This window comes from Clostridium sp. C2-6-12 (assembly GCF_009928485.1).
In the GTDB taxonomy this organism is placed as follows: Bacteria; Bacillota; Clostridia; order Clostridiales; family Clostridiaceae; genus Clostridium.
Genome location: NZ_JAABNP010000022.1, coordinates 1 through 99,678 on the forward strand (window position 1 = coordinate 1; position 99,678 = coordinate 99,678).

General features: G+C 29.3%; 78 protein-coding genes, 1 tRNA gene and 1 riboswitch. Of the genes, 8 read left to right on the plus strand and 71 right to left on the minus strand.

Annotated elements, in window-relative coordinates; all coding sequences use genetic code 11:
- Positions 1 to 431, plus strand: a 431-nt coding sequence (locus tag GXK56_RS17300; protein ID WP_160689680.1) for a DDE-type integrase/transposase/recombinase, incomplete at its 5' end; no start/stop codon positions are given.
- Positions 432 to 724: 293 nt separating this feature from the next.
- Here GXK56_RS17300 and GXK56_RS17305 read toward each other — a convergent pair.
- The 6 genes from GXK56_RS17305 to GXK56_RS17330 form a co-directional block, all read right to left on the minus strand.
- Positions 725 to 2,392: an alpha-glucosidase gene (locus tag GXK56_RS17305; protein ID WP_160689682.1), complete on the minus strand. Its 1,668-nt coding sequence runs from the start codon at positions 2,390 to 2,392 to the stop codon at positions 725 to 727.
- Positions 2,393 to 2,473: 81 nt separating this feature from the next.
- Positions 2,474 to 4,108, minus strand: a complete 1,635-nt coding sequence (locus GXK56_RS17310) for a methyl-accepting chemotaxis protein (RefSeq protein WP_243156163.1) — start codon at positions 4,106 to 4,108, stop codon at positions 2,474 to 2,476.
- 128 nt (positions 4,109 to 4,236) lie between these two features.
- Positions 4,237 to 5,874: an alpha-glucosidase gene (locus tag GXK56_RS17315; protein ID WP_160689686.1), complete on the minus strand. Its 1,638-nt coding sequence runs from the start codon at positions 5,872 to 5,874 to the stop codon at positions 4,237 to 4,239.
- A 38-nt stretch (positions 5,875 to 5,912) separates the two neighbouring features.
- On the minus strand, positions 5,913 to 6,770 hold the full coding sequence (locus GXK56_RS17320) for a carbohydrate ABC transporter permease (RefSeq protein ID WP_160689688.1): 858 nt from the start codon (positions 6,768 to 6,770) through the stop codon (positions 5,913 to 5,915).
- Positions 6,770 to 7,876: a sugar ABC transporter permease gene (locus tag GXK56_RS17325; RefSeq protein WP_347707965.1), complete on the minus strand. Its 1,107-nt coding sequence runs from the start codon at positions 7,874 to 7,876 to the stop codon at positions 6,770 to 6,772. Before GXK56_RS17325 ends, GXK56_RS17320 begins: the two co-directional genes overlap by 1 nt.
- A gap of 102 nt (positions 7,877 to 7,978) precedes the next feature.
- A complete protein-coding gene (locus GXK56_RS17330) occupies positions 7,979 to 9,268 on the minus strand; it encodes an extracellular solute-binding protein (RefSeq protein ID WP_160689690.1) in 1,290 nt (429 codons plus the stop codon).
- Positions 9,269 to 9,710: 442 nt separating this feature from the next.
- Between GXK56_RS17330 and GXK56_RS17335 the strand changes: the two genes are divergently transcribed.
- Positions 9,711 to 10,736, plus strand: a complete 1,026-nt coding sequence (locus tag GXK56_RS17335) for a LacI family DNA-binding transcriptional regulator (protein ID WP_160689692.1) — start codon at positions 9,711 to 9,713, stop codon at positions 10,734 to 10,736.
- A 99-nt stretch (positions 10,737 to 10,835) separates the two neighbouring features.
- Here the strand turns inward: GXK56_RS17335 and GXK56_RS17340 are convergent, their stop codons facing one another.
- From GXK56_RS17340 to GXK56_RS17370, 7 genes are all read right to left on the minus strand, one after another.
- Entirely contained in the window at positions 10,836 to 11,702 is an 867-nt protein-coding gene (locus GXK56_RS17340) for a Cof-type HAD-IIB family hydrolase (RefSeq protein WP_160689694.1), read from the minus strand.
- Positions 11,703 to 11,856: 154 nt separating this feature from the next.
- Positions 11,857 to 13,047 carry a PLP-dependent aminotransferase family protein gene (locus GXK56_RS17345; RefSeq protein WP_160689696.1) on the minus strand — a complete coding sequence of 397 codons (1,191 nt, stop codon included), beginning with the start codon at positions 13,045 to 13,047 and terminating at the stop codon, positions 11,857 to 11,859.
- A 694-nt stretch (positions 13,048 to 13,741) separates the two neighbouring features.
- Positions 13,742 to 14,449, minus strand: coding sequence for a GntR family transcriptional regulator (locus tag GXK56_RS17350; RefSeq protein ID WP_160689698.1), 708 nt, complete (start codon positions 14,447 to 14,449; stop codon positions 13,742 to 13,744).
- A gap of 397 nt (positions 14,450 to 14,846) precedes the next feature.
- Positions 14,847 to 16,178, minus strand: a complete 1,332-nt coding sequence (locus GXK56_RS17355; RefSeq protein ID WP_160689700.1) for a PTS sugar transporter subunit IIC — start codon at positions 16,176 to 16,178, stop codon at positions 14,847 to 14,849.
- 165 nt (positions 16,179 to 16,343) lie between these two features.
- Entirely contained in the window at positions 16,344 to 17,753 is a 1,410-nt protein-coding gene (locus GXK56_RS17360) for a GH1 family beta-glucosidase (RefSeq protein ID WP_160689702.1), read from the minus strand.
- Between the two features lie 60 nt (positions 17,754 to 17,813).
- Positions 17,814 to 18,122, minus strand: coding sequence for a PTS sugar transporter subunit IIB (locus GXK56_RS17365; RefSeq protein WP_160689704.1), 309 nt, complete (start codon positions 18,120 to 18,122; stop codon positions 17,814 to 17,816).
- A gap of 97 nt (positions 18,123 to 18,219) precedes the next feature.
- On the minus strand, positions 18,220 to 18,543 hold the full coding sequence (locus GXK56_RS17370) for a PTS lactose/cellobiose transporter subunit IIA (RefSeq protein ID WP_160689823.1): 324 nt from the start codon (positions 18,541 to 18,543) through the stop codon (positions 18,220 to 18,222).
- A 252-nt stretch (positions 18,544 to 18,795) separates the two neighbouring features.
- Here GXK56_RS17370 and GXK56_RS17375 point away from each other — a divergent pair, with 252 nt between their 5' ends.
- Positions 18,796 to 19,485, plus strand: coding sequence for a PHP domain-containing protein (locus GXK56_RS17375; protein ID WP_160689706.1), 690 nt, complete (start codon positions 18,796 to 18,798; stop codon positions 19,483 to 19,485).
- A gap of 130 nt (positions 19,486 to 19,615) precedes the next feature.
- Here GXK56_RS17375 and GXK56_RS17380 read toward each other — a convergent pair whose 3' ends face one another.
- From GXK56_RS17380 to GXK56_RS17495, 24 genes are all read right to left on the minus strand, one after another.
- Positions 19,616 to 20,212: an HD-GYP domain-containing protein gene (locus GXK56_RS17380; protein WP_160689708.1), complete on the minus strand. Its 597-nt coding sequence runs from the start codon at positions 20,210 to 20,212 to the stop codon at positions 19,616 to 19,618.
- 292 nt (positions 20,213 to 20,504) lie between these two features.
- Complete coding sequence (gene recQ / locus GXK56_RS17385; RefSeq protein ID WP_160689710.1) at positions 20,505 to 22,271, minus strand: DNA helicase RecQ; 1,767 nt, start codon at positions 22,269 to 22,271, stop codon at positions 20,505 to 20,507.
- Between the two features lie 152 nt (positions 22,272 to 22,423).
- A complete protein-coding gene (locus tag GXK56_RS17390; protein WP_160689712.1) occupies positions 22,424 to 23,068 on the minus strand; it encodes a DUF5105 domain-containing protein in 645 nt (214 codons plus the stop codon).
- Between the two features lie 173 nt (positions 23,069 to 23,241).
- Positions 23,242 to 24,270, minus strand: coding sequence for a sugar diacid recognition domain-containing protein (locus GXK56_RS17395; protein WP_160689714.1), 1,029 nt, complete (start codon positions 24,268 to 24,270; stop codon positions 23,242 to 23,244).
- 308 nt (positions 24,271 to 24,578) lie between these two features.
- On the minus strand, positions 24,579 to 25,733 hold the full coding sequence (locus GXK56_RS17400) for a glycerate kinase (protein WP_160689716.1): 1,155 nt from the start codon (positions 25,731 to 25,733) through the stop codon (positions 24,579 to 24,581).
- Between the two features lie 65 nt (positions 25,734 to 25,798).
- The gene (locus GXK56_RS17405; protein WP_160689717.1) at positions 25,799 to 27,097 is read right to left on the minus strand and encodes an SLC13 family permease; all 1,299 of its coding nucleotides are present in this window, start codon (positions 27,095 to 27,097) and stop codon (positions 25,799 to 25,801) included.
- 281 nt (positions 27,098 to 27,378) lie between these two features.
- The gene (locus tag GXK56_RS17410) at positions 27,379 to 28,218 is read right to left on the minus strand and encodes a sugar phosphate isomerase/epimerase family protein (protein ID WP_160689719.1); all 840 of its coding nucleotides are present in this window, start codon (positions 28,216 to 28,218) and stop codon (positions 27,379 to 27,381) included.
- Between the two features lie 377 nt (positions 28,219 to 28,595).
- Complete coding sequence (locus tag GXK56_RS17415; RefSeq protein ID WP_160689721.1) at positions 28,596 to 29,486, minus strand: GNAT family N-acetyltransferase; 891 nt, start codon at positions 29,484 to 29,486, stop codon at positions 28,596 to 28,598.
- 211 nt (positions 29,487 to 29,697) lie between these two features.
- Entirely contained in the window at positions 29,698 to 30,660 is a 963-nt protein-coding gene (locus tag GXK56_RS17420) for an AEC family transporter (protein ID WP_160689723.1), read from the minus strand.
- A gap of 206 nt (positions 30,661 to 30,866) precedes the next feature.
- Positions 30,867 to 33,008: a glycogen debranching protein GlgX gene (gene glgX, locus GXK56_RS17425; RefSeq protein ID WP_347707966.1), complete on the minus strand. Its 2,142-nt coding sequence runs from the start codon at positions 33,006 to 33,008 to the stop codon at positions 30,867 to 30,869.
- Positions 33,009 to 33,035: 27 nt separating this feature from the next.
- Positions 33,036 to 34,661 carry a hemerythrin domain-containing protein gene (locus GXK56_RS17430; protein WP_160689724.1) on the minus strand — a complete coding sequence of 542 codons (1,626 nt, stop codon included), beginning with the start codon at positions 34,659 to 34,661 and terminating at the stop codon, positions 33,036 to 33,038.
- A gap of 323 nt (positions 34,662 to 34,984) precedes the next feature.
- Positions 34,985 to 36,226 carry an efflux RND transporter periplasmic adaptor subunit gene (locus GXK56_RS17435; RefSeq protein WP_243156164.1) on the minus strand — a complete coding sequence of 414 codons (1,242 nt, stop codon included), beginning with the start codon at positions 36,224 to 36,226 and terminating at the stop codon, positions 34,985 to 34,987.
- Between the two features lie 179 nt (positions 36,227 to 36,405).
- Positions 36,406 to 38,769, minus strand: coding sequence for an FtsX-like permease family protein (locus GXK56_RS17440; protein ID WP_160689726.1), 2,364 nt, complete (start codon positions 38,767 to 38,769; stop codon positions 36,406 to 36,408).
- Complete coding sequence (locus GXK56_RS17445; RefSeq protein WP_160689727.1) at positions 38,769 to 39,476, minus strand: ABC transporter ATP-binding protein; 708 nt, start codon at positions 39,474 to 39,476, stop codon at positions 38,769 to 38,771. The genes GXK56_RS17440 and GXK56_RS17445 overlap by 1 nt, the downstream gene beginning before the upstream one ends.
- Positions 39,477 to 40,302: 826 nt before the next feature.
- Positions 40,303 to 42,468: a glycogen debranching protein GlgX gene (glgX, locus tag GXK56_RS17450; protein WP_160689729.1), complete on the minus strand. Its 2,166-nt coding sequence runs from the start codon at positions 42,466 to 42,468 to the stop codon at positions 40,303 to 40,305.
- 376 nt (positions 42,469 to 42,844) lie between these two features.
- Complete coding sequence (locus GXK56_RS17455; RefSeq protein WP_160689731.1) at positions 42,845 to 44,830, minus strand: methyl-accepting chemotaxis protein; 1,986 nt, start codon at positions 44,828 to 44,830, stop codon at positions 42,845 to 42,847.
- A gap of 286 nt (positions 44,831 to 45,116) precedes the next feature.
- Positions 45,117 to 47,642 (minus strand): FAD-dependent oxidoreductase, encoded by a 2,526-nt coding sequence (locus tag GXK56_RS17460; protein ID WP_160689733.1) that lies wholly within the window; start codon positions 47,640 to 47,642, stop codon positions 45,117 to 45,119.
- An 88-nt stretch (positions 47,643 to 47,730) separates the two neighbouring features.
- Complete coding sequence (gene uvsE, locus GXK56_RS17465; RefSeq protein ID WP_160689735.1) at positions 47,731 to 48,987, minus strand: UV DNA damage repair endonuclease UvsE; 1,257 nt, start codon at positions 48,985 to 48,987, stop codon at positions 47,731 to 47,733.
- Between the two features lie 255 nt (positions 48,988 to 49,242).
- Positions 49,243 to 50,448, minus strand: a complete 1,206-nt coding sequence (locus tag GXK56_RS17470) for a GGDEF domain-containing protein (protein ID WP_160689737.1) — start codon at positions 50,446 to 50,448, stop codon at positions 49,243 to 49,245.
- A 222-nt stretch (positions 50,449 to 50,670) separates the two neighbouring features.
- Entirely contained in the window at positions 50,671 to 51,558 is an 888-nt protein-coding gene (locus GXK56_RS17475) for a response regulator (RefSeq protein ID WP_160689739.1), read from the minus strand.
- Between the two features lie 49 nt (positions 51,559 to 51,607).
- The gene (locus tag GXK56_RS17480; protein WP_160689741.1) at positions 51,608 to 54,685 is read right to left on the minus strand and encodes an ATP-binding protein; all 3,078 of its coding nucleotides are present in this window, start codon (positions 54,683 to 54,685) and stop codon (positions 51,608 to 51,610) included.
- Between the two features lie 267 nt (positions 54,686 to 54,952).
- On the minus strand, positions 54,953 to 55,576 hold the full coding sequence (locus tag GXK56_RS17485; RefSeq protein ID WP_160689743.1) for a flavodoxin family protein: 624 nt from the start codon (positions 55,574 to 55,576) through the stop codon (positions 54,953 to 54,955).
- A 121-nt stretch (positions 55,577 to 55,697) separates the two neighbouring features.
- A tRNA-Trp gene (locus GXK56_RS17490) sits at positions 55,698 to 55,772 on the minus strand.
- 128 nt (positions 55,773 to 55,900) lie between these two features.
- Positions 55,901 to 56,830, minus strand: coding sequence for a zinc ABC transporter substrate-binding protein (locus GXK56_RS17495; RefSeq protein ID WP_160689745.1), 930 nt, complete (start codon positions 56,828 to 56,830; stop codon positions 55,901 to 55,903).
- A gap of 280 nt (positions 56,831 to 57,110) precedes the next feature.
- Here GXK56_RS17495 and tsaE point away from each other — a divergent pair, with 280 nt between their 5' ends.
- From tsaE to rimI, 3 genes are read left to right on the plus strand one after another with little or no spacing between them, the layout of a single operon-like run.
- Positions 57,111 to 57,572: a tRNA (adenosine(37)-N6)-threonylcarbamoyltransferase complex ATPase subunit type 1 TsaE gene (gene tsaE, locus GXK56_RS17500; RefSeq protein WP_160689747.1), complete on the plus strand. Its 462-nt coding sequence runs from the start codon at positions 57,111 to 57,113 to the stop codon at positions 57,570 to 57,572.
- Positions 57,569 to 58,321, plus strand: a complete 753-nt coding sequence (gene tsaB / locus GXK56_RS17505; RefSeq protein WP_160689749.1) for a tRNA (adenosine(37)-N6)-threonylcarbamoyltransferase complex dimerization subunit type 1 TsaB — start codon at positions 57,569 to 57,571, stop codon at positions 58,319 to 58,321. The genes tsaE and tsaB overlap by 4 nt, the downstream gene beginning before the upstream one ends.
- 1 nt (position 58,322) lies before the next feature.
- A complete protein-coding gene (gene rimI, locus GXK56_RS17510; protein ID WP_160689751.1) occupies positions 58,323 to 58,766 on the plus strand; it encodes a ribosomal protein S18-alanine N-acetyltransferase in 444 nt (147 codons plus the stop codon).
- 93 nt (positions 58,767 to 58,859) lie between these two features.
- Here rimI and rd read toward each other — a convergent pair whose 3' ends face one another.
- Both rd and GXK56_RS17520 read right to left on the minus strand, forming a co-directional pair.
- Positions 58,860 to 59,018, minus strand: coding sequence for a rubredoxin (gene rd / locus GXK56_RS17515; protein WP_160689753.1), 159 nt, complete (start codon positions 59,016 to 59,018; stop codon positions 58,860 to 58,862).
- 181 nt (positions 59,019 to 59,199) lie between these two features.
- Positions 59,200 to 60,387 carry an anaerobic nitric oxide reductase flavorubredoxin gene (locus tag GXK56_RS17520; protein ID WP_160689755.1) on the minus strand — a complete coding sequence of 396 codons (1,188 nt, stop codon included), beginning with the start codon at positions 60,385 to 60,387 and terminating at the stop codon, positions 59,200 to 59,202.
- Between the two features lie 434 nt (positions 60,388 to 60,821).
- On the opposite strand from GXK56_RS17520, the gene GXK56_RS17525 reads away from it, so the two are divergent.
- The gene (locus tag GXK56_RS17525; protein WP_160689757.1) at positions 60,822 to 61,616 is read left to right on the plus strand and encodes a DeoR/GlpR family DNA-binding transcription regulator; all 795 of its coding nucleotides are present in this window, start codon (positions 60,822 to 60,824) and stop codon (positions 61,614 to 61,616) included.
- A gap of 27 nt (positions 61,617 to 61,643) precedes the next feature.
- Positions 61,644 to 63,137 carry a sugar ABC transporter ATP-binding protein gene (locus tag GXK56_RS17530; protein ID WP_160689759.1) on the plus strand — a complete coding sequence of 498 codons (1,494 nt, stop codon included), beginning with the start codon at positions 61,644 to 61,646 and terminating at the stop codon, positions 63,135 to 63,137.
- 323 nt (positions 63,138 to 63,460) lie between these two features.
- Here GXK56_RS17530 and mmsB read toward each other — a convergent pair whose 3' ends face one another.
- The 32 genes from mmsB to GXK56_RS17690 all read right to left on the minus strand — a co-directional run bounded on the left by mmsB (position 63,461) and on the right by GXK56_RS17690 (position 99,116).
- On the minus strand, positions 63,461 to 64,630 hold the full coding sequence (mmsB, locus tag GXK56_RS17535) for a multiple monosaccharide ABC transporter permease (RefSeq protein ID WP_160689761.1): 1,170 nt from the start codon (positions 64,628 to 64,630) through the stop codon (positions 63,461 to 63,463).
- The gene (gene mmsA / locus GXK56_RS17540; RefSeq protein ID WP_160689763.1) at positions 64,630 to 66,171 is read right to left on the minus strand and encodes a multiple monosaccharide ABC transporter ATP-binding protein; all 1,542 of its coding nucleotides are present in this window, start codon (positions 66,169 to 66,171) and stop codon (positions 64,630 to 64,632) included. The genes mmsB and mmsA overlap by 1 nt, the downstream gene beginning before the upstream one ends.
- 41 nt (positions 66,172 to 66,212) lie before the next feature.
- Positions 66,213 to 67,292, minus strand: coding sequence for a multiple monosaccharide ABC transporter substrate-binding protein (gene chvE / locus GXK56_RS17545; RefSeq protein ID WP_160689765.1), 1,080 nt, complete (start codon positions 67,290 to 67,292; stop codon positions 66,213 to 66,215).
- A 408-nt stretch (positions 67,293 to 67,700) separates the two neighbouring features.
- Entirely contained in the window at positions 67,701 to 68,285 is a 585-nt protein-coding gene (locus GXK56_RS17550) for an ECF transporter S component (protein WP_160689767.1), read from the minus strand.
- A 170-nt stretch (positions 68,286 to 68,455) separates the two neighbouring features.
- Positions 68,456 to 68,572: riboswitch (FMN riboswitch) on the minus strand.
- A gap of 95 nt (positions 68,573 to 68,667) precedes the next feature.
- Complete coding sequence (locus tag GXK56_RS17555) at positions 68,668 to 69,774, minus strand: DUF4179 domain-containing protein (RefSeq protein WP_160689769.1); 1,107 nt, start codon at positions 69,772 to 69,774, stop codon at positions 68,668 to 68,670.
- Between the two features lies 1 nt (position 69,775).
- Positions 69,776 to 70,336 (minus strand): sigma-70 family RNA polymerase sigma factor, encoded by a 561-nt coding sequence (locus GXK56_RS17560; RefSeq protein ID WP_160689771.1) that lies wholly within the window; start codon positions 70,334 to 70,336, stop codon positions 69,776 to 69,778.
- A 413-nt stretch (positions 70,337 to 70,749) separates the two neighbouring features.
- Positions 70,750 to 71,484 carry a hypothetical protein gene (locus GXK56_RS17565; RefSeq protein ID WP_160689773.1) on the minus strand — a complete coding sequence of 245 codons (735 nt, stop codon included), beginning with the start codon at positions 71,482 to 71,484 and terminating at the stop codon, positions 70,750 to 70,752.
- A gap of 427 nt (positions 71,485 to 71,911) precedes the next feature.
- A complete protein-coding gene (locus tag GXK56_RS17570) occupies positions 71,912 to 73,693 on the minus strand; it encodes a methyl-accepting chemotaxis protein (protein WP_160689775.1) in 1,782 nt (593 codons plus the stop codon).
- Between the two features lie 209 nt (positions 73,694 to 73,902).
- A complete protein-coding gene (locus GXK56_RS17575) occupies positions 73,903 to 74,292 on the minus strand; it encodes a hemerythrin family protein (protein WP_160689777.1) in 390 nt (129 codons plus the stop codon).
- Positions 74,293 to 74,518: 226 nt separating this feature from the next.
- Complete coding sequence (locus GXK56_RS17580) at positions 74,519 to 74,950, minus strand: MOSC domain-containing protein (protein ID WP_160689779.1); 432 nt, start codon at positions 74,948 to 74,950, stop codon at positions 74,519 to 74,521.
- Positions 74,950 to 75,429 (minus strand): cyclic pyranopterin monophosphate synthase MoaC, encoded by a 480-nt coding sequence (moaC, locus tag GXK56_RS17585; RefSeq protein ID WP_160689781.1) that lies wholly within the window; start codon positions 75,427 to 75,429, stop codon positions 74,950 to 74,952. The genes GXK56_RS17580 and moaC overlap by 1 nt, the downstream gene beginning before the upstream one ends.
- A gap of 6 nt (positions 75,430 to 75,435) precedes the next feature.
- Complete coding sequence (gene moaA, locus GXK56_RS17590) at positions 75,436 to 76,395, minus strand: GTP 3',8-cyclase MoaA (RefSeq protein WP_160689783.1); 960 nt, start codon at positions 76,393 to 76,395, stop codon at positions 75,436 to 75,438.
- A gap of 107 nt (positions 76,396 to 76,502) precedes the next feature.
- On the minus strand, positions 76,503 to 76,994 hold the full coding sequence (locus GXK56_RS17595) for a MogA/MoaB family molybdenum cofactor biosynthesis protein (protein WP_160689829.1): 492 nt from the start codon (positions 76,992 to 76,994) through the stop codon (positions 76,503 to 76,505).
- Between the two features lie 58 nt (positions 76,995 to 77,052).
- Positions 77,053 to 78,387: a DVU_1553 family AMP-dependent CoA ligase gene (locus tag GXK56_RS17600; protein WP_160689785.1), complete on the minus strand. Its 1,335-nt coding sequence runs from the start codon at positions 78,385 to 78,387 to the stop codon at positions 77,053 to 77,055.
- A gap of 119 nt (positions 78,388 to 78,506) precedes the next feature.
- Positions 78,507 to 79,115 carry a histidine phosphatase family protein gene (locus tag GXK56_RS17605; protein ID WP_160689787.1) on the minus strand — a complete coding sequence of 203 codons (609 nt, stop codon included), beginning with the start codon at positions 79,113 to 79,115 and terminating at the stop codon, positions 78,507 to 78,509.
- Between the two features lie 6 nt (positions 79,116 to 79,121).
- Positions 79,122 to 80,246 carry a DVU_1551 family NTP transferase gene (locus GXK56_RS17610; RefSeq protein WP_160689789.1) on the minus strand — a complete coding sequence of 375 codons (1,125 nt, stop codon included), beginning with the start codon at positions 80,244 to 80,246 and terminating at the stop codon, positions 79,122 to 79,124.
- On the minus strand, positions 80,243 to 81,280 hold the full coding sequence (locus tag GXK56_RS17615) for an XdhC family aldehyde oxidoreductase maturation factor (RefSeq protein ID WP_160689791.1): 1,038 nt from the start codon (positions 81,278 to 81,280) through the stop codon (positions 80,243 to 80,245). The genes GXK56_RS17610 and GXK56_RS17615 overlap by 4 nt, the downstream gene beginning before the upstream one ends.
- Before the next feature lie 63 nt (positions 81,281 to 81,343).
- Positions 81,344 to 82,657 carry a radical SAM (seleno)protein TrsS gene (gene trsS / locus GXK56_RS17620; protein WP_160689793.1) on the minus strand — a complete coding sequence of 438 codons (1,314 nt, stop codon included), beginning with the start codon at positions 82,655 to 82,657 and terminating at the stop codon, positions 81,344 to 81,346.
- 62 nt (positions 82,658 to 82,719) lie between these two features.
- On the minus strand, positions 82,720 to 83,142 hold the full coding sequence (locus GXK56_RS17625) for a DVU_1555 family C-GCAxxG-C-C protein (protein ID WP_243156165.1): 423 nt from the start codon (positions 83,140 to 83,142) through the stop codon (positions 82,720 to 82,722).
- Between the two features lie 26 nt (positions 83,143 to 83,168).
- The gene (trsM, locus tag GXK56_RS17630) at positions 83,169 to 83,888 is read right to left on the minus strand and encodes a DVU_1556 family methyltransferase (protein ID WP_160689797.1); all 720 of its coding nucleotides are present in this window, start codon (positions 83,886 to 83,888) and stop codon (positions 83,169 to 83,171) included.
- On the minus strand, positions 83,885 to 84,094 hold the full coding sequence (locus GXK56_RS17635) for a DVU_1557 family redox protein (protein WP_160689799.1): 210 nt from the start codon (positions 84,092 to 84,094) through the stop codon (positions 83,885 to 83,887). Before GXK56_RS17635 ends, trsM begins: the two co-directional genes overlap by 4 nt.
- Positions 84,095 to 84,096: 2 nt before the next feature.
- Positions 84,097 to 86,373 (minus strand): pyridine nucleotide-disulfide oxidoreductase/dicluster-binding protein, encoded by a 2,277-nt coding sequence (locus tag GXK56_RS17640; protein ID WP_160689801.1) that lies wholly within the window; start codon positions 86,371 to 86,373, stop codon positions 84,097 to 84,099.
- A gap of 362 nt (positions 86,374 to 86,735) precedes the next feature.
- A complete protein-coding gene (locus GXK56_RS17645) occupies positions 86,736 to 89,471 on the minus strand; it encodes a molybdopterin-dependent aldehyde oxidoreductase (protein WP_160689803.1) in 2,736 nt (911 codons plus the stop codon).
- A gap of 65 nt (positions 89,472 to 89,536) precedes the next feature.
- The gene (locus tag GXK56_RS17650) at positions 89,537 to 90,559 is read right to left on the minus strand and encodes a molybdopterin-binding protein (RefSeq protein WP_160689805.1); all 1,023 of its coding nucleotides are present in this window, start codon (positions 90,557 to 90,559) and stop codon (positions 89,537 to 89,539) included.
- Between the two features lie 246 nt (positions 90,560 to 90,805).
- On the minus strand, positions 90,806 to 92,707 hold the full coding sequence (locus tag GXK56_RS17655) for a sigma 54-interacting transcriptional regulator (RefSeq protein WP_160689807.1): 1,902 nt from the start codon (positions 92,705 to 92,707) through the stop codon (positions 90,806 to 90,808).
- A gap of 344 nt (positions 92,708 to 93,051) precedes the next feature.
- Positions 93,052 to 93,573 carry a hypothetical protein gene (locus GXK56_RS17660; protein ID WP_160689809.1) on the minus strand — a complete coding sequence of 174 codons (522 nt, stop codon included), beginning with the start codon at positions 93,571 to 93,573 and terminating at the stop codon, positions 93,052 to 93,054.
- A gap of 310 nt (positions 93,574 to 93,883) precedes the next feature.
- The gene (locus GXK56_RS17665) at positions 93,884 to 94,783 is read right to left on the minus strand and encodes a HAMP domain-containing sensor histidine kinase (protein WP_160689811.1); all 900 of its coding nucleotides are present in this window, start codon (positions 94,781 to 94,783) and stop codon (positions 93,884 to 93,886) included.
- Positions 94,784 to 94,830: 47 nt separating this feature from the next.
- Positions 94,831 to 95,583: an ABC transporter permease gene (locus GXK56_RS17670; RefSeq protein WP_160689813.1), complete on the minus strand. Its 753-nt coding sequence runs from the start codon at positions 95,581 to 95,583 to the stop codon at positions 94,831 to 94,833.
- Between the two features lie 68 nt (positions 95,584 to 95,651).
- Complete coding sequence (locus tag GXK56_RS17675) at positions 95,652 to 96,401, minus strand: ABC transporter permease (protein ID WP_160689815.1); 750 nt, start codon at positions 96,399 to 96,401, stop codon at positions 95,652 to 95,654.
- 85 nt (positions 96,402 to 96,486) lie between these two features.
- Positions 96,487 to 97,233, minus strand: a complete 747-nt coding sequence (locus tag GXK56_RS17680; protein ID WP_160689831.1) for an ABC transporter permease — start codon at positions 97,231 to 97,233, stop codon at positions 96,487 to 96,489.
- Entirely contained in the window at positions 97,226 to 98,146 is a 921-nt protein-coding gene (locus GXK56_RS17685; protein ID WP_160689817.1) for an ABC transporter ATP-binding protein, read from the minus strand. The genes GXK56_RS17680 and GXK56_RS17685 overlap by 8 nt, the downstream gene beginning before the upstream one ends.
- Before the next feature lie 268 nt (positions 98,147 to 98,414).
- Positions 98,415 to 99,116, minus strand: a complete 702-nt coding sequence (locus GXK56_RS17690) for a response regulator transcription factor (RefSeq protein ID WP_160689819.1) — start codon at positions 99,114 to 99,116, stop codon at positions 98,415 to 98,417.
- Between the last annotated feature and the right edge of the window lie 562 nt (positions 99,117 to 99,678).

A 99,678-nucleotide genomic window follows, 5' to 3' on the forward strand; every position in this document is an offset into this window, starting at 1 on the left:
CTATTGACTCAGAAACTAGATTTGTTTTAGCATTTCATCTAACTAAATCTAGAAGCTCTGACTCAGCTTATACATTAATTAATAAAGCAAAAACTTGTGGCGAACCAACTTATTTTATAACTGATAGACTTCCTTCATATAATGAAGCTGTCGCGACGGTATTGCCAAATACCAAACACGTACCTGTAGAACCTATGTCTAGTGATACCACTAACAATCTAATAGAATCATTTAATAAAACATTTAAAGCTTGGTATAAAGCTAAAAAAGGTTTTAATTCATTTGAGAAAGCTAATAATTTAATATATTTATTTATCTTTCACTATAATTTTATCAGACCACATGGTTCATTAAACAATTATACTCCTGCCGAAGTCGCTGGCTTCACTAGCGATAGCTTAAATAAAAATTCTTGGTTCACAGCTGCATAAATTAAATTTAATACCTTTAATTAACCTGCAAAAAATATTTTCCTTGCAGGCTTGTTTGCCATGCAATAAAATATCCAAACTTATATAATTTTCAAAGAACGAGTAATTCTATGAATAATCAAGCTATTTTTTCATAACAGCTTAACAGATTCATAATTCCATTCTTTTAAGTTAATAGTAGAATTTTTTAAAAGAGCTATTACCTTGCGCAATAGCTCTTTTACTAGTTTTTTAGAACAAATTGTTTTTATTTTATATAAATTGTTAATTGGGTTTAAAATTAAAATATTTTCTTATATAACTTCAAGAATAATTACCTGATATCCTTGTAAAGTTATTTTATTTTCTTCCTGTTTTATTTCATTACAATTATTAATTAATATTTTTGTATGTAGTTTTGGCAATTCAATTAATTGATCTTCCTTTTGAAAGTTTGCTAGCACCATTAGTTTTTTAGATTCACCATTTCTGCAAAAAGCAAATAAATTATGGTACTCTTCTAATATTGGCTCAAATTCTCCATATACCAATGCTTGTTTATATTCTTCTGATTTCCTTAGATTTATTAGCTTCCTGTAAAAATTAAACACTGAAGCTTCATCTTTAATTTGACTTTCTGCATTAATTTCTTTATGATTATCATTAACTTTAAGCCAAGGCTTTCCTGTTGTAAAACCTCCATTTTGATCCTTACTCCATTGGAATGGTGTTCTTGCATTATCCCTGCTATAAATATTTGCAATTCTTAATGCTTCTTCTTTACTAAAACCTTTTTTAATTGCAACGTTGTATTGATCTATTGTTGCAATATCATCAAATTCATCTATAGAGTTAAACTGACAATTTGTCATTCCCAGTTCTTGCCCTTGGTAAATGAAAGGGATTCCTCTAAGCATAAGAGATATGGCTCCAAGCATTTTTTTACTTTTATCATTTAACTCTTCCTTTGGAATATACCTGCTTACACCTCTTGGTTCATCATGATTTTCAATAATATTTGCTTTAAAACCTATATTCATTGTTTTTACCTGACTATTAAAAATAACATTTCTCAATTGATTTGGTGTAAAAGGTTTATTTCCATACCATCCAGTTTTATTTTGACCCAATAACTCCATTTCAAAATCAAACATAGAAGAAAAATACCCATCTTTACCTATGAATTTCTCAAGATCTTCTTCTTTATTATCAAATACTTCCCCAACTGTAAAAGCATCATACTTTTCAAAGGTTTTTTCTTTTAATTCTTTTAGCATCTCTCCAACGCCTTTTGCTGTCTCTAACATTTTTTTTGCACTACAAAGTCCATCTTCCATATCTGCTGGAAAATCTTCAAATCTCAAATCTTTTTTAATATTAATAATTGCATCTATTCTAAATCCAGCTAATCCTTTTTCAAGCCACCAGTTAATCATTTTATAAATTTCATCTTTTACTCTTGGATTTTCCCAATTCAAATCTGGCTGCTCCTTAGCAAATAAATGAAGATAATATTTATTTGTATTAGGTATTCTTTCCCATGCACTTCCTCCAAAATAAGAACGCCAGTTGCAAGGTGGCTTATCTCCTTTACCTTCACGAATATAAAAATACTCTCCATATTCTCCATCTGGATCTTCTAAGGCCTTTTGAAACCATTCATGTTTATCTGAACAATGATTCACTACTAAATCCATTAATATATACATATTTCTTTCTTTAGCTTGTTTTAATAACTCATCCATATCCTCCATAGTTCCAAACCTTGGATCAATATTATAATAATCAGAAATATCATATCCTTGATCTACCATTGGAGAACAATAAATAGGTGAAAGCCATATTATATCTACTCCCAATCCTTTCAGATAATCAAGTTTACCAATAATACCTTTTAGATCTCCAATTCCATCTCCATTAGAATCACAAAAACTCTTTGGATATATCTGGTATGCAACCTTATCATGCCACCATTTTTCCATAATACTAGCCTCCTCATAATTTTTATTTGATTGTTAAATGCTAATTTATTTTTCAACTTAATTATTTTAATAATCTCAAACTTAGTCTTTTAGTTTAAAGTTATTAACCTGTTTAATCAAAATACTTGAATTATCTGCAAGCACTTGAGCAGTATTAGCTAAATTTTCAGCTGATATGGTAACTTCCTGTGTTGAAGCAGAAATTTCCTCTGAAGAAGCTGAATTTTTTTCAGCAATACCAGCTGTAGATTTTATTGATTTAACAATTTTGTCTTTACTTTTATTAATTTCTTCAACTGTAAAGCTTATTTGTTCAATTTTAGGTAATATAAAATTAATTGAATTAATAATCTTTTTAAAATTATCAACTGAATTCCCTATTATGTTTATTTGGCCTTTTAAATCCTTATTTACTCCATCTGTTGAATTCACTACATTATTTGTCTCAATTGAAATATCCTTAATTAATGCACTTATCTCATTTGCTGATTTTCTTGACCCCTCTGCCAATTTTCTTATTTCTTCAGCAACAACGGCAAAACCTCTTCCTGCTTCTCCTGACCTAGCAGCTTCTATTGAAGCATTTAAAGACAATAAATTAGTTTCCTCTGCAATTCCATTTATTACATCCGTTATTTTGTTAATCTCAGAAACTTTAAATTCTAATTCTTTAATTTTTAAGCTGGCATTATCAAAAGAACTACTAATAAGATTTACTGTTTCAATAAGTTCTGCTAGTTCCATATTACTGCTTTGTGCCATATTATTCACAGCTTTAGTATTTTCATCTACTTCCCTAATTGATAAAAAAATTCTTTCTATTTCATTATCTAATTTAGAAAATATTTCTCTGATTAAAATTAATTCACTTGATTGAGCAGAAGCCCCTTCTGCAATTTCATGCACAGCACCAGAGATTTCCTGCATTGTACAATCCATTTCTTTTGATACCCCTGCTAGCACCTGAGCTTTCTTTAAAGTTAATTCTCCACCATCTTTAATAGCTTTTAAAATAACAGCTATTGAATTTATAGTTGCTGACAGTTCAATCTTCATTGCTCCTATTTCTGACTTTTCATTTGTCTCAATATTAACGGTGAAATCACCAACTGCCAAACTCTTCAAAATCTTATTAAATGAATAAATTGATTTTCTTAATAATTTTATAACCACTGCTGCAATAATAAATATTACTATGATTGAAATAACAAAAACTAGTATAAATGAAATAATGCTATTACTATAAGATTTGTTTATCTCATTAAACAACTTTTCTGCATCAGCTTTATTTTGAGTAACACTTAAAAAAATTCCATTTGAGAATTTGTACTGATTTGTTTCAAAATTATCTTTATACATATCTTTTGTCTTATTATCAAGAGACAAACCATTTTGAATTTTAACTATTGCATTACAGCTATCTTTCAAATCAGAAAAAAGTTCTTCTATTTGATCTTTTTCAATTGTTAAAGCTAAAGACTTATATTTAGCTAAATCTACTGAAATTCCATCAACTTCTTTATTAATAACACTTCTATAGGCTTCTTTAGGATATTCCAATTGATTAGGAATATTATTTCTCAAAACATTTAAATGAACATTAACTGAGCTTAAAAGCATTTGTCTTTCCAGGCACCGTGTGTACATAAGACCTACATTCTTATGAGTATCTTTAATTGTTAAAAAGGATAATATTCCAATAATAAAAATAGCCAAAAGTGAAATAATACATATACTAGTAAAACTTCTAATTATGGATACATTTTTTAGTGATAGGTTTATAAATTTATTCTTGAAGTTCTTTTTATTACTGGTAGTAATTATTTTCTTTTTTACTTGTTTATTCATATTAATTTATACATTCTTGCTTCATATGGCTTAAGTTCAATATTATTTATTGATTCATCTTCATTTATCTCATAGTTAGAAATCAAAAGTTCCTTAGTTTTAAACTCTATTTTATCTTCAAGAACAAACTTTGAATTACTGCTTGTAAAATTACATATTACTAATAGTTTTTCCTTATCTAAACTTCTAGTATAAGCAAATATTTCATTATGATTTTCTAGAATAAGTTCATATTTTCCATAAACAACTATTGGATTTGCTTTTCTGATTTTAATTAAATTCTTATAATAATTGAATATGGATTTTTCATCATTTATTTGTACTTTAGCATTTATCTCTTTATAATTTGGATTCACTTTTATCCATGGTTCTCCAGTAGTGAATCCTGCATTTTCACTATCATCCCATTGAATTGGAGTACGAGCATTATCTCTTCCTTTTGTATATATAGATTCCATTATGTCATCATGCTTATAGCCTTGTTCTATTCTTTCTTTATACATATTTAAGGATTCTATATCTTTATAATCACTTAAATCATCAAATTTTATATTAGTCATACCAAGTTCTTCTCCTTGATATATGTATGGCGTCCCCTTCATTCCATGTAATAGGGTTGCTAACATTTTTGCACTTTCAACTCTATATTCTTTATCATTCCCCCATCTTGAAACTATTCTTGGCACATCATGATTATTCCAAAATAGGCTGTTCCAGCCTGTCCCATCCAATTCTATTTGCCATTTTGATAGGGTCCTCTTTAAATCTGATAATTCCAAAGGTTTTAAATCCCATTTATCCTTTCCAGGCTGCTGGTCTAATAAAATATGCTCAAATTGGAATACCATGCTAAGTTCACTTCCATCTGGATTTGAATACTTTTTAGCTATATCAGGAGTACACCCCCAAGTTTCTCCGACAGTTAATAAACTTTTATCTCCAAAAGTTTTCTTATTCATTTCTTTAATATAATCATGAAGCTTTGGACCATTTTCTTTTATCTTTTTATCAGGAACTTTTCCTATAAGGTCAATAACATCCATCCTGAATCCACCAATACCTTTATCAATCCAGAAATTCATCATATCATATACTTTATTGCGAACTTCTTCATTTTCCCAATTTAAGTCTGGCTGCTTTTTACTAAATAAATGTAAATAATATTGGCCTGCTTCTTCATCATATTGCCATGCACTGCCGCTAAAGCATGATTTTAAATCATTAGGTTCTTTTCCATCGACAGAGTCTCTCCATATATAATAATCCCTATATGGATTGTCCTTAGATTTTCTAGCTTCAATAAACCACTTATGTTCATCAGAAGTATGGTTGACAACTAAATCCATAAGAATTTTTATGTTTCTCTTGTTGCCTTCTTTAATAAGCTCCTCCATATCCTCCATTGTTCCAAACTCATCCATTATATCTTCATAATCACTTATATCATAACCATTGTCATCATTTGGTGATTTATATACTGGAGATAGCCAAATTACATCAATACCTAAATCCTGTAAATAATCCAACTTCTCTATAATTCCTTTTAAATCTCCAATTCCATCTCCATTATAATCTTTAAAGCTCCTTGGATATATTTGATAAACTACACTTTCTTTCCACCAATCTTTTTTCATAACTTAATCTCCTTATTTGATAATTTATAATTTAAATATTATTTAATTGCACCGTCTACTATACCTTTAATAATTTGCTTTTGAGCAAATAAGAATAGAATAATAATTGGTATCATTGCTAAAAATGCTGCTGAAAGAATCAAATCCCATTGCTTTACATATGAACCAACAAAAGCACTTACTGCTACCGGAAGTGTTTTAATCTTGCCATTTAATCCAAGCATTAAGGATGGTAATAAGTAGTCGTTCCAAAACCATATACCATTTAAAATCAAAACTGTCATTTGTACTGGTTTTAAGAGAGGAAAAATTATTCTGAAAAAGGTACCTTCTGGACTACATCCATCAATCCATGCTGCTTCTTCTAATTCACGTGGAATACCTTTTATAAATCCATGAAGGATAAATACTGACATGCTTCCTCCAAATCCTAAATATGCAAATATAACACCTTGATAGCTTTGAAGCATTTGAATTCCAAAAAAATCAGATATATTCCTAAAAGTTGAAAGCAATGGAAGCATTACTACTTGGAAAGGAATAACCATAGCAGCTACAAGGAGCATAAAAATAAAACCAGACCATTTAGTTTTATTTCTGCATAGTACCCATGCTGTCATTGAAGAAAATACAGACACAACAGCTAAAGAAACTGCTGTGATTAATAAAGAACTAAAAAATGATTTCCAATAATTAAAGCTGTTATTATGAATAACATTATTAAAATTTGTAAGCATTTGTCCCCATTTATTTGGGATAGAAAGAGGACTTATTACAATATCAGCACTAGTCTTAGCTGAATTCAATATTACTAAAATGAAAGGTGAAAGAATTATTAGTGAAAGGACAATACCAATAATTTCTCCAGGTAAATTATATTTTTTTGCTAACTTCATTATACTTCTACCTCCTTCTTTTTACTTATATACACTTGTGTTAATGAAACTATTGCTAATATGATAAAGAATACAACTGCTTTTGTTTGACCTAAAGCATATTGATTTTTACCAATTGCTGTATTATAAATATTCAAAGCTAAGAATTCTGTTGATTGAACTATATCACCATTTAACATTCTACTAGGCGCCCCATTAGTTATTGCTAAATTTAAATCAAATTGTTTAAAAGAATTAACTAAGGTTAAAAATATGCAAACCGTAAATGTATTAGCTATCATAGGAATCTTAATTTTAAATAAAGTAATCAAACTGTTTGCACCATCTACACTTGATGCTTCAATAATGTCTTGAGGAACATTTTGCAATCCTGTCACATAGATCATCATTATATATCCTGCATATTGCCAAGTGCTGACTAATAAAATTGCCATTAGGGCCAAATTTGGATTTGTAAGCATAGATGAACTTCCACTTACAATAACAGTAAAAACTTTATTAAAGATGAACTGCCATACATAACCCAAGACAATTCCACCAATTAAATTTGGTATAAAGAAAGCTGCACGATAAAAATTCTTTCCTTTTACTTTAGACGTACAAAACAGTGCTAATCCAAATGCCACTGAATTTACTAAAATCATATTAATAACTGTAAAAATAAAGGTAACAACAAAGGAATATAAATAATCTTCAGATTTAAACATACTTATGTAGTTTCCTAAACCAACAAACTCTGTAAATTTAATTCCATTCCAATTAGTAAAGGAGTAAAAAACGCCACATATAAACGGAATTAATACTGTAATTAAAAATGCAAATAACAATGGAAATAGAAATAAGACATTAATTATCGTTCTGTGCTTTCTTGTCGGAAAGCTATATGCACCAAAAATTGTTAATAAAGCACCTATTATTAGTATATTTCCACGCATTGTATTTTTACTGCCTATAATATCAAGATATAATGCGAAAATCATAGCTACTAAGCCTGCTAATATTAACGCGCTAGAAACAAACTTTTTTATATTGGCATTCATGTTTTTTCCTCCTGAACTTGAATAACTGTTATAGGTATTATCATAATTATTCGTATCTACATTCATGCTTTTCCCCTCCCCAAACTCCTTGCTTATAATCAACTTTTTCTGTATAAATATAGGCTGCACTTTTAAAGCAGCCTATATAATTAAAAACTGAAACAAAAACTATTTTGAAACATAATCAGAAACTGCTTTTTTCATTGCCTTTGCAAAACCATCTTTATCTAATTGACCTTTTGCGTATAATTCAAATACAGCTCCTGTAGCATTCATAGCAATACCATCTTTCATATGAGTCCAGTCCCATGCATAGGTTTGATTATTTTTTATATAATTGCTTTCACTTTTTGCTAAAGGTAAATCTGGTTGAACTGTACTTGATTTATATGGTGAAACCATACCACAATTTTTAATTAAACATGTTTGTCCTTCTTCTGTAGAAAAGGCCTTAAGAAATTCTTTACAAGCATCAACTTTTTTACTATCCTTATAAATTCCCCAGTAAGCTGGAGCATCTGCTAAAATACCTGGTGTATCTTTTGTAGAGAATGCAGCTGGTGCAATACCGCAATCAAATTTAACATCATATGTTGCTAATGAAGGATCAATCCAGTTTCCTTGAGTTATAAAAGCTGTTTTACCCTTTGCCCATAATGCTAATTGATCATCATAAGTACCAGAAATTAAAACATTTTTATCTGCATAATCAAATAATAGTTTTACATAATCAGCAAATTCTCCAAATCGCCCATCATCTAGTTGTCCTTTGTTTAACATATCAATGTATTTTTTATCTTTTCTATCTAAACCTTGTGATAAGTAAGCCCCCATAATATGATTTCCAGTTGACCAATACATTTGGCCTGATTCTGCTGCCACTGATGCAACCGCTTGAATACCAAGCTGATCTTTCATGCTGTCAATTTTTTTAAATGCATCTTTATAAGCATTTATATTGGTTAAAGTCTTTGGATCTATACCTGCTTTCTTTAAAATATCTGCATTATAAACTAGACCAATTCCTTCAACTGCAAATGGAAATCCATATACTTTATTATCATCACCTTTAAAAGCAAATTCTGTATCCTTAACCCATGGCTGATCACTTAAATCTGTTAAATAATCTTTAAAGGAAATGTAAGAATCTGAACCAAATGCATAAATATCTGGCATATTTCCTGCTGCCAAATAATTTTTTAATTGTCCATTTACATCTATCCCTCCGCCAAGAGATTCAATTTCTACTTTTTGACCCGTTTTTTCTTCATATTTTTTTGCAAATTCTTTTAATGGTTTATCAATTTCAATTTTTGTATTTACAAATCGAATTGGTTCTCCACTGCCTGATGCTGCTGTAGATTTTGAACTATTTTCACTAGAAGCACTTCCACATCCTGTTAATGATCCAATTACCATAGTGCCTGCTAATAATGCTGATAACACTTTTTTTCTCATACTTCTTCACCTCAAATATCTTATTAATCAAATATGAATATATAAAATTATTTTATGTTACAATTATACTCAGTTTTAGTTTAGCGCTAAACTATATACATAGAGTAGCATCATTTCTTTTTTATGTCAATCGTTTTCATAAATATTTTTATACTAACATATCAACTTTTTATAATCTTCTGCCTTCAAGTTTTATTTAAGTACATTTAAACGTAGAAATAATACTATCTTTGAAATATCTGTTTCTCTTCTTTTATTTACTAGTCTCTATCTGTACAACCTTAGCAATGCTTTTTCCTTTTACCTATTAAACCAGAATTCAAATAAAGATTCACTTTATTTCACGAGTTGATACCTATATAATAATTGCAATCACATTTAATATATATTAATATATATTTATAATCACACAACCAGTATATCGATAAACCAGGAGGTAAAGATGGTCACTTTAAAAGATATAGCAGCAGAAGCTGGTGTTAGCACTATGACAGTGTCGAATGTCATAAACGGTAATCATTCAAAAGTTTCTCAAAAAAATATAGAAAAGATAAATGAAATAATTCAAAAATATAATTATGTTCCAAATCTCACTGCAAGAAGTTTAACAGCTAAATCCTCAAAAATAATAGGCGTAATAGTTCCTATCAAAAGTTCATTTAATAATATTTTTAAGGATCCATATATTAGTGAGTTATTTGGAGTTATACAAAATACCATTCGTGAAAGTGGATATTATCTAATGATACGCTCTGTTAAAGATGTTTCAGATATTTCTGCATTACTTAAGAATTGGAATATGGATGGGGCTATTTTTCTAATGCCTGATTATGATAATCTTATTTATTCCATCTTAAAAGAGAATAAACTACCTATGGTATTCCTAGATAGTTATTCAAAAATTGATAATATATTAAGCGTTGGAATAAATGACTATAAAGGTGGATATATAGCTACCAGACATCTCCTTAATAATGGACATAGAAAAATCCTTTTTGCTGGTCCATATCATAAAGATAGCGATCCTATTTTTCAAATTCTTCAAAGACTTGAAGGATATAAAACAGCATTAGCTGAATTTGATATTCCTTTTGACGAAAAACTTATCTTAAATGTGGAACCTAACTATGAGGAAGGTATTGCTTTAGGAAGAGCTATATGCAATAAAGAATATGATGTTACTGCTGTTTTCACAACAGCAGATATTATGGCAATTGGTATTATAGAAGGCACAAAGCTTAATGGAAAGATTGTCCCTAATGATTTATCTGTCATTGGATTTGATAATCTATTGCCTTCAATTTATGTTACACCTAAGCTGACTACAATTTCTCAAGATATAGAAGCTAAAGCAACGGCTGCTGTAAATCTTCTTATTGAGTATATAGAAAATGGCTCTGTAGCCAATAACAAAATTACTTTTGATGTTGAAATTGTTGAACGTCAATCTGTAGGACAAATATCTTAAAACGAACAACAAAAAGGTTAATGTTTAGAGAAAACCTCTAATTATTAACCTCTTACTTTATTATTTTTCTTATCTTTAGCAGCTAACTTAAACTAACCCCTATTTTTGCTCATCTAAAACTCTATAAATAGCCTTTGCAACTCCTAGATTCCCATTAGTATCTGTTATGTATTTTGCTACCTCTTTTATTTCTGGAATAGCATTTCCCATTGCAACAGTTTCTGTAAATTCTGTAAACATAGAATAATCATTGAAACTATCTCCAAGAACCATTACTTCCTCTCTCTTAAAGCCCATTTTTTCAGCTACTTTAGCAAGTATAATTCCCTTTTGAGCTGTTATATGTGTAATTTCTATATTGTCCCTAAACGAAGAAGAAACAGCAATTCCTTCTATTTCGCCAATGATTTTTTTCATCTTATTTATAAGCTCTATATCATTATGGAAGGCTACAAATTTTCTTATTTCCATATCACTGTTTAAGAATTCATCTAAATTCAAAATATATTTAAGGCTAACAAAGTATGGCATTCCCTTAGCCACTTCAATAGCTTCCTCTTCTGTAAATTCTGGATTAAAAGACTTAGTCCTATATACCATTTCCTTTAAAGCTTCTTCCTTTGTATCAGTAGTATAAATTCCTTTGTTTGTAAATATTCTTGCCGATACTTTTTCTCTTTGAAGGATTTGTATAATTTTAGTTGCAATTTTTTGATCTATATTAATTTCTTCTAGTATATTTCCATCCTCATCTCTGTATTCTGCACCATTCATAAGGACACATTGACATCTTATATTATTTTCCTTTAAAAGTGGTTCCACCGTATCATATTCTCTTCCTGTAGAAATTGCAAATACAATACCTGCTTCTTCAGCTTTTTTTATAGCTTCTACAGTTTCTTTATCTATACTATGTTTCTCATTTAATAGAGTACCATCCATATCCGATGCTATAAGTTTTATCACTCCAACCATCTCCTTAGTTTTTGATTTATTTTTTCACTATCTTTTATTATAGCAAAGTTTAATCAATTATAAAAATTTTTCACTTCTTTATTATAGGTGAAAAGTTCCGAATTGTGGCATAGCCACTCTTGTCAGAAGTGCATAGCCACTCCTTTTATTGGTTGGTAAATTCTCTTAAAACTTCTCCGATATATCTTATACCTTCAACAATTCTATCATTTGGCATGTTAGAAAAATTAATTCTAAATGTATTTTCATGTCCTCCATTAGGAAAAAATGAACCACCTGGAACAAAAGCAACCTTCCTTTCAAGACATTTTTCAAGTACATCTCTTGCATTTATGTCTTTTGGTAACTCAACCCACATAAATAATCCACCTTCAGGTCTTGTAAATCTAACTTCCTCTGGAAATTCCTTTTCCATTGTTTCTATTGCTAAATTACGCCTTTCCCTATAAACCTCACGGATTTTTTCTATATGTTTATCTATATCATAGATTTGAAGATATTTTGCTATATCTCTTTGAGCAATCGTATTACATTGAAGATCTGTGCACTGCTTAACTAATACATACTTTTGAATTAGTTCTTTATCTCCTACTATCCATCCAATTCTATAACCCGGACAAAATATTTTAGAGAAAGTTCCTAAGCACAATACATGTCCACTCTTATCAAAAGATTTTATTGATGGTAAAGTTTCTCCTTCAAATCTAAGCTCACCATAAGGATTGTCTTCTATAACAATTACATTATATTTACTAGCTAATTCTGCTAATGCTTTTCTTCTTTCAATACTCCAGGTTCTTCCCGTTGGATTTTGGAATTCTGGAATAGCATAAATTACTTTAACATTTTTTGTGTTTTGTAATATATTTTCTAGTTCATTTGAAATCATACCATTATCATCTGTAGGAACTTCAATAAAGTCACATTCATAAGCCTTAAATGCACTGATTGCAGCTAAATATGTTGGACTTTCACATAAAACAACATCACCTTTATTTAAAAATACCTTTCCTGATAAATCAAGAGCTTGCTGTGAGCCATGTGTAATTAATACATTATCATATTCAAAACTTGTACCTAGTCTTTTATTCATTCTATCAGCACACCATTTTCTTAAATAATCATTACCTTCTGTTGTGGCATATTGAAGAGCACCCCTTCCATCTTCTTCAAGAACAATTCTGTTAATCTCCTTTATTTCTTCAACTGGAAATAACTCTGGCGCTGGAAGTCCTCCTGCAAAAGAAATTATTTCAGGTCTTTGAGTAACCTTTAATATCTCCCTGATTTCTGATGCTTTTAAATTGGCCATTCTTTCTGCATAATTAAATTTCATATTCTTTCTCTCCTTTATAATTTATTAATAAATTTATGATTAATCGTAAATTTCAATTTTTCTATGTAAATTATAGAAATCCAAAGGCTTTACCCCTTAACTATTAATTGTTAACTATTGAAAAAAATCCTGTCCTCTGTATAAAACAAAGGACAGGATTATGATTCCTGCGGTACCACCTTAATTGATGAAAGACACCCACTCATTAAAAGAATGCAAACACATTCCGGATTTATAACGTAATCCTGACGTTGTGAATTACTTGAAAGTTTAATTGATTTGCAAAATTTCTATAACTATTAATTTACTTAAGTTAATAGAAACAATTTTAAACTTCTGTTCCCCCACACTCTCAAAGGCTACTTTTACTATATCGCTTTCTGCCAAATTCTCAGCACCATTGACTCTCTTTAAGTGCGCTTATAGTTTTATATCCTCATCAACGATTTAATATTATAATTTACTTTTTTATTTCAAACTTATTATTTAAATAATTATTTTTCAATGTATATTGTTTAATAATTTACCATTTCACAACTTATTTGTCAATCACTTTTCCAACATATATACGTTCTAATTAATAAAATTCACAAATCAGAAATTGTAAATTATTAACTGTTAATTGCCTAAAAATTCTAGTTTAATGTGAAATATTTCTTAGATTATAATATATTGAAAAAAAGATTATATTCAATTAATTACTGCTAGTTAAACTTATTATTTTCATTTTCTTATAATTATATTTTTCTAGAGATACATCAAATACTACACCACTTGTTAAAAAAACAGTATTATTTAATATCAAAGCTGGATCATCTTTTTCTAAATTTAATAGCTTTGCATCTTCTTCGCTTAATTTATCACAGCTTATTACTCTATCTGCAAATCCAACTTTTAATTTCAAATCGTCTATTATATAACTATATATGGATTTGCTACATATTTCTTCACTTAAATATGGAACTACATCTTTGTTGTAGTAGGATTCTTCTATGTCCATAGGTTCCCCATTTAAATATCTAATTCTTTTAACATAATATACTTTAGTATTAACTTCACATTTCATTTTACTTGCTAATTCCTCATCAGCTTCTATTAATGAAAATTTTAATACTTTACTTTCTAATTTATCACTAGGATATGTCTTAGTTAATCCATTCATTTCCTTCATATCTACACAGCCTAATTTGGAAAATTCTCTTAAAAATACACCACTACCCTGCACTCTATAAATATATCCTTTGCTCACCAATACATCTATTGCTTTTCTTATGGTATTTTTACTAACTTCAAGCCTTCTCATTAATTCCTCTTCTGTTGGAAGTTTTTTAGTATCATCATACTTACCTTCTAACATTTCTTTTTCTAAAAGATTAACAACCGTTTCATATTTTGTCTGCATATCTATATTTACCTTCCGTTACATAATAATTTAATATATATTTTAAAATTCTTATTTTCAATTATAAATTAATTCTATTAAAAGTTAATTACCATAGACTAAGTTAATTTCATAAATTGACCTTTGTTGATTTAGAATTAATGTATGGTGTTTATTATTATTTTAATATTAATATAACAAATTTTTATTTTTTTATCAAAGTATATTCTTTTAATTTATTAGTATTAGTACTAATCTTTTTTAGATTCAATTAATATTCTATTATTAACATTATACTGATTATTTCTCCTATAAATTAAATGTATTAAAAATACCCCCAATATTTCTTTGACACTTAAGTTTAGAAATATTAGGGGTAACAAATTATATCTTTTGAAGATTTTATTTATTTTTCTTATTAAACTTGCGAAGTTTCTCCTGCACTTTGAGCTGCTTGTTCATTCTTATAATTCATGTTATCAATTTTCTTAAAGAATGGAAGATAAATGAAGAATGACATTACTAGCACTAATGCTTGTAATAGTGCAGTTCTAAATCCACCTACTAAAAGTCCTGAAATTATTGGAGGAGTTGTCCATGGAACCATTACGCCTCCAAATGGTGGAACTATACCTGTTGCAATTGCAAAATAAAGAATTAAACCAGACAACATTGGAGTAATAATAAATGGTACTGCCATAAATGGATTCATTACTATTGGAGTACCAAATGTGATTGGTTCATTTATGTTAAATACTGCTGGTAAAACTGCTAATCTACCTAATTGTTTACTTTGTGCTGATTTGGAGAATACCAACATAGCTACAACAAGACCTATTGTCATTCCAGCACCTGTTACTGTCATAAATTGATCTAAAAATTGTTGAGTTACTATATGTGCCCCATTTGCTACAGTTAATTCTTTTCCACTTGTAACTATAGCTGCATTATCTAATGTATTTGAAGTTAATAAACTTCCCATTATTCCACCTACTATTGTAGAACCATGGACCCCAAACCACCATAAGAATGGAATTGCAAATCCCATGAATAATACGCCGCCTAATGAATCTGTCATTCCTTGTAATGGTGTTTGTATTACCTTATAAATAAATTCAATTAATGTTGTTTGTAATGCCCAATGGAATATTGAAAATACAACTGTTGCACCTAGTATTATAACAGCTGCTGGTATTAGTGCTGCAAATGAGTTGGCAACTCCTTGAGGTACACCTGCTGGCATTTTTATTGTAATCTTCTTTTCCATAAACCAAGAATAAACTGCACCAACAATTAGTCCTATTATAATTGCTGTAACCATTCCTTTTCCACCACACCATGCAGTTGGAATAACGTCACCCACAGTTTCTCCACCTTTAGTTACTACTGAAGAGCTAGTTGTTAATACAAATGTAACAAATGCTATTACTCCTGCTGAAAATGGTTCATGTCCTTCATTTTTCGCATAGATATATGCTATACCCATTGTTCCCATAAGTGCAATTATGTTAAAGGTAGCTCCAAAAGCTTTCCATAATGGGTCAGTCCATCCAGCACCTAATGTTAATGCTAACCAATCATTTAATGGTTGATATGGTAATTGTGCAAGTAATAAAAATACTGATCCTATTAGCGTTAAAGGTAATGTGTATAAAATACCATCTTTTAAAGCAATAACACCCTTTAAGTTAACAAACTTCATAACTATAGGTATTACTTTTTCATTTAAATTGTCTTGAAATGCTGACATTAATAATTCCTCCTTAAATAATTAACATATGAATTTTGAATTATAAATAGAAATTATGAGATAAATTTTTCAATTAATTTATTACTTAAAGTTTTAAATCTTCATATAAATTACAATGCGCGCTTAAGGAATTTATATTAGGATTTATTAACTATAAAGTCTTAGCTAAAGGCTTTCTCCTCTTTCCTCAATTATTTTCTTATACCAATATCCTGACAATTTTATTTTTCTGTTCAAATTATTCTTGTGATCTACATATATAAATCCATATTGCTTCTTGTATCCGTTTAACCAACTTAATAAGTCAATTACAGACCAAGCGTAATACCCTTTTAAGTTTATATTTTCTTCTATTGCTCTTTTTACTGCTTTTAAGTGTTCTTCAATATACTTAATTCTTGGAACATCTACTATCTCATCTTCAATGATTGGATCTTCATCGCCTAAACCGTTTTCGGTAATATACATTTTCACATCACCATAAAGTTCTTTTAACATTCTTAATCCATCTAAAAATGCATCTGGAGCTACTTCCCATCCCCATTTTGTATAAACCTTATCTTCCATCATCACTGTTTTGTATACTCCATCGAATGAAGCATTTCCAGGAGCTCCAGTAGATTCTTCCCTAGTTCTTTCCTTATCATCATTCTCCATATCATTTTTTGCTACTCTTTTGGGCTGATAATAATTAAGTCCTATAAAATCATTTTTCTCTGCTGTTTCTTTTATTAGATTTAGTTCTTCTTCTGTCCAATCTGGAATCCATCCATTCTCTTCTAATTGTTTGACTACATATTTTGGATAACTCCCCTTTAATATTGGGTCATAATACCAATTAATATCGTGCTGATTAGCATGATATGTGGCCTTTATATTATCTTCTTTATCATCTACGCTAAAAGCAGGTGAAAATACATGTGTTATTCCTATTTCTCCAAATTGTCTTTTTTCTTTATAACTCTTTACGGCCTTAGCATGTGCTGTAAAAACATTATGAGTCACTTGAAAATACATTTTAGGGTTATTTCTAATACCTGGCGGATGTGCTCCAGCTAAATATCCCAAAGCTGCAAATACAATAGTCTCATTAAAGGTAATCCAGTGTTTTACTCTGTCACCAAAAGCGTTAAAGCACACATCTGCATATCTTGCAAAAGCATCAATAGTTCTCTTATTTGTCCAGCCACCATTTTCCTCTAAGTTTTGAGGCAAATCCCAATGATACAAGGTTACAAATGGTACTATTCCATATTCTAAACATTCATTTATTATATTATTGTAAAAATCAATTCCTTTTTGATTTACTTCTCCATCACCATCTGGAATTATTCTAGTCCAAGAAATTGAAAATCTATATGATTCCAATCCAATTTCAGCCATGAGCTTAATATCTTCTTTGTATCTATGATAATGGTCTACTGCTACATCTCCATTTGTATTATTAAACGTTTTTCCTTCTATTTTAGAAAATACATCCCAATTGGAAACACCTTTTCCATCTTCATTCCATGCACCTTCTACCTGATAGGATGCAGATGCAGCTCCAAACAAAAAATCCTTAGGAAATTTCATCTTTAAAGTTCCTCCTTCTTATGATTTTATTTTTTTCTATTAACTCTAGATTTCTAATAATTATTTTCCTGCTAGTTTTAATGCAAAATCTAATACCTTTTCTCCATTCATCATTCCATAATCCACCATTGGTATTACATCTACTGGGATTCCTTTAGCATCGCATATCTTTTTTGCTTTTCCTAAAGTATAACCAACTTGAGGTCCGAGTAGTGCAACATTTACATTGTCTAAATGCTTATCCATTTGACCTTCTGGAAATGCTTCAATATCAACTTCTACTCCTTTACCTTTAGCAGCCTCCTTCATTTTATTTACCAAAAGGCTTGTTGACATACCTGCTGCACAAAATAATCTAATTGTTATCATAATTTATTCCTCCTCTAAGCATTAAATAATTTTTTACTATTTAGCTTTTTTATAACATCAACTTTTTTCGATTTATCGTTAATTACAGATTTTTTATTTAATTATTAATTAACGTATTTACAACTTTTCTTAAATCAATTATTTGCTCAATCAAACTTTTTTCCGATATGGCTGTCATCAGATGATCTTGTGCATGTACAAACAGCACTGACATCTCAATTTTTTCACCGTTAGCTTCCTTATGTAAAAATAGAGTTTGTCCTTCATGAGCTTTTCCTATTGCTTCATTTGCCAATCTCATTTCTTCCTCGGCTTCTTTATATTTTCCTTCATTTACATTACTAAGAGCCATATAGGCATGATTTTTGCAATCTCCAGCATTGATAATAATATTCATAACCGCCATTTCTAGTTCTTCCATTTCCAAATCCCTCATTTCAAATTTAAAATTCATAAAGCTATTTAATCTCTTTGCTTATTACATATACCCATTAATATAATTCATAGGTATGAATTTATTATATACTGATGATTTTGTTTTGTAAATGATTTCTTTTAATTTTTCTATTTGTTATTTAATGCTACTTTAATTAATCAACCTAAAATTCAATGTTTAACACTTAAAATATACGAACATATAATAAAAGTAGTTATGATTTAGATTGGAGCTATAATGTATAAAAAAGGTGATTTTCATATTCACTCTATATATTCTGATGGAAAATGCACGCCAGAAGAAATTGTTATAATCTCTAAAGAAAATAAAATGGATATTATTTCTCTAACAGATCACAATACTACGGAAGGATTAGATGAAACTATACAGGTTGGAAAGAAATTTGGAATCAAAGTAATTCCTGGAGTTGAATTATCTACTAGATATAATAATTCAAGAGTTCATATTTTAGGATATTTTCGAGATAATAATTATAAAAATGATCTTTTAATTGAAATATTAAGAAATGTACGAGCTCATAAAATATCTGATATAAAATGTCTACTGGGAAACAGCATAAACTTCTATGGAAGAAAAAATAAAAGACTTGATATGCGAACAGGAATTGAACTTCTAAAATTTTTCGGTGCTGTGGTAATTTTGGCTCATCCTATACTTTTAAATCCAACTAATTTTAAAGAAGTTATTCAAATGAACTTGGATGGACTTGAAGCTAAATACTATTGTAATACCGATAAAGATACTAAATATTTCGTTGATTTAGCTAAAAGTAATAATTTAATTTATACAGCTGGTTCTGACTTTCATGATTACAACAAACTTCATAAATCTCATGGAATGATTGGAGATGTGTATCTGGACAGCCAAGAAATATATAATTTTTTACGTAGTGGCAGATTATTATAAACTCCTTAAAATAAAAAAATGTAACTATATATAGACATATCTAAGGAAACTCGACTCCCTCCAGATCGTTGAGTAAGTTCGAATAACAAAAAATTAAATTTTGATTCTCACTTATAATATAGTTACATTTTTAAATATAAAGTTTGCCAACAATTTCTTGCCAATTTTCAAGTATACATTCCGCTATTTGAGAATCATACATTATTCCTTTGTTTTTATTTATTTCATTTTTACATATTTCATCACTTATAGATTCCCTATATGGTCTGTCACTTTTCATTGCATCTATAGAATCACAAACTGCCAATATTCTCGATGCAAATGGTATTTCTTCTTCTTTTAGTCCTCCAGGATATCCCTTTCCATCCCATCTTTCATGATGATGCAAAACTATTTTTGAAATGTCATTAAGAGTATTAGCTTTACTTAATATATTATATCCAATATCACAATGCTTTTTCATCAATTCCCATTCTTCTATTTCAAGCTTACCTGGTTTATTTAAAACACTGTCTGGAATTCCAATCTTACCGATATCATGCAAATCACCTGCAATATGCATAATTCTTAATTCCTCCTTTGTCATTCCCAAAGTTTCACCTAAGCTATAAGCCATTTCTGCAACTCTTATAGAATGACCTGAGGTATAAAGATCTTTTGCTTCTAATGCAGCTACCATACTTTTTATGATATCATGATACATGTCATTACTATATTCTTCCCTCACTGCCTCACCTCCCACCTTTTTTTGACTCTTTTCACATATTACCATACTTCTTAACTCACTTAAATAGAAAACATGGATTTTTTTTGTGCTTCATTAAATATTTAATTTTATAAAATAAAAGGAATTCTACATAAATATCTTATATATCTTTTTGATATTACATAAATTCCAATTAAATTACCTTTTATTGTTTAGTTATTTCTTTACAACTATTAAAACTGATTGAACTGTAGTAAATTGCATTTCAAAATTTTAAGATTTGGATATTACTTCTTATTTATATCGCTTAATTTTAATTAATACTATTTATTATATTTAAAAGTTCATTTCCATAAGCTTCAATTTTTTTTGTTCCAACTCCCCTGATTTCTAGTAACTGATCCAAAGTCTTAGGTTTACTATTAGATATTGCTATTAAGCTTGTATCAGAAAATATTATATAAGGTTTTATTCTTTCTTTATAAGCTTTTTCTTTTCTCCATTTCTTTAAAGCTTCAAATAATTCCTGATTTAAAATTGGCTCTGCCTTATCTAAAATCTTAAATACAACTGTTTCTTCACTTTTTAGAACCTTCATTGACCTATTATTAAGTTTTAGCATTGAATATGTTCCTTCTTTTAAATCAACATAACCTTCATTAAGTAGATTCTTAATCAAATCTTTTATAAAAGCTCCTTCATATTCCTTCATTATTCCATAGGTAGTTATTTTATCTAAGTGATTTTGTATTATCTTAGGTCCTTTAAAACCTTTTAATATATCCACAAGAACTGAAATTCCATACTGCTGCTTTGTTCTAAAAACTGTTGATAAAATCATTTGACTTTCTCTTGTAAAATCTTTTAATTCATCATCTTTTAAACAATTACTGCAGTTATTGCAATAATTCAATTTACGTTCATTACCAAAATAGTTTAATATATATTTTCTAAAACACTCTTGTAAATTGGAATAATCTATAATTCCTTGGAATTTTCTCAGTTGTACTTCTCGTCTATTCATAGAAGCACTATTATTTATTATATATTCAACTCTTCTTATATCACTTTCCGAATAAAATAAGTAACAATTGCATTTTTCTCCATCCCTTCCCCCTCTGCCTATTTCCTGATAATAAGCTTCTATATTTTGAGGAAGTGTAAAATGGACTATAAATCTTATATTAGATTTATCTATTCCCATTCCAAATGCACTGGTTGCAACAATTACATCTATATTTTCATATAAAAAATCTTCTTGAAATTTTTCTTTTTCCTCATCCTTAAGACCACCATGATATTTTCCAACATTGTAGCCTAAATCCTTTAAATAATAATACAGCTCATCCACTTCTTTTCTTGAAGCACAATAAATTATCCCTGACTGTTCATAATTTTCTCTTATTATATCTTTAAGCGTTTCAAGTTTGTCTATTTCTTTTAACACATTAAGATTTAAATTTTCTCTATTAATATCACCTTTGTATATATAAGGATTATTCAGTCCAAGCATTTTCACTGAATCTTCTCTAACCTCGTTTGTTGCAGTAGCTGTAAATGCAGATATTACAGGTCTGTTTTTAAGAACATTAATAAAATTAGAAATTTCTAAATAACTTCTCCTAAAATCATGTCCCCATTGTGAAACGCAATGAGCCTCATCTATTGCAATTTGAGATATATGTAAATCTTTAATCATATCTATAAACATTCTTGACTCAAGTCTTTCCGGTGAAATATACAGTATTTTATATTCTCCCATAGAAGATTCTAGTAATATCCTTTTTATATCCTCTATAGATTGTGTACTATTAATATATGCGGCTTTAATTCCATTACCTATTAAATTATCGACTTGATCCTTCATAAGAGAAATTAAAGGAGATATGACTATAGTTATGCCTTGAAATATTATAGCAGGTATTTGATAACAAATAGACTTTCCAGCTCCTGTTGGCATTAAACAAAAGGTATCTTTTCTATTTAAAATACTATTTATAATTTCAAATTGACCTCTTCTTAAAGAATCAAAACCATAATATTTTTTTAATGCATAAAAAATCTTCTGTTTATTATCCATGTTTAATTACCCTTCTTATAAATGTTCAATATTCTTTCTAAATATTAGTATATACCAAACACTCAAATTCTTAAACAAAATATAACCATCATTTTTAAGTAATAAAAAATGCATCCATGGAAATTTCCACGGATGCATTTTATTTAGTTTCTTTATTTTGCTTTTCCTGAAATTAATGAACCCAATTCTGTACTCAATGTTTCTTGATTTTCTGGAACCCAAATTTTATCTTTCTTTGTAAATGTAAAAGTTTTTTCATTAGTGTCTTCACTAAAAGTTGCATTCTTAAATTCATTTGTTAAGTTCTTAACAAATAATTCTGAATATTTATTCATAACATCTTTTTTATTAGTAAGACCTAATGCTTTTACAGATTCAGCAGCATCATTTGCAGCCTTAGTTCCTATTTTATTTGCATCAATATAAGTTGTTTTATATTTAACCTGAGACGTTTTACCATCATTTGATACTTCTTCTATAGTAACAGTAGCTTTTTTAGCTGCTTCACCTATTGCATCAAAATATTCTTTTACTTGTTCATCTGTAACAGTTAACCCTTGAGATGTAAAAGCAGTCTTAAGAGAGCTCAAATTTTTTTTATTGCTATTATCTAATATAGTTTTTGATTGTTCTTCTGTTATATTAATTTTAGATACATTAGACATATCATTACATGCAATCTCCCACCATACTTGAGCGCATTCCTTTGGTGTAATCTTCTTTCCACAACCAGTAACAACACAACTTAGTAATAGTATCGTTACCAGTAGCAATACAGTAAACTTTTTATTTTTCATTATTATTTCCCCCGTTAAATTTTTTCCAGCATTTATTATTATATCACATCTTTTACCTTGTGTTACATTTATTTTCATATTCTTTAAATAAATCAATTAAAATGTATTCATTAAATTAATAAAAGCCACTATCCCTGATTGGAAATAGTGACTTACATAACGCTTCTTATAAATTATCTCCAAATCAAACCACATAAAAGCTCAAATAATTCTAATAAATTTTTAGGATTCTTACCTGTAAGATTATTAATTCTTTCTAATCTATAATTCAAAGTATTTCTATGAATATTTAATTTATTAGCAACATTATTAATATCTCCGTTTTCTTCTATATATGCTTCTATGGTTTGAATAAGCTCTAATTTATTTCCTGCTTTATCAAGATTAGATATTAAAGAAACAAGCATTTCTTTATTGCTATGGGATAAATGAATAAAAAATTTTAATTGATCATATTCATAAATCAAGTTTGAAGGCTTTATTTTTCTCCCAAATTCCATTGCAAATTCTGCATTCTCTAAAGAAACAGCAGCTATTTCTTCTTTACCTCCAATGCCTATTTTATTTACATCATTACTTTGGTTTAAATTCTCCAACAATGCTTTATACCCATGGTTTGATGTCATAAAAAATGCTATTTTATTATTAATTTCACTATAATGTATATATTTCTTACATAACGCTTTAAAATCATATGAATTTATATTTCCCTCTACAAGAATAACCTGACTTTTTTTCGTAAGATCAATTCCATAATTTTTAGCTCTTTCATGAAATTTATTATCATATTCAGTTTTTCTATGAGCTAATTCATTATAAAACTTTTGTGTATTTAATTTTTCATTTTGAATTTCTTCATCAATTTTGGATTGTTCAATTAATAAAACTGCTGTTACACGCACAAGCTTACTAAATCTTCTCACTTCATCTGGATGTCCTGTAATTCCTATTACTCCTATTACTTCACCATTCACTATAATAGGTTCATTTACCCCTGGTTTCATTTTTTCATTTTCTTCATAAACTTCATTTATTTGTTGAGTGTTTATGGCTTTTCTGGCTCCCTTATGGTAGTGTCCAATTCTCTTTATATCACCACTGCCTATAATTATCCCTTTTTCATCCATAACATTTATGTTATAAGGAATTACATCCATCATATCATAGACTATTTTTTGTGCTATTGCCTTTGATAACACCATATTATCCACATCCTTTTAAACATGTTAAGCTTGTAAAATCTAATATACGTTATTAAACCCTATATAACAATTATACTACACTTCATTGATTATAATTGTTATATTAACAAAATGCATTGTAATGTATAACAGAAAATGCCAGAAACAAGTAAGACCATGCATAACTAATACGGAAATATCCCATAACTAGTATATGCATGGTTCTATAACTTCACATGTGGCTCCTACACATTTTGCATGAGCATCTCACATGATTAATAATTCTATTAATTTAAATGTACAATTAATAATTTTCAGTTTAAAGCTTATTATTTTACTAAACCTAATGAATTAATAAACCTTATTATATTCTCTGCTGTCTTTTCAATATTTTCTTGACCTTTATCTAAGTCTTCTTCTAAAGAAGTTGCACCCTTAGTTATACCAAATATTGAATCTATACCTTTTTCGTGTAGGACTTCTATTCCTTCACCAACTCTTCCAGCTAGTGCAATTACAGGCTTATTGTATTTCTTTGCCACTGTTGCAACACCTAATGGAGTTTTACCATATTGAGTTTGAAAATCTATACTTCCTTCTCCTGTCCAAACCATGTCAGCATTTTTCACCTTATCTTCAAGTCCAGCATATTCTATTACCATTTCAATGCCTTTCTTCAAAGTACCATCTAAAAATGCCATAAGCCCAGCTCCAAGACCGCCTGCTGCTCCAGCTCCAGGTTCATTTATTACATCTTTTCCAAGGTGTTTTTTAATAACATCTGCATAGTGCTTTAAGTTATCATCTAAAACAGTTATCATTTCTTTAGTTGCTCCTTTTTGCGGGCCAAATACATTAGATGCTCCCTTTTCTCCACAAAGAGGATTGTTCACATCACAAGCCACTTCAATATTAAGAGCCTTTAATCGAGGATCAAAATTTTCTAAATTAATACTATTTAATTTTCCTAATTCTCCTCCGCCAAAGCCTAATTCATTGCCCTGTTTATCTAATAATTTGCCGCCAAGTGCTTGTATAACCCCTGCACCGCCATCATTTGTTGCACTTCCACCAATTCCTATAAGTAATTTCTTTACTCCATGATCCAAACAAGCCTTTATAAGCTGTCCTGTTCCATAAGTTGTAGTAATCAATGGATTTCTTTTTTCTGATGGAACTAATTGTATACCACTGGCACTTGCCATTTCTAATATTCCTATTTCTCCATCTCCTAAAATACCATACTCAGCTTCTACTTCATTTCCTAGAGGTCCAACTACTTTTAAAGTATATATTTTTCCATTAGTAGCATCTACTAAGGACTGCATAGTTCCTTCTCCTCCATCAGCCATAGGTACATGAATACAGTTGATATTAGGATTGGCCTTTTTTATTCCTCTTTCCATTGCTTCACAAGCTTCTTTTGCTGTCATACTTTCCTTAAAAGAATCTGGTGCTAATGCAATAACTAAATCTTTTTTCATCTTCAACTCTCCTAACTCCCATATTAATATTTGTGGAATTATTAAATAAAAACTTTAAGTTCTAATTATCCTAAAAATCCATATATTATTGTTGCAACAATACACATAGCTCCACCAACTAAAGATTCAAGAGGCATTAACTTCATACGCTCTTTAATATCCATTTTTACACAATCTGCTGTAGTATGGAAGAAGGTACCGTGTGGTAAATGGTCAATTACTATAGCTCCTGTATGAACCATAACAGCTGCATTTAACGGAGCCACTCCCATAGTTAATATTGCTTTTCCAAAGCTACCAGCTGCTACAAGTGCTCCTGTTGATGTTGAAGCTGTAGCTCCTGCCATTAATATACCTGAGATTGGTGCTAAAAATACTCCTGAAATACCTGTTGTTTGAATACAGTATACCACAGCATCACTTAAGTTAGATTTAGAAATAATTCCTGCTATTGCTCCTGCACCAATTAATATGATTGCTGTACCTGTCATTTTGCTTAAACCTGATGTAGTATAAGGAATAATTTTATTAAATTTACCCATTGCAATTAAGCCTGTAATACCTGCAAGTGGTAATATAATCATTGAATCAATTTTAATTGCTGCAAGTGCTGGTATATTAAGCATACTTCCAATTGGACTAACTGCTAATAATACTATAGCTACCATTGGAGCTACCATTGCTTTACCAAAACTTGTTGTTTCTTTACTAGCTGTTATAGCTGCTTCTGATTCTTTTTTAGTTATTTCTTTAATTGCTTCTCCTCTTTTGTTTAACAATGTAGCAACAATATATGTAACTATTAATCCTACTATTGCAGGTATAAATCCTTTAATCATTACTTGTGCTAAATCTACATCAAACCCTTTTGCTACTGCTATGGTATTTGGATTTGGTGACATTATGTTTCCTGCCTTACCTCCGCCTATCATAGCTAATAGTATGGCTGATTTAGTAAGTCCTGCTTTTTTTGCTACTGATAATGCTATTGGTGCAACTATTATAACTGCAACTGTAACAAATACACCTACTGCTGTAATAACCATAGTTGCTAAAGCTATTGCAAGTAGTGCCTTTTTCTCACCAAGTTTTTCTACTATTGTTTCCGCAATTTTTTCTGCCGCACCAGATTCAATTAAAATTCCAGCTAATACTCCTGCTGCTAGTACTCTAACTACAGCACCCATTACGCTGCTAGTACCATCAATAACTGCTTGTGTTGTTTGGGCTAAGCTAGCTCCTCCAATTACGCCTCCTATAATAGCTCCCCCGAAAAGTGCATATACAGGATTTACTTTTTTCAAAATTAATATTATAGCTATTGCTAATCCAATAACTGCTCCACTCCAATGAATAATTGCCATTTTGTTTCCTCCTAATTTAAATATTTTTAAATTTTATCACTCGTTTTAATGACTAAATAACGTTAACGTTTACTATTTACTTCAATATACATCATAATATATTTCTTTTTCATCTGATATTGATTACTTGACGTTTTTTTTTGTTCATTTGCACAATTATTTTGCTCAAATACATTTTTAATATTATCAATAAACTCATAAAAAAAGCCTAGAAATGCATTTTTAAACACTTCTAGGTTGTGTATAATTATTAATTTAAATCTAAATATTGATTAATATGCTTATTTCACAGCATTATAAACTTTTGTTACATAACTAATACTATCATCTATATTTTCTGGTTTTGTCTCCTCAAGAAATATATCTATATATGGATTTTTTTCTTTTACTAAAGCTAATAATAATTCATAATTTAATACTCCTTTTCCAATTGGAGCTGATTTAATGCTATTATCTTCACATATAAAATCTTTAGCATGAACTGCAACTATTCTATCTCCAAATAACTCAAAAGATTTTTTAAGTATCTCATCTTGATCTTTATAATTTTCTGCTGACATATAATTAGTTGGATCAAAAATCACTTGTAAATTGTTAGAATCTATACTGTCTAATATCCTCCTCATTCTTTCTGGTGTATTTATTACATGCTTAGCAACACCTTCTATTGCAACAATCACACCAAATTTTTCTGCTTCTTTAACAAGTTCCTTAACTGAATTTAGGGTTCTTAGAAATGCTTCTTCTGTATTATTTTCTGGACCATATACATACTCTTTGTTTAAAGCACCAGTTTCCGTTCCAATAAGACTGCATCCAAAATCTCTTGCAAATCTTATATGTTCTTTAAATCTATCTAAAAACACCTTAAGTTCAGCATCATCTGGATGAGCTAAATTTATATAACATCCTAATATACCTATACTTATTCCGCATTTTCCAAAGGTATCCCTAACATGCTTTGCCATCCCTGGAGTAATGTAGCTTTTCTTAAAATCAAAGCCTGTTTTTATCTTTGCAAGCGCTAAATGAACGCTTTTTAAATTTTTTTCTTGAATATTTTCTGCTAATTCTTCAAGATTGTTATGAATTACATCATGACATCTAACTCCAATTCTCATAATTACGCTCCTCGTCTTCTAATTATTTCTTTTTGCACACGTGTTCAACACCTTCATTAATTTTACCTCACTACAAAAATAATTACAAGAACTAAGATAAATAAATCAGGGTTACGCATGAATATTTTTCTTAACTACATCCTCAACATAGGATTTTAAAAAAGATATATCTTCGGTTAATCCTCCTTTTTTTAATTTTACATAAAATAAAAAACAAAGAGTGGATTAGCCTTCTAGATTTAGAATTATCCACTCATTTTTTATTTATTTACAATTTGTCAACTCATTATTTAACCTTGAATATGCTCATAATATAAATCAGTAAATACTGCAAATTTAATTGTGTCCATTAAATATACCCCGATTTATTTTGAAAATTATTTTTTTCTCCATACTGTTGAAGTTATATATGGACGTAATCCAATACTATAATAAAATTGTTGAGAAGAGCCTACTATAACTGTCTTAGCACCTAATTTTTGAACTCGTTTAATTCCTTCTAAAACTACTGCCTTTCCTAAGCCCATCTTTCTATATTGAGGATCAGTTGCTACAGGTTCAATTACTGCATAACCAGCTTCTGGATCGTACCACATGCCACAATAGGCAGCAAAATTTCCATCTGTATCAACAGCTGCCACCTTTAAATTCAAATCAACATTAGGACGAATCATTTCTTCTGTACTCATTAATTCTTTTTCCTTGGAAAATTTGAATTCTCCCTCTCCATTTAATTCATGATTAAAACCTTTCCACATCACGCGTAAATATTGATATAAATCAAAAGTTTCTTTCATTGTAGTAATATGAAATCCTTCTGGAAGATTATATTCTGTAGGTGTCTTATCCAAATAAAAAATCGAATCATTATCTTTTTCTTCAGTAGCATAAAATCCCAAATCTGCTGCAACATCTTGAAATTTTAAATCAGTATCCAAAATAACAACTCCAAAATCTCCATCTTTTGAAAAATTTTCATTTGAATAAATAAGCATTTCCTTTCTCAAGAAAGCATATTCTGGTAAAGTTAAACAAAATCCTATGCCAAATTCACAATCAACAGTTGCTACTCCTACAATCTGCTCCTCATCTTCCCATATTCCAATTTTGCCTAAAGTAGACTTATCCAAATACCCATGAGTTGTCATCCAATCCCATCTTGTATATGTAAACTCTGCATACCCAAGCCTTATAAAAAAATCTCTAACCTTGTGATAATCTTCTGTAATACCTGCTTGTTTTGTATAATTTCTAAATATAATTGCCATAAAATCCCCTCCTTTTTTATCATTATATACTCTTATTTAATGTAATGAATATTCCAAATTTAAGTATAATTATTTTTTCTCATGAATTATATTTCTAAAACCTTTTAATCAATACTAATGATTTAGCCCTGACAAATAAATCAGTTAACAGTTAGCCATTGATTCATTTCATCCTCACCCAATAACTCTTCACTGATCCCCATTTATGTTTTTATACTGGGAATATAATCCTTGCTATATATATAACTGTTGTAAGTGTAACTCCACTTAAAATTGTTGATACCATTACTTCTTGGGACGCAAAATCTTGATTATTACCACATTCAACTGCAATTAAGGCTGTATTTACTGCTGTTGGCACAGAATAAGAAATTAAAAGTACCTGTGCAATAATTCCATTGAAGCCTAGTATATGTATTAATAATAATGCAATGGCAGGACCTAAAATTAACCTTGTGAAAACTGCTGTATTTACATTAATATCTTTAAAATTAAACTTAGTTTTTGAAAGCTGAACTCCAAGTGATATCAAAGCTATAGGTACAAGTCCATTTTTTATGTATTCTAAAGTAGGCCATAAAGGCGTTGGTTTTATGTCAATACTTAAATATTTAAGTATTAGTGCAAGTGGTATTACATATATAGATGGCATAGTAAAAATTTGGCGCAATGAAGCTTTAATATTCATATTTGCCCTTCCTGCATTATAAAATCCAATTGTATTCATTGTTATATTCATAAATACTAAAATCATAATTTGAGATGTAAGAGCTATATTTAAATATGGAGTATTTCCATCTATTATATAAGGTGCATTTCCAAAAATAAGTGTAACAAGAGACACTCCTATATTACCTGTATTATTAAACATTATAGAATTTTTAAATGCACTTGTCATACCTACATCATAATTACGAATTTTAGAAATAATTCTTGCAATTATATCATTAACAATTAAATATAATACACAAAAAAATAAGATTTTAAGCATATCAATTGATAAGTCAGTAGTATAAAGATTATAAAATATAAAGCCAGGCACAAATAAATAAAAATTCAATTTACTAAAAGTAGCTATATTTAAATTGAATTTCTTGCTTATTATGTATCCTAATGCGATTATAGTAAAAATAGGTATAATATTATTTCCTAATATATGTAAAAAAATAGTCATTGCTCTTGTCCCCCAAAAATATTTAATATAAATCCTCTGTAAATTATAGCATAAACATTTTATTTAAAGTAAACACAAATCTCTATTTAATGCGCAATTAATATTTATACAAAAAAATACTCCCTCAAAACACAATTGAGAGAATATTTATAATTTCATATATTAACTTTTATTATTAGTAATTATATTTTATCTCAAATACTTATTTACAAATTAGATTTTCTTACTCCTAGTGCAATTAAAACTGATCTTGGTTCCATTTCAATTCTACTTAAAATCGCTGGCATTTCTTCTACTGATTCATTAAAATTCCTATCACCAGACACTCCTGTATTAACTGCCATACGCCACTCTAAATTAGCTGGAAGATCTGGCAACCTTACATATTGTTTTTCCCAATAAGTATTAATTCCAATATAAACAATATCATCTTCATCAATTTCCTCATTAAATCCTGAAAACATTACTCCAAGAACCCAAGCTTCCCTTGAAGAATCAATATACCATGGCTCATTTCCGTGTTTACTCATATCAGGCAATCCACATTTTGCTGGTGCTAGGCTATCTTTAAGTATAGGGTGATTTTTTCTGAATTTTATCATATTCTTAAAAAATTCAAACATATCTGAATTGTTTTCTAACAAGCTCCAATCAACCCATGATATTTCATTATCTTGGCAATATGGATTATTGTTACCAAATTGAGTGTTGCAAAACTCATCACCTGCAAAAAGCATAGGTGTTCCTCTGCTTGCAAGAAGAACTGCACATGCATTTTTCATCATCTTTTTGCGAAGCATTAAAACCTCTTCGTCAGCAGTTTCTCCTTCAATACCACAGTTCCAGCTGTTATTATTATTATCTCCGTCTGCGTTATTCCATCCATTTGCTTCATTATGCTTATTATTATAAGAATATAAATCATATAAAGTAAACCCATCATGACAGGTTATAAAATTAACCGAAGCATTATGTCCCCTATGAATTGGATCATATAAATCATGAGATCCTGACATTCTATCAGCCATTGCATGTACTAATCCTGGATCTCCTTTTAAAAATCTTCGTACATCATCTCTGTACTTTCCATTCCATTCTGACCATCTGCTCCAGGATGGAAAACTCCCTACTTGATATAATCCGCCTGCATCCCAAGCTTCTGCAATTAGTTTAACATTTGAAAGAATATGATCAAATGCTAGATTTTTTAAAAGTGGTGGCTGACTCATTGGTGAACCATCTTCATTACGTCCAAGAATAGATGCAAGATCAAATCTAAATCCATCTATTCTATATTCAGTTACCCAATACCTGAGGCAATCTAAAATCATATTTTGTACATTAGGATGATTACAATTTATTGTATTACCACATCCACTAAAATTATAATACTTTCCATCAGGAGTAAGCATATAGTAAATATTGTTATCTACTCCCTTAAAGGATATATAAGGTCCTTCCTCATCGCCTTCAGCCGTATGATTAAAGACAACATCAAGAATAACTTCTATCCCATTTTCATGGAATTTTTTAATTAATGATTTTAATTCATCACCTTCTCTATTATACTCAATTCCAGCAGTGTAACTTGTATTAGGTGCAAAAAAACTTACTGCATTATATCCCCAATAGTCTAGTAATCTTTTCCCATTAACAATACGCATATCCTTTAATTCATCAAATTCAAATATAGGCATAAGTTCAACTGCATTAATTCCAAGTTCTTTTAAATATGGTATTTTATCTGATAACCCTTCAAAAGTCCCCGGATAATTTACATTGGAAGATAAATGATTAGTAAAACCACGAACATGTAATTCATAAATAATTAAATCCTTCATTGGAATTCTGAGCTGCTTACTATTTCCCCAATCAAAGTCATTTATAACAACTCTTGCTCTATATTGATTTGCATACTCCGCTTTATATCCCCACTTACTTTGTCCTGCAACTGCTTTTGCATAGGGATCTAAAAGATATTTAGTTTCATCAAAAATCAAGCCTTTTTCTGGAATATATGGTCCATCAATACTATATGCATATTCAAATTCCTCAATATTCAATCCAAATACAATCATTGAATAAACGTTACCTATTTTATAATGTTCAGGGAATTTAATTATTGCAAATGGCTCATATTCATTTCTTTTAAACAAAACCAATTTGACAGACTTAGCATTCTGTGAACTAATTGTAAAACTGACTCCACCAGGAACAATAACTGATCCATTTTCAAGGTATAAGCCTGGACGAATTTTAAATCCATTCTCCTCATCTGTGGGAATTAAATTTTTATTATATCCATTTTCTAAATCGCAAAAGTCCATTTTAAGGTTACTCATCTTCATCTATCTCACCCCTCTTTTTATTAAAAGTTAGGATATATTAAGTAAATTGAAAAATTGCATATCTTCATTTATCAAATGGCCAATAACAACATCATCTGCTAAGAATGAAAAAAAAGCTGATGGATTAAGTTCTCTATTTTCATAGCATTGTTTCAATTGAAATACTTTGCCTATTAAATTTTTGTGAATTTTGCTATGCTTATCATAATCTTTATAGCCTATGCTTTTTAATATTTCTTCTTCTCTATCAAAATGTTTTATTGTTCTATCTATTAATATATCAAGCTTTTCTAAACTTTTTTCAAAATCCATTTCCATAATTGCAGCATTAATCAAATCATTTAACAACTCTAAAAGCTCCTTATGTTCTTTATCAACATCTTCATTCCCACTATTCCATTCATTATTCCATTGTATTCTTTTTGCTTTAATTTCATTTTCATCTTCAAATTTTGTTGCAAGTATAGAATTTTCACCTTGTTCTTGTGCACTAATTAATAATTTATTTAATCTTTCCTGCCATTGTTTTAGAGATTCAGCTTTTATTCTTTCTGAAACTCCGAAACTAGCCATAAATTGCCCTATAATAGGATGTATATTTTCATTTAAAGCCTTACGAACTTTTTCAGCAACAATAATTGCTCCACTTTTGTTTGTCTTTGGCATTAACAATACAAATTTCTCATCATCTATTTTAACTAAAATATCATATTTACGTATTACACTGTTTGCTATTTTAGCAGTTTCTCTTACCACTTCTTCCTTAACTGAAGAACCCAATTTAGAGGTTTTAAAATTATCTAAGGTTAACATAATCATTGAAAGAGGATCATTATATCTATCCGCTCTTTCAATTTCTTCTGCAATTCTTTTATTGAAAAAATCTATACTTAATAAACCTACTTCTTCATCCTTAGTCAAAGCCTTTTTAAGGTTTGCCTCCTGCTGAATTTTTTCTGTAACATCTCTTGCAGAAGCATAAATATATTGATAATTCATTTGGATATACCATTCTAAATACCTGTATCCACCTATTTTTGAGCTTATTCTATTTACAAATCCTGATATAGGTTCTAATTCATTTAAATTTCTTATTATATTGACAGTTTTAGGCAAGTCTTCTTTATCAACTAAAGAGAGAAAGCTCTTTCCTTCGAATTCTTCTGCAGTATATCCCAATACCTTTTCAAATTCTCTATTTACTTTAAGAAAATTCAAATTTTCATCTATAACACATAGCATATCTATATTAACTTTAAAGATTCCTTCTATTTCTTTTTCTTTCATATATTCTTTACTAACATCATTAAATATACAAGCAAAATGTTCATTATCTAATATAAAAATAGTTATCCTAATCCATTTAGCTACAGCCTTGTTATATAAATCAATAACTACAGTTTTATCATTAATAATTGCTTCTTTAAATGCCTTCTCCCACTCATCTCCAATGTTATTTTCTATTTTAAAAATTTCACTGTATCTTTTCCCGATAACTTCATAATCCTTTAACCCTATCATACTTTCATATATATTATTAACATCTAAAAATTCGCAATCGTAAGGAATGCCATCTTTATTAAAAATAGCCTTATGGTATGATAAAGCTACTGGTGATTTCTTAAATAAATATTCTAATAACTGCTCTTTCATTCCAATGCATCTCCATTCATACTGATATTTTTATATAAACTATCTATTTTTATGGCTTTTATTATATGCTGGACATTTTCTAAAGGCTTTTACCATATTAAATATTTAATTTTAAATAATAACGTAAATCAAATAATTTCTTATAAATACATTATTCTACAAAAACCATTTTAATCCTTTTTAATGTTTTGTAAACTTAATGGCATCTTCACTCTATTAAAATACTAAAAATGGCTGCCTTAAAAACAAAATCAGAAAATACATTTATTGATTTATTCTTTTACAATAAATGTATTTCTCCTGATTTTTTTGTTAAGACAACCTTATTTAATCCTGATTCCTTCCTTCATATTATTATCTGGTTTTAATACTATCTTTTCACCTTCCTGCAATCCTTCTAAAACTTCTATTGTTTTATCACTTTCAATTCCTTTTTTTATCGGCCTTAAAACCGTTTTTCCATTATCAACGGCAAATACACAAGAATTGCCCTTATAATCAAATACAGCCGTATCTGGTATTATTAATGTATCACTTTGCATTTTGGTTATAATTTTAGTCTCTAGATCATAACCTGGTTTTAATGTTCCTATGTCATCGGCAATTTCAATAGTTACCGCTACCCTCTTTTGATTAACGCCTAAAGAAGACGTTATATTTTTTGCTTCTGGTGCTATTTTTATAACTTTTCCTTTTAATTTTGAACCTCCAATTGCCTTTCCACTGACTTCAACTTCATTTCCAACATGAACATTGTAGATATCATCGGCTAATATATTAGATTCCAATTCAAGACTTTTAACATCTCCTAATAAAAAAGCTGCTGTCCCAGGTGCCCCTATTGAATTTTCCTCTACGAGCTTTTCAATTACAATCCCATCAATTCCAGCTTTCACCTGTTGCTTATCAATTTCTCTAACTATAGAATCTTTGAAAATTACTGCTTGCTCAACTGCTTCAATATATTCCCTCTTCATATAATCTGGAGCACCAGCTTTAGCATCTTTTAATTGAGAATTTGCAGATTTCAGACCTGCCTCAGAGCTTTTAAAAGCATCTTCAGCATTTTTTAGCTCCTGCTCACTCATTGCACCTGCTTCAAAAAGAGTCTTTGCATTATCAAAATTCCTCTTTGCAGTATCATAAGTAACCTTAGCAGTATCAACTGCTGATTGAGAAATTTCTATCTTATTGGCATAGTTAGAAGCATCTGTACTTGCTAATTGAGCTTTTGCAGCTTTAATTTTTGAATCAGCATCTTTAAGTTTTAACTCAAGATCACCTGTATCCATGGTCAAAAGTACATCACCTTTATTTACAGAATCCCCCACCTTAACTTTTATGTTGTTTATTCTTCCTGAGCCTTCAAAATAAACAGTCTCCTTCTTATTTGCTTCAACCACTGCTGTATCTTCAATATATTGCTTAATTTCTCCCTTTTCTACAGCAACAGTTTCTACATCTTGTCCACTTTGCATATTCATATATATTAGTCCACCTGCTATACATATTACTACTGCAATAGTTGTCAAAATTACTTTTTTATTTTTAATCTTTATTTTCATACCACATACCACCTCATTCAATTAACAATTTACAATTATCAATGTACAATTTAAGGATGAAATTCAGGAAAACATCATTCTGTTGATTAGAAATAAACTTTTGAGTATCATCCAAAAGAAACCATTAACTTCTAATTGTTAATTGTGAACTGTTAATTGTTAATTGTTAATTGGATTATCTATTCTTTGTTCTTCAATACCTCTATCATATCAAGAGCCTTAATCTTTCTTATCAATGTTAAATTAGTAATTACAGTAAATAGAAGTGTTAGAATTATTGCAATAAAATAAGTTTTGAATTCTATAACATATGGGATTGTATATGCATCTGTACTGCTTGATTTCATAAGATATGCTCCAAGCCATTTACCTATTGGCAATCCTATAATCATTCCAAATACAGTGATTATATAATTTTCAGTAAAAATTAATTTTTTAACCTCATTGTTATTGAATCCAAGTACCTTTAAAGTTGCTAATTCTCTTTGTCTTTCAAATATATTTATTGTTGCAATATTATATAAAACAGCAATAAGTAGAATACCTGCAAGAGTGATATAAACACCTATTGAGGCTCCCATTGCTCCCATTGCCTTTAAAAGAGCATTGAGCGAATCTGTTTTTGATTCCAAAGAAGCCACCCCTGGAATATCTCTTAATTTATCTTTAACTTCATTTTCATATTTAATGTCGTCTAAATTTAATACAGCTGTATTGGCTATTGTACCTTCTCCAATCAAACTATCCAGATTATCCAAAGATGTATACGTACTCAATCCTAAGTATTGAACAACTATTCCTTTAACCACTATTTCTTTCTTTTCTTTTCCCGGAAAATAAAATTTCACATTAACACTATCATTTAATTTTATTCCCAAAATCTCAGCTAACTTTTCAGATATAAGTAGTCCATTGTTAGGAACACTTACTATATTTCCTTCCTTATCTTCAACTCTATACATTTGAGGATCTTTCACAAGGGCAGTAAAACCAACTTGTTTAGTTCTCCAGCCATTTGATATTTCAACACCTGTTTCCAGTACTGGCTCTATATCTTTTATGTGACCAATATTTCTTATATCATTTAATTCATTTGTATTAATTAAATTAGTAAATCTTATTTTTATATCATAATTTTGAATATTGCTATACTGCTTTTCTATCATAAAATCTATAGAATCCTTCATACTTAAAGCCACCAATAATATCGCTGAAGCAAATATAACTCCTAATGAGGTCAATAATGCTCTCTTTTTATACCTAAACAAATTTCTTATTATTATCTTTCCTAAATAACTAACATTTTTCCATATTAAATTTACTCTTTCTAATACTATTTTTTTACCGCTTTCAGGTGCCTTTTGCCTCATTGCTTCACTAGGCATTATTTTAAATATAGATTTGCAGGAATTGTAGCCTGCAAATAAACAAAATAACATGGTTAAAGCAAAAGCTGGTAATACAAATTCACCATAAACTTTAACTTCTCCAAGAGGCAAATTAAAATATTGATTATAGATTTTAGTCATTCCAACACCCATATAAGTTCCTGTAACAGCACCTATAATACTTCCTACAATTGCAACAAGTGCTGAATAACTCATATAATAAATCAATACCTGAAAATTAGTAAACCCAATTGCCTTTAACACTCCTATTTGTGTTCTTTGATTTTCAACCATTCTTCCCATCATAATATAAATAATAACTGATGCAACCATAAAAAATATTATTGGAAATGATCCACCCATAGATTTTAATTGCTTTATTTTTGTACTTATCATCTTGCTGCTAGTTTGTTCTTCTCTATCAATAACACTTTTTACTCCATAATTTTTTAAAGTCCTTTTTATATCATCCTTGATCTTTTCTATATCACTACCATTAGAAATTCTTATTGATAAATTGTTTATTAAACCATTAGAAGCAAAAATCCCTTCACCAAAAGACTGTTTAATATATATAATTCCAAACTTTTTATTATCAGCCATAATCTCACTAGAGTCTTTTAATGTATATACGAACTCTGGACTTTTGGCTGACCCAATAATTTTAAGTTTTATCTTATTTCCATTTACAATTGGATAAATGTAATCACCTAAATTTAAATTATTTGCTTTTAAGAAATCTTCATCTAAAATGCATTGATTACTATCTTCTTCTGAAAAATATCTTCCTGATTTCATTACAATGTCATTTACTATATCTGTTTTTACATCTGGAAGTGTTATAAATCTCAAGGTTGCACTTTCTTCAGAAATGCTGACACTGGCATCTTTAACAATTCTTCCTGTTGCTGACTTAACCTCAGGTATATTAAGCACCTTTTCTCTTACTCCTATTGGCGCATTATAAAGGTCTACCCAAATATCTGCTAATCTATATTCTTCATAGTAATTCGCACTAGAACTTGAAAGATTTCTAAACGCTGAATTTATTGATGTATAAAATGTAACCCCTAATACTACAATTATCAATATTGAAATAAATTGACCTTTAGATTTTTTTATATCTCTAAATAAATTCCTAAATAAAATCTTCATTACCACTCAATCCTTTCAGGTGATTCAGGATTTTCATTAACAGTTATAGATTCTACTGCACCACTTCTTACTCTGATTACCCTGTCAGCCATAGCTGCAATTGCAGCATTATGTGTAATAACTACTATAGTTTTATTTGTATTTTTATTTATATCATAAAGTACCTTTAAAATAAGCTTTCCTGTTTTATAATCTAAAGCACCAGTTGGTTCATCACATAAAAGCAATAATGGATTTTTTACTAAAGCCCTTGCTATTGCTACTCTCTGCTGTTCTCCTCCAGAAAGCTGAGCTGGAAAATTTGATTTTCTCTCACTTAAACCAACTTCTTTCATAATATCCTCAGCATTTAGAGGATTGTCGCTAAGAGATTTTACTAGCTCAACATTTTCAAGAGCAGTAAGATTAGACATTAAGTTATAAAACTGAAATACAAAGCCTATGTTTTTTCTTCTATACATTGTAAGCTCATTATCTGAATAGTTTGTTATATTTTCTCCATCTACTAACACTTCTCCAGAGGTAGGTCTATCCATCCCGCCAATCATATTTAACACAGTACTTTTTCCCGAACCACTTGGTCCTAGTACTACTACAAATTCACCTCTATAAATTTCAAAACTCATTTTATCAGAAGCTTTAACCGTTACTTCTCCCATAATGTATTCCTTAGTAACGTCTTTTACTATAACAATAGGATCTTTCATAAAAAATCCCCCTTTAACCTCATTATAGAACTGATTTTATACCTAATATTATCAAAATGGACCTTTGCTCCAATTGAACGTTTTATCAACATTAATTTTGCTTGTTTAACTAATTTAATTATATCACATATGTTTATTGGATTGTCCTTTATTGATTTGATGTTACTTATACTTTAAAGCTATGCCTTTCTCAATTAACAATGCACAATGAACAATTAGAGTAAAAAAATACGTTGGTCTTATTATTAAACCAACGTATTTAAAAATTTTATTTTTTTCGAAATAACCCCTCCCAATGTTAATTCTTACATTAAATAATTATTTTACCCTAAATAATTATTCTACCCTTTTACTTCTTGTTAATCGTTATTAACTAGAAGACCATTTATTAATCCTCAATAAACCATAGTTGAAAAATCTGCAAAATAAATTGTTCATACATCATTATTAAACACTCACACATATAGATCAGTTATAATTAATACTTTACTATAGCGATTTTCCCCCTTTCCTTTTAATTTAATGCAAAACAAAATTTATTTTAAATTTTTATTCGACTTAGAATTTTCACTAATAAATTTATTTTACAACACCATTCTGACAAAACTCTGACAAATATTAGGTTATCGACTATAAAATAACTTTTTTACAACAAAACGGTCAGAAAAATATATGAAATCTTAAGATATATATTGCAAGAAAAAAGCCAACTAACATTTTATTAAGTACTGTTAGTTGACCTATCTACTTATAACATAATAATTTTACTTTAATATCATCAAAAAATTAACTATCACTTATAAATGAATTATTGCAAATCCTACATTCATTGTACGCCTACTAAAACTAACACAGATCTTGGCTCTAATTCGATCTTTTGATTAACTTTAAGCATGTCATCAGTTTTTTCAGTAAAATCTTTTCCAGTAGGCATAGCTGTATTTACTGCAATTCTCCATTCTAATCCCTTAGGGAGATCAGGCACTTTTATATATTGCTTTTCCCAATATGCATTAATTGCTATATATACTATATCGTCCTTGTTTTCTTTCTTGTCCCATCCTGAAAACATAACTCCAAGAACCCTTGTTTCTGCTGATGGGTCTAAATACCAAGGCTCATTCCCATGTTTACTGACACTAGGCAATCCACACTTTGATGGTTCTATACTATCTCTAACTACAGGATGGCTTTTTCTAAACTTTATCATATTCTTAAAGAAATCAAATATTTCTTTATTTTTATCTAATAAAGTCCAATCAAGCCATGAAATTTCATTGTCCTGACAATAAGGATTATTATTTCCAAATTGAGTATTACAAAATTCATCTCCTGCTAAAAACATAGGTGTACCTTGACTTGTAAATAAAACTGCACAAGCATTTTTTATCATTTTCATACGAAGTTTTAAAATATTATCATCCTCTGTATCACCTTCAATGCCACAATTCCAGCTATTATTGCTACTTTCTCCATCTGTATTATTCCAGCCATTAGCTTCATTATGCTTATGATTATATGAATACAAATCATACAAAGTAAAACCATCATGACAGGTAATAAAATTCACTGATGCATTTCCTCTACTATCTGGATCATAAAGATCATGAGAACCAGACATTCTTTCAGCCATTACCTGTGCAAGACCACCATCACCTTTTAAAAACTTTCGAACATCATCACGATATTTTCCATTCCATTCTGACCATCTTTTCCATGATGGAAAATTACCTACCTGATACATTCCTCCCGCATCCCATGCTTCTGCAATTAATTTTACCTTTGCCAAAATAGGATCAAATGCTAGATTTTGCAATAAAGGAGGCTTATTCATAGGCGATCCATCCTCATTACGTCCAAGAATGGAAGCAAGATCAAATCTAAAACCATCTACTCTATACTCAGTAACCCAATAACGCAAACAATCCATTATCATTCTTTGGACAACTGGATGGTTGCAATTTATTGTATTTCCACATCCACTAAAGTTATAGTACTTTCCATCTGGCGTTAACATATAATAAACATTATTATCAAAGCCTTTAAAAGATATGTATGGACCTTTTTCATTACCTTCTGCTGTATGATTAAAAACAACATCAAGAATAACTTCAATACCATTTTCATGAAGCTGCTTAATCATGGTCTTTAATTCATCACCTTCTCTATTGTATTCACTCTTAGCAGCATAGCTTGTATTTGGTGCAAAAAAACTTACTGAATTATATCCCCAATAATCCAATAGTCTTTTCCCATCAACTATTCTTTCATCTTTCATTTCGTCAAATTCAAAAATGGGCATTAACTCTACTGCATTGATTCCTAATTCCTTTAAATGTGGTATTTTTTCAGCTAATCCAGAAAAAGTTCCTGGATATTTAACCTTTGAGGATGTGTGTTTTGAAAATCCACGAACATGTAGTTCATATATAATAAGTTGTTCCATAGGAATTAATAACTGTTTGCTATTTCCCCAATCAAAATCATTTGCAACTACTCGAGATCTATATTGATATCCTGTTTTGGGCTTAGCTCCCCACATACTTTGCCCTGCTACTGCCTTAGTATATGGATCTAATAAGTATTTAGTACTATCAAAAATCAATCCCTTTTCTGGAATATATGGACCATCAACACTATAAGCATATTCAAACTTTTCAATATCTAATCCAAATACAATCATAGAGTATACATCACCAATTCTATAATTATCAGGAAATGGAATTATTGCATATGGATCACATTCTTCTCTTTTAAACAATACCAATTTAACTGAAGTCGCATGTTGTGAATGAACTGTAAAACTAACGCCACCTGGAATAACTACTGCTCCATTTTCAAGATAAAATCCCGGACGAATTTTAAAGCCTTCATATTCATCCATAGGAATCAAATTTTTACCAAAGGTTTCTGCAAAGTCATCAAAATTAACTGTACTTGCTAATTTGTTCATAATAAATTTCTTATTTTGTGAAAAATTAGATTTTGTCATCCCACATCTTCCTCTCTAAAAATCAATTCACAATTAACAGTTAACAATTACGAAATAAAAGTCACAGGCTTTTCAATTAAGTTCTGAATTGTGGCACATCCACCATTTTTATAGGTGGATGTTTTTTAGAAATAGCTTCGCTATTTAATACTTAATTCTTAACTCTAAACTCTTAACTTATCCAAGCTTTAAAGTACCTCAAACTCTGAACTGATTGAAAATTTTAATTTATGAATTTTATTAATTAAAATTTATATAATGATTTTTTATCCTTACACTTATTGGTTTAACTTCTTTATTTAGTTAATATAATTATAGCATATATAAATAAAAATACGCTGGTTTTCATGTTAAACCAACGTATAAAAATCATACCTTATTTTATTTTAAATTTAGAAAGTTCCTTAGATAAAGATATAGAAAGTTCATCTAGATCTTCAGATGCTTTTTTTAAGTTTAAGAAAATAGTTCCTTGCTTATCAATCATTTCTTCAAAACATAAAGTACTTGCAACAGACTCTTCACTTATAGCTGAAGTATTAGAAACTGCTTCATTAATATTTTTATTTTCTACTAATAATGATTTTGCTATTTCAGATATGCTGAAGCTCATAAGCTTAATATTTTCAATTTCTTTTTCAATTCCTGCAAATGTAGATGATATATTATCAATTGAGCTTGTACTTAATCCCATATAATCTAAACTATCTTTCATTACTGCAACTGCATTTGCAACTTGCTCCTGAATTTGTTGTATTTCACTTGAAATTCCTTGTGTAGATTCTGAAGATTGTTCAGCCAATTTTCTAACCTCCTCTGCAACTACTGAGAAGCCTTTTCCATTTTCTCCTGCTCTTGCTGCTTCAATACTTGCATTTAAAGCTAAAAGGTTAGTTTGTTCTGATATAGAAGATATAGTAGTTGTTATATTAGCAATATTCTTAGATTTTTCTGATAAATCATTGATAACTTCTGCTGAAATATTTACGCTTTCTTTCATTTTATATAATAATTTTGCTGTTTCCTCTAAACCTTTAGAACCATTTAAGGTCTTATCATTAGTTTCAGATATCCTTTTATCAATATTGGCACTTATATCCACCAATTCTTTAGATTTACTTTCCATGTCATTTATTGATCTTGTTATATTTTGGACTTCATTTGCCGTATGCTTTGCTCCTAAAGATAAATTTTCGATTGACTGCTTAATGTCTTTTCCGCATTCAACAACCTCTAAACTGACTTTTTTATAACTATCCGAAGATTCAATAACAACTTCTGAAACATCTTTAATTTTTATTATTATACTTCTCAAATTATCTATCATCTTGTTAAAGGTTGTATTAATTCTTCCTAATTCATCTGATGATTCTGGAAGGGAGCTTAATAGATTTCCTGCTGCTACCTCTTCTGCTATTAAAGATATCTTTAATAGTTTATTGAAGAAGTTTCGGAGTAATATAGTAAGTAATATTATTAGAATTATCATAGCAACAACAGAAACTATAACTATAAAGTAAAGCAACGACTCTAAACTAGAAGTGTATTCTTTAGTAGGCACCTCTAAAAGCATATACCAATCAGTTCCTTCAACATGTGAAACAAAAAGTTTTTCTGTTTCATTATTATCCTTAAATTCACCTGTAAAGTTATCTTTTGAGATGGCCACCTTTACTAAATCCGCAAATTCCTTATTTGAACTTTTCAAGAAATTTTCTTCTTTGTTAGAACTATCATCTTGACGGAATAAAACAGTCCCATCTTTACCAATTAAATAAACCTTGTCCGTCTTTCCAATATGAAAATCTGTATTTTCTTTAAATACTGTAGTTACTAAACAAGCTCCACTTACAAGCCCTATAACTTTATTATCTTTAGGGTTCTTTACTGGACATTCCATAGATATTATTAAATCCTTAGGGTTTTGTTTATCTTGAAATGGATTTGAAATAATTTTTTCACCTTTCATAACCCTTGGGAAAGTATCTTCTGAGCTTATATCTATAGTTACATTATTTTGCATTAATAATTTTCCTGTAGTATCTGATATTCCAATGGTATTATATACCCCATCATAATTCTTTTGCTCTCTTTGAAAATAAGGTATTATTTCCTCATAATTCATTCCAGAAACCAATTGAGTATTTGCTATTACTTCAACTTGAGATAATCTAGATTTAACCCATGATGATAATTTTTGAGCTTGTATTGATATAGTTTGTTTCCCTGAGTTTTCCATTGAAGACATTATTAATTTCTTTGAATTTACATATTCTAAATATGTAACTGTACTAATAAGAGTTATAACAATAAGTGAAATAATAAAAATAGCTCTAGCTTGTAATGATTTTCCCTTTTTCATAAATATTTTCCCCCTCATAATAACCATAAAAATTGAATTTTAATATAAATAATATTTTATTTATATTCTTAAGATACAATTATATTTATTCATTTTTCTCATTACATTGTATAAATATAAATCTACTTTTCCCTAATAAAGTAATTATTTAATTTTAAATTTAAAAAGAGAAGGATTAAAAATATATATCATTATTCATAATCCTTCTCTTAGTTTAAAACTAATTTCTCTTATTGTATTTTTTAGTACATTAAAACTTTACTAACTCTTAAGTACTTATGTGTTTTTAAAACATTTGTTTAAATAATCTATTTTCTTTTACATCTTGTGTAACTTTTACTACATTACTTGTATCACCAATTAATATTGCACCACATAAACGGTTATTGGCAAAATAGTATTTTGTATATGATCTTTTAACAGGATCTTTAAATTCTACTGTTTTATATTGAATGTTAGGATTCTTTCCATTATCTCCAATTGAATATAATGAAGTATTCATTCCATTAAAGGTTATAGCAGCATCTACTGTTTCATAAGTCAATTCATCTCCAGCTGCATTGGCTCCAGCAACCCTACCCATTTCTAAAGCTTGTGGCCAAATACCATAATTTATTCCATTATATTCAGCACAATCTCCGCAAGCATATATCTCTGGAATATTAGTTTGCATTTTTTCATTTACAATTACAGCCCTATCTATATTAATTCCTGCTTCTTTTGCTATTTTAGTATTAGCCTTAATACCTGTAGATATAATCACTAAATCAGCTGGTATAACTTCTTTGCCATTGATTTTTACACCAGTAACATTATCTTCACCTTTTATTTCATCAATTTTAACATTTAATCTTATATCAATTCCTTCTCCTCTAACTATTTCTTCTAGGAATCTTCCACCTTCTAAATCTAATTGATTAAACATTAATTTGTCAGAAGCTTCTAATACAGTAACTTTACATTTTGCTTTACTTAATTCCCATGCAGCTTCAAGTCCAAGAACTCCGCCTCCAATTACAACTGCATTTTTTACCTTAGGTAATAGTTCTACAACCTTATCAGTATCTGAAATATTACGTATTGCAATTACTTCCTCTTTATCTGCGCCTGGAATTTCAGGAATAAAGCATTCAGAGCCTAAAGCATATATACACTTGTCATATTTAAGCTTAATTCCATCATCAAAATGAACTTCTTTTCCTTTAGTATCAATTTTGATTACTTCTTTTTCAAGGACATTTGTTATATTCTTTTCTTTATACCACGCTTCATCATGAATAGCTATTTGTTCTGGTTTAAACTTAGCTATCATTGATTTTGTAAGCATAGGACGATTATATCCTAATACACTTTCATTAGAAACCAAAACTATAGCACAAGTCTCATTTCTTTCCCTTATGGCCGTCGCTGCACTTATTCCCGCGGCACCATTTCCAAGAACTAAATAAATTTCATTTGTATTATTCTTATAGTCATTTTCATCAATTTCAACTGTAATGAAATTTTCTTTTCCTACACCACAAACAGGACAAATCTCAAGGCTGGAATCAAATATTTCTCCACAAACTAAACATTTCACCAAAGTTCTCTTAGCTGATTTCTTTGGATTTTCTTTGTTTTGTACAATACAACCAAAATTATATCCATAATCATAAGCATCACTTAAATCACTATCACTTGGTTTAAATTTAACACGGAAACCATCGATTACCTTCATGTTAAGCTGTTTTAATCTTTCTATAATATGTGGAACACCTTCTCCGCTCCATCCATAGCTTCCAAAGGCACTAGCATGTTTAGTACCATGAGTTCTTGCAAACATTGATATAGTTAACTCCCAAATAGGTTCTAGGGCTTCACCAACTATTGTTGGGGTACCTAAAAGAATACCATCTGCAAAAAACAACTCTTCTAATACTTTGCTCTTATCAGTTTCTAATAAATCGTAATCTCTTACATCCACGTCACCACTAGCTTTAATTCCCTTTGCTATTTCACCAGCTAATTGCTTTGTGTATCCATAAGCACTTACATAAGGAATAATTACTGTCTTTCTTGGATTTGGATTAACTATTTCACACCATTTAGCATTTAAAGCTTTAAGTTCTTCTATTCTACAGTCAATTACTGGTCCATGCCCTGTGCAAATCATATCAATATCTAAATCTTTAATTCTAGCTAAAGCTTTTATCATAAATGGCTTCTTAAAAGGTCCAATAATATTATCAAAATAATATTTCTTAGCTCTTAGGTATCCTTCATTATCTGTAACCTTACTTAATAATATTTCATCAAAACTATAATGTGAACCAAAGGAATCACAAGTAAGTAGCGTCTTATCTTCTTCAATATATGTATACATTGTATCTGGCCAATGTAAATTAGGAAGTACCATAAAACGTAAAGTTTTATCTCCTAAATCTAAAGTGTCATTTTCTTTTACAGCTATGCTATAAAAATCACGATTTACAATATTTTTTAAGAAACCTATAGCAACCCCTGTTCCTACAATTTTAATATTAGGATTTATTTCAATAAGTTTTTCTATACTACCTGCATGATCTGGTTCTGTATGATTTACCACAATATAATCAATTTCATTAATATCTACAAGGTTGCTTAAAGCTTCCAAATATTCGTCTAAGAATTTAGCCTTTGCTGTTTCAAATAATACTGTTTTTTGACTTGTCTTAAGCAAATATGAATTATAAGAAGTTCCAAATTCAGTTTCCATTACAATGTCAAATACTTTTAAATCAGGATCTAATACTCCTGTCCAATAAAAATTCTTTTTTAGTTCCAGTGTTTTCATGTAAAAATCCTCCTTCTCGATGCCAAATCATATTAGTTTTATGACAATATTATACCTCTTTACACATAATAATTCATATATTTTTCTTTTAAATAAAAAAATAATATGAATTTAAAAGATAAACTTCATTATATTTAACAGCCATTTTCCACAATTTCTTTTTAATCGTTCCAATAGATATTTTCTCTTCCTTAAAATCTTCAAGACTCTTTAAAAAACTCTTTTTTTCTTTTTCATCTGCCTTGTTCTTAAAATATCCCCATACATGCATTAAGGCATTTAAACAATTTCCTAAATTAATCTCCATTTCCATAGCTTCTTCTATTAAGTTATAAAATTTAAGAAATGGGTAATCAGATTTATCCTTTAATAGTTTTCTTATTTCTAAATAATTTTGAGGAGAATTTTCTAATATAGTGTATTTATATTTTGCCCACTCTTCTTCAAGTCTTTTAATTTTATTACCTTGACTAACAACATTTATGCATTTTACAGCTGAAAGATTTTTATCTTTAACTTCAAGCATTATATCAATATCTTCTCTATCTAAACTTTCATAAAACCTTATGAATTCATTAATTCTTATTGTATTTGAATGTGAACCTATTTTTTTTAAAGGATTTTGCTGAGAATAATGAATTTTTTGATATCCATCTTTTTCTTTCCACGTTTCTTTGCATTTATTAATCCAATATTTATCACTTTTTTCTTTATCATATGAATTAATTTCATTATGAAGATTATCAAAAATAACTGGTATATTAAGTTTTTTTCCTATTTCTAAAACTTCATTTATATTATAAGATTTATCATCATTTTCAATAACAAGTCTCTCTTTCACATTGTTACCTAATAAAGAATAATTATTTATGAATCTTTCTATTGCTTGCTCTTTATCATTGTAAACTCCACCAATATGAAGAACAATTTTATGCTCACTTCCTACTCCAAGGGTATCTAATACTTTAGTATGATAATTCAAATCCTCAATTGCCCTATCCACTACTTCTACATTAGGTGAATTAAGTACTGTGTATTGACCTGGATGCATTGAAACTCTCATATTGCTTTTTCTTATCTTCTCTCCAATTTTATTGAATTCAGAAAAAAATATCTTTTCCCATGAAATAGTATTAATTGGACTTGAACCAAAAGGAATTAAATCTGAACTAATTCTAAAAAGTTTTATGTCATTTTTAATATTGTAATCAATAATATTTTCAAGAGAATTTAAATTAAAAGAAATCAAATCTAATAATTTTTCTTCATCTATATTTTTAGCTATAGAACTTTTTAAATTAGTATTTTGTATTCCAATAGTTAAACATGCATATCCTATACTCATCTTTTCCTCCTATTACAAGAATAATGTTATTCCATCAGTAAAGTAACATTACTTTTCCATACTAAAATATTAATATAAATTTGAACTTTTCAATCAATTCAGAGTTATGTTTTCGGATGAAATCTCTTAACGCGATTACAAGAAAGTTTCGCATTGTGGCATAGCTGCTCTTTTTATAAGTGAGAAGTTCCCAATTGTGGCATAGCCACTCTTTTCAGAAGTGAGAAGTTCCGCATTGTGGCATAGCCACTCTTTTTAGTAGTGCATAATTTTATTTTTCCCTTGAATTTTTGCTTGATACAATGAAATATCTGCATTTCTAATACATTCATATACTGCTTCTATATTATCTGGCACAATTGTAGCTACGCCTAAGCTTGCTGTGACATATTCGCAGACTTCTGAATATTCATGGATAATTTTTAAATTGTAGATTTTCTCTTTTATTTCTTTAGCAATTTCATAAATTTCCCTTTCATCTGTCTGCAATGCAATATACACAAATTCTTCTCCTCCATATCTGCCAACAAAGTCTCTTGAACCTCTCAGTGTTTCATTTAGTTTACATGATACTTTTCTAAGAACCTCATCACCATTTACATGCCCATATTTATCATTATATGACTTAAAATTATCTATATCTATCATTATAATTGAAACTGGAGTTTCTTTTTTCTCATATTTAAATAAATTCTCAATAAATTCTCTTAAGGCCCTTCTGTTATTGAGATTTGTCAACTCATCCTTTAATGATAATTTTTTTAACTTTTTATTAGCTTCTTGAAGCTTTTTGTACATAGTTTTATTTTCACTTATTTCTCTTTTTAATTTTTCGTTGGCTTCAATCACTAAGTTTTTACCTCTAAAATTAATATATAAGTTTTTATATAAGGTTCTAGAAACAACATATGCACAAATTATAAAAATAATACTATTTATATAATGACCTAAAATTATATCACTTGAGGATTGAAAATATGGCAATCCAAAAAATAATACCCATGTAGAAATAAAATATGCACTTATTAATCTTCTACTATCTATATAATATATCACTGAACAGGCTATTAAATTCAGCATATACACCATAATTTGTCCATAAGTTTTTTGGTCCATTAAGGATATTATAGCTCCCCACACCATCATGAAAATAATATAACTAGTAGTAATAAACTCCATCATCTTCAAATTTCTTAAACACACCTTAGTATTTTTTAAACAAAATAAATATAGAAAGTTTATCCCAATCATTAAAAAATACATAAAAAAATAGGTATTAAATTTAAAGTCATTGACGTGTTTATTATAATTCAAAATTGTATCTGTTAAACAAAGCATTATTTCAGCAAATATTATGTATTTGCTGTATATTCTTCCTCTTCGTATATTTATTTTTATCGTTTCGTTTCTAAAAGAATCTTCTTCATTTAAGGTTAGATTAAGTGAACTTTTAATTTTCATAACTCTCTCTCCAATCTTAAAACCTATGTAAAACTTTGAAGTAATACATTAAAATTAATATTATTCCATATTTTACTAAGGTAAATCTACTATTATATTTTAAAGCATGATTCTGACAAAACTCTGACAAAATATGAAAGCCTCTAAAACTTTTATATAAAAAAACACTAAACATTTAAAAAACAAAAATGTTTAGTGTTCCTCAATTCTCAAATAAATTTATTATAAATTAGAATTTAACTCTCCCAATGCAATTGTATACTTCTTTCTTAATTCCTGCTTTCTAGGCTCTGTCCAAAGCCACCCTTCCTCTTCTAAATAATCCTCTTTATAAATATCTAAAGCTTTATTAACTAATATTTCATCATCTTTCTCTATTGCTTGTTGTAACAAGTTTTCAAATTCAACAGTATCTATATAAACATCTTTTATGCAAAGTAAATAATTGTCTCCAATATACTTAATGCTTATTTCCCTACTATCATATTCCCTAAGAACCTTTCTAATTGAATATATTGTACTTTGAAGATTAACTAATGCTTTTCTAGGTTCTAAATCTGGCCAAAGCAAATCACATAATTTTTCTTTATGTATTGGCATTTCTCTATTTTCAAGTAAATATGCAAATAATTCTGCAGATTTTTTTCTATTCCACTTAACTATATCTTCTCCTATCTTAACAACAAACTTGCCTAGGGTATATATAGCTAGTTTAGGTCTCTCCTCTTTTTCTTGTAAATTAATTGAACTTTTACCAATAAGCCTGTCCAAGGCTCTTACTAGTCTTTCTTCCCTAATCGGTTTTAGTACATAATCAATTGCATTTACATCAAAAGCTTCTGTTGCATAAGAATTATAAGCTGTAATAAAAGCAATCTTAATATCTGGTGAAATATCAAACAGCTTCTCTGCCAGCTCAAGACCATTCATTACAGGCATTTCTATATCTAGTAATGCAACATCAAAGTTTAATTTATCTGCTTCTTCCAATGCTTTTAAAGGATTAGTGCAGGTTACTGTTACTATACAATCAAAAACTTTATATTTCTTTACATAAAAATTTATTTCATTTAATATATCTACCTCATCATCTACAATTAAAATATTCATTTTATTTTTCCCCTTTATTTTTTTATTTTAATACATCTATTATATCTACTTATTCTTTTTCGAAATGACTTTCTGCATCTATTTTTCTATACGGTATATAAAATTCTACTTTTGTTCCATTTTCTATACCTCGCGTTATAGTGAGTCCTCTTCCATATAATTTTATAAGTCTTCTATGTATATTTTTTATTCCTACACTTCCGTTTTCTATATTTCCAGAAAGAATATCCTTCAATCTTCCTTCATCAATTCCAATTCCGTTATCAATTACAGATATTTTTATATATTCCCCTTCATCCTTTACTGTAATAAGTATTTTCCCCCCATCAAGCATAGGCATAATTCCATGTCTTACTGCATTTTCAACTAAAGGCTGCACACAAAGCAATGGTACTGTACAGCTTATATCATCAATTTCAAATTCAACACAAAGTCGTTCCTTAAAACGAGCTTGTTCAATAGAAAGATATGCTCTTACAAGACTTAGTTCCTTTTTGAGAGAAGTAAGCCCCTCATTAGTTTCAAAATCAAAACTTCCTCTTAAATAATCAGATAAATCAAGTACAAGTTCTTTAGCTTTAGCTGGATTAGTTACAGTTAATGAAGAAATAACACTTAAAGCATTATATATAAAATGAGGCTTTATTTGAGCCTGTAAAAAGGATAATTCAGTAGCCACAAGACTATTTACTGCCTTTTTCATATTTATAAGACTGTTAACTCTGGCATTTAATTCTTCAGCTTCAAAAGGCTTTATTAAATAATCATTAGCTCCTAATTTAAATCCTGTAGAAATATCATTGATATGTCTGCTGGTTGTTAGAAGTAATACTGGTAGCTCTACTGGAAGATATTTTTCTCTTATTTTTTTCAGCACATCATATCCTGAAATATCAGGCATCATAACATTTAAAATAACAACATCAAACTTTACTCCATCCTCAAAAAACTTCAAGGCCTCTTCCCCAGTTCCAATTCCTTGTACTGTATAATCAAGTAAACATAAATTATTAATTAAAGCTTTTAAACTAATAAGGTCATATTCAACTACAAGTATATTGTATTTATCAAGGATTTTTCTATTTTCTATAGTTTCTTCCTCACTTTTTGAGATTGTATAGGAAACTTCCTTTGATTCAATAGCATTTTGATCTTGCTCCTCTGCCAAAGGTAATGTAAAAAAGAAAGAAGATCCCTTTCCATATTCTGATTTTACACCAATCTTTCCTCCCTGAAGTTCTATCAATTGTTTAGCTATAGATAAACCAATTCCTATTCCTCCATAACCTTTCTCCCCATTTGCTTGTCTAAAAGAATTAAATATTCCTTCTAAATCTTTCTCTTCAATTCCTATTCCTGTATCTTCAATATATATAGTTATAATGTTCTCTGAAAAATCTGCACTTACCCTTATATATCCTTCTTCAGTAAACTTTAAAGCATTTTCTAAGAGATTATAAAAAATTTGTCCCATTCTTTCTTCATCGCAAAATACAAGTGGTGCATCTTTAGATATGCAATTTTCAAAGACTATATTTTTCCCACCCTTTAAATATTTCAAGGCAAATATTACTTTTTCTGCAATCATTCCTATATTAATAGGCTTTGGATATATCTTTAATTCATTATGCTCTAAATTTGAAATATCTATAATATCATTAATTAAATTGTATAACCTTCTTGAGGATGCAAGAATCACTTCTAAATTTTCATTTTGCTCATGGTTTAATTCTCCTCCAATACCTTTTACCATTGATTCAGTAATATTTATTATTCCATTTAAAGGAGTTCTTAACTCATGTGAAGTATTTGCAAGAAATTCATCCTTTAACTTATCTAAAGAAATAAGCTTATCAGATAATTTTTCTACCCTCTCAAAAGCTAATGAAAATCTCTCTGCTAAAATATATGCTTGAATAAATATAACCATAAATACAGCTATTTCCATGCTTGGACCATATTTATCATTAAGCATATTCCAATGATAGAGAACATCATTTATAAAGGTTGCTAAAATTAATATTGCTTCTATTAAAAGAAGGATAGCTCCCTCTCGTTTTCTTATAAATGCTATTATTATTGAAATTAAAATATATCCATACATACCTATAATTAAAATTTCATAAAAAATTAGATACTTTGTAAAAACACTAATTGGCATAATAATAGTAAATATACTTATAATAATACCCACATACATTGCAATTCTCTTTATCTTATTGGAGACCTCTTCGGGACAAAGTTCATGAACAAAAGCTATTGTCATAATCAATCCCCAATACATAGTCATGTATTCTAGAGTGACCATCCAATTTATAGTAGCTGATGGCACAAAATTCAAAATTAAATATTCACCTGTAATTGTAATTCTTATTGCAACGATTAATATAACTATTCCAAAGTAAAGGGCTGATTTATCTCTCTTTTGAAGTAAAAACAAAGCTATATGATAAAGTGACATAATCATAGTTACACCAAGCATAAACATAGCTTTGCCAGAATCAAATTCTTTTAATTCTCTTATGTCACTATCATTACCCATATATATGGAATGCCACATTCCGCCTCTTGAATATGTAAAGTTTGATATTTGAACTATAATTTCAAAATCCTTTGAAGAATTTTGAAAGCTGACTGTTTGAGGATTAAATTCTGGTATTGAGGTTTCTTTTGTCTTTCCAACTCTTCCGCTCTCTGCTACTAATTGATTATTTACCATTAGTTTATATGAAGTAGAATTTGTTAACATTTTTAATCCTTTTAAAGAATTCATGTCATTTGTTTTAATTCTTAATCTATAAGTTGAATAACCATACGAAGGCAGTTTCTTCCCATTTAACTCATAATTAGTCCATACACTGGGAACCCTAAAATAACCATCTGGTTTTATTGGAATTTCCTTATGAAAGTCTTCATAGGTTAATAATTGATTCCAATAAAATTCCCACTCTCCATCAAGACTTACAACCCCATCTTTCTTAAAGTCCCAATTAACAAGATCCAAAGTTCCTTCTTTTGCTGATAAATGGCTCTTTTGTGTTTGATTAAATACATTAAATATAACTGCTAATATAAAAAGAATAATTACGACAATTATTACAAAAATTCTATTTTTAAAAACCTTCATATATCCTCCAACTCTTATAAATTAAATGTGATCATAGCACAACAATTTTAATCCTTTATAATCATCTCTGTGATTTTAAATATTATCCTCTATAGCTTATCCAACATCTTAGTTAGTCTAATAACAGTATAAGGCAAATTTTTATGTAATATAACCCAATAATCAAATTAATATGAAAATAAAAAAGTCATTTTGCGTGAGCTATAACTCATGTAAAATGACTTTAAGTACTTTTAATTATATATAATTATTGTAATTCCCAAAAGATTATCGTATGAAATTAGTAACAGCTCTCACTTCCTTTTCTGGTAATGAAATTCCTGCCTCTTTACCAGCCTTTATTGATTTCAAAAGCCACGCCATATTCTTACCTAATGTTCTCATGGTTTGCATTCCTTCTAAATCTTGCTTAACTTCCTCAGGAGTATTTCCATGAACCATATTCCAATATTGAGAAGATACAATAGGCATATTGGAGATTGTAAAATATTTATTTAATTGTTCAAAAGCTGCTGTAGAACCTCCACGACGACAGCTTACAATTGCTGCACCTGGCTTATATTGAAAGCCATTTCCTGCATAAAAAAATCTATCTAAAAATGATGTTATTGCTCCAGAAGCACTAGCATAATGAACTGGTGACCCAAAAATAAATCCATCTGCTTCTTTAGCTTTTTCCAAAGCTTCATTTACAGTATCATCGTTAAAAACGCATAAACCATCAGTTTTAGAACATCCTCCACAAGCCATACAGCCTCTAATAGGTTTACTTCCAACATGAAAAATTTCAGCTTCAATATTTTCTTTTTCTAATTCCTTAGCAATTTCTGTTAATGCAGTGTAAGTGCAGCCTTTTGCTTTAGGACTGCCATTAATAAGTAATACCTTCATTATTCCACCTCATTTTTATTTTTATAAGTGATATTATTAATATACAACAATATTTCTACAAAAGATAGAATTCACAAAAAGATAGTAAAAAAAGCCGTAGTACAACGTACTACGACAATTATGGCAGGGGCAGTAGGATTTGAACCCACAACCAATGGTTTTGGAGACCACTACTCTACCGTTGAGCCATACCCCTAAGACACAATATTGATTATATAATATAACTTTAAATAAAGCAACAATTTTTTTGTATTTTTATTTTACCAATTATAAAAATGCACATCAAAAATACTATATAGTATTTTTAATGTGCTTACTCTTTATTTACTTAGTCTTTGCATTGTTTCCTGAAGATGTAGCTTGAGCTTCTGGTGTAACTTCTGGTTTTTTCGCCCATTTTGATAATTCATCAATATTATATAAAATTAATTGATCAAAAGAGTAATCACCATAATACTTCCACAGCTTCACTGTATTATATGTTGATAAATCCAGCTTTGTACCTAATTCTCCATCTACTATTACAATAGTCTTTTTAGGATCTAAATTATTAACCTTAATGAATTCAGCCATTTCTCTATTATCAAGTTGAATTGTATTTAAATTCAAGCCTTTAGCTAAATAATCAAAGTCATTATTCAAAGTTATGAACTTATATTCACCTAATAAACTTAACTTTTCTTTATACTTGTTTACTTTTTCTTCGAATTCTTTTATGGCCTCATTATAATTTTCTTCATAAAAATCTCTGTTTTGAGGGTCTCTATCTTCAATAGCCGCTTTTACATTATATAAAGATATTTTATATTCTTCTATTCCTTCAAAATAATATGGATTTTCTTTATTCTCTCCACTATGTGAATAATTTAAAAGTCTCACACCTCTGGCCAAATTTATTATTCCAAGATTCCCTTTCTTTAGTTCATCAATAAAAGAGTTACTCCAAGGCTCAAAGGAAGTACCTGAATACATAAACAAATCCATATTTGATATATTATTTAAAACATCTGTGCTATATTTAAACTCATTAATATCTTTTTCATTTGTAAACATATAGTCTACATTATTTTTATCTTTTACTATTTTTTTTACCATATCGTACTGCGGTTTATTAACTGTCATTATGTTCAAAAACTTATCTCTATTTTCAACTCTATTATTTTCTGTATTGGCTAATAATGGACTTGAAAATAAACTCATACCAAAAGACAATGCAATAGTAATTATAACCATTGCAAAGGTAATCTTTTTCAAAATAAGCCACCTCCGAAATTTACTATACATTATATCTTAACTTCGCTTATTATTCTGTTAATTTAAGTTTAATATATAATTAGCTTTATTATACCAACTAATTAAAAATAAATATACATATTTATTATCTTTGTTAAATACTAAATTATATTATACTATAAATTTAGAAATATTAAATAGATATTAATTTGCTTTTATTGTATTTTGATATAAAATATAATAATGAGAATTTTTTTAACAGTTTTAACTCTTAACTGATTTTATAGGAGGGCCATATTTAATGGAATTTAAAGTTTATAGTGTAGAGGAAACTACTCAATTAGGAATGAAATTAGGCAATTTATTAAAGGCTGGCGATATAGTTTGTTTAACTGGAGATTTAGGTACTGGCAAAACTCATATAACTAAAGGAATTGCTAAAGGTTTAGGTATAACTGACAACATTACAAGTCCTACCTTTACAATTGTTAATGAATACCAAGGAACAAAATTAAAGCTTAATCACTTTGATGTATATAGAGTTAGTGATCCTGATGAAATTTATGCTATTGGATTTGATGACTACATTTTTTCTGATGCAGTATCTATTATTGAATGGGCAAATTACATAGAAGAAATTCTACCACAAGATTTGCTTCATATAAAAATAGAAAAGGATCTATCCAAAGGTGAAGATTATAGAAAAATCACTTTAACTCCTTACGGAGATAGATATGATTATATAAAGGAGTTGGAAATATGATTACATTAGCTGTTGATTCATCTTCAAAAGTAGCTACTGTTGCTTTAATAAAGGATGAAAAATTACTTGGTGAAATTACCTTAAATGATAAAAAGGAACATTCCGTCATTTTAATGACTATCATTGAAGATTTATTAAAGAATAATAATCTTAAAGTGGATGATATTGATGGGTACGTAGTTTCGAAAGGACCTGGTTCATTTACTGGACTAAGAATAGGTATGGCAACAGTAAAGGGCCTAAGCTTTGGAAGCAATAAGCCATATGTAAGTGTATCTAGTTTGGATGCCTTGGCTTTTAGTGCTGCTAATTTTGATGGTATTATATGTCCTATAATGGATGCTCTAAGAAATAGTGTTTATACTTCATTATATAAAAGCAATGCTACTTACTCAGTTAATACTGCCAGCTCTGCTGATATTGATTCTAAAAACAATCCATCAGTGGAATTAGAAAGGCTTTTTGATTATTCTGCATTAGATATTGATGAATTAATAGAATTAATTAAGAGTAAAAATGAAAAAGTTATATTCATTGGTGATGGTGTAGATAAATATAAGGATTATTTAATTAAAAATTGCCCAAATTGTTATTTCCCACCTAATCATCTTAATTTAGTTAGAGCCTCATCTTTAGGTGAACTAGGCAGCATATTATTAAGAAATGGCAACTTTGATGACCCTAATTCTGCTCCTTTTTACTTGAAAAAGCCTCAAGCAGAAAGAGAATATGAGCAAAGGATGAAATAATATGGATTTAGTTATTGATTTAATGAAGGAAGAAGACATTGATGAAGTTTTAGATATTAGTTCATTAAGCTTTGCTATAAGTTGGAGCAAAGATTCTTATATTCAAGAATTAACTAATCCAATTGCAAAATATTTAGTTGCTAAAATTGATAATAATATTGTTGCTTTTATAGGAACATGGATTATTTTAGATGAAGCGCATATAACTAATATAGCAGTGCACCCTAATTATAGAAAGCAAGGAATAGCATCAGAGCTTCTAACAAAATTTCTTGCGTATTGCAAGGATCAAGGATGCAAGGCTTTCACTCTAGAGGTACGAAGTGGAAATAAAGCCGCGCAGGCCCTTTATACAAAACATAATTTTAAGGAAGAGGGCATTAGAAAAGGTTACTATGAAGATAACAAAGAAGATGCTATTATAATGTGGTTAAAAGAAGAGTGAATTAAAAAATTCAAAGTAATATATAAAAGACTATCAAAATAAAAACATTATTTCGATAGTCTTCTTTGCTTTCTTTATAGCTTACACCATTTACTATTCTTTTTCAAAATCTGATTTGGGAACACCACATAATGGACAAACCCAATCTTCTGGAATATCCTCAAATTTTGTTCCAGGTGCTACTCCATTGTCTGGATCTCCTAATTCCTCATCATAAACATAACCACAGATTGTACAAATGTATTTTTCCATAATTCAAACCCTCCTTAAATTATTAATAAATTTGTTATTGGTTTTTAGAAACCAATTTTATTTCAGAAAAGCCAAAGGCTTTTCATCCCTAACTCTTAACTCTTAACTCTTAACTCTGAAGTGATTTTAGTTCCTCATTGTGACATAGCCACTTCTTTTATAGGTGTAAATCTTAACTGATCTAAATCGCTTCTGCAATTGATTTTCCAAATTCTCTACATCTATTTAATGCTTCTTCATCTGGATTCCATAATTCTTTTATTCCTGAACTTACGATTTCAAAACCACCTTTTTCTAATTCTTCTGTCATTATTTTAACAGCTTCACCGCTCCATCCATAACTACCAAAAGCAGCTGCCTTTTTACCTCTAAATCTAAAACCTTTAAGCATTTCTAATATTGCTGCTGTTGAAGATAAAACACCATTATTTATGGTAGATGATCCCATAAGAACTATCTTTGATTTAAATGATTCTACAACAATATCATTTTTATCACTCTTTGCTGAATTAATAAGCTTAATTGTTACATCTTTGTTTATACTTTTTATTCCTTCAGCAATGCTTTCAGCCATTCTTCTTGTAGCATTCCACATGCTATCATATACTATTGTAATTTGATTTTCCTTATATTCATTAGCCCATTCTAAATATTTGTTTACTATTTGAATCGGATCTTCTCTCCATATTATACCATGACTTGGACAAATCATGTCAATTGGTAAATTAAGTTTTAATATTTCTTGAATTTTAGATATAACCTGCTTGCTAAATGGAGTTAAAATATTTGCATAATATTTTAGTGCTTCTTGATATAATTCTGTTTGATCAACTTTGTCATTATACATAAATTCTGAAGCATAATGTTGACCAAATCCATCATTACTGAATAACATATTTTCTCCTGATAAATAAGTGAACATAGTATCTGGCCAATGAAGCATAGGAGCTTCTATGAAAGTAAGTGTATGCTTACCTAACTCTAAAGTATCACCTGTTTTAACTTCTACAAAATTCCACTCTTGATGATAGTGACCTTTTAATATTCTAGCACCACTTTTAGTACAATAAATTGGAGTATTAGGTATTTCCCTCATAAGATCAACTAAAGCACCACTATGATCAACTTCTGAATGATTAATAACTATATAATCAATTTTTTGTATATCTATTTCTTTTTTTAGATTAGTTATAAATTCTTTTGTAAATGGCTCCCAAACAGTATCTATAAGAACTGTTTTTTCATCTCTGATTAAATAAGAATTATATGATGAACCTCTATGAGTGGAATATTCATCGCCATGAAATTTTTTCAAATCCCAATCTATTTTTCCTACCCAAGTTACAGTATCATTTATCTTAAAACTCATTTCAATGCTCCTTCTTTCCTACAAATCTATACTAATATAATAACAAATTAACTATTATTATTCAATAGTAATTATTAATTAGATAGAAATTTTGTTAATATTTTATCAATAGATATTTGTAATATATATATCAAAATAAATGCTTTATTTATTGTATTAATTAAAACATATATTATTATAATTACCATGATCCATATAATAATACACTCTATCATGTAATTTTACCCTCTTTATTTTGTAACTAATCAAAATATATATTTTCAGTATTCTCCTATTTTTCACATGGTTTATATTACTTTTACTATGTTAATGAAATTATGATATAATCAATATTAAATATAGCTATTATTCTAACCTTGATAAATAATTATTAAACTTGAAAGGAGATACTGCTAATCTTGATTTATTATTTTGATTAGCTGTTAAGTAACTAGGTGTTTGCAATTGAACGAATTAAGATTATAAAAAACTATTTAATTGAAAATAAACAGCTTGAAGTAAACATTTTAAGTAAAATGTTAAACGTATCAGAAGTAACTATAAGACGTGATTTAGAAAAATTAGAAAAAGAAGGTTTCATAACCCGTACTCATGGTGGAGCTGTGTTAAATACTGGAGAAAGTATTTATAATGAAAATCTTTTAGCTGATAATACTGATGACGAAAGTGTTGATTATAGTGATATTGCTGATATTGCAATTGAAATGATTAATGATGACGATGTAATAATGCTCTCTAATGGTGAAATTAATCTTTCTATTGCAAAGAAACTAACTAATAAGAAAAACCTAACTGTTGTAACTAATGATATTTTAATTGCTGCTGAACTTACTAATCATCAAACAATTAAGGTAATATTGCTAGGCGGAGTAATTGATTCTTCTACTAAGTCAGTATTTGGTACGCTTACTATTGATAATTTAAATCTTTTTTTCGTAAATAAATTATTTATAGAGGTTAATGGAATTTCAAATAATCTAGATGTAACTGTATCTAGTATGAATATGGCTTCTCTCATTCAAGCCTCTATTAAAAATTCTAATGAGAGAATTGTTTTATGTTCCTCAGAAGCCTTCAAGAAAAATTCTTTTTATAAAGTTGGTAAATTAACAGAAATAACTGAAAAAATTATCACAAATTCTAATATAAATGATAATTTTAAAACTGAAATATTCAATAATAATATTCAATTATTTACTTCTGTTAACGCTTTTGAAGATCACATATAATAAATTATTTTTGATGCGGAGGTACTTATGAATATTCCTAAGTTATCATTACGAAATATCAGTAAATATCTTACTGAAGACTTTTCATTACAAGATATTAATTTAGATTTTTATTCTGGAGAAGTCCATTCAATAATTGGAGAAAATGGCTCTGGTAAATCTTCCATAGTAAAGATAATCAGTGGCTTATTTTCTCTTGATCATGGTGAAATGTTTTTAGATGAAAAACCTGTTATATTTAAATCAGTCTATGATGCAAGGAAAGCAGGCATCTATTGTATTTCTCATGATACTGCTCTTTTTCCTAATTTAACAATATATGAAAATATCTTTTCAGATGCTATAGGCAGTGGAAAAGGAATATTTAGCCCAATTAATTTTGAAAGACTTCGACTTAAATGCTATGAATTATTTAAAGAATTTAATATTAACCTTAACGTAGATGCACCTATTTCATCTTTAAATTATCCTCAACAGCAATTAGTAGAACTCCTTAAAGTATATGTATCTTCAGCAAAAGTAATTATATTAGATGAAGTATCTTCTGCTTTTACTTCTGTAGAAAAGAAAATTTTATTTTTAATTATTTCTAAAATGAAGTCAAAGGGAATATCAATAATATATATTACTCATATTATTGATGAAATCAAAATGATTTCTGATAAATTAAGTATTATCTCTCAAGGTAAACTTGCTTATTCTAGAGATATATCTAGTATTACAGATGAAGATATAATTAATTTATTATCAATTCCCATACATAAGAATCCATACCCTAAGCTAAATATTAAGCTTAGAGAAAACGTTTTATCTGTGAAAAATTTGCAGATTGGGGATTTGCTAAATGGCATCTCCTTCAACTTAAGAAAATCAGAAATTTTAGGAATTACAGGATTAATTGATTCTGGCCGCTCAGTCTTAGGGCAATGTTTATTTGGTAATGTTCCCTCATATAAAGGAACAATATCAGTTAATGGAATAGTTAAAAAGTTAAATTCTCCAAGTGATGCAATTGAATCTGGAATTGCTCTACTTCCAGATTATCCTTCACTTAATTCATTATTTGAATGTTTAAATTTGGAGAAAAATATAACTTCAGCTTCATTGAAAAGATTTGAAAATCATAAATATCTTCACGAAGATATTATACATGAAGTTGCTGACTCTTACATAAAAAAATTAAATATTAACCCTGGAAATCAAAGTGATAAAATTTCCTACTATAGTAGTGGAAATCAACAGAAAGTTGTTTTAACCAAATGGATGATGAGTCGTGCAAAAATTTATATTTTAAATGAACCTACACGAGGAATAGACATAGCCTCAAAGATAGATGTATATAATTCAATAACTGATTTAGTCAGAAAAGGAGCTTCTGTAATTCTCATCTCTTCAGATATTGATGAAATATTAGGTATGTGTGATCGTATCTTAGTATTAGCTCATGGAGAAATTGTTTCTGAATTTAATAGAAATGAAGCAACTAAAGAAAAAATAATTGCAAAAGCCATTCACGGCTAATTTTATCAATTTACAATTAACAATGAACAATTTAGGTAAGAAATGCACAGCATTTCTCTTAATTATTTAATTTTAAGAAATAGCTTCGCTATTTCATCCTTCATTGTTAATTGTTAACTGTTAATTGTATAAGGACTATGTTTTCAAAAATATGAAATTACTTTACTTCATATTTTTGCTTTAACATAGTCCTTATACTATTACACATATGTTCTAATTTAAATAAATTTATAAATATTTGAATTAGATATAAATATTAAGTTCCGTATTGCAGCATAGCTGCTCTTTTTATAGGTGTATATTATATTTATAAGAGGCTTAAACTATTGTGCTGAAGATTTTGATTTTGTATAAACATCAAATGCTATTGCTGCTAGTAGAACTAAACCTTTAATAGCTTGTTGCCAGTCAATTCCTATACCCATGATTGACATACCATTGTTTAGTACACCCATTACAAGTGCTCCTATAATAGCACCCATTATTGTTCCAATTCCACCTGAAGCTGATGCTCCACCTATAAAACAAGCTGCTATTGCATCAAGTTCATAGTTTGTTCCAGCCTTTGGAGTTGCTGCTCCTAAACGAGCTGATACTATAAGACCTGCTATTGCAGAAAGTACTCCCATATTTGTGTAAACCCAGAACATAACTCTCTTTGTCTTAATACCTGAAAGTTTTGCCGCCTTTTCATTTCCTCCAAGTGCATATACATGACGTCCTGCAATTGTTTTTTCTGTTATGAATGTATATATTAATATTAGTGCTCCAATTAGAACTAATACTATTGGAATACCTTTGTAATTTGCTAAGCTCATTGTGAAAAGATTTATTGCTACAACTACAATTCCAGTTATGAACATTGTGAAGCCCACTGGTTCACCTTCTATGTTATATTTTTTTCTATTGTTAACTTGTTTTATTGTCATAATTACATATAGAACTGATAGTAATAATCCAGCTAGTACTGCTATTAAATTTAAATTTCCAATCTTTAATGATTCTGGTAAGAATCCATTTGCAGCTACTGCAAAGGAATCTGGGAATGGTGCAATTGTTTGCCCTTTTAGAATAACCATTGTTAATCCTCTAAAGATAAGCATTCCCGCAAGAGTAACTATAAATGCTGGTATTCTTACATATGCAATCCAAAATCCTTGCCAAGCTCCTACTAAAGCTCCAATAATCAAACATAGTATAACTGCTAGTGCTACTGGCATATTCATTCTAACCATAAATATTGCCGCTATAGCTCCAATAAATGCTGCCACTGACCCAACTGACAAGTCAACATTTCCTGTTAAGATAACTATTAACATACCTACAGCTAATATTAATACATAACTGTTTTGAAGAATTAAGTTTGTTACGTTCATTGGTTTAAAAAGTACACCATCAGTCAATATTTGAAAGAATACCATAATAACAACAAGTGCTAAAGCCATAGTATATTGTCTTATATTTTGTTTAAGAAGATTTTTAATATTATCCATTATTTACACACCTCTTTATTATTCATTATGCATTTCATGATACTTTCTTGAGTAGCTTCTTTTTTTGAAAGCTCACCAACCATTCTGCCTTCATTAACCACATATATTCTATCACAAAGGCCTAATAATTCTGGCATTTCAGATGAAATTACCAATACTCCACGTCCTGATGCTGCTAATTCATTTATTATTGTATAAATTTCATATTTTGCACCTACATCAATACCTCTAGTTGGTTCATCTAAAATTAACACTTGTGGATCTGTAAAAATACATTTACTTAATACTACTTTTTGTTGATTTCCTCCACTTAAATTACCTACTGGTTGCAATACACTTGAAGATTTAATCTTGAATTTTTTTCTAAAATCTTCTGCAACTTTATTTTCAGCATTTTTATCAATAATACCATTCTTGCTTACACCTTTTAGGTTAGCCAATGTAGTATTTTTTAATATTTCATCCATTAATATAAGCCCATAATTTTTTCTATCTTCAGTAACATACGCTAATCCATTATCAATCGCCTTACTAACATTGCTTAAATCAAGCTCTTTACCATTCATCTTTACAGAACCAGATATTTTTTTACCATAGGATTTTCCAAATAAACTCATTGCTATTTCTGTACGTCCTGCACCCATAAGTCCTGCAAATCCAATTATTTCACCTTTTTTAATGTTAAAGTTTACATTGTCAATGACTTTTTTGCTATCATTGTAAGGATCATGTACTGTCCAATTTGATACTTCAAATAGGGTATCTCCTATTTTAGGCTCTCTTGGTGGGAATCTATCTGCCATATCACGACCAACCATGCCCTTTATAATTCTGTCTTCTGTGATTTCGTCAACACCTTTTGTCATTGTTTCTATACTCTTACCATCTCTGATAACTGTTATTTGATCCGCAACCTTTGAAATTTCATTTAGTTTGTGAGATATTAAGATAGAAGTTACTCCATGATTTTTCTTTAAATCTAATAGTAATTCTAATAATCTGTCACTATCTTCTTCATTTAAAGCTGCTGTTGGCTCATCTAGTATAAGTAATTTAACATCTTTTGAAAGAGCTTTTGCAATTTCTACAAGTTGTTGTTTACCAACACCTATATTAGAAATCAATGTGTTTGGATTTTCATTAAGAGAAACCTTCTTAAGTAATTCTTGAGCTTTTAATGTTGTATTATCCCAATTTATTACTCCCTTAGTTGCTTGCTCATTTCCTAAGAAAATATTTTCTGCTATTGATAGGTATGGTATTAAAGCTAATTCCTGATGTATAATAACTATTCCTAATTTTTCACTATCTTTTACATTACTAAAGTTACATACATTTCCATCATATTCGATTGTACCTGAGAATGTATTACTTGGATAAACCCCACTTAGTACATTCATAAGAGTAGATTTTCCTGCCCCATTTTCTCCGCAAATAGCATGAATATCTCCTTTTCTTACTTTTAAGTTAATACCATTTAGAGCTTTAACCTTTCCAAAAGTCTTAACTATATCTTTCATTTCTAGTATAAAATCAGACATTTGTATGTTCTCCTTTCTTTGCGTATCTTATTACGTAGGAATTATTTTAAATCTTTTTCTGTATAATACTCTGAATCAATTAATACTGCCTTGTAGTTTTCCTTGTTTACTACTAATGGTGTACATAAGTAAGATGGTACAATTTTCTTTCCATTGTTATATGTTTGTGTATCATTTATTTCTGGTTCAGATCCTTTATATATTGCATCTACCATCTTTACACATTTTTCAGCAAGTGTTCTTGTATCTTTAAATATTGTAGAATATTGCTCTCCTGCTATTATTGACTTAATTGAAGGAAGTTCTGCATCTTGCCCTGAAACTACTGGCATCTTCTTATCTCCACTTCCATATCCAACACCTTTTATTGATGAAATAACACCTATTGAAATACCGTCATATGGTGATAATATTGCATCTAAATTTTTGTCAGCATAATTTGCTGTTAAGATATTGTCCATTCTTGCTTGTGCTGTTGCACCATCCCAACGTAGAGTTGCTACCTTATCCATGGTAACTTGTCCACTGTTTACTATTAACTTACCTTTATCTAAGTAAGGTTTTAATACAGACATTGCTCCGTCGTAGAAGTAATAAGAGTTACTGTCATCTGGAGAACCTCCAAATATTTCAATATTAAAAGGACCATCTTTATTCTCTAAATCTAAGCCTTCTACAATTGATGTTGCTTGTTGAACTCCAACTTTAAAATTATCAAAAGTAGCATAATAGCTTACATTTTCTGAATTCTTAATTAATCTATCATAAGCAATTACCTTAACTCCAGCATCCCCTGCTTTTTTCAATACATCTGTTAGAGAATCTCCATCAATACATGCAATTACTATTACTTTAGCTCCCTTAGAAAGCATATTTTCTATTTGAGCCACTTGGTTATCTATCATATCTTCACCATATTGCAAATCCACTGTATAACCTTGTTTTTCAAGTAACTTTTTCATATTATCTCCATCTTGAATCCAACGTTGTGATGATTTAGTTGGCATTGATACACCAATAAGCTTACTGTTATCTACAGATTTACAAGAGACAAAAGAGAAAGACATTGTGAATAATGAAACTGCAAGTAGCGAAGCAGATAGTAATTTTTTAATCTTCATAAAATTACACACATCCTTTTCATTTTTTAATTACATTATAATATTTTTTCTATAAATACATATAAAACCTTCATTAGTCAACGTTTACATTGACCTTGTAATAATTCCACACCAAATTATGTTACTTTATAAAATACTTTTTTATTTTAACTCCTTTCACTTTGTGTTTGTTTTTGTTCTATTATGTTCTTTTGTTTTCGTTTTCATGTTTAAATATTATCACGTTTAAAAATAGGTGTCAATATGATTTATGAATATTTTTTTAATTTCGGTTGTTATTTTTTAACTTTATATTGAATGTTTGATTTCGTTTTGTTTCATTTCTTTGATTTTATATTTGTTTTTTAGCGAAACAAAAGACGATTACAAAATAAATCGTTCATTTTGTAATCGTCTTATATTAATATATTATATTGCTTTTGTATTGCTTTCTGGACTTCCAAAGTTTGCTTCAGCTTTAAATATTGAAACTGAGATTCTCTTATATAATATATAAGTCAACACTGAAGTAACAAAAGCCTTTATACCGTTAATAGGTACTAAGCCTATAATTATATATTGCATAAGTTGAGTACTATCCATATGCATTCCAAATGCAGGTAGTAATATATATACATTTGATATAATTGCTACTATTTGAATACAAACTGCACCTAAAATCATTCCAAGTATAGCATTCTTTTTACTTTTCATTCTATGATATATAAGTCCTGCTGGGAATACTAATGCACTACCCATTAAAAAGTTTGCAAGCTCTCCTACAAAACCTGAACCCGTTCCCTTTATTGCTATTATTAGTACATTTTTAAATAATTCTATTATTATTCCAACTATTGGTCCAAAACCAAATGCTCCTAACATGGCTGGTAAATCACTTAAATCAAATTGAAGCCATGGAAATGGAGGTATTATAGGAAATTCTATATACCTAAGTATAAGTGCAATAGCTGATAATAAAGAGATTTTTACTAGTTTACTTGTTTTTTCATTCATTTTTTTGCCTCCCAAAAGTTATCTTCTTGGTGTAGCTTATCAGGATTTTATTATATTCTCATTCTTATTAAAATTATACCTTTCATAATAACATGATAAAAAGCCCTGATGTAAAAACATCAGGGCTAATAATTCATAAATAAGATTAAAGAATTTCTAAATTCCTAATAGGTTACCTTCTTTCATCCAGACTATACTGTCGGCTTCGGAGTTACACCGAATCTGCTTAACTTAAGCTCGCGGGCTATACCGCCGGTAGGGATTTACACCCTGCCCTGAAGATATATATTTATTTTTCTTAATTATATAACGTTAATAGATATTATGCAATATATTTTTAAGGCGATTATTTAGAATTATTATTTAAACAATCTATAAGATATTATTTTTCTAAATTAATAACTATATCATCAAATTTAATTTCTCCTCTTGCAGGATGATCTGCATCTATTGTATGTTTAATCTCAGTCTCTTTACCATTTTCGTCAATAGAAACTCCACCTCCAGTATTAGATAAATGCATTTTAGGACTTATTATAAGTTTAGTTGCCTTTTCATCCAATTTCCCAAAAGTTTTGCTCCAATACATAGTATTATCATTATCATTTCCATGACCGCCATTGCCTTGTCCTTTATAATTATTACCTAAATCATCCTTAACTTCTATTTCTAAACTCATATCAAACCATTTTTTTCTTAACTCATCAGGAACTACTTGCGAATAATTAATAATGAACGACATAGAGGTTTTTGTAATGCTGTCAATATTAGCTTTAACACCATCTTTTTCAGTTCCTTTATTTATTAATTGTTTATTCCCTGGTATGGCCTTTAAATCAAAATCAAAATCCCATTGGCCTTTTATTTCTATATTTGAGTCATTTTGACCTGTAGGTATTATCTCCCTAATATTCAATTGGCAAATCACTTCATCTTTATCTTCATCTATTGAATAATCATCTTTTCCAATGTAAGTATTCTCATCAATTTTTCTCACTTCAGCCCCACCAGTCATTCCCCCTTTATATCCTTTTATCTTAAGTCCTCCACATATCATCGGACTTTCTCCTAAATCTTTATCACTTTTTATTTCATAAGTATAAGATAATGTTTTTCCATCATATATTGCATCTTTTATAGTAATTGCAACTCCATTACTTTCTCTCGTAACATTAATTTCATTTGCATTTTCTTTGTATTTATCATATACACCAGTTCTACCATTATCTAAAAATCTAAATATATCTCCGACTATTGGTATTTCAGCTGCATAAGCTGGATTTGTTATTCCAACTAGTCCCACACTTCCAATTACTACACAGCCTAAAACTGCTGCAATTAAGCCCTTTTTCTTCCATCCATTATTTTTCTTGATGGATATTTTTAAATGCTTTTTCACCTTTGCTTTTTCAATATCCGATACTTCCATTGTATCTATTTCATCTTCATCTATATCTACATCACTTAATAATTCATAAATATCCTTCATATTACACTACCTCCAATTTCACTCTAGCTATTTCTTTACTAAGTTTCTTCTTTCCTCTGTAAATTCTATTATCAATAGCTGCTCTGCTTAATCCAAACTTTTCAGCTATATCGTAAGTACTAATTCCTAAGAAAAATTTCATAGTAAATATCTCTCTATCTAAAGGTTCAAGGGTATTCATTAGTTCTATTAATTCCTGTCTATCTTCTGCATTAATAATTTCTTCTTCAACTAATTTATTTGTGCTTATTTCTTTATCTTCTAAACTTACATCTAAATTCTTAATTTCTCTTCTGTAATAATCAATAGCTTTATATTTAGCTATTTTATATATCCATTTCTTAAAATCTAATTCTTCTCCATTAAATTTATCTGAATTATTCCATACTGAAAGAAATACATCATTTATACATTCCTCTATAATTCCATCTCTTTCTAATGGGGAAAGCACCTTGTATATAGCAGCTTTTACTATTCCTAAATAGTTGTCCACTATAAATTCCAAAGCATCTTCCTTTCTTTTTTTCAGCCTACTAATATAATTTTTTTCAGTACACCTCATAAAATTTCTCCAATCTAATATTCTGTAAAAGCTCTTACACCTTATATAACGTAAATAAAAATATTTTCTCTCATATTATTTTTTATTTCAGTACAAATTAATTATTTCATAATTATGTTAGTAATCTAAATATATCACAGAATACAAAAAAGCCATCCATAAAGAGAAATTCACAATTCCACTTTATGCATAGCTACACATTTATTCTACCTCTAAATTAACAACGCCTCTATCCTTCACAAATACTAGCATCCATTTTTTAATTCTGGATATTCTATAAGTTTTTATGATATTTCATATTTATTAATTTGTTCTACTGCTTCTTTCTAAACTCTATTATATTTTCTCCTGATTTCTTATATTCTTTTTTTGTTATATATTTTATTCAATTAACAAAAGATTACACTATTCTATTATAGTATATTATCAATAAAAATAAGTATTGTAGCTAATATCATAATGCCTGAAATTACTATTTCAAATATCCTAAAGCGAGTGCCTGCTGCTTTTGAAATAGGCTTATAAAATAAGAAATATGTACTTAGTGCAAGAGGAAATATCATATTAAAAACTCTATAAGCACCTTCATTAAATCTCATTAGTGGGAGTAAAAGACAAATAGTTACTATCATTATAATTACCACAGCAAGCGGATTGTTCCAATCTACTTTATACTGCTTTTCAGATATATTAAAATTTTCATCAACATTTTCCTTCAAGCTCTTTAAGATAATTTCCATGTTATCAAATCCATAAATTGTAACTTTCCTCTTATCTGTACTTAATTTTATAAATAATAATTTACCATATTTATCATTCTTAATTTGGAATTTCTTAATATCACTATACTTTATAAGTTCTTTTGATTTTCCCCCAATTCTTTCAATGCCCTCTGTAGAAACTACAAGTGAAGTGCTTCGTAGTTTTTTAAACATAAGATAGCTAACTAATACAATTTCTAAAGTTATAAAAATAATACAAGGAATAATAAAACGAGCTAACTTAAATATATTTATAGTCCCTCTACCCATTGACATCACAAGCACTGTTAAAATAACAATAAATGGAATCATCATTCCCATGGTAAGTAATATTTTCTTCTTTTCTCTTATAGTCTTCTCTGAATATTTAAATACTGTATTTTCCATAATACCCCTCATCCCTTAATAAATTTTATTCTTATTAATGATTTTATTAGTATATTAATTATTTGAATATGAACTCATTGCCATTTGGAATTTAACAATACAAGAGTTCCCTGAGCTTGATTTCCTTTTAATAATATTCCCGCTTACAGAAAAATTTAAAAAAGCTACACTTAATAAAGCTAGTACCAATAAAATATAATATTGATTTAATTGAATCTTGTAGGAAATCCTTAGCTACTTCCTTTATTCTAGAGCTATTTAGCTGATTACTAATGTAACCAGCCACAGTCATATATTAACAATTTATTTTAATTATGTCAAAATCTTTGATTCAGTGCATTAAAGATAGAAATACTTTTAATAGAAAAAGAGTGTCACAAAATGAGTAAATTTTAATCATTTTATGATACTCTCTTTTCCTTATATTTTATATAATAAATTTCTTAACTTCTCTTTCTAAATTCATAGTACTTTCAGTTGACTTTTTAATCAATTCTGCAACTTCGTTAGATTGTTTCTTTATACTTATAGCTCTTTCAGCATTGTCTACTGTATCTTTTGCGCCTTCAGTAGAAGCATTTGCAAGTTCGGAAGTTATATGTGCTATACTTTGTATTGACGATAATAGTTCCTCAGTGGTTGCGCTAAAGTCAGTCATTAATCCATCAACATATTCTGAATCCTCACTATATTTATTTCCAACCTCCATGAAAACTTCATAATCTGCTGTTACTTCTCTAGATACAAAATCCAACAAATTTCTAGAACTATCTGAAAGCTTTTGAACTGCTGCCATAACTTCAGTAGTCACTGATTGTATTTGAAGAATTGTATCTTTAGATTCTTCTGCAAGCTTTCTCACTTCATCTGCAACTACAGAAAATCCTTTTCCCGCTTCTCCTGCACGTGCTGCTTCAATAGCTGCATTTAATGCAAGTAAATCAGTTTGACCTGTAATCTCCATAATCGATTGAGATAAAACTCCTATATTCTCAACTACCTTTGCATCCTCTAATGCTTTTTCCAGCTGCTTACCTACACCCGAAATTATGTTGCCTGTCTTTTCTTTAGCCTCTCTAACTTTTTCCATGGTTAAATCAGCTCTATCACTAATTTTTGCTGCTGCTTCAGAGCCTTCTTGTGATTTTTTAGCAATAGTTCTAACTGCTAATTCAATTTCTTGAGAACTTGCTGCTAATTCTTCTGAAGAAGCTGCTGTTTCCTCCATACTTGCTGCCAATACTTCTGTTGTTTCTGAAATACGTTGAATATCATTATCTAATCCAAAAATATTCTTATCAACATCATCAACAACTGAGTATAAAGTCTGCGCTTCCATTTGTATTCTTTCAATTAAAACTTTAATTGATGATTTCATGGTTTCCATGGATTTAGCAAGATCTCCAAAATCATCTTTTCTATTAATGTATTTGTCAGGTAATTTCTTAGAAAAATCTCCTGTTTCTATTATTTTCATATGATCTATTGCAGTATTCAATCCTTTAACAATTTCTTGAGATATCACAAATGTAACTGCAATTGCTAAAATTAAATCTAAGGCTAGAATACCAAACATTAACATTTTGCTCTTATTAAAATTTTCATTTGTAATAGCACTTTGTTCTGCGATAATTTTATCTATATTATCTGTATAATTACCAGTTCCAATTACCCATCCAAAAGGTGCATAATATTTACTATATGCCCTCTTTGGTGAAGCTTCTGTAGCTCCTTCCTTAGGGAACCAATATTCTGTATAGCCCCCATCTTCCTTCATTCCATTTTTTATAATATCTTTTATCATTTCATAGCCATTAACATCTTTTGCATTTAAACGATTTGTTCCTTCTGTTTTATTCCCTAATAAAACAACATTTTGCCCCTCTGTTGTATCTGCCCAAAAATAGCCCCCATCTTTATACCTTAAACCGCGAACTAAATCTGCTGAAAGTTTTTTTGCTTCTTCTAATGTATATTCTCCATCCTTATACTTCTTATTAATTCCATCAAGTAATGAAATTACATTATTAACTTGACTCTTAATATATTCATCATAATCCTGACGAATGGTTTTTTCCAATACATCTAAAGAAACCTTATTTGCTTCACTTTGTTTTTGAATATTTACAACTGCAATTCCAGAAATTGCAATAAATATTAACAAAATCAATAATAAAAGCTTTGTTCTTACTCTCAAATTATTTAACATATGTAATCACCCCATTAAGTTGTTTTTTCTTATAGCATGGTTTTACTTTACTTGAAATTATTTCATGCTATATTTAATTATACTACTTTTTAAAAACGTTTACAAACATAAGAATCGTATTATATCATAATATGTTTTAAATATTTGTTATTTATCACAAAAAAAGAGAAGATGCCTTCTTCTCCCTTGTTTTTATGTATAATATAATTTTATTCTACTATAAGCTTGTCTGTTTTTAATATATGCTCTACTAACCAATCATTTAAGAAATTTAATATCTTTACTAAACTTTCATCTTGTTTTGCATCAATACTGCTATAATCTATACTTTCAAGTTGCTTAATAAAATTATCATGCTCTATCTTTTGTGTAAATAATCTTTTATATCCTATACTCTCCATATATTCCTCTTCTGATCTAAAATGAAAAATAGTATAATCTTTTAATTCCTCTAATATTCCTACTATTTTATCATATTTATCAAGAGCCAGTTCATCTTTTAAAAGCATATATGCTTTATCTGCTAATTCAAAAAGCTTTTTATGCTGCTCATCAATATTTTCTACACCAATTTTATATTCTTCCTTCATTTCGTACATAATATCATCTCCTTAAAAATAAATATTTTCTCAATTATTTTCAATATATCATCTTTTTCAGAGAAAGTCACTATGATTTATTTATTTCATTTTATAGATACTTCTATAAAGTAATCTAGGGAGTGCATATTATGTTTAACTATTAACAAAATGCACAATATAGCATAAAAAGTGATAGAATACACTAATTTAATATATATCTATCACTTTTACATATCTATTACGTTTACATTACTACAATCTCATCTCCAGCCTTAATATAACCTTCTTCTAATACCTTAGCAAATATTCCTTCCTTTGGCATTACACATTCTCCAACCAAATCCTTAATCTTGCATCCCTTATGACATTCCTTTCCAATTTGAGTTACTTCAAAAAGAACCTCCCCAATTTTAAGCTTTGTTCCTACTGGAAGTTCATATAAGGTTAATCCTTCTGTTGTAATATTTTCAGCAAATTGCCCTGTGCTTATTAACTCAATTCCAACTGCTTTCATTTTTTTTATACTCTCTATTCCCAGTAAGCTTACTTGTCTATGCCAATTCCCTGCATGAGCATCTCCTTCAAGACCGTGATTAATTTTGAAGAAACCTTTTTCTATTGGACTTTTGGTAACACCTTTTTCCTCACTCATATTTATTGCTATAACTTTACTCATTATAATCCCTTCCTTTCAAATACACCTGATTTTCCCCCGCTTTTTTTTACGAGCATAATATTATTTATAATCATTTCCCTATCAATTGCCTTACACATATCATAAATAGTTAAGGCCGCAGTTGACACTGCTGTAAGTGCCTCCATTTCAATTCCAGTCTTTCCTACAGTCTTAGTAGTTGCAATTATTTGAACTCTATTATTATCAAAATCTATTTTAAAGTTTATATTACAGCCAGATATCATTATAGGATGGCACATTGGTATTATTTGTGGCGTATTTTTAGCTCCCATTATTCCACCTACTTGTGCTACTGCTAATACATCCCCCTTAGAAATAGTTCCTTCTTTTATTTTTTCAAGGGTTTCCCTTTTCATAGATACATATCCAATTGCTACTGCTTCCCTCACTGTATCAACCTTTTCAGATACATCTACCATTTTAGCTCTTCCTTCTTCATTTATGTGTGTGAGCTCCATAACTTTCTAGCCTCCTATCTGATACATCATCTTAGGACTTCTACTAATATTTTCTTCTTCAAGATGATGTTCATTTGGTTTATTAAAAATTGTTGATTTTAATTTACTTATAAGCAGTTCTTCACTATTCAAATATTCTCTAATATTTATTTCTTCCTTTGAATGAAGGCAGGGTTTAATTGTTCCAATTGATGTAAGTCTTATTCTGTTACAGTCTCCACAAAATTTGCAGCTTATTGGACTAATAAAACCAACCTTTCCTTTTGCACCTTGAAGCTTGTACAATTGTGCAGTGCTATTTCTTGGGGTTTTAATTGGAATTAATTCAGGATGCTGCTTCAAAATCTCTGAAAAATCCACTTTCCTTTCCTGATATAATTTAATGCTTTCTCCTATTGGCATAAGTTCAATAAATCTTATTTCTACTGGCATTTCCTTGGTTAAGTTTAAAAAATCCATAAACTCCGTGTCATTAATTCCTTTCATTAAAACTGTATTTATTTTTACAGGTTTTATTCCAAGATTTAAACATTTTTCAATACTTTTTAATACCTTATCTAAATCGCCTATTCTTGTAATATTCTTAAATTTGTCTTTATCTAATGTATCTAAACTTATGTTAACTCTTTTAAGTCCAGCCTTTTTTAAATCCCCTGCCATATCTGACAGTAAAATACCATTTGTAGTTATTGCAATATCTTCTATTCCAGGTAACTTAGAAGTTTCATATATTAATTTATCTATGTCCTTCATTACTAGTGGCTCTCCACCAGTGTATCTTACCTTATTAATACCAAGTGACGCTGCTGCCTTTACAATTTTTAAAATATCCTCAAATCTCAGAATATCATCATGTTCTAAGCTTTGTATTCCTTCTTCTGGCATACAATAAACACATCTTAAATTACATCTGTCAGTTACAGATACCCTTAAATAATTAATATTTCTCCCTTGTTTATCTATCATGAAAATACACCCCCTTTATTCAATTAGCAATTAACAGTTACTGTTGAAATTCTTTTAGAATTTCTTCCTTAATCATTCATTTTTAAATATTAACTATTCATTATTATTTAGCTTCTTGCACATTCACTGGCTTCTCCTGTTAGTATTGAAATGCCGTGGGGAATTGCTGGTAATACAAATTGAAGATTTTCTACTGCTCCTTTAGGACTTCCTGGAAGATTAATTATTAAGGTATTTTTACGAATTCCTGAAATTGCTCTTGAAAGCATTGCCTTAGGTGTAATGGCAAGTGATTTCATTCTCATTGCTTCTCCAATACCTGGTACATATTTCTCAATTACATTTTTAGTTGCTTCAGGTGTGACATCTCTTTTAGAAAAACCAGTTCCTCCATTAGTTAAAACCAAATCAACCCCTAATTCATCACATAAGTAAATCAACTCTTTTTCTATTTCTTCCTGTTCATCTGGAATAACTTTGTAATAACTTATATCAAAACCTTTATCTTCTATTTCATGTCTTATTGCAGGACCTGTTCCGTCAATTCGCTCTCCTCTTGAACCTTTATCGCTTATAGTTAATATTGCTGTTTTTATCATCATTATCACGTCCCTTCACTTATCTTTCCATGACATAAAATAGATATCATGCTTAATATTATTTGTATGGTTTCTTAAAATCAAATTTTCTTTTTTTCATACCATTACTTACTTCAATATCATCAACAATTATTCCAAGTTCTAAAAGAATATTGTTATTTTCTATCAATTCACTTAATTGTTTATCCTCCTTAATCAAATTTTCTATCTCAATAAAATTCAAAGGAATGCTTTTATCTATTGGCTTTATACTTAAATTAAGCATTATTCTTTGTCCATCTTCAATTGTTACTTTGTAATCAAGAACATTCTCTATCTTAAACATAAGTTCATCAAGCATTCCTATTGAAATATAACTTCCATCTCTAAAACTAAAATTTTCATGCAACCTTCCTGTCACATAATCCAATCTTTTAAACACCTGGTTGCAAGAGCAGTTATTTGGTAAAAATCTTGCCCTGTCTCCTGTTCTATATCTTATAAGGGGCATTCCTTCTCTATTAAATGATGTAAAAACAACTTCTCCATAAGTACCTTCTGGAACCTCTTCACCAGCCAATGGATCAATTATTTCAACATATAAATCTACATCCCTCATATGATAGCCATTAAGGGCACTGCATTCAACGCCTCCTCCATATCCCATTTCAGACATGCCATAATGTGTAAAAACGTAGCACTGAAAAGCTTTACTTACAGCACTGCATATTGACCTTGGAACATAATCTGCACTTAGTAGAACACTTTTCAATTTTAAATGCGCATATCTTTCATCAGTATTTTTAAGCTTTGCCAAATAAAATACTTGGGTTGGTAATCCCACAATACAATCAATATTCTTTAATTTTAAGGTTTCTAATGCATCCCAAACATCAAATACAGGACCATATACTATTCCTTCACATCCAGCCTCCTCAAGGCCCTCCTTTAAAAGAAGTCCAATACTTGAAGGACTTGTTCCTGGCATTAGTATAAGTACTTTCTGCCCTGGCTCAACAAGATTCAACATGCCATATCGAAAAAATTCTATGGTTCCTTTTAGATCGTTTTCAGTAAAGAAAATTCTTTTTGACTCACCTGTAGTTCCTGAGGTATTTATTGTTACAATCCTGGATATTTGATTAAGTGAAGTACACAAAAAACTTTTAGAATTATTTCTTAAATCCTCTGAAGTTGTAAAAGGTATTTTTTTGAAATCTTCAAAGTTATTAATATCTTCGCTGTTTATATTTTCTAATGCCTTACTATAAAACTTACTCTTCTTAGCAATATTTATCATCTTTTTAATTTTATTTAACTGATACAATTTTAAAACGTCTGAGGAAAGTATCTCTTCACCAGTTTCTTTTATTATCTTATCCTCCATCCATTTTTCATACATGGTTTTTGTCATTTTTTACACCCCATAAGAACCAATTGCCAGCGATTAACTTTTACCATTATTATCTTTGACAATTCATAATTACTATTTAAATCAATATGTTACCAGACTTTTGCCTTTTTACATTCACTTTAATCTTTATTAATAGCATTTAAATTGATACCTTCAACAAAAATATTATTTTCATCAACAGTTATAATATTAATACATCCATAATCTTGTTTTATGTTAAACATTTCTGCCAAATCCTTATTTAGTATGTTGCAAAGTAATGTCCGTATAAAACCAGCATGAGAGCAAATAACAATATTTCCTTCAGCTGAATTAACAATATGCCTAAATACATCTACTGCCCTGTTTTGACATTGATTAAATGATTCACCATTTTGGGGAATAAATCCACCTATATTTTCTCCTCTTTTTACATAATCTTCAGCATATTTACTTTTAACTTCATCAAAGGTGAGTCCATCCCAATCTCCCATATTTATTTCTCTTAGGCTTACTAAAAAAGTTACTTTTTGGTTTGGAAATACTATATTTATTGTGTCTTTACACCTAGATAAATCACTGCTGAATATATTATCTATTATTATTTTGTCCCTTGTAAAAATACCAGCTAAACGTTTTGCCTGTTCTTTCCCCGTCTCAGAAAGCTTACAATCTGTATGTCCCAAATATCTCTTTTCTCTGCCATATTCAGTTTCTCCATGCCTTAAAAGATAAATATATCTCTTCATGTTTTATCACCTCAGATTCTCCAAGCTATTTCCAAGGACATCTTCAATCTTTTTCTTTATTTCCACTGCATCTTCATATCTTTTGTTAACATTTTTAAGTACATCAGATGAATTTTCATATCTGCTCCATGCTTGTTCAAATCTTTTATTAAGTGATACCAATTCAGTTCCCATCAAAAGTTTATCGCAAATATAAACTACTTCCTTTTCACCGATTTTATTGGAATTTATCAATTCCATATGCTCACTTACAATTTCGCTTAAACACTTATATCCAAAGCAGCATACAATTTTCGCACCTTCTTTAGCATGATCTTTTTTCCCTTTACCTACATCATGAAGCAAACCACCTGAATATGCAGCATTTATATTTAAATTGTACCCCTTTTCATTAAGCAAAACAGCTACTTTCTTAGAAAATTCACTAACGCTTAACATATGCTCAATTGCCTCTTGCTTAACATTACTTAATCTTAATATTTCCATACATTCTTCATGATCAGGATAAGGTTCTTTTATTACATGGTCGTAAAGGATTTTGAAATCTTCCTTAGTATCCATATCCAACAAGATACCCCTATCAGCTAATTCTTCATAGAACCATTTATCTTTATGATCATTTAAAATATCCCTTAATCCACCTTCTGGATTCTTTGATAATATTTCATCTAATACTGAACAAGATATTATAGTTGGATGACCAGTTTCTTTATTAAAAGTTGGAAATAATATACCATTATCTATATTTTCATAACGTTCCATAATTTTTTTTACTGTACCTTCTTTCACAGAAGGAATATCTACAGGTAAAAGAAAAAATGCATCTATATCTGGTGAAAGTATTTTCAAACCAGTTTGAATCGATGAAAACATGCCTTCGCTATACTTATTGTTTTGTACAATTCGTAGATTATTTTTTAACTTTTCGTTAGCATTAATATCTTTTATCTTTTCTTCAACCTTATCATTTAAATGACCTGTAACCACAACAATATCTTTGATTCCACAATTCTGAAAAAGGCTTATACATCTCTCAATAGGAGTCTTTCCATTTAAATTCATAAGTGGTTTAAATTCTCCCATCCTTGAAGAATAACCTGCAGAAAGGATTATTGCAGCATAGTTTTTCATATCATCCTCTCTCGTCGAACCTTTATAAGTTCTGCTGCAATACTTACTGAAATCTCTTCTGGTGTTTCAGCCCCAATTTCAAGACCTATAGGGTTATGAACTTTATTAAAATCCTCGATTGTGAAGCCTTCTTGTCTAAGATTTTGATAAACAATTTCTCGTTTTCTTCTACTGCCTATCATACCTATATAATATGCCTCAGTCCTTAAAGCTTGTTTTAAGCAAGTCAAATCAAACATATGTCCACTTGTTACAATTACAATATAACTATCCTTATCTATTGGTAATTCTTCAAAACATCCTTCAAAAGAATTTGGAACAATTATTTCATCAGTTGTTGGAAATCGTTCTATATTTGCAAACTCAGTCCTATAATCCACTACTGTAACTATAAAATCAATCTTCTTTGCAAGATCTGCAAGTTTCTGAGATACATGACCAGCACCAAATATATATAGTCTACCTAAATTACATATAGGTTCAACAAGTACATTTGCATTTTCCTCTTTAATAAGAACAAGATCCCTATATCGTACAACATCAGAATATTTTTCAACTTCCTCTTTTTCAATATTATTTGAACTGAAAATCACTTTACCATTCTTATATAAGTAATTTATACTATTTCCATCCTTAAAAAACTTTCTAATTATAGAAGCCTTTTCTCCTTTTTCTAAGCACTTAACTACTTCTTCATATAATTTAATGTTTATATGGTTTTCAACATCTACATATTCCATCAAAATGCTTACATCTCCACCACAGGCCATTCCAATACCGTTGTGTTCAACTTCCCGTAATTTATATTCTTTAAGTATTGTTGCTTTAGTATCAAATATGCTTATTCCATCTTCAATTACTAATAGCTCAACTTTACCGCCTCCGACAGTTCCCAAGATAGAACCATCTTTTTTAATTATCATCCTTGCACCAGTTGTTCTTGGTGCTGAACCTTGACTATCAAAAATAGACGCTAGTACAAAACTTTCACCACTTTTTAAAAGCTCTAGTCTTTCTTTATAAAACTCTTTCACTATGTCTTCCTCCTCTACAGATACACAACGATTTTATATGATTATATTATACCTGAAAATCACCTATCTATATAACTTCTTTTGATCAATGGATGTTATATTATAAGCACAAAATGGAATTAAATTCCCTTCTTTACTTACTACATGAATACAGCAGTCCTTTAATCTATCTATATCCAAATTCCAAGCATCTTGAAATGCCATCCCTGATATACTGAAAAAAACATTCTTTATTTTTTGCGCTAATTCTTCAAAGGAATTCTTTTTATGAACATGTTTATCCATTTTCACTCCAGACCAATTTCTCTCAACAAACTTTACTGCGTTCCTTGATCCTTCTCTCCCATCTTCAGTGCTGCAGCAACTACTCTTTTTACTTACAGCAATAAGCTTATCATCTACATATGCATAATTTGCATGAAAAGAGCATAATGCATTTTCACAGCCTGGTGGTCCAAAATCTGAAAGCTTAATTTTATTATCACTTTGTTCAACTATTTTGCTTATAACTTCTGGAAGTGTAATTCTATCTTTATCTTCAGGAGTCTTAGGTATTCTTCCAAAATAACTTACTGGTTGAAAATGTACTCCTCTTACAGTTGGTGCATTTTTAAGTCCAAACTCTATTATTTCCCAAAGCTTCTCATCATTTATATTAGGAACTACTGTACATACTAGAATTACACCAATTCCTAGCTTAGTACTATTTTCTATGACCTTTAATTTATCCTCTATTATCTCTCTTCCCCTAAGCTTTGTCATAGCTTCTCCATTTATATCATCAAATTGTAGAAAAATAGATTTAAGTCCTGCCTCTTTTAATTTTTCATAATAATTATAATCTGTAAGATTAATACCATTAGTATTTAATTGAATAAATTTAAAACCTTTATCTGACGCCATAGAAATAATCTCATGAAGATCTTCTCTTATAGTAGGTTCTCCTCCAGATATCTGAAGATTATATGGCCCTCCAGCTTCAATAATTCTTTGGTACCACATTTCTATAGTTTTCATATCTGGATCAGGTTCATTACCATGTGCATCTGCAAAACAAAATTCACAATTTAAATTACATCTTGAGGTTACTTCAATAAGTACAGTGCAAGTATGCTGGCGATGTTCACTGCAAAGCCCACAATCATATGGACAGCCTTTTGAAACTTCAGTATATGGCACCTTAGGATATGCTGGAGTTTTAGTTCTAACCCAACTTTCATAAGCTGGCTTCCCCCTCCAAATTACAGTTTCAAAATTTCCATGCTCTTCACATTTTTTTGATAAATACAAATCTTTACCTTTTTTAATTACCTCTGCATCGACTGTATTCAAGCAAACAGGACAAATACTTTGAGTTTCTTTTATTATCTTATCCATTCTCATTACCCTTCCCCGATGGCAGTTAACAATGTACAATTAACATTTTAGGTAGTTAATTGTTAATTGACTTCATATCCATTTTCTTTCAATATCTCATTAATTTTGTTATAAGATTTTTGCATTATGTTACCACATTTTATTGGATATGCTTCTCTTTTATTTATGTCATTAAGTACATCTACAGTTATTATATCAGCACATTCTGTACTTTCAAATTCATCTTCAAACCATTGAACAAATTCTTGAATCATCTTCTTTAAGTTATCATCTCTAATTCCTGTATCTATTCCTTTTCCTGCATAAAGTCCAAATAGACAAGCTCCGCCTGTTACTACTCCACAAGTCTTTCCTGTATTTCCAACCCCTGCACAAAGTCCTGCCATAGCTTTAATTAATGATATATTTTCCATTCTATTACTTTCAAGATACATTATTATCAATATCTGACTACAGCAATATCCAGAGTTCGCTAACTTAAACATTTTAAATCCATCTGCACCCAATATAATCACCTCACTATTTTTTTAGCTATAAGTAAAAAATATCCTGGTTTACAAAGTGTGAGTTTTTTTTGAAAATCACCACAACTGCTACAGGTTGCAATTTCCCAGAAGACAGACATGGAACCATATTTAAAAATTATTTTCACCATAAGCTGCTTAAGCAAATCTGTCCAATCTTCAAAGCATATTATTTCAAAGCCTGAACTTACAACTGCTTCTTTTAAAACTTTTATATCAAAAAGTCCCCTCATGCAGCTATTAATATTATGCTTTTGGACTTCTTCAATATATTCTGGTCTTCTTGCATAAACATCTGAAATAATAAAATAACCTTTATCTTCAAGAACTCTATAACTTTCCTCAATGGTCTTCTTAAAATCCTCCATAAGGGACATAGTGCATTCTGCCATAACACCTTTAAAAAATCCATCTTTATGAGGCAGTTCTTCTCCTCTTCCAAGTGTTATATTATGGTTCCCATATTTCTCTTTGCCTAGTTCAAGTAGCTTTATAGAAGGATCAACGCCAAAAGATTCTAAATTATATTCACTTTTAAGCTTTTCTACAGTTACTCCCATTCCACAGCCTACATCAAGAATTTTATCCCCATTTTTAAAATTACATATCTTTATTGCCCTGTCAGTAAGAAACATTCCTCCTGGTCTTAGAGTATCTCCTGTTACCCCTCTCATATCTTCATTTTCATAGACTGAACAACTTCTCATTTGTCCTCCAAGCTTTTTTCTACTTCCAACATTTGGCCAGCAGCAAGCTCTTCTGTAATAAGTACATTTTTACAAACAGGACACTCTAATAATTCTATTTCAAAACTACCTCCAAGGTATTCTGCTTTTACGGGGCCCTCTTCAAGTGGACCACCACACTTTGAACATCTCCATTGACTTTTTTTCATGCTATTATCTTGCTTCATAGTCATACCCCCGTTACATTCATTCTGTGGCAGTAGGCATTTATAATGTTAAAGGTATTATCCGGAGCCTTTTCATACTCTACCCAGAAGGTTACATTTATAAGCCTTCTCCAAGCAAGAATATGCCCATTTTCAGGATTGAAAAAGCTATTTTTAGCTTCCTCTGCATAACCTATTACTTTTTTAATATCTGATTCAAGAATAAGTTCATCCTCAATTTTATTTTTAAGTTCATCATTAATAATTATTTTTAACTCTTCAAATTCATCTTTTATTTCCATTACTTCCCCCCACAGATCTTTAAGCATTTTTTTCTTGAGGTTAAACCTATTAAATCTTCTTTCTGATAAAGTAGGAGTTTTCATTTCTGAAATATCCTCTTCATTTTTTCCATATATTAAGTCCAAAATATGATAAGTTTTTTTGCCTCTTAATACAAATAAATCTCTACACATTGCACAATAAGCAAGATAATCATTTTCAGAATCACGTATTCTATCTTCAGTTACTTCCTTGCTAAATTCCTTATTAGAAAAATAAACAAGACCTCCATAACCACAACATTTTGTAGTTTCTCTTCCAAATTCAGGTTCTTCAATTTTATATTCAAGCTTTATAGCAATATTTCTTATACTTTCATGAATACTCTTTTCTTTTCTTGTAGTACAAGCATCATGCACTGCTAAAATCTTACCATTCCCAAGCTTTGCATCACTTGGAAGACCCTTTTCATCATATATCTCCCAAAGAGATTTTATTTTTATATCACCTAAATTTTCTTTAAAATAATTAAAACATGTAGAACATGCTATTATAACAATAGGATTTCCTAACATTTGTAGATTTGAACGAATTTTTTTTATACTATTATTAAATTGCTCTTCTCTTCCTGCCCAATCAGCTGGTGCTCCACAACATCCTAAATATAGCCCCACACCACCCTCAAGCTTTTCCATTAAATAATTATAGGTTTTACTAACTTCTTCTGAATAACCAGCACTTAACTGACAACCTGGATAAAAAACATATTTACTACTATTTTTACCTGGTTCATGTTTTATTAATTCAAAATATTCACTATTAGTAAATTCCATATCCTTCAAAGCAAAATCATGTGCTGAAACTGGCATTTTTTCTTTAGAAACCATGCTTCTTCTAGTTTCTTTAATAATGTCTGCCATATTTATTCCTTCTGGACAAATCTCACCACATAATCCACATTCTAAACATGAATTGATTGTTTTATTTGCATAATGATCTCCAAGAATAATACGTTCATTTTGATTAATTGTCCTTATATAGCCTTTTGGATCTAACTTTTCTTTTTGAAGATGAAGACAAACTTTAACACATTTATGACATTCACATTGAACACATCTTGATGCTTCTTGTACAGCTTCTTCTTTTGTAAAAGTAATATTCTCTGGTTCAATTCTTGGTAAAATAATCTCATTTTCTATCTCAACTTTAAGAATACTTTTATAAGCTCCCTCTTTGCCTCTAAGTGCAGTTAAAGATTTTTTTTGAACAAATCTATCAATAGATACTGCTGCTATTCTGCCTGTAGATACTGATTGTATTATAGACTCACTGCCACTTACAATCTTTCCACCTACAAAAACTTTTTCTTTTTCTGTTTGAAGTGTAACTTCATCTACCTTAAAATTGTCCTTCCATATACCTGTACCAATATAAACTGCATCGTATTCCTTTATGATATTTTGAATATTTCCATCATTTACTTCATAATTTAATTTTAATTCAATTCCTAAATCCTCAAGTTTAGTAATTTCCTCTTGAATTAATTTTGTTTCTAGTATTTCTTCTGATACTTTTAAAAGTGCTCCTCCTATTTGGGCTTCCTTTTCAAAAATATGAACCTCATAACCTTTTTGATTAAGATCCGAAGCACAAGTAATTCCACTTACACCCCCACCAATAATTGCAATTTTCTTATTAACCTTTGGTATAGGAAGTGTCTTTATTTTTGCCTTACTCCCATAAATTACTGCTGCCTTTTCAAGTTCATGAATTGAAATTGCTTTACCATCTATATTAGTGACACAAGAAGCTTCACAAGGACGATCGCAAACTAATCCAATTACATTAGTAAAGGGCATTCTTTTTTTCAATATTTTATATGCTTCTTCAAAATTTTCTTTTTTAATTTCTCCAATTAATCCTTTAACATCAACATGTATAGGACACTTAGTATTACATGCAGGAGGGTTATCATTTATACATTTTTCCTGAATTGATAAAAGTCTTTCAAGATCCATTCTATCACCACCTAGTCAATTAAAAATTGTCAATTAACAGCTAACAATGAAGGATGAAAAGCCTACAGCTTTTCTAGAATTATGTTTTTTTAATTCTGTAAGAAAAGTGAGTAAGTTCTTAAATTTAGAAAAGTTTCGTATTGTGGCATAGCCACTCTTTTTATTGGTGAATAGTTCCGTATCGTGGCATAGCCACTCTTTTTATTGGTGTAGATTTTTTCTTAAACTTTTTTGTAGGCTTTCATCCTAAATTCTTATTATTCTATTGGCTTTGATTATTAATTTAAAACTATATTATAGTAAATAACTTTATTATGCTCTGGTTAATGAAGCTATTTTCAATGCATATATTTAATTAGGGCTTATAAATATTTATTTATTTTTTTCAATCCAGCAAGAATTTTTTCTGGAAGTGCTGGAAGGTGTCTTATTCTAACTCCACAAGCATCATATATTGCATTAATTATAGCTGCATGAGGAGCTGATAATGGCATTTCACCAGTACCTGATGCTCCATATGGTCCAAGTGGTCTTGGAGTTTCTAGGTAAAGTAAATTTATATTATCAGTGATATCTTTTATTTGTGGTATACCACAAGCTGTCATAGTAGTATGCTTTTTAAGATCCTCAAAGTCTTCGGTTAATGCAAGACCAATACCTTGAGCAAGTCCACCAAGTATTTGACCATCAACCACAAGTTTGTTTACAATAACACCCACATCTGAAGCACATGTCAATTTATCAACATGAGCTTTACCAGTATCCACATCCACTTCAACTTCTGCAAGTAAAACTCCATACATATAAGTTGGGAATGGATTACCTTGTCCTGTTTCAACACTTGGAGCTGTACATGGTGCAGTCCATTTTCCTTCATATTTTAGAGGCTTATTTTCTGCAACCATTTCATCATATGTCCTATAAGTTCCATCTTCTTTTTTCATACCCTCAAGTAAATTTTCACAGGCAACTCTAGTTGCATTTCCTGTAAGAACATTTGAACGACTTCCACCTGCTGGCCCACTATTTGGAGTAAAATTCATGTCATTCAATACTAATTTTATGTCACTTGCATTAATTCCTGCTTTTCTTAAGGTTTCATATGCTATTGCTAAAGTTCCCATATCTGCCCCTTGACCATGATCTTCCCATGAGTTTCCAACTATTGCTCCATCTTTAGTAAGTTCAACCCAAGCTTCTGAAGTATCAGGACCATCAAGACCACATCCGTAAATTAAAAGTGATATTCCAGCTCCATATTTCTTGTGAATACTTGATTTATTTCTTTCTATAGCTGCTTGTTTTGCTGCTTTATAGTAAGGACGAATCATATCAAGCAATTGTGGAAGCACAATTACATCAGGTTCACATCCTGTTGGAGTTGTATCTCCTTCTCTATAAACATTATTATATCTGAATTCTAATGGATCAATTCCCATTTTAGCTGCAAGTTCATCAACCAATACTTCTGAAGCAAATAAACTTTGTGGTGAACCATAGCCTCTAAATGCTGAGCCCCATGCATGATTTGTAGAAACTGTTCTTCCTTGTCCTCTAATATTTTTAATTCCATATCCAGCACCCATAAATTGTGAGCCTCTAGTTGTTAGTAAATCACCAAATTCACAATATGGACCATGATCAACAGACCAATCTGTTTCTAAAGCTTGAATTTTACCATTTTCATCAGCTCCCATCTTTAAATGCATAAAGAATGGTGATCTCTTTCCAGTATAAGTAATTTGTTGATACATACTGAATTCAAGATATACTGGCTTGCCTGTCTCCATAGCAGCAACCCCAAGTAAAGCTTCTATAGTAGGGCTAAATTTATATCCAAAAGTTCCTCCTGTTGGATTTTGCACTATTGAAATTTTATCCATTGGCATACCAATACCATCTGCAATCATAAGTGCATGAAAATGTAGTGCTACGCTCTTTGAATGAATTACTAATTTTCCATCTTCATTAAAATAAGCAAATCCTACATCTGGTTCTATTGGAAGATGAGGTTGTCTACCTACGTAATAATCATTTTCAACAACATTAGGTAACTTTTCCATTAAAGGAGCAGTATCTTCCCCTTTAACAACTCCTGTTTCAAAATAAATGTTAGGTGTTCCAGGATGAATTTCTATTGCATCTTCTGCCATGGCTGCTGGCGCACTCATATATGCAGGCAATTCTTCAATTTCTACAACAACTTTTTTAGTTGCCTCTTCTGCATGTGTAGGTGTATCTGCTAGTACCATTGCAATTGCGTCACCAAATTGGAATATTTTCTTATCATTTAATATTGGTCTTTCTAATCCATCACCTTTATTGGATGGGAAAGCTAAACCATTAATTCTATTTGTTCCTTTTACATCCTTATAAGTTAAAACTCTATATACTCCAGGCATTTTTTCAGCTTCTGAGGTATCAATTGATATAATATTTGCATGAGAAACTGTAGCTTGAACAAGTTTTATATGAAGAGTATCTTCTGGAAGTTTTAATCCAAGATCAGCCCCAAAGTCCCAAGTACCTGTTACCTTTGCACATGCAGATGGTCTTATTGCTCCTGTTCCAAGCATACTTGCCCCTACTGAAAGCTTAGGCCATAGTTGCTCTCTTGTAACTTCTCCCCTCTTAAGTCTAGCTGCTTCCATTACTGCATCTACTAATGGCTGATATCCTGTACATCTACACACATTTCTGTTTTTTTGGAACCAATCTCTTACTTCTTCTCTTGTAGGATCACTATTTTCATCTAAAAGGGCCTTTGCACTAACTATAAAACCAGGGGTACAAAATCCACATTGTGCAGCACCATGTATCATCCATGCAAATTGAATATCATGTAAATCATCTTGCGTTCCAACGCCTTCAACAGTTATAATTTCAGCTTCATCAGGCACTCTTTTCATTTTAGTTATACATGATTTTACAACTTTGCCGTTCATTATTACATTACATGCACCACATTCACCTTTTCCACAACCCACTTTAGTACCAGTAAGAGACAGTTGTTTTCTTAAAACATCTGAAAGTGAAGTTTCTGGATTCACAATAATAGTCCTATTAACACCATTAATTTTTAGTACTTTTTTTAACATTTGAAATCCCCCTTAATTTTTTATTTAAAAAGGCATAACCTTAATTAAAGGTCATAACCTAATTATTACCACTTGCCAAAACTACAAGCTGGAAAAATACAAACTTTACAATTAAGACATAAGCTACCATGCCCAAGCCTTGTAATGTCTTGCCTTTTTATCCTCTCTCCTGCCATGATTTTAGGAAGTATAAGATCAAATACTGTTGTTTTGTTATACATTACACATCCCGGAAGTCCAAGAATAGGTATATCATTTTTATATGCAATTAAAAACATTGCTCCTGGAAGCACTGGTGCGCCATAAGATATAATCTCAGCTCCCGCTTCCCTTATTCCAGCTGGAGTAACATCATCAGGATCTACTGACATCCCCCCAGTCACAATAATCATTTCTACTCCCACTTCCAACAACTCGTTTACTGCATCTACAATCATGGTCACATTATCAGAAACGAGAATTTGTTTTATAACTTCACTGCCAACTTCCTCAATTTTATTTCTAATAACAGGTCCAAATTTATCTTTTATTCTACCTGTATAAACTTCACTACCGGTTGTAATTATTCCAACTTTCATGGTTTTTAATGGCTCTATCCAAATAATAGGACCTTCCTCTTTACAAATCTCGTCAATTTGTTCAATTTTTGATTTATCAATAAAAAGAGGTATTATTCTTGTTCCTGCAACAACAGTGCCTTTTTCTACTACAATGTCTGTATGTAAGGTGGCAATCATTGCTTCATCTAATACATTAATTTTTTCTAGCGCACTTATATTAACCTTTAGTAAACCTTTACAATTAGCTAATAAACTTACTTTGCCTTCTGCTGGTTCGCTAAATGCAATTTCTTTACCTGCTGCTACTCTTGCCATCCTTTCTCCAGCTTCGTTTTCATGAAGTATTCCTTCTTGCATTTCCCAAACATAAATATTTTTTTTACCTATATCCAACATTTTAGGTATATCTGCTTCTGTTATTATATGGCCCTTTTTAAATGCAACTCCTTTAAATTCTCCTGGAACAATTTTGGTTAAATCATGACACAATACCATACCTACCGCTTCTTCAACTGGAACAGACTTCATTTAGATTCCTCCTAACTGTAAACAAATTGTTTATTCAATTTTTAATAATTAGTTGGTTATAGTTAGACATAAGTTTTTTTAATTTTATTTGACTATAATATATTAAAAGCAATTTTTATGCCAAAACAGTAATGATATAAAAATTGCTTCTTAGTCCTCTATTTACTTAATCTCAATACTAAATTCAAACAACATTTATATTTAAAATATATAAACTGTTCTATTTCGATACAATTCATCAAACAATTATTGTTCCACTTCGGAACAGTGTTCTATTTTGGAATAATCAATTTTATATTTTTCTATTTTTCTATATAAAGTATTTCTTCCAATTTCTAACATATTTGCTGCTAAGGTCATATTTCCTTTAACATCTTTTAAAACTTTAATTATGTGCTTTTTTTCCATTAATTCTAAACTAATATTTTCACTTAAATTTGATTGGCTGATTCTTATTTCATCTACTTTATTATTTAGATTAAAATTGAATTCTTCAGAATTTACCACTAATTCTATTACATTTTCTAATTCTCTTACATTTCCAGGCCAATTGTAGCTTACAAGATAATTCATATATGCTTCAGGTATATTAATAATTTGCTTATTAAGCTTTTGGGATATTTTCTTCATGTAATAATTTACGAGTTCAGGTATATCTTCTCTCCTCTGTCTAAGTGGTGGCAGACATATTGGTATAACATTTATTCTATAATACAAATCTGTTCTAAATTTACCACTTTCTATTTCATATTTTAGATTTTTATTTGTAGCTGCTATTATCCTTACATCAATAGGTATCTCAATTGAACTTCCAATTCTAGTTATAACACCTTCTTCAATTACTCTTAATAATTTTGTCTGCATATCGATTGGCATTTCACCTATTTCGTCTAAGAAAATTGTCCCCCCATCAGCAATTTCAAATTTACCAGGATTTCCTCCTTTTTTAGCTCCTGTAAATGCGCCCTCCTCATATCCAAATAACTCAGATTCTATAAGAGAACCTGGAATCGCCCCACAATTTACTGCTATAAAGGATTCATCTTTGCGTGTACTATAATTATGTATAGCTTGTGCAAAAACTTCCTTTCCAGTACCACTTTCACCTGTTATTAATATTGTAGATTGGCTATCAGCAACTTTTTTAGCATAATTAACTATTCTTACAAAATTCTCATTCTTCCCAATAACTTGTGAAAAAGTATATCTTGCATGACTACATGATAATTTTTCAAAAGCTTTTTTACTCTTTTTTACCTCGTTAATTACTACAGTAATTTCTTCAATATTCATTTTTGAATCATATATTGGATATAACGTAAAGTTATATTGTAATTTATTAATTTTTGCATGAATATATATATCTTCATTAATTAGAGTATTTTTAACTTTTATATGTTTGATTATTTCCTCCCAATTTTGAATAAAATCAGAAATTTTTATTTTTACTATATCATCAGTAGTACATCCAAGCATTCCTATAGCCTGCTTATTCATACTTATAATATTACCAAATAAATCACAATTTAAAATTCCAGAAGAAATTGAATTTGAGGTGTTTTCCAAACGTTTTTGAGAAATTTCAAGCATTGAATTATATTTATTTATCTCAAGCATTGTCTCTATTGCATCAGTTGCTGCAACTACCATACCAAGAGTATGAGGATGTGCATTTCCCATATATCCAGTTAAGTTAATGACGCCAATAACATTTCCATTTATATCTTTAATTGGTGCTGCAGAACATGTCCATTTGTGATACGCTTCAATAAAATGTTCTTCTCCAGAAATCTGAACAGGTGCTTTTTCTGATATAGCAAGGCTCATTGCATTAGTTCCAATATGAGCTTCATCCATATATGCACCTTTAATCATTTTTAATTTTAAAGCTTCACTTAATATTTTTTCATTACCTAGTATATTTAATATACAGCCTTCACCATCACATAAGGTTGCAAAAAATTCCGATTTTTTCACAAAATTATATAAATGATTCATAAATGGAGTTGCTGCCTGAATAAGCTCATTATTTTTATAAAGTATATCTTGAAGTTCAATACCAAATACTATCTTTGTACTAAATAAATTTTTTGATGATATCCCCATTAATACAGATCTCTTTTGAGATTTTTCAATGTAATCTTCCATACGCTCTCATCCTTCTACTTATATGATACTTATTTCCCTTAGATAAAGTTTCATAATAAAAAATATTTTTCTAGCTTAGTAATAATTCTTCACTTCTTATACTGCATTGTAAATTAAGGTCATTATTTGTACTTTGATTATATTATAAACGTTTTCTTTTCTTATTACAAAGAGAACCCCCTAATATTGGTGAATAAAATACTTAATATAAACTATGTTAAACGTATTTTTTTAGTTTTATTAATACTATAGTTAATAAAAACTTCAATAGAAAACCACATATTAAATAGGTAATCTTTAATATGTGGTAAATCTAATTATATACTTTTTAAAATCTCTTATTTCTATTTAGCTGCTTTAAAAACATAATACCATGGTGTCATACCTCTTAATGTATAATCTCCTGATTTCCATTGCATAAACATATATTTAGTTCCATTGATTTCTTTTATTGTATATTGTGATGATGTTTTATCTTGACTATCCAAAATATATCCTTTTGTCCAAGTAACTGATGTAAGCGGACTTATTTTACTTGTTTCCCTTCCTTTCGCTTCAAATGGAGCCATCTTTCCATCTAAAAGAATTGTCATACTTATTAGAAACTCTTCTCCCCTCCATTGTTTTTCATCTGCTTTGAAATCATCAATGTTTTTAACAAAATCAACTACTTCCCATTTTCCTACTGCTTCTGAATCATCAACAAATGCATAATCAATTTTATCTTGTATTTTACTTTCAATAGCTGTGGTTGATGATGATGCATATACCTTTGATCCAGCCATAACTCCTGCTCCACTTAAGACTAAACCTACTGCTGCTAATGCAACCACTCTTTTAGTACTTTTTTCAAAATTTTTAATCATATTTCCTACTCCTATCTATTTTAATTTATTTGTTAATAATGTCTGTCATAGTGACAGCCATGGCGCCCTTATTTAAATATTTCTTTCTTGGTTATGTTTCTATAATAATGTACATATTTTAAGAAAACTTTTCTAAAACCTTTCAAAAACATTAAATATTTATATTACACAAAAAACTAATAATTAAAGCAGCTTTCACTCATATAAATAAGGCACATCTCAAAATAATAGATAAATATAACTCTCTATTATTTAGGGTTGTGCCTAAATACTTGATTAAAATAAATTATTAATATTTTCATTTGGTTGTTCATATAACCTCCCACTGGGATATTATATAAAGCTCATCATCTTCAAGTTTAGCTGTTATATTTCCATTCATCTTTTCAACAAGACTTTTAACTATAGATAATCCAAGTCCTACTCCCTTACCTTTTCTCACTTGATCCGCCATATAAAATCTATCAAAAATATGTTCTACATCTTCTTTTGCTAAAGTTGTACATGAATTAGAAATTGATAAAACCACCTTACCGCTTACTTCTTCTAAGTTTATTTTAATATCTCCTTCAGCGTATTTTAATGCGTTTGAAAGTAAATTATCTACAATTCTTTCTAAGCTGTCTTTATCTCCCATTATGAAAATAGGTTTATCAATAATGTTAATCATAGGCTCAAAGCCTCTACTTTCAAAAGATTCATAAAGAGCTAAAATTTCTTCTTGTAGAATATTAGTTAAATTTATTCTCTTAATATCTAATTCATAATCTTCACTTTCAACTGATGCCAAATCAAAAAAGTCATTTATAAGAACATTTAATTTATTAGTTTTATTTTTAAGCACAGCTAATGCTTCTTCTTTATCTATTTCATCATTTTCAAGTAATTTTAAGTATCCAATTATTGAAGTTAGAGGTGTCCTTAAGTCATGAGACATATTGGCTATTCCTTGTTTTAATGTATTTTCAAAAGCTATTTTTTCCTGTTCATTTCTTTTATAAAGTTCTAAGTATTCATTAATCTCACAAGCTAAATTTTCTATATCTTTATCCGCCATTTGAGTATTAATCTTTTTGTTTGTTTTTCTATCTTTGAAATCTTTGATTTGAGCAGTAATATCTCGTATTTGCTTTTTATAAGAACGTAATTTTATGAATATTATTAAAAATATAATTATTAAAATAATCAATATAATAGCTAATAAATTCATCTCACCCCTCCTAACTTGTGCGTATCTTTTCTTACAATATATATGTTCTAATTTACAATATCCTTCTGTCTTATAAACAATAGACTTCCTCCTATTGTCATAGAAAGCATTACAATTAATGATATTATACTTATTATACTATCTGCTTCATATTGAAAATTTACCAGAGGTCTAAGCCAAGGCATACAAGAAAATAAAACAAAACAATGTGATCCTACATTTTTATACATATAAATATAGCTACCAAAAATCATTATAGGTAAAACTAATGTTATGAAAAAGCTTCTTGTTATTATTGCAACTGCAGCAATTATGCTTATTATAGCTATACTAAACAATATTAAGCTGACTACTACAGAAAATAAATATAGTATAAAATCCCCATTTATCTTTCCACAAAAACCATATTTATTTGAGACATATGTGACTAATACTATTGTATAAATCAACTCTAAAAACAAAGAAAACAATATATATACTATAAGTTTACTTAGTATTAGTTTACTTCTTTTAAACCCATAACTAAAACTCCTAACAAAATTTCTATTATTAAAATCATTAACTATAAACATTTCACCAAATAACGCAAATAGAAAACTCCCCATTGAAATACGTTCATAAGCATATTGAATTGACATTGCTCCATTTTTTATTACATCATTGAATGTTGGATTCATTTCCCTATCTTCAATCCACATCTCTGTTAAAAACATGCCAAATATTACTGCCAAAAATATTATTCCAAGAAAATATCTACTTTTTCTTAATTTATACCATTCTCCTCTAATTAGATTGATCATTATATTCTCTTCCTTCCATACATAATCAATTTATTCACTTACATCTCTACAATTCAAGTTTTCTAGCTTTACTTTATATCCTTATATTTTATATATAATAAGCTTCCTCCAATTGTTATAATGAAAGTTATAACAGATGAAACTATACATAGTATAATTTCTATTTTTCTAGCAAACATAAATATAGCTGAATGACCAATGCAATATGGCAAGAAAAAAGCTAACTCTGATATAAATGGGTATGTATATGGATTCATTCCAATTATAAAAGTAATAAATATTATCATTGATGAAATAAGTGTGCAAAAATTACTTCTTGTTATTGTGGCAATCATAAAAATTATAGATATGGTTGCTAAATTATAAATTAATCCAATTGAAATTGTTCTAACTAAATACAAAATAGTATTAGAATCTAAATTACCAGATAAACCATAAAAATACGAAACATATATGATTAAAATTGTTGTATAAAGAAGTATCATTCCTAAAGATAATATCATAAACACTATTAATTTGCTTAATATTACTTTACTTCTTCTAAATCCATAGCTAAAACTTCTGTTTATTCCACCGTTATTAAAATCATCAACAATAAATGCTACACTTAATACAGCAAAAATAAAACTGCTAAATATAATAACGTTCATTACAAATGTAATTATATTCACTGTATTTATATCTCCAAACATTCTTTTTCCTTCATGCTCAAATTCAACTATTAACAAGAATCCAGCACATATTCCTAAAAATATCATTCCATTAAGGTATTTGCTTTTTATTAATTTATAAAACTCTCCTCTGATTAAATTAATCATTATTTTCCTTCCTTAAAAAATTAATTTATTTTTTATCCACAATAATATAAATAATAAAGAAGTTATTCACATAATTCTTCACTTATTACTTAACATCTTCCCTTTTTGTATATATTAAGCTCCCGCCAATTGTTATAACAAGTGTTACCAATGATGAAATTATTCCAATTATAATATCTGATGTTGGTGCAAATCTTGCTATTGCTGCTTCACCAATAATAAATGGGCATAAATATGCAACTATAACTGAAACAAAAGTTTGACTAACTAATATTGGAAATAATAGTGAAAATAAAATTGGTGAACAAATTGTAACCAATATATTCTTTGTAATTACTGCAATCATAGCAACTATAGATATTGTAGCCACATTATACAAAATTCCAATACCAATTATCCTAATTAAAGCTAGTATGTTTTCAACATCATAATCAAACCAATATGCTCTACCTGCATAGTAAAAAACAATTATTGAATAAATTAGTTCTATAAATAATGAAAATGTTATAAATACTATTAATTTACTTAAAATAACTTCACTTCTCTTATATCCATATATAAAACTTTTACTTATATTATTTTTTAAATCCCTAGCGATAAATTCCCCTGCAAATAAAGAAAATAAAAAACTTGTATATATGATACATGTAAATGGGTAATATATTGAATACATTCCTGAAGCAATTTCAGGATTTGCTCCAGCTAACCGATGTATATTATCATCATATTTACTCATTATAAGAAATGCAGAAACTAGTGATAATAAAATCATTCCAATAAAATATCTGCTTTTTCTTAATTTATAAAATTCACCTCTAATTAAATTACTCATCATTAGCATCTCCAACTAACTTAGTAAAATAATCCTCTAGAGATTCCCCCATATTCATTATTTCCCTAACTCCTATATTGTGTTTAGCTAGGGCCAAAGTAATCTTTTCTCCATCAAAGTCATCATAAATTCTTACAATATTATCTGGAAAAACTTCATAATCTTTTATACCAAGTTCATTTTCTAAAATAATAGAAACATTTGAAGAATCACTTGTTTTTAAATGAAGATAACTTCTACATTTATCTAAAAACTCACTTGCAGTTATTTCTTCAATTAATTTTCCATCATCAATAAAGCCATATCTATTGCAAATCTGAGTAAGCTCAGAAAGTATATGACTTGATATAAAAATAGTTGTTCCTCTTTCTTTATTTAATTTAAGTAAAAGTTCTCTTATTTCCTTTATTCCAATTGGATCTAATCCATTTATAGGCTCATCTAAGATTAAAAATTCCGGATCACTTATTAGTGCCATAGCAATTCCTAATCTCTGTTTCATTCCAAGTGAGAAATTCTTGGCTTTCTTCTTATCAATATCCTTAAGACCTACTGAATTTAAAGCTTCATCAATACATTTAGTTCCTGGTATTCCTCTTTGAATTCTAATAAGCTCAAGATTTTCTCTTGCAGTCATATTAAGATAAATTGCTGGCGAATCAATTAATGCACCTATTCTACTTCTTTCCTTTATAATCTCATTTTCTTCACTATGTCCAAACAGTTCTACTTGTCCTCCATTTGGAATTACAAGCCCTGTAAGAACTCTTATCATAGTTGTCTTGCCAGAACCATTTTTACCTACAAATCCATAAATATCACCTTTCTTAATATTTATAGATAATTTATCTAAAACTTTATGCTTTTTAAATATCTTTGTTATGTTACTAGCTTTAATAACATATTCATTCATTACTATATCCCTTCCTTCTCTAGCAAACATATTAAATGATTTACTTTCAGATTTTGTCTCCTCTTGTTAAGTGAAACTTTATTCAGGTGGGGTTTGATCCCCATCTGAATCTTAGTTGAACTTATCTAGGGTCGTGCCGCTGTTATCTCCCACTTATAGAAGTGAGAGTGTTACAGCGGCTAGACATCAGATAAATCTATTTTAACAATATCCTGCAATCTATAAGAAAACTTTACTAAAGTCTTTCAAAAAGCTTAAATCGTTAAAATTATCTTCTTAACTTATATCCCATTGCCCAAATTGTTTCTATATAATCTTCATTGTTACTGCTGGCACTACATAATTTATTTCTTAACCTGCTCACGTGAACATTTACTGTATTATCATCACCTAAAAACTCTTCTCCCCAAATACTTTCAAAAATATTAGATTTACTATATACCTTGTTAGGATTGGTTAATAATAATTCCAATATTGAAAATTCCCTTGCCGTTAAAGTAACCAATACTTGTCCCACTTTTACTATTTTACTTTCTATATTTAAAGTAATATCTTTATAACTTAAAATATCATTTTTCTTTTCCATATCTATAGAAAATTCTAAATATCTCCTTAAATTAGAATTAACCCTTGCAACTAAATCATCAGGATCAAAAGGCTTACAAATAAAATCATCTGCTCCTTTTTCCAATAATTCTAGTTTTGTCTTTTTAGCTGTTTTTGCACTTACTACAATAATTGGGGCTTTTGTTATCTCTCTGATTTTTAATATAACTTCTTCTCCACTAATCCCTGGTATCATTAAATCTAATAAAATCATATGCCATGTCTCATTTTCCAAACACATTAATGCTTCTGTTCCTGAAAAAGCTGCTCTAGCTCTATGCCCCTTATTTTCAAGAATGCTACAAATCAATTTATTAATATCATTTTCATCTTCAACCACTAAAATCTTAGCTCTTTTATCCATGTTTCCTCCATTTTGAACTGTATTTAAAATTCTATAGTTTTATAAGTTTATATAATCTAAAATTTTTTTCATCAAACAGGAAATTGTATTGGAAGTAATAACTAAGAGAAATTCTGTGAATTTCTAACCTAAACTCTCCACTCCTACTTTTTACTTATTAACAAATCCAAATTTATGAAGTTAATTAATTAGAACTTACACATATATCATAAATACAATTCCTTTATTCGCCATATATTTTTTCAATTTTGGTTTTACTGTAAAAATTATACTATAGAATTAAAACTTAAATCTTAAATAAATATTAATTAATATAAATACAAATTAATTTTCTTTATTTTATATAATACTTTATTTAAATATTCAAACTAAGTTTTTCTGATTTACTAGTTTGTTCATTCTATACTATAAACTTCATAATTAAATTTATTCTATTAGCAAAGTTAACTTTTTCTACTCATAACTATAAACTTTGCTGGAATCATCGTTCTAACTGTTTCTATTCTTTATAATCGAGTAGGAGCTAAATAATTATTTTATTTAGCGTCCTCTCACACCACCG

What these genes read in the sequence shown, in the direction of transcription:
- GXK56_RS17305 (WP_160689682.1), bottom strand. Translation starts at nt 2,392, where the DNA reads ATGGAAAAATGGTGGCATGATAAGGTTGCATACCAGATATATCCAAAG.
- GXK56_RS17315 (WP_160689686.1), bottom strand. Translation starts at nt 5,874, where the DNA reads ATGAAAAAAGATTGGTGGAAAGAAAGTGTAGTTTATCAAATATATCCA.
- GXK56_RS17320 (WP_160689688.1), bottom strand. Translation starts at nt 6,770, where the DNA reads ATGAAGTTAGCAAAAAAATATAATTTACCTGGAGAAATTATTGGTATT.
- GXK56_RS17325 (WP_347707965.1), bottom strand. Translation starts at nt 7,876, where the DNA reads ATGAATGTAGATACGAATAATTATGATAATACCTATAACAGTTATTCA.
- GXK56_RS17330 (WP_160689690.1), bottom strand. Translation starts at nt 9,268, where the DNA reads ATGAGAAAAAAAGTGTTATCAGCATTATTAGCAGGCACTATGGTAATT.
- GXK56_RS17335 (WP_160689692.1), top strand. Translation starts at nt 9,711, where the DNA reads ATGGTCACTTTAAAAGATATAGCAGCAGAAGCTGGTGTTAGCACTATG.
- GXK56_RS17345 (WP_160689696.1), bottom strand. Translation starts at nt 13,047, where the DNA reads ATGAAATTTAATTATGCAGAAAGAATGGCCAATTTAAAAGCATCAGAA.
- GXK56_RS17350 (WP_160689698.1), bottom strand. Translation starts at nt 14,449, where the DNA reads ATGCAGACAAAATATGAAACGGTTGTTAATCTTTTAGAAAAAGAAATG.
- GXK56_RS17355 (WP_160689700.1), bottom strand. Translation starts at nt 16,178, where the DNA reads ATGTCAGCATTTCAAGACAATTTAAATGAAAAAGTAATACCTATAGTT.
- GXK56_RS17360 (WP_160689702.1), bottom strand. Translation starts at nt 17,753, where the DNA reads ATGAAATTTCCTAAGGATTTTTTGTTTGGAGCTGCATCTGCATCCTAT.
- GXK56_RS17365 (WP_160689704.1), bottom strand. Translation starts at nt 18,122, where the DNA reads ATGATAACAATTAGATTATTTTGTGCAGCAGGTATGTCAACAAGCCTT.
- GXK56_RS17370 (WP_160689823.1), bottom strand. Translation starts at nt 18,543, where the DNA reads ATGGAAGAACTAGAAATGGCGGTTATGAATATTATTATCAATGCTGGA.
- GXK56_RS17375 (WP_160689706.1), top strand. Translation starts at nt 18,796, where the DNA reads ATGTATAAAAAAGGTGATTTTCATATTCACTCTATATATTCTGATGGA.
- recQ (WP_160689710.1), bottom strand. Translation starts at nt 22,271, where the DNA reads ATGGATAATAAACAGAAGATTTTTTATGCATTAAAAAAATATTATGGT.
- GXK56_RS17390 (WP_160689712.1), bottom strand. Translation starts at nt 23,068, where the DNA reads ATGAAAAATAAAAAGTTTACTGTATTGCTACTGGTAACGATACTATTA.
- GXK56_RS17395 (WP_160689714.1), bottom strand. Translation starts at nt 24,270, where the DNA reads ATGGTGTTATCAAAGGCAATAGCACAAAAAATAGTCTATGATATGATG.
- GXK56_RS17400 (WP_160689716.1), bottom strand. Translation starts at nt 25,733, where the DNA reads ATGAAAAAAGATTTAGTTATTGCATTAGCACCAGATTCTTTTAAGGAA.
- GXK56_RS17405 (WP_160689717.1), bottom strand. Translation starts at nt 27,097, where the DNA reads ATGGCAATTATTCATTGGAGTGGAGCAGTTATTGGATTAGCAATAGCT.
- GXK56_RS17410 (WP_160689719.1), bottom strand. Translation starts at nt 28,218, where the DNA reads ATGAGAATTGGAGTTAGATGTCATGATGTAATTCATAACAATCTTGAA.
- GXK56_RS17415 (WP_160689721.1), bottom strand. Translation starts at nt 29,486, where the DNA reads ATGGCAATTATATTTAGAAATTATACAAAACAAGCAGGTATTACAGAA.
- GXK56_RS17420 (WP_160689723.1), bottom strand. Translation starts at nt 30,660, where the DNA reads ATGACTATTTTTTTACATATATTAGGAAATAATATTATACCTATTTTT.
- glgX (WP_347707966.1), bottom strand. Translation starts at nt 33,008, where the DNA reads ATGAAGATGAGTAACCTTAAAATGGACTTTTGCGATTTAGAAAATGGA.
- GXK56_RS17430 (WP_160689724.1), bottom strand. Translation starts at nt 34,661, where the DNA reads ATGAAAGAGCAGTTATTAGAATATTTATTTAAGAAATCACCAGTAGCT.
- GXK56_RS17435 (WP_243156164.1), bottom strand. Translation starts at nt 36,226, where the DNA reads ATGAAAATAAAGATTAAAAATAAAAAAGTAATTTTGACAACTATTGCA.
- GXK56_RS17440 (WP_160689726.1), bottom strand. Translation starts at nt 38,769, where the DNA reads ATGAAGATTTTATTTAGGAATTTATTTAGAGATATAAAAAAATCTAAA.
- GXK56_RS17445 (WP_160689727.1), bottom strand. Translation starts at nt 39,476, where the DNA reads ATGAAAGATCCTATTGTTATAGTAAAAGACGTTACTAAGGAATACATT.
- glgX (WP_160689729.1), bottom strand. Translation starts at nt 42,468, where the DNA reads ATGACAAAATCTAATTTTTCACAAAATAAGAAATTTATTATGAACAAA.
- GXK56_RS17455 (WP_160689731.1), bottom strand. Translation starts at nt 44,830, where the DNA reads ATGAAAAAGGGAAAATCATTACAAGCTAGAGCTATTTTTATTATTTCA.
- GXK56_RS17460 (WP_160689733.1), bottom strand. Translation starts at nt 47,642, where the DNA reads ATGAAAACACTGGAACTAAAAAAGAATTTTTATTGGACAGGAGTATTA.
- uvsE (WP_160689735.1), bottom strand. Translation starts at nt 48,987, where the DNA reads ATGAGTATAGGATATGCATGTTTAACTATTGGAATACAAAATACTAAT.
- GXK56_RS17470 (WP_160689737.1), bottom strand. Translation starts at nt 50,448, where the DNA reads ATGAAAATTAAAAGTTCACTTAATCTAACCTTAAATGAAGAAGATTCT.
- GXK56_RS17475 (WP_160689739.1), bottom strand. Translation starts at nt 51,558, where the DNA reads ATGAATATTTTAATTGTAGATGATGAGGTAGATATATTAAATGAAATA.
- GXK56_RS17480 (WP_160689741.1), bottom strand. Translation starts at nt 54,685, where the DNA reads ATGAAGGTTTTTAAAAATAGAATTTTTGTAATAATTGTCGTAATTATT.
- GXK56_RS17485 (WP_160689743.1), bottom strand. Translation starts at nt 55,576, where the DNA reads ATGAAGGTATTACTTATTAATGGCAGTCCTAAAGCAAAAGGCTGCACT.
- tsaE (WP_160689747.1), top strand. Translation starts at nt 57,111, where the DNA reads ATGGAATTTAAAGTTTATAGTGTAGAGGAAACTACTCAATTAGGAATG.
- tsaB (WP_160689749.1), top strand. Translation starts at nt 57,569, where the DNA reads ATGATTACATTAGCTGTTGATTCATCTTCAAAAGTAGCTACTGTTGCT.
- rimI (WP_160689751.1), top strand. Translation starts at nt 58,323, where the DNA reads ATGGATTTAGTTATTGATTTAATGAAGGAAGAAGACATTGATGAAGTT.
- rd (WP_160689753.1), bottom strand. Translation starts at nt 59,018, where the DNA reads ATGGAAAAATACATTTGTACAATCTGTGGTTATGTTTATGATGAGGAA.
- GXK56_RS17520 (WP_160689755.1), bottom strand. Translation starts at nt 60,387, where the DNA reads ATGAGTTTTAAGATAAATGATACTGTAACTTGGGTAGGAAAAATAGAT.
- GXK56_RS17530 (WP_160689759.1), top strand. Translation starts at nt 61,644, where the DNA reads ATGAATATTCCTAAGTTATCATTACGAAATATCAGTAAATATCTTACT.
- mmsB (WP_160689761.1), bottom strand. Translation starts at nt 64,630, where the DNA reads ATGGATAATATTAAAAATCTTCTTAAACAAAATATAAGACAATATACT.
- mmsA (WP_160689763.1), bottom strand. Translation starts at nt 66,171, where the DNA reads ATGTCTGATTTTATACTAGAAATGAAAGATATAGTTAAGACTTTTGGA.
- chvE (WP_160689765.1), bottom strand. Translation starts at nt 67,292, where the DNA reads ATGAAGATTAAAAAATTACTATCTGCTTCGCTACTTGCAGTTTCATTA.
- GXK56_RS17550 (WP_160689767.1), bottom strand. Translation starts at nt 68,285, where the DNA reads ATGAATGAAAAAACAAGTAAACTAGTAAAAATCTCTTTATTATCAGCT.
- GXK56_RS17555 (WP_160689769.1), bottom strand. Translation starts at nt 69,774, where the DNA reads ATGAAGGATATTTATGAATTATTAAGTGATGTAGATATAGATGAAGAT.
- GXK56_RS17560 (WP_160689771.1), bottom strand. Translation starts at nt 70,336, where the DNA reads ATGAGGTGTACTGAAAAAAATTATATTAGTAGGCTGAAAAAAAGAAAG.
- GXK56_RS17565 (WP_160689773.1), bottom strand. Translation starts at nt 71,484, where the DNA reads ATGGAAAATACAGTATTTAAATATTCAGAGAAGACTATAAGAGAAAAG.
- GXK56_RS17570 (WP_160689775.1), bottom strand. Translation starts at nt 73,693, where the DNA reads ATGTTAAATAATTTGAGAGTAAGAACAAAGCTTTTATTATTGATTTTG.
- GXK56_RS17575 (WP_160689777.1), bottom strand. Translation starts at nt 74,292, where the DNA reads ATGTACGAAATGAAGGAAGAATATAAAATTGGTGTAGAAAATATTGAT.
- GXK56_RS17580 (WP_160689779.1), bottom strand. Translation starts at nt 74,950, where the DNA reads ATGAGTAAAGTTATAGCAATAAATATGAGTGAGGAAAAAGGTGTTACC.
- moaC (WP_160689781.1), bottom strand. Translation starts at nt 75,429, where the DNA reads ATGGAGCTCACACACATAAATGAAGAAGGAAGAGCTAAAATGGTAGAT.
- moaA (WP_160689783.1), bottom strand. Translation starts at nt 76,395, where the DNA reads ATGATAGATAAACAAGGGAGAAATATTAATTATTTAAGGGTATCTGTA.
- GXK56_RS17595 (WP_160689829.1), bottom strand. Translation starts at nt 76,994, where the DNA reads ATGATAAAAACAGCAATATTAACTATAAGCGATAAAGGTTCAAGAGGA.
- GXK56_RS17600 (WP_160689785.1), bottom strand. Translation starts at nt 78,387, where the DNA reads ATGACAAAAACCATGTATGAAAAATGGATGGAGGATAAGATAATAAAA.
- GXK56_RS17605 (WP_160689787.1), bottom strand. Translation starts at nt 79,115, where the DNA reads ATGAAGAGATATATTTATCTTTTAAGGCATGGAGAAACTGAATATGGC.
- GXK56_RS17610 (WP_160689789.1), bottom strand. Translation starts at nt 80,246, where the DNA reads ATGAAAAACTATGCTGCAATAATCCTTTCTGCAGGTTATTCTTCAAGG.
- trsS (WP_160689793.1), bottom strand. Translation starts at nt 82,657, where the DNA reads ATGGATAAGATAATAAAAGAAACTCAAAGTATTTGTCCTGTTTGCTTG.
- GXK56_RS17625 (WP_243156165.1), bottom strand. Translation starts at nt 83,142, where the DNA reads ATGTTTAAGTTAGCGAACTCTGGATATTGCTGTAGTCAGATATTGATA.
- trsM (WP_160689797.1), bottom strand. Translation starts at nt 83,888, where the DNA reads ATGAGAAGTTGTTCAGTCTATGAAAATGAAGATATGAGAGGGGTAACA.
- GXK56_RS17635 (WP_160689799.1), bottom strand. Translation starts at nt 84,094, where the DNA reads ATGAAGCAAGATAATAGCATGAAAAAAAGTCAATGGAGATGTTCAAAG.
- GXK56_RS17640 (WP_160689801.1), bottom strand. Translation starts at nt 86,373, where the DNA reads ATGGATCTTGAAAGACTTTTATCAATTCAGGAAAAATGTATAAATGAT.
- GXK56_RS17645 (WP_160689803.1), bottom strand. Translation starts at nt 89,471, where the DNA reads ATGTTAAAAAAAGTACTAAAAATTAATGGTGTTAATAGGACTATTATT.
- GXK56_RS17650 (WP_160689805.1), bottom strand. Translation starts at nt 90,559, where the DNA reads ATGAAGTCTGTTCCAGTTGAAGAAGCGGTAGGTATGGTATTGTGTCAT.
- GXK56_RS17655 (WP_160689807.1), bottom strand. Translation starts at nt 92,707, where the DNA reads ATGGAAGATTACATTGAAAAATCTCAAAAGAGATCTGTATTAATGGGG.
- GXK56_RS17660 (WP_160689809.1), bottom strand. Translation starts at nt 93,573, where the DNA reads ATGATTAAAAATTTTGAAAAAAGTACTAAAAGAGTGGTTGCATTAGCA.
- GXK56_RS17665 (WP_160689811.1), bottom strand. Translation starts at nt 94,783, where the DNA reads ATGAATTTATTAGCTATTATATTGATTATTTTAATAATTATATTTTTA.
- GXK56_RS17670 (WP_160689813.1), bottom strand. Translation starts at nt 95,583, where the DNA reads ATGATCAATCTAATTAGAGGAGAATGGTATAAATTAAGAAAAAGTAGA.
- GXK56_RS17675 (WP_160689815.1), bottom strand. Translation starts at nt 96,401, where the DNA reads ATGATTAATTTAATCAGAGGAGAGTTTTATAAATTAATAAAAAGCAAA.
- GXK56_RS17680 (WP_160689831.1), bottom strand. Translation starts at nt 97,233, where the DNA reads ATGAGTAATTTAATTAGAGGTGAATTTTATAAATTAAGAAAAAGCAGA.
- GXK56_RS17685 (WP_160689817.1), bottom strand. Translation starts at nt 98,146, where the DNA reads ATGAATGAATATGTTATTAAAGCTAGTAACATAACAAAGATATTTAAA.
- GXK56_RS17690 (WP_160689819.1), bottom strand. Translation starts at nt 99,116, where the DNA reads ATGGATAAAAGAGCTAAGATTTTAGTGGTTGAAGATGAAAATGATATT.